The 95904-nt window shown below is 64.6% G+C and carries 79 protein-coding genes and 1 tRNA gene; 30 read left to right on the plus strand and 50 right to left on the minus strand.

The annotated features are described in order from the left end of the window. Positions 1-134: 134 nt before the first annotated feature. A tRNA-Arg gene (locus JAB8_RS16805) sits at positions 135-211 on the minus strand. A gap of 428 nt (positions 212-639) precedes the next feature. Here JAB8_RS16805 and JAB8_RS16810 point away from each other — a divergent pair. Both JAB8_RS16810 and JAB8_RS16815 read left to right on the plus strand, forming a co-directional pair. Continuing rightward, entirely contained in the window at positions 640-3147 is a 2508-nt protein-coding gene (locus tag JAB8_RS16810; protein ID WP_070290680.1) for an ATP-binding protein, read from the plus strand. Positions 3148-3453: 306 nt separating this feature from the next. After that, a complete protein-coding gene (locus JAB8_RS16815) occupies positions 3454-4437 on the plus strand; it encodes a diguanylate cyclase (RefSeq protein ID WP_070219228.1) in 984 nt (327 codons plus the stop codon). Positions 4438-4516: 79 nt separating this feature from the next. Here the strand turns inward: JAB8_RS16815 and JAB8_RS16820 are convergent, their stop codons facing one another. Continuing rightward, positions 4517-4912, minus strand: a complete 396-nt coding sequence (locus JAB8_RS16820) for a hypothetical protein (protein ID WP_070219229.1) — start codon at positions 4910-4912, stop codon at positions 4517-4519. Between the two features lie 310 nt (positions 4913-5222). Here JAB8_RS16820 and JAB8_RS16825 point away from each other — a divergent pair, with 310 nt between their 5' ends. Beyond that, entirely contained in the window at positions 5223-5936 is a 714-nt protein-coding gene (locus tag JAB8_RS16825; protein ID WP_070219230.1) for an ATP-binding protein, read from the plus strand. Positions 5937-6010: 74 nt separating this feature from the next. Then, a complete protein-coding gene (locus JAB8_RS16830) occupies positions 6011-6526 on the plus strand; it encodes a DUF6265 family protein (protein ID WP_070290681.1) in 516 nt (171 codons plus the stop codon). 43 nt (positions 6527-6569) lie between these two features. Here JAB8_RS16830 and JAB8_RS16835 read toward each other — a convergent pair whose 3' ends face one another. The 13 genes from JAB8_RS16835 to JAB8_RS16895 form a co-directional block, all read right to left on the minus strand. Further along, positions 6570-7868 carry an NAD(P)/FAD-dependent oxidoreductase gene (locus JAB8_RS16835; protein WP_070290682.1) on the minus strand — a complete coding sequence of 433 codons (1299 nt, stop codon included), beginning with the start codon at positions 7866-7868 and terminating at the stop codon, positions 6570-6572. Positions 7869-7883: 15 nt separating this feature from the next. Next, entirely contained in the window at positions 7884-8381 is a 498-nt protein-coding gene (locus JAB8_RS29550) for a hypothetical protein (RefSeq protein ID WP_070290683.1), read from the minus strand. 93 nt (positions 8382-8474) lie between these two features. Continuing rightward, the gene (locus tag JAB8_RS16845) at positions 8475-9248 is read right to left on the minus strand and encodes a transporter (protein WP_254679534.1); all 774 of its coding nucleotides are present in this window, start codon (positions 9246-9248) and stop codon (positions 8475-8477) included. Positions 9249-9325: 77 nt separating this feature from the next. Then, complete coding sequence (locus tag JAB8_RS30165) at positions 9326-10981, minus strand: methyl-accepting chemotaxis protein (RefSeq protein WP_071654425.1); 1656 nt, start codon at positions 10979-10981, stop codon at positions 9326-9328. A gap of 159 nt (positions 10982-11140) precedes the next feature. Beyond that, positions 11141-12523 carry a copper oxidase gene (locus JAB8_RS16855; protein WP_070290685.1) on the minus strand — a complete coding sequence of 461 codons (1383 nt, stop codon included), beginning with the start codon at positions 12521-12523 and terminating at the stop codon, positions 11141-11143. Positions 12524-12525: 2 nt separating this feature from the next. Next, positions 12526-13884, minus strand: a complete 1359-nt coding sequence (locus tag JAB8_RS16860) for a TolC family protein (RefSeq protein WP_070290686.1) — start codon at positions 13882-13884, stop codon at positions 12526-12528. Between the two features lies 1 nt (position 13885). Continuing rightward, positions 13886-14236, minus strand: coding sequence for a hypothetical protein (locus JAB8_RS16865; protein WP_070222177.1), 351 nt, complete (start codon positions 14234-14236; stop codon positions 13886-13888). Between the two features lie 113 nt (positions 14237-14349). Then, entirely contained in the window at positions 14350-14766 is a 417-nt protein-coding gene (locus JAB8_RS16870) for a hypothetical protein (RefSeq protein WP_070222179.1), read from the minus strand. A 33-nt stretch (positions 14767-14799) separates the two neighbouring features. Then, entirely contained in the window at positions 14800-15345 is a 546-nt protein-coding gene (locus JAB8_RS16875; protein ID WP_070290687.1) for a hypothetical protein, read from the minus strand. Positions 15346-15480: 135 nt separating this feature from the next. Continuing rightward, complete coding sequence (locus JAB8_RS16880) at positions 15481-17055, minus strand: sensor domain-containing diguanylate cyclase (RefSeq protein ID WP_070222183.1); 1575 nt, start codon at positions 17053-17055, stop codon at positions 15481-15483. A gap of 155 nt (positions 17056-17210) precedes the next feature. Further along, a complete protein-coding gene (locus JAB8_RS16885; RefSeq protein ID WP_070222187.1) occupies positions 17211-17768 on the minus strand; it encodes an NAD(P)H-dependent oxidoreductase in 558 nt (185 codons plus the stop codon). A gap of 203 nt (positions 17769-17971) precedes the next feature. Next, positions 17972-19081: an alanine racemase gene (gene alr, locus JAB8_RS16890; protein ID WP_227742002.1), complete on the minus strand. Its 1110-nt coding sequence runs from the start codon at positions 19079-19081 to the stop codon at positions 17972-17974. Between the two features lie 13 nt (positions 19082-19094). After that, the gene (locus tag JAB8_RS16895) at positions 19095-20384 is read right to left on the minus strand and encodes a D-amino acid dehydrogenase (protein WP_070290688.1); all 1290 of its coding nucleotides are present in this window, start codon (positions 20382-20384) and stop codon (positions 19095-19097) included. Positions 20385-20490: 106 nt separating this feature from the next. Between JAB8_RS16895 and JAB8_RS16900 the strand changes: the two genes are divergently transcribed. The 4 genes from JAB8_RS16900 to JAB8_RS16915 all read left to right on the plus strand — a co-directional run bounded on the left by JAB8_RS16900 (position 20491) and on the right by JAB8_RS16915 (position 23097). Continuing rightward, complete coding sequence (locus JAB8_RS16900) at positions 20491-20991, plus strand: Lrp/AsnC ligand binding domain-containing protein (RefSeq protein ID WP_070222192.1); 501 nt, start codon at positions 20491-20493, stop codon at positions 20989-20991. Positions 20992-21139: 148 nt separating this feature from the next. Beyond that, a complete protein-coding gene (locus tag JAB8_RS16905; RefSeq protein ID WP_070222194.1) occupies positions 21140-21487 on the plus strand; it encodes a hypothetical protein in 348 nt (115 codons plus the stop codon). A 95-nt stretch (positions 21488-21582) separates the two neighbouring features. Next, positions 21583-22149, plus strand: coding sequence for a carboxymuconolactone decarboxylase family protein (locus JAB8_RS16910; RefSeq protein ID WP_070290689.1), 567 nt, complete (start codon positions 21583-21585; stop codon positions 22147-22149). Positions 22150-22239: 90 nt separating this feature from the next. Next, on the plus strand, positions 22240-23097 hold the full coding sequence (locus JAB8_RS16915) for a tetratricopeptide repeat protein (protein ID WP_070290690.1): 858 nt from the start codon (positions 22240-22242) through the stop codon (positions 23095-23097). Here JAB8_RS16915 and JAB8_RS16920 read toward each other — a convergent pair. After that, positions 23080-23988: a hypothetical protein gene (locus JAB8_RS16920; RefSeq protein ID WP_070290691.1), complete on the minus strand. Its 909-nt coding sequence runs from the start codon at positions 23986-23988 to the stop codon at positions 23080-23082. The two genes, JAB8_RS16915 and JAB8_RS16920, sit on opposite strands and share 18 nt — an antisense overlap. A gap of 136 nt (positions 23989-24124) precedes the next feature. Next, positions 24125-25093, minus strand: a complete 969-nt coding sequence (locus JAB8_RS16925) for a helix-turn-helix domain-containing protein (protein ID WP_070290692.1) — start codon at positions 25091-25093, stop codon at positions 24125-24127. A 112-nt stretch (positions 25094-25205) separates the two neighbouring features. Between JAB8_RS16925 and JAB8_RS16930 the strand changes: the two genes are divergently transcribed. Together JAB8_RS16930 and JAB8_RS16935 are read left to right on the plus strand one after the other, a co-directional pair. Further along, on the plus strand, positions 25206-25844 hold the full coding sequence (locus JAB8_RS16930) for a cysteine hydrolase family protein (protein WP_070290693.1): 639 nt from the start codon (positions 25206-25208) through the stop codon (positions 25842-25844). Between the two features lie 54 nt (positions 25845-25898). Further along, positions 25899-26459: a YdcF family protein gene (locus JAB8_RS16935; protein WP_070290694.1), complete on the plus strand. Its 561-nt coding sequence runs from the start codon at positions 25899-25901 to the stop codon at positions 26457-26459. 19 nt (positions 26460-26478) lie between these two features. On the opposite strand, the gene glpK is transcribed toward JAB8_RS16935, so the two are convergent. The 8 genes from glpK to glpD form a co-directional block, all read right to left on the minus strand. Continuing rightward, positions 26479-27972, minus strand: a complete 1494-nt coding sequence (glpK, locus tag JAB8_RS16940; protein WP_070290695.1) for a glycerol kinase GlpK — start codon at positions 27970-27972, stop codon at positions 26479-26481. 83 nt (positions 27973-28055) lie between these two features. Further along, a complete protein-coding gene (locus JAB8_RS16945) occupies positions 28056-29783 on the minus strand; it encodes an extracellular solute-binding protein (RefSeq protein ID WP_034779106.1) in 1728 nt (575 codons plus the stop codon). A 71-nt stretch (positions 29784-29854) separates the two neighbouring features. Continuing rightward, the gene (locus JAB8_RS16950) at positions 29855-30160 is read right to left on the minus strand and encodes a DUF2160 domain-containing protein (RefSeq protein ID WP_254679535.1); all 306 of its coding nucleotides are present in this window, start codon (positions 30158-30160) and stop codon (positions 29855-29857) included. A 1-nt stretch (position 30161) separates the two neighbouring features. Further along, on the minus strand, positions 30162-30965 hold the full coding sequence (locus tag JAB8_RS16955; protein ID WP_175444707.1) for a carbohydrate ABC transporter permease: 804 nt from the start codon (positions 30963-30965) through the stop codon (positions 30162-30164). After that, positions 30965-31849: a sugar ABC transporter permease gene (locus JAB8_RS16960; protein ID WP_034754965.1), complete on the minus strand. Its 885-nt coding sequence runs from the start codon at positions 31847-31849 to the stop codon at positions 30965-30967. The genes JAB8_RS16955 and JAB8_RS16960 overlap by 1 nt, the downstream gene beginning before the upstream one ends. After that, entirely contained in the window at positions 31849-32949 is a 1101-nt protein-coding gene (locus JAB8_RS16965; RefSeq protein WP_070290696.1) for an ABC transporter ATP-binding protein, read from the minus strand. The genes JAB8_RS16960 and JAB8_RS16965 overlap by 1 nt, the downstream gene beginning before the upstream one ends. Before the next feature lies 1 nt (position 32950). Then, positions 32951-34045, minus strand: coding sequence for an ABC transporter ATP-binding protein (locus JAB8_RS16970; RefSeq protein ID WP_070290697.1), 1095 nt, complete (start codon positions 34043-34045; stop codon positions 32951-32953). A 74-nt stretch (positions 34046-34119) separates the two neighbouring features. Beyond that, entirely contained in the window at positions 34120-35658 is a 1539-nt protein-coding gene (gene glpD, locus JAB8_RS16975; protein ID WP_175445209.1) for a glycerol-3-phosphate dehydrogenase, read from the minus strand. A 226-nt stretch (positions 35659-35884) separates the two neighbouring features. Between glpD and JAB8_RS16980 the strand changes: the two genes are divergently transcribed. Further along, the gene (locus tag JAB8_RS16980; protein WP_175445210.1) at positions 35885-36646 is read left to right on the plus strand and encodes a DeoR/GlpR family DNA-binding transcription regulator; all 762 of its coding nucleotides are present in this window, start codon (positions 35885-35887) and stop codon (positions 36644-36646) included. 22 nt (positions 36647-36668) lie between these two features. Here JAB8_RS16980 and JAB8_RS16985 read toward each other — a convergent pair whose 3' ends face one another. Then, the gene (locus tag JAB8_RS16985) at positions 36669-37673 is read right to left on the minus strand and encodes an NAD(P)-dependent alcohol dehydrogenase (protein WP_070290699.1); all 1005 of its coding nucleotides are present in this window, start codon (positions 37671-37673) and stop codon (positions 36669-36671) included. Positions 37674-37795: 122 nt separating this feature from the next. Here JAB8_RS16985 and JAB8_RS16990 point away from each other — a divergent pair, with 122 nt between their 5' ends. From JAB8_RS16990 to JAB8_RS17000, 3 genes are all read left to right on the plus strand, one after another. Beyond that, a complete protein-coding gene (locus JAB8_RS16990; protein ID WP_070290700.1) occupies positions 37796-38674 on the plus strand; it encodes a LysR family transcriptional regulator in 879 nt (292 codons plus the stop codon). Between the two features lie 471 nt (positions 38675-39145). Further along, complete coding sequence (locus JAB8_RS16995) at positions 39146-39646, plus strand: MarR family transcriptional regulator (protein ID WP_070290701.1); 501 nt, start codon at positions 39146-39148, stop codon at positions 39644-39646. Between the two features lie 85 nt (positions 39647-39731). Next, entirely contained in the window at positions 39732-40649 is a 918-nt protein-coding gene (locus JAB8_RS17000; RefSeq protein ID WP_070290702.1) for a pyridoxal-phosphate dependent enzyme, read from the plus strand. Positions 40650-40652: 3 nt separating this feature from the next. Here JAB8_RS17000 and JAB8_RS17005 read toward each other — a convergent pair whose 3' ends face one another. The 7 genes from JAB8_RS17005 to JAB8_RS17035 all read right to left on the minus strand — a co-directional run bounded on the left by JAB8_RS17005 (position 40653) and on the right by JAB8_RS17035 (position 51410). Beyond that, positions 40653-42656, minus strand: a complete 2004-nt coding sequence (locus JAB8_RS17005) for a diguanylate cyclase (protein ID WP_139143075.1) — start codon at positions 42654-42656, stop codon at positions 40653-40655. After that, positions 42653-43183, minus strand: a complete 531-nt coding sequence (gene cysC / locus JAB8_RS17010; RefSeq protein ID WP_083287775.1) for an adenylyl-sulfate kinase — start codon at positions 43181-43183, stop codon at positions 42653-42655. Before cysC ends, JAB8_RS17005 begins: the two co-directional genes overlap by 4 nt. A 63-nt stretch (positions 43184-43246) precedes the next feature. Beyond that, the gene (locus tag JAB8_RS17015) at positions 43247-45916 is read right to left on the minus strand and encodes a nitrate reductase (RefSeq protein WP_070290703.1); all 2670 of its coding nucleotides are present in this window, start codon (positions 45914-45916) and stop codon (positions 43247-43249) included. Positions 45917-45938: 22 nt separating this feature from the next. After that, on the minus strand, positions 45939-47177 hold the full coding sequence (locus JAB8_RS17020; protein WP_217494227.1) for an FAD-dependent oxidoreductase: 1239 nt from the start codon (positions 47175-47177) through the stop codon (positions 45939-45941). Next, positions 47162-47515 (minus strand): nitrite reductase small subunit NirD, encoded by a 354-nt coding sequence (gene nirD, locus JAB8_RS17025; RefSeq protein ID WP_070222340.1) that lies wholly within the window; start codon positions 47513-47515, stop codon positions 47162-47164. Before nirD ends, JAB8_RS17020 begins: the two co-directional genes overlap by 16 nt. 12 nt (positions 47516-47527) lie before the next feature. After that, positions 47528-50092 (minus strand): nitrite reductase large subunit NirB, encoded by a 2565-nt coding sequence (gene nirB / locus JAB8_RS17030; RefSeq protein ID WP_070290705.1) that lies wholly within the window; start codon positions 50090-50092, stop codon positions 47528-47530. Positions 50093-50102: 10 nt separating this feature from the next. Continuing rightward, the gene (locus JAB8_RS17035) at positions 50103-51410 is read right to left on the minus strand and encodes an MFS transporter (protein ID WP_070290706.1); all 1308 of its coding nucleotides are present in this window, start codon (positions 51408-51410) and stop codon (positions 50103-50105) included. 334 nt (positions 51411-51744) lie between these two features. On the opposite strand from JAB8_RS17035, the gene JAB8_RS17040 reads away from it, so the two are divergent. Together JAB8_RS17040 and JAB8_RS17045 are read left to right on the plus strand one after the other, a co-directional pair. Further along, positions 51745-53460, plus strand: coding sequence for a CehA/McbA family metallohydrolase (locus JAB8_RS17040; protein WP_070290707.1), 1716 nt, complete (start codon positions 51745-51747; stop codon positions 53458-53460). Between the two features lie 214 nt (positions 53461-53674). Then, on the plus strand, positions 53675-55780 hold the full coding sequence (locus tag JAB8_RS17045; protein WP_070290708.1) for a prolyl oligopeptidase family serine peptidase: 2106 nt from the start codon (positions 53675-53677) through the stop codon (positions 55778-55780). Positions 55781-56017: 237 nt separating this feature from the next. Here the strand turns inward: JAB8_RS17045 and JAB8_RS17050 are convergent, their stop codons facing one another. Further along, positions 56018-56641, minus strand: coding sequence for a glutathione S-transferase family protein (locus JAB8_RS17050; RefSeq protein WP_070290709.1), 624 nt, complete (start codon positions 56639-56641; stop codon positions 56018-56020). A gap of 252 nt (positions 56642-56893) precedes the next feature. On the opposite strand from JAB8_RS17050, the gene JAB8_RS17055 reads away from it, so the two are divergent. Continuing rightward, complete coding sequence (locus tag JAB8_RS17055) at positions 56894-59599, plus strand: M1 family metallopeptidase (protein WP_070290710.1); 2706 nt, start codon at positions 56894-56896, stop codon at positions 59597-59599. 501 nt (positions 59600-60100) lie between these two features. Here the strand turns inward: JAB8_RS17055 and JAB8_RS17060 are convergent. Then, on the minus strand, positions 60101-60979 hold the full coding sequence (locus JAB8_RS17060; RefSeq protein WP_070290711.1) for a LysR substrate-binding domain-containing protein: 879 nt from the start codon (positions 60977-60979) through the stop codon (positions 60101-60103). A 111-nt stretch (positions 60980-61090) separates the two neighbouring features. Here JAB8_RS17060 and JAB8_RS17065 point away from each other — a divergent pair, with 111 nt between their 5' ends. Both JAB8_RS17065 and JAB8_RS17070 read left to right on the plus strand, forming a co-directional pair. Further along, entirely contained in the window at positions 61091-61987 is an 897-nt protein-coding gene (locus tag JAB8_RS17065; RefSeq protein ID WP_070290712.1) for an alpha/beta hydrolase, read from the plus strand. Positions 61988-62124: 137 nt separating this feature from the next. Next, on the plus strand, positions 62125-62859 hold the full coding sequence (locus tag JAB8_RS17070) for a YceI family protein (RefSeq protein ID WP_070290713.1): 735 nt from the start codon (positions 62125-62127) through the stop codon (positions 62857-62859). Here JAB8_RS17070 and JAB8_RS17075 read toward each other — a convergent pair. Continuing rightward, the gene (locus tag JAB8_RS17075) at positions 62822-63451 is read right to left on the minus strand and encodes a LysE family translocator (protein WP_034754929.1); all 630 of its coding nucleotides are present in this window, start codon (positions 63449-63451) and stop codon (positions 62822-62824) included. The two genes, JAB8_RS17070 and JAB8_RS17075, sit on opposite strands and share 38 nt — an antisense overlap. Positions 63452-63607: 156 nt before the next feature. On the opposite strand from JAB8_RS17075, the gene JAB8_RS17080 reads away from it, so the two are divergent. Continuing rightward, a complete protein-coding gene (locus tag JAB8_RS17080) occupies positions 63608-66508 on the plus strand; it encodes a hybrid sensor histidine kinase/response regulator (RefSeq protein WP_254679536.1) in 2901 nt (966 codons plus the stop codon). Here the strand turns inward: JAB8_RS17080 and JAB8_RS17085 are convergent. Both JAB8_RS17085 and JAB8_RS17090 read right to left on the minus strand, forming a co-directional pair. Further along, positions 66493-67404, minus strand: coding sequence for an alpha/beta hydrolase (locus JAB8_RS17085; protein ID WP_070290714.1), 912 nt, complete (start codon positions 67402-67404; stop codon positions 66493-66495). The two genes, JAB8_RS17080 and JAB8_RS17085, sit on opposite strands and share 16 nt — an antisense overlap. A 2-nt stretch (positions 67405-67406) precedes the next feature. Further along, entirely contained in the window at positions 67407-70556 is a 3150-nt protein-coding gene (locus JAB8_RS17090; RefSeq protein ID WP_070290715.1) for an NAD(P)-binding protein, read from the minus strand. A 200-nt stretch (positions 70557-70756) separates the two neighbouring features. Between JAB8_RS17090 and JAB8_RS17095 the strand changes: the two genes are divergently transcribed. Together JAB8_RS17095 and JAB8_RS17100 are read left to right on the plus strand one after the other, a co-directional pair. Beyond that, a complete protein-coding gene (locus JAB8_RS17095) occupies positions 70757-71305 on the plus strand; it encodes a phosphohydrolase (RefSeq protein ID WP_083287778.1) in 549 nt (182 codons plus the stop codon). 362 nt (positions 71306-71667) lie between these two features. Further along, positions 71668-72267: a response regulator gene (locus tag JAB8_RS17100; protein ID WP_227742005.1), complete on the plus strand. Its 600-nt coding sequence runs from the start codon at positions 71668-71670 to the stop codon at positions 72265-72267. 416 nt (positions 72268-72683) lie between these two features. On the opposite strand, the gene JAB8_RS17105 is transcribed toward JAB8_RS17100, so the two are convergent. Continuing rightward, the gene (locus JAB8_RS17105; protein WP_070290717.1) at positions 72684-72905 is read right to left on the minus strand and encodes a hypothetical protein; all 222 of its coding nucleotides are present in this window, start codon (positions 72903-72905) and stop codon (positions 72684-72686) included. Positions 72906-73168: 263 nt separating this feature from the next. On the opposite strand from JAB8_RS17105, the gene JAB8_RS29555 reads away from it, so the two are divergent. Genes JAB8_RS29555 through JAB8_RS17115 form a run of 3 tightly spaced genes read left to right on the plus strand, consistent with a single transcriptional unit; the run spans position 73169 to position 74570 of the window. After that, on the plus strand, positions 73169-73345 hold the full coding sequence (locus JAB8_RS29555) for a hypothetical protein (RefSeq protein ID WP_175445211.1): 177 nt from the start codon (positions 73169-73171) through the stop codon (positions 73343-73345). Between the two features lie 53 nt (positions 73346-73398). After that, positions 73399-73989, plus strand: a complete 591-nt coding sequence (locus tag JAB8_RS17110) for a chromate transporter (protein ID WP_070290718.1) — start codon at positions 73399-73401, stop codon at positions 73987-73989. Then, positions 73986-74570, plus strand: coding sequence for a chromate transporter (locus JAB8_RS17115; RefSeq protein ID WP_070290719.1), 585 nt, complete (start codon positions 73986-73988; stop codon positions 74568-74570). Before JAB8_RS17110 ends, JAB8_RS17115 begins: the two co-directional genes overlap by 4 nt. Positions 74571-74572: 2 nt before the next feature. Here JAB8_RS17115 and urtE read toward each other — a convergent pair whose 3' ends face one another. From urtE to JAB8_RS17150, 7 genes are all read right to left on the minus strand, one after another. Next, the gene (gene urtE / locus JAB8_RS17120; RefSeq protein ID WP_070290720.1) at positions 74573-75271 is read right to left on the minus strand and encodes an urea ABC transporter ATP-binding subunit UrtE; all 699 of its coding nucleotides are present in this window, start codon (positions 75269-75271) and stop codon (positions 74573-74575) included. Between the two features lie 19 nt (positions 75272-75290). After that, positions 75291-76121 (minus strand): urea ABC transporter ATP-binding protein UrtD, encoded by an 831-nt coding sequence (gene urtD, locus JAB8_RS17125; protein ID WP_070290721.1) that lies wholly within the window; start codon positions 76119-76121, stop codon positions 75291-75293. Continuing rightward, on the minus strand, positions 76118-77239 hold the full coding sequence (gene urtC / locus JAB8_RS17130) for an urea ABC transporter permease subunit UrtC (protein ID WP_070290722.1): 1122 nt from the start codon (positions 77237-77239) through the stop codon (positions 76118-76120). The genes urtD and urtC overlap by 4 nt, the downstream gene beginning before the upstream one ends. Next, positions 77236-78822, minus strand: a complete 1587-nt coding sequence (gene urtB / locus JAB8_RS17135) for an urea ABC transporter permease subunit UrtB (protein WP_070290737.1) — start codon at positions 78820-78822, stop codon at positions 77236-77238. Before urtB ends, urtC begins: the two co-directional genes overlap by 4 nt. 137 nt (positions 78823-78959) lie before the next feature. Then, positions 78960-80213, minus strand: coding sequence for an urea ABC transporter substrate-binding protein (urtA, locus tag JAB8_RS17140; RefSeq protein ID WP_070290723.1), 1254 nt, complete (start codon positions 80211-80213; stop codon positions 78960-78962). A 185-nt stretch (positions 80214-80398) separates the two neighbouring features. Continuing rightward, entirely contained in the window at positions 80399-81187 is a 789-nt protein-coding gene (locus tag JAB8_RS17145; protein WP_070290724.1) for a DUF4349 domain-containing protein, read from the minus strand. A gap of 16 nt (positions 81188-81203) precedes the next feature. Further along, complete coding sequence (locus tag JAB8_RS17150; RefSeq protein ID WP_070290725.1) at positions 81204-81815, minus strand: transglutaminase family protein; 612 nt, start codon at positions 81813-81815, stop codon at positions 81204-81206. Positions 81816-82080: 265 nt separating this feature from the next. Between JAB8_RS17150 and JAB8_RS17155 the strand changes: the two genes are divergently transcribed. From JAB8_RS17155 to JAB8_RS17165, 3 genes are read left to right on the plus strand one after another with little or no spacing between them, the layout of a single operon-like run. After that, positions 82081-82662, plus strand: coding sequence for a DUF2760 domain-containing protein (locus JAB8_RS17155; RefSeq protein WP_058047836.1), 582 nt, complete (start codon positions 82081-82083; stop codon positions 82660-82662). Beyond that, positions 82659-84530, plus strand: coding sequence for an Hsp70 family protein (locus tag JAB8_RS17160; protein WP_070290726.1), 1872 nt, complete (start codon positions 82659-82661; stop codon positions 84528-84530). The genes JAB8_RS17155 and JAB8_RS17160 overlap by 4 nt, the downstream gene beginning before the upstream one ends. Before the next feature lie 2 nt (positions 84531-84532). Beyond that, the gene (locus tag JAB8_RS17165) at positions 84533-87307 is read left to right on the plus strand and encodes an Hsp70 family protein (protein ID WP_070290727.1); all 2775 of its coding nucleotides are present in this window, start codon (positions 84533-84535) and stop codon (positions 87305-87307) included. A gap of 147 nt (positions 87308-87454) precedes the next feature. Here JAB8_RS17165 and JAB8_RS17170 read toward each other — a convergent pair whose 3' ends face one another. The 4 genes from JAB8_RS17170 to JAB8_RS17185 all read right to left on the minus strand — a co-directional run bounded on the left by JAB8_RS17170 (position 87455) and on the right by JAB8_RS17185 (position 92451). Next, on the minus strand, positions 87455-87886 hold the full coding sequence (locus tag JAB8_RS17170; RefSeq protein ID WP_070290728.1) for a GFA family protein: 432 nt from the start codon (positions 87884-87886) through the stop codon (positions 87455-87457). Positions 87887-87949: 63 nt separating this feature from the next. Then, a complete protein-coding gene (locus tag JAB8_RS17175; protein WP_083287779.1) occupies positions 87950-89518 on the minus strand; it encodes a CHASE2 domain-containing protein in 1569 nt (522 codons plus the stop codon). Between the two features lie 79 nt (positions 89519-89597). Further along, positions 89598-90926 (minus strand): serine hydrolase, encoded by a 1329-nt coding sequence (locus JAB8_RS17180; RefSeq protein ID WP_070290730.1) that lies wholly within the window; start codon positions 90924-90926, stop codon positions 89598-89600. A gap of 28 nt (positions 90927-90954) precedes the next feature. Next, complete coding sequence (locus JAB8_RS17185; protein ID WP_083287781.1) at positions 90955-92451, minus strand: alginate export family protein; 1497 nt, start codon at positions 92449-92451, stop codon at positions 90955-90957. Positions 92452-92660: 209 nt separating this feature from the next. Here JAB8_RS17185 and JAB8_RS17190 point away from each other — a divergent pair, with 209 nt between their 5' ends. Continuing rightward, complete coding sequence (locus tag JAB8_RS17190) at positions 92661-93803, plus strand: helix-turn-helix domain-containing protein (RefSeq protein WP_070290731.1); 1143 nt, start codon at positions 92661-92663, stop codon at positions 93801-93803. 143 nt (positions 93804-93946) lie between these two features. Further along, positions 93947-95755 (plus strand): NAD(P)/FAD-dependent oxidoreductase, encoded by a 1809-nt coding sequence (locus JAB8_RS17195; protein WP_070290732.1) that lies wholly within the window; start codon positions 93947-93949, stop codon positions 95753-95755. Positions 95756-95904 lie beyond the last annotated feature (149 nt).

The following is a 95904-nucleotide window of genomic DNA, read 5'->3' on the forward strand; positions in this document are numbered from 1 at the left end:
CACGACCCCTTGGTTCGTAGCCAAGTACTCTATCCAGCTGAGCTACAGCCGCAAAACTTCTACAACATTCCATCAACAACATGGAGGTGAAACTTGTCACAACAAAACCAGGCAAAGTCTGATTTTCAGTATTCTGGTGCGGCTGGCAGGAATTGAACCCACGACCCCTTGGTTCGTAGCCAAGTACTCTATCCAGCTGAGCTACAGCCGCGCAGGCAAACATTATAGCGTATTCATTTCGCTTTGAAAAGTTCGATTTTTCAATCGCTTAGCTGATTTTGCAGAATACCGCCCCGCATGATCGACTACCTTTTCACTGCCAAAAAGCTGACGCCTTTTTATCGCAGGGCACTTCTGCTTCCACAGTCGCGTCCAGCGAATCGAGGAGTTGCTGCCTCGAAAGAAGCGGGATTATAGGGACTGCTTTCCAGCCTGTCCAGTGCTATCTGCAGGCGGCGCGCAAGCGTGCGGTGGCGGTGCCCCGCTTGGGGCTACAATACCAGCCAGACAGGGGCGCTCTTGCCTCCCCGGATGCATGACGGCGGACATTGAGCATCATGACCTATTTAACTGAGCTTAGCGACGGCGGCCCGGCGGGACAAGCGCCCGTGCGGCAGATTCATTGTTGCAGGATTTCCGATGGCCAAGCATGACCGCGAGCAAGATCTGCTTCCCCCATCAGCGCCGCTGAGCCTATCGGACGAGCGCCTGTCCAACTTGCTGGAAGGTATTACCGACGGCTTTTGCCTGCTCGACCGCGACTGGACCATCCGCTACCTCAATACGCGCGGCGCCGCCATGCTGGCGCCGCAACACGCGCCTGGCACCTGCCTGGCGGGGAAGAACCTGTGGCATGCCTGCCCCGCCCTGCATGGCACGGAACTCGAAACCCAGTACCGGCGCGCCATGGCGCAGCAGCTCAGCTGCAGTTTCGAACTGCTGTATCCGCCGCTGGGGCGCTGGCTGGAAGTGCGCATCTTCCCTTCCAGCGAAGGCTTGACCACGTATATCCAGGACATCAGCCAGCGCAAGGCGGCCGAGGAAAACTTGCGTCACAGCGAGGAAGACTTGCGCGCACTGGCCAATTCCATCCCGCAACTGGCCTGGATCGCCAGCTTCGATGGCACCATTGCCTGGTACAACCAGCGCTGGCACGACTACACGGGCACCACTGCCGAACAGATGGCGGGCGACGGCTGGAGCATCGCCTATGACGCGCAGCACCTGCCTTCCATGCTGCAAGCCTGGAAGGCCGCCTTGCGCGAGGGCACGCCCTTCGAAATGGAGTTCCCCATCCGCGGTGCCGACGGCCAGTACCGCTGGTTCCTGACGCGCGCCAATCCCGTGCGCGACCGGGGCGGCCAGCTGCTGCGCTGGTTTGGCACGAGCACCGACGTCGACCAGGTCAAGCGGGCGCAGGAAGCCTTGCGCGATGAAACGCGCGTACTCGAGCTGCTCAACAATACGGGCGCGGCCCTGGCCAGCACCCTCGACTTGCCGGCCCTGCTGCAGGAAACCGTCGATGCGGCCACGCGCATCAGCGGCGCGCGCTTCGGCGCCTTTTACTATGATGATGCGGGCGATATCCACGACGATCCCGACGCCCTGCCCGCGGCACGCGCCGTCAACGGCATCAGCCTGCGCCAGGCCGATGCCATCGCCACGGAACTGCGCCAGGGAGCGGCCATGCGCCAGAACGACTTGCTGGCCGCGCCCGACGCCAGCGCCGGCGGCGCGCCGCCGCTGCGCAGCTGCCTGAGCCTGCCCGTCAGCTCGCGCTCGGGCCTGCTGCTGGGGCGCTTGCTGCTCGGCCATCCGCAAGCGGGCATGTTCAGCGCGCGCAGCGAACGCATCGTCTCGGCCATCGCGGCCCAGGCCGCCGTCGCGCTCGACAATACGCGCCTGTACGCGGCCGCCACGCGCGCCGCCGAAGAGCGCAAGGTGCTGCTCGACAGCGAACGCGAGGCACGCGCCGACGCCGAGCGCACGAACCAGCTGAAAGACGATTTTCTCGCCACGCTGTCGCACGAACTGCGCACGCCGCTGTCGGCCATCCTGGGCTGGGCGCAAGTGCTGCGGCGCGGCACGCGCGACCAGGCCGACCTGCATCGCGGCCTGCAAAGCATCGAACGCAATGCGCGCGCGCAGGCGCAACTGATCGAAGACTTGCTCGACATGAGCCGCATCACTTCCGGCAAGGTGCTGCTGGACCTGCAAACCATCGTGCCCGCCAGCATCATCGCCTCGGCCATCGAAACCCTGCGCCCGGCGGCCGACGCCAAGCACATCGCCATCCACAGCAACATCGCCAGCGATGCGGGCAGGATCACGGGCGACCCCAGCCGTATCCAGCAAGTGATCTGGAACCTGCTGTCGAATGCCCTGAAGTTCACACCGCAAGGCGGCCGGGTCGAGATCGGTGTGCGCCGCGAGGCAAGCCGCCTGGCCATCACGGTGAGCGACAACGGCGTCGGCATCAAGAAAGACTTCCTGCCCCACGTGTTCGACCGTTTCCGCCAGGCCGACGCCTCCACCACGCGCCGGCATGGCGGCCTGGGGCTGGGACTGGCGATCGTCAAGCACCTGGTGGAGCAGCATGGCGGCACGGTCACGGTCAGCAGCGCCGGCGACATGCAGGGCGCCAGCTTTACCGTGCGCCTGCCCCTGGGGACGCGGACCGCGCCGGCGCGGCCAACGGGCGGCGACTTGCCCGCCAGCCATGACTTGCGCGGCGTCACCGTCCTGCTGGTCGATGACGAGGCCGATGCGCGCGAACTGACGGCGCGCATCCTGCGCGACAGCAACGCTGAAGTGCATGGCGCCGGCAACGTGGCGCAAGCGCTGCAACTGCTGGACCAGGTACACCCGCATGTGCTGGTCAGCGACATCGGCATGCCCGACGCCGACGGTTTCGACCTGCTGGCGCAAATCCGCGCGCACGCTTCCCCTGATGCGGCCCGGCTGCCCGCGCTGGCACTGACGGCGTTCGCGCAACCGCAGGACCGCCAGCGGGCACTGGCCAGCGGCTTCCAGGCCTGGGTCTCGAAACCGCTCGACCCGGCCGAACTGCTGGCGGCCGTGGCGCAACTGGCCGCAACGCGCTCCCTCGCGCAGCGTCCTGAAGAGGGCAGCAATACGCCGCCCTAAAAAGATGATGCAAAGAAATACATGATGCAGTACAAAATGACTATTTTCATGGGCTAGCCTTCCTACTTTCAGACGCGGCTCTGTCCTACAAGCAACTAAGCTAAAGTTTGCTACACTGAAATGCAGAAACGCACCTGCACGGCAGGCTGGAGATGGCGGCCTGGGCCGGCGAGAACGTCAGAAGCGAGCTCAAGCGCTGTTGTGCGCCCTAACTTGTTGCAAGGCGCTACTATCTTCCCCACTGCCGTCAGCCCATCATCTGCGGTGGAAGCCAGCGTTGCATAGACCGTATAACCGAGACCTTACATGCCCAGCCAAGATGAGATTTTGAAAGCCAAAATTTTGGTCGTCGACGATTCACCCGACAATGTTGACCTGATGCTGGAAATCCTGCGCGATGCCGGCTACACCAATGTGACGGCCACCATGCGTCCGGCCCAGGTTTGCCCCCTGCACCGGGAGCATTGCTACGACCTGATCTTGCTGGATCTGCAAATGCCGGAACTCAATGGTTTCCAGGTCATGAAAGGCTTGAAGGAAATCGAGCATGGCGGCTACCTGCCCGTGCTGGCCCTGACGGCACAGCCGAGTTTCAAGATCGCCGCCCTGGAAGCGGGCGCGCGCGACTTCATCAGCAAGCCCTTCGACCTGATGGAAGTGCACAAGCGCATCCACAACATGCTGGAAGTGCGCCTGCTGTACAAGGAACTGGCGCAATACAGCAAGCAGCAGCAGGAACTGGCGCTGCACGATCCGCTGACGGGCTTGCCGAACCGGCGCCTGCTGGAAGACCGCATCGAGCATACCTTGCAGCAATCGGCCCGCAGCCGCGGCAAGTCGGCCATCCTGTACCTGGACCTGGACGGCTTCAAGGCCATCAACGACAGTTACGGCCACGGCTATGGCGATGAAATCCTGAAAATGGTGGCGGCCCGCCTGGTGAGCGCATCGCGCAAGGAAGACACTGTGGCGCGCATCGGCGGCGACGAATTCGTCATCGTGCTGGGCAACCTGGCCGGCAAGGGCGACGCACGCGAACCGGCCGCCAAGCTGATCGAAGTCATTTCCGAGCCGTATTTCATCAACGACCTGACCCTGCGCCTGTCGACCAGCATCGGCATCGCCATCTACCCGGACGACGCCAGCACCGTCGAATCCCTGCTGGGCGCGGCCGACACGGCCCTGTACGAAGCCAAGCGTGCCGGCAAGAACCGCTTTTGCTGCATCCCGCACGAGGTGATCGCCTCGCAGGTGAATATGCAAAAAAACAACATTCCGTCGATCGCCTGAGTTTTTACGCGCACCGCACATGAAAAAAACCGGCAAGCCACGTTGATGGCTTGCCGGTTTTTTTCATGAGCACGATGTTTTATTTCTTGCCAGCTGTCACTTCATGCTGGCCCGCATGCTGGTGGTCCGTTTGTGCATCGACGGTTTCCGGCGGTACTTCGATGCGCGTGATGCCGGCATCAACGGAGATCGGGTCGCTGGCGGGGAAGGTCATTTCCACGGCGTCGTCAAGCAACTCTTCCTTGGCCCGCTCTTCGCCGCTCATGCCTTCTTCATCGGCCAGGATGGCCAGCGCGCTGGCCCATTTCACGAAATTAAGGTTGGACAACTCGCGTACGGTGGTCACGCCAAACGCTTGCTGCAAGGCCTTCGCATCCTTCGCGCTGACGCCGCGCAAGGCGCTGATGGGGGCATTGACGATGTCGCGGAAGCTTTTGTCGAGGTATTCCTTGTCGACGATGGTTTCGATATTCATGGCATGTCCTTTCGTTTCGGTAAACGGGCCTGTACTGCACCCTGCGCCGCGGGGCGGCTATGCTGCATGGAAAAATGCACAACCCCACTATGGCAGCGTGTGGCGTCCCGGTATGTGCGCAGCCGTACGTAAAGACGGGAACAACTTCCTGCTGGCGCAAACAGAAATATTGCCTATCATATAAAAATGATGGGAGGAGATTAAAATTGCCGAAAAGACAGAAATTTTCCATCCATGCGCCCCGCGATGAAATCCTCATGTATGATCCACAACTTGAATTTGGTCCACCTTTCACCATTCACGGGGCGCTATGTCCGCACAAACAGATCCGAACAAGGAAGCGGCCCAGGCCGATGCGGAACGCGCCGCCGATCTCAGCGAGTTGCTCGGTCATGTCAACACCAGCTGGGACAATGAACGGCGCGCCCTGTCGCGCCAGCTGCACGACAGCCTCGGCTCGTCGCTGACGGCGCTGACCATGCACCTGTCGCTGCTGACGCAAAAAATGCCGCAGGAAGCGGCCTTGCTCGACCGCGCCGCGACCATGAAGCAATTGCTGCTGAATGTCATCGAGACCAACCGGCAAATGCAGATGAAGCTGTGGAACGACAAGCTGGAGTTTCTCGGTGTGAATGTGGCGCTGGGCGAGCTGGCTGCGCAATTTGCGGAACAGCACAAGATCACCGTGCGCTGCAGCCTGCCCGAAGATGAACTGATCTGCCCGCGCAACGTGGGCGTGGCCCTGCTGCGCACCCTGGAAGAGGCGCTCAGCAATATCGCCGCGCACGCGCAGGCAAGCGAAGTGGATATCATCATTGACGACAATGACGAGGCGCTGATGATGACCGTCAAGGACAACGGCAGCGGCTTGCCGGCCAGCGTGCCCGTCGAAATGAGCAAGCATGGCCTGCGCGCCGTGCGCGAGCGCGTGCATTACCTTGGCGGCAGCCTGAGCCTGACGGCGAATCCGCAAGGCGGCATGGCCCTGACTGCCGTCTTGCCGCGCATTAGCCCGAAAGAATAATCCCTGCCAGACAGCATCGGGCCGGAACATCGCCGGGCGCCCTGCCCCGCTCAACGATACAACGAGGAAACCGCATGCAACGACTGATCCCCACCCTGCTGGCAGCGCTGCTGGCCATGGGAGCCGCCCAGGCCGCCGACAAGACCGTGCCGCCGCCGGAAACCGTGGACAAGCTGGCCTGGCTGGCCGGATGCTGGAACGTCGACGGCGCCGAACCCGGTTCCGGGGAACAATGGAGCACGGCCGCCGGCGGCACCATCCTCGGCACCAGCCGCACCGTCAAGGGCGGCAAGACGACGGCCTTTGAATTCGTGCAGATCCGCCTCACCGAACCGGGCCAGCTGGCCTACATCGTGCAGCCGTCGGGCGAGCCGCCCGTGATTTTCAACCTGCTGCGCCAGGACAAGCCGAATGAATTCATCTTCGCCAACCTGGACAATGACTTTCCGAGCCGCATCACCTACCGCCATGACAGCGAGCGCATCTTACACGCCAGCATCACCGGCACCTTGAAGGGCAAGCTCACCACCATCGCCTTCCCCATGACGCGGGGCCGCTGCGAAGCGGCGCCCGTCGCGCGCGGCAAATAAAAAGGGGCCGCAAGGCCCCTTGTTTTGTTACGGCGCAAACTGCTTAATGCAGCTTGACCTGCGGCGAGCTGCGCTTGATCAGGAAACGGCCCATGGCCATGACGGCCGTGCGCACGGTGCCCAGCACGGCGTTGTGGTGCATCAGGTGCAGGCTCACATACATCATGCGCGCGACAAAGCCTTCGACGAACCAGCTCAGGCCCTTCAGCGACCCCATCAGGGTGCCGACCGAGGTGGTGCGGCCAAACGACACCAGCGAACCGTAGTCCAGATATTCGTACGGCCTGGTTTGCGGCGGCTTGCCCTTCGCCTGCAGCAGGAACGTTTTCAGCAGGTAATCGGCTTGCTGGTGGGCAGCCTGGGCGCGCGGCGGCACCAGCTTGCCGTCGGGACCCGTACAGGCGGCGCAATCGCCCAGCGCGAAGATATTCGCATGGCCCTGCACATTGAGCATGCCCGTCACTTCCAGCTGGCCAGCGCGGTTGGTAGGCAAGCCCAAAGTGGACAGGAATTCCGGCGCGCGGATGCCGGCTGCCCACACGCAGATGTCGGCCGCATAGCTGGTGCCGCTGGCCACCGTCACCTTGTCGGCTTCGATCGTGGTGACGCGCGTATCGGTCACCACCGTGATGCCATGCTGGTGCAGCAGTTTCGAGGCGGCGATGGAAACGCGCTCGGGCAGCGGCGCCAGGATGCGCGGCGCCCCTTCGAGCAGGGTGATGCGCACATCCTTGATGGCGTTGAGATTCTGGAAACCATACGCGGCATACACGCCGCTCGCTTCGCGCAATTCGGCCGCCAGTTCCACGCCCGTCGCGCCGCCGCCGATGATGACGATGTCGACACCGGGATGGCCCGCGTCGCCCTGGCGCTGTTCAGCCATGGCCAGCAGTTTCAGCAGCGTCAGACGGAAACGTTCGGCGTCTTCCGTGGCATTGAGGGAAATCGTGTTTTCCTGGGCGCCGGGTACGCCAAAGTAATTCGAGGTGCTGCCCACGGCCAGCACCAGCTGGTCGTAGCTGACCTGGCGCTGCGGCAAGAGCTGCTCATCCTTGTCCGTGGCGATGGCGCCCACGGTGAGGCTGTTCGACGCTGCGTCGAGCCCGATCAGGGGACCATAGACATAGGTAAAACCATTGTCATGCGCCAGCATCTGGTACGACAGGCCCTCTTGATGAATGTCCAGGGTGCCGGCCGCCACTTCATGCAGTGACGGCTTCCAGATATGGTACAGGCGGCTGTCGACCAGGGTGACCTGGCCTGGGCCGAGCTTGCGGCTGAGTTTGCAAGCCAGCTCCAGGCCGCCTGCACCTCCTCCTACGATAACGATTTTACTATGCAAAGATCCTCCTGCTTGTTAATCCCTGTGCCCGTTGCCGTTGCCGTTGCCGTTGCCGTTGCCACGACCATTGCCATTGCCATGGCCTTTGCCCGGCTTGTCATCATGCTTGTCGCGCTTGTCATAGTGCTTGTCATGCTTGTCGTCATGACGGTCGCGGTCGCCGTAATCGGGACGGCCATGGTCGCCATGCTGCTGGCGGTAGCGGGGCACATATTGGTTGTTATACCAACCATCTTGGACGAAATATACCTCTTGGTTACAGGCATTATACTTGCGGCAGTGCTTGGACCAGTGTTTCGCATGGCCGGGCGGTACGCGCAGGTAGATCGGGGCGGCCGAATAGTATTGCGGGCGCTGCACGATGACGGGTTGGGCGTAGATCAATTGCGGCGCGGGATAGTCGCCTATGTCGATGCGGCCGTAAAAGCCTGGCTGGCCAACGGTGACGGAAACCTGGGCAACGGCGGCGGTACCTGCCGACAGCAGGACGGCGGCGAGAATGAGGGTTTTCATGAGGACACTCCTTTTATCAGTTATGCCGCAATTGTAGACCTTGTGTGACTAACTGTTTGTTCGCAAGGACACATAAGGAATCCCGTCGCAATCTCACCACAGTTTGCCCAAAGGCACTACCAAGCCGCTGAACAGCGACCAGTCCGGCGACGCCGCCGTCAAGCCACGCGCCATGCCGATATCGATGGCCAACCGCGGCGTGGGGCTGTAGGTGGCAGCCAGCAGCAGCTGCGCCGTGGCTGGCGCGCCGCGCAGGCGCGTGCCCGACACTTCCGCCGTGGCGCCCCAGCGGTCGCTGACGGGCGTGGAAAAGGAGGCCGCCCAGCCCGTTTGCACCCTGCCCGTGCCAGGGTCGGAAGCCCCCAGGCGCGTGGCGTTCAGGTTGGCGTCCATGTGCACGGCGCCCAGGTCGCGGCTGAAAATACCGTTCAACGAGACGTCGCTCTTGCCGCTGCCGATGCTGTCCTTGGCAGTGGGCAACTTCCAGCCCAGTTCCAGGCCCAGCGCCGTGGCGCTGTCGAGCAAAAAGGCGCCTTTGAGCACGACCGTCGTGTCGCCCACGCCCGTCTCGCGCCGGCCCGTGTCATCGCGCGCGCGCACGAAGCCCTCACCTTCGAGCAGCACGCCCCATTCGGGCGTGAACGCCAGCTTGAACGTGTACGGCAAGCTGGCGCGGCGCGCGTCGTCCGTTTTCGACAGCAGGCCGCCCGCCTCGAATTCCAGCTGGCCCGGCACGGGCAGCTGGGCGGGACTGGCCACCGATGGACGATAAGGCAGGACGGGATCGCCCTCCTGCGCCTGCGCCAGGGGCGCCAGCGACAGCAGCAACAGGGAAAAACTGAAGGAGGACAGGAAAGAAGATGGCATGGGGAACCCGGAAGTGGCAAACGCGCAATAGCGACAGCCTACCACCGCCGCGCCGATCGCGCCCAGTCCAGCCGCCGTCAGGCCAGGCGCCGCACGCCCGGCCTGGCCGCCGGCGCGGGCCGGCGCAGCGGCGTGACGTTGCTGGCCGCCGGCACGGCGATGCGTTCGGCCTGGGCATGCAGACGGAACACGCCCACTAGTTCCGTCAGGGTCTGCGCCTGGTCCTGCAGCGATTCGGCGGCGGCTGCCGCCTCTTCCACCAGGGCCGCATTCTGCTGCGTCACCTGGTCCATCTGCAGCACGGCCTGGTTGACTTGCTCGATGCCGGCGCTTTGCTCGGCGCTGGCGGCCGTGATTTCCTGCATGATATCGGCCACCTGGCGCACGCTGGTCACCACCTCATCCATCGTCCTGCCCGCGTCATGCACGAGTTTGGAGCCGATTTCCACCTGTTCGACGGAGTCGCCGATCAGGGTCTTGATTTCCTTGGCGGCACTGGCAGAACGCTGGGCCAGGCTGCGCACTTCGGATGCCACGACGGCAAATCCCCGCCCTTCCTCGCCCGCCCGGGCCGCTTCCACGGCCGCGTTCAAGGCCAGGATATTCGTCTGGAAGGCGATGCCATCGATGACGCTGATGATGTCGACGATCTTGCGCGACGACGCATTGATCGATTCCATGGTCTGCACCACCTGCCCCACCACGGCGCCGCCCTTGCCGGCCACATCGGACGCGGCGCCGGCCAGCGCATTGGCCTGGCGCGCATTGTCCGCGTTCTGCCGCACGGCCGAGGTCAGCTGTTCCATCGATGACGCCGTTTCTTCCAGCGAACTGGCCTGCTCTTCCGTGCGCGACGACAAGTCGAGGTTGCCCTGGGCGATTTCGCTCGAGGCCGTGTTGATGGTATCCGTACCCGAGCGCACCTGGCTGACGATGCCCACCAGCTTGTCGCGCATGGCTTTCATGGCGAACAGCAGGCTGGCATTGTCATGGCTGGCCGTGCGGATATCGATGGTGAGGTCGCCCTCGGCGATGGCGCCGGCGATCCTGACGGCGTACGCCGGTTCGCCGCCGAGCTGGCGCGTCAGTCCGCGCGTGATCAGCGCCCCCAGCGCCAGGCCGGCCGCCATGCTGCCCAGCACCAGAGCGATCATGAAGCTGCGGCTGGCCTGGTACACGCCCGAGGCCTGCTCGGAAGCCGCCTTGGCGCGCTCTTCCTTCTGCAGCGAAAGTTTATCCAGCATACCGTCGAGTTCATCGGCATGCTGGCGCGTCTTGTTGAGCAGTTCGACCAGTTGCGCGCTGCGCTGCGCCAGCGGCTCGGCCGCCGCCAGCGCCAGGGCTTGCTGCATGGTGGCAATGTACTCCGCTTCGACAGCGGCGAAGCGGGCAAACAATTCCTTGGCGGCCGACGTGACGAACAGCGGCTGGGCCTTGGCCAGATAGCTTTTATTTAACTCGAGGAATTTGCCGATGTCGGCCTGGCGCGTGGCGCGCTCCTCGGCGGTCGTGGCCAGCAAGAAATTGCTGCGCGCGCGACCCACCTTGATCAGGGCGATATTGGCTTCCTTGATGTACGACAGCCCCAGCAATTCATGGTTGTACATCTGCCCCGCCATGGTATCGATCTTGCCCATGTTGAAGATGCCGATGCCGGCCACGATGGCCCCCATCAGCGCGACGCAAAAGAAGGCAGCGAGCAGGCGCGTCCCCACTTTCATTTTACTCAACATGTTTCCTCCCAGACAAGACGGTAGCCAATAATTTAAGCTATGACTTGAATATAAGGAAAAAACTGTCACTAAAATGCTCGGATTGTCACTAACCAACAATTCCTTGATACAAAGCAACATGCCCCGGGGCGTGCCATGTTAGCAATCCCCGGGAGAGCGTCAATGGCCGCTGTGCCCGCCTGGCTTGCGCACCGTCATTTCCACGCCGCTTTTTGCCGCCGGCTTGCCCGCGCCCTGGCCCCGCACCGGTTCCGGCACGGCGCCCGTCCATTCATAGGCCACGCTGCCGGCCGGGTGCTTGTACCAGCCCGGGTCGCGGTAATCGCCCGGTTTCTGATCCTTGCGCACCTTGACCGTGGTAAACATGCCGCCCATGCCGATGGCACCGAAGGGACCGTCGCCGGCCATCATCGGCAAGGTATTGTCGGGGATCGGCATCTGCATCTCGCCCATGTCGGCCATGCCCCGCTCGCCCATCACCATGTAGCCGGGCACGAGCTGGTTGATCTTCGCCGCCACGCCCTGATGGTCGACGCCGATCATGGTGGGCACGTCGTGTCCCATGGCATTCATCGTGTGGTGCGACTTGTGGCAGTGGAAAGCCCAGTCGCCGAGGTCCGTTGCCGTGAACTCGACGGCGCGCATCTGGCCCACGGCGATATCGGTCGTCACTTCGGGCCAGCGCGATTCGGGGCGCGTCCAGCCGCCATCGGTGCCCGTCACCTCAAATTCATGGCCATGCATGTGGATCGGGTGGTTGGTCATGGTCAGGTTGCCCACGCGCACGCGCACCTTGTCGCCCTGGCGCACGACCATGGGGTCGATGCCGGGGAAGACGCGGCTGTTGAAGGTGAACAAATTAAAATCCGTCATGGTCATGATCTTCGGCGTGTAGCTGCCCGGGTCGATGTCGTAGTTGCTGAGCAAGAAGACGAAATCGCGGTCCACCTTCATGAAGTTCGGGTCTTTCGGGTGTGTGACCCAGAAACCCATCATGCCCATGGCCATCTGCGTCATTTCGTCCGCATGCGGGTGGTACATAAAGGTGCCGGGCCGCCTGGCGACGAATTCATACACGAAAGTCTTGCCAGGAGGAATGCCCGGCTGGGTCAGGCCCGTGACGCCATCCATGCCGTTGGGCAAGCGCTGGCCATGCCAGTGCACGCTCGTGTGTTCCGGCAACTTGTTGGTGACGAAGATGCGCACGCGGTCGCCCTCCACCACTTCGATGGTGGGACCGGGCGACTGGCCGTTGTAGCCCCACAGGTTCGCTTGCATGCCGGGCGCCAGTTCGCGCACGACGGGCTCGGCCACCAGATGGAATTCCTTGACGTTGTTGTTCATGCGCCAGGGCAAGGACCAGCCATTCAGGGTGACGACGGGGTTGTACGGACGCCCGTTCGGTGGCGGTGGCGGCGCTTTCGTGTCCGCGCCAGCCATGCTGACGGCTTCCGGCAGGGACGCCGCACCGACTCTGCTCACCGCTGCCGCACTGAGGGCGACGGCGCCCGCATTCATGAAAAAATTTCTACGTGTAATCATCATTATTCCTTGTTGGCTGGGCCGCTGCCATTGATGGCGCCTTGCAGTTCGGTTTGCGCGATCCAGAAATCGCGCTGGGTTTCGATGGCGCTGTTCACGCTGGCGACTTGCTCGCGCGCATCGGCCAGCAGTTCGAACACGCTGGCCAGCATGCCGTTGTAGCGCAGCAATACTTCATGCGAGATCGTCTTGCGCAGCGGTACCACTTCATCGCGGTAATGGCGCGCCAGGTCGTAGGCCGTGCGGTAGCTCGAATACGCTTCGCGCACTTCCGAGCGGGCCTTCACCGCCGTGCCCGCCGTGCGCTGCAGCGACTGCTCGTACAGCGCTTGTGCCTTGGTGTTGCGCGCCGCGCCCCAGTCGAACAGCGGCAGTTCCAGCGATACCTCATAGCCGTTTTCGCGCGGCGCCCCGCTCGTGCTCTTGTTGGTATAAGCCACGTCGAGCACATTGATGAAACCCGTCACCTTGGACAGGCCCAGTGCACTGGCCGTGGCATGGGCGTCAAGTTTGCTCATCTGCACGTCGAGGCGCTGCTCCATCGCCTGCGCCTCGATATTGCCAGGCTCCGCCGCCTGGGCCGGCAAGTCGGGCAGGCGCGACGGCAAAGTAAAGCTGGTCTGCTTGCCCCACAGGCCCAGCAAGCGCGTCAGGTGTTCGCGCGTCACCAATGCCTGGTGGCGGGCGCGGGCCAGGTCGCCGACGGCGTCCGCATAAAACACTTGCTGGCGCGCCTGGTCGAGGCGGCTCCAGTTGCCCGCCTGCCGCAGGCGCGTGGCCAGTTCGGCGCCCGCCTCGGCCGACAACAGCGCCCGCTGCATGAACGCTTCCGTCTGCACGGCGGCCACGGCATTGAAGTAGGCGCGGCGCGTCTCAAGCGCCAGCTGCACGGCGCTGCTGGCCGCCTGCAGCTTGGCTTGCTCGAAGCGGCCCCGCTCGATATTCACGCGCATCGGCATGGTCAGCAAGCCCGCCAGGTCGAAGCTGACGCCCCGGTCGATTTCATTGCCGTGGCTGCCGTGCGAGCGGCCGAACGACAGGCCCGGGTTGCGCAAGCGCCCCGCCTGCACCAGGTCCGATTCGGACGCGCCCAGTTCGGCCAGCGCCACTTTCATGCCGTGGTTGTTCATCAGGGCGATGCGCACGGCGCTGTCGGCGTCCAGGGGCTGGGCCAGCAGGGAAGCCAGCTTTTCCTCGCCGCCCTTGTCCGTCAATGCCGCAGGGGCGCCCGTGCGGGCGTCTGCCAGCGCGGACACGGCCTGCATGCCGCCATCGGGGCTGAAGCTGGCGCAGCCGCTGAGCAGCAAGGCGGCCGCCAGGGCCAGCGGCGTGAGGCAAGTTGATTTTGTAAAACGTGCCATCTCAGTGTCCCTCATGCTGGTGTTGCGGGGCGGGCTGGGCGGCCGGCTTGGGGCCGGGCTTCTCCATCGGCATCTTGTGGCCGTCCATCTTGTGGCCGTCCATTTTCATCATGCCCATGTGGCCGCCGGCCTTGCCGACTTTCTCGTTGACGGCGCGCCAGGTCTGATCGGGCGTGGCGTCGTCCTCGGCGGCGGGACGGTAGCCGGCAAAGGCGGAGCGGTAGGTGGCGGCCGGCACGGGCGCTTGCGCCTCTTGCGGGGCGGATGGGGGCCGCGATTGCGCGGCGGCGTCCAGCGGCAGCGAGGCAAGCGTAACGCCGGCGGCCAGCGCGAGGCTGAATAATTGCTTCATGGTATTCCTTGAATGACGGGGTATGGCGCGGCGGGCGCGCGACGGGAACGCTGGCGCGGCCAAAGCAACGTGCAGGGACGTGCGACGGCGGCACCGCCAGGTTCAACGGGCGGTCAGGCGGAGCGCGTGCTTCTCGGGGGACGTTCAGGGCCGGAGGGGATATGCCCGGCGAACAGGGAATCGGGCGCCAGCGCCGGGGGTGGCGCGCGCAGGGTCAAGGCGTGCACGGCAGGCATGCCGGGCGGCGCCGTGGCGCCCACCGTGCAGGCGCCATGGTTGCTGCAATCGTGGCCAGGGTGGCCGGCGCCGCCATCGTCCATGGCCATGTGCAGCGGCTGGCCTTGCATCTGCATGTCGGCCATGCCATGGCACTGGGGCGCCTGCATGGCCTCGACAGCGACCGTGACCGCTGCCGCCCGCTCGTCCACGCAGCAGCTGCGCATGGCCGACGCAAAGCCCTGCAAGGGCAAGGTGACGGCAAGCAGCCAGAGCAGCGAGCGGGCGAGAAAGCGGAAAAAGGCACGGTTCATAGCACGACTATAAACCTTCCCACATGAGGAAGGTCAAGTGCCTATTTGATCTCGCCGGCCATGCGTCAGCCAGATGACGTAGACGCCGTAATAGCCCTGCCCTTCCAGGATGAGCTGGCCATCGGCAAAATAGATTTTCTCCACTTTATTGACGGTAAAGTACGCGCGGCCATCGGCCGCCTCCACGTCGCCCAAGCAACGGGCGCGGGGCCGGCAGTAGCCGCTGGCACGTCCGATGGCCCACATCAGGTCGCCGACCATGAAGTGGTCAATCATTTCGGTCAGCAGCGGCCGGTGACCCGCCAGCATGGCCGTGATGTCGGGGTAACCGGCGTCCCTGAGCTCGGGCAAGTCGCTTTCCTCGTACTGCAGATCGTCTTCGCGGCAATCCTGCACGAAACTGTTGAACGGTTCGTCGAGCAGTCCCGCCAGCGCCGCTTCCGGCACGCTCAGGCGGAACGGGTGCAGCGGCAGCACGCTGTGCTGGCCGTAATTGAGTTCGCGGCAGTCGAGCAAGGCCAGCGGGTGGGGCTGATCACCCACCTCGCAGCGGATGCCAAGTTCTTGCTCAAACGTCATCAATATTCACCGTTGCCATGCACATTGTCCCCGTTGTACACCATCAGGGCCATATGGTAAGCGCTGTCGGGCAAACGGGACAGGCTCAGATGCAACAGAAAACAACGGATCAGTTCATCCCGCGCGGCACGCCTGTCAGGCGGGTTCCGTGATGCCCACGCAATTGCGCCCGTTTTCCTTGGCCACGTACAGGGCCGCGTCGGCGGCCAGCAGCACGGCGTCCGTGCTGCGCTCGCCGTGCGACGATGCCACCACGCCCAGCGAGACCGTGATGGCGCCCGCGCCGGGAATCACGGCGGCGGCCACCTTGGCGCGCAGGCGCTCGGCCACCTGCATGGCCACGTCCAGGTCGGCATCGGGCAGCAGCATGATGAACTCGTCGCCGCCATTGCGGCACAGAACGTCGGCATCGCGCGAACAGGCGCGCATCAGCTGCGCCAGGCGCAGGATGACTTCATCGCCCACGGCATGGCCCCATTTATCGTTGACTTGCTTGAAATGGTCGATATCGATGGCGATGACGGAAAACGGCCGCGCCTGCGCCTGCCAGACGTCGAGCGCCGCCGCCATGCCGCGCCGGTTCGACAGGCCCGTCAGCGGGTCCGTCTCCACGTCGGTCTTCAACTTGCCGATCCTGTTCTGCAACAACGCCAGGCCCTTCAACAAGGCTTTCTTGATCTGCGCCGCCTCCACATACCAGGCACGGATGGAGGCGATGTGCTCGCTCGTACCGGGCACATCCATGCGCCGCGCCCCCTCGGCCAGTTGCATCAGGGGCCGCGAAATCAGGCTGGCCAGCCACCAGATGAATGGCAAACTCAGCAAGGCGATCGGCAGGGAATGCCATACGGTATTGGCCATCAGCTGGTTCAGCGGGGCCAGGGTCATGGCCGTGGGACGCTGCGCCACGATGCCCCAGCCCGTCGACGGCATGACGGCGTAGCCGGCCAGCATGTCCACGCCCAGGCTGTTATGCATGCGCCGGTTGCCGCCGCCCCGCTGCGCGATGATGGTGTCGATGACGTCATTGCGGCCGGCCACGTGGCCCAGGCGCTCGGGGTCCGGGTGGTAAAGCAGGCGCCGGTTCTGGTCGACCACGTACAGGTAGGAGCCGTCGCGGTAATAATGCTGGCCCAGCATGGTGTACAGGATGTTTTTCTGTTTCAGGTAGATGCTGCCGCCCACGTAGCCGAGGTAGCGGCCATCCTTGCCAAGGATGGGATGCGAGATGAACACCACCAGATTGCCGACCGAAGATATGTACGGCTGCGTGACCAGCGGGCGCCGTTCGCGCAGCGCCTGCGCGGCGCCGGCCGAGTCGAGCGTGCGGTTTTTCAGGGCCAGGGTTTCCGGCGACACGCCCAGCACCTTGCCCTGGGCATCGACGATGAGCACGGAATTGAAGCTGTTCGTTTGCAGGCGCAGGCGCTGTGCCTCGTCCGTCAGCCATTGCTCGTCGCCCATGCGCGACGGCAGGCTGCCGGCGCTGTAGGCCAGCTGCTGGCGCGCCGACTGCAGGAAATCCTCGGCCGTGCTGGCCAGCTTGCTCGCGTAGGCGTGGTTCGCTTCCAGGGTGGTATCGATCAGCAGCTGGCGCTGCACGCTATAGCTGGCATAGAAGGTGTTGGCCAGGGACACCAGGGCGCTGGCAAAGGCCACGAGCACGATCAAACGGCGCAAGTTCATGCGCGGAACAGGTTTAGTCCACATGGAGTCGGCAGGAAATTGGAAAGTATTGCGCTACAGAAAGGGCGCATTATACCGAGACAGCCGTGCCAATATTGAAATCCTGGCATCGTTGGTCAAAGAATGTGAACAAGCGGCAACGCTGAGCGCTGCCGCCTTGACTTGCATCAAGCGTGGAATCAAGCGTGGATGGCGTGCTTGCGGACCCAGTCCACGTAGCGCTGCATCCAGCCCTGGAAGAAACCGAGGCTGGCCGGGCCGATGCCGCCGTGCTCGTCGAACAGGCCGTCCTTGGCCTGGATAAACATTTCAGGCTGTCCCAGCAGCGGCACGTCCAGGTAGGCGAGCACATTGCGCAAATGCTGCTGCGCCAGGGCCGTACCGGTGGCGCCGACGGACACGCCGAGCACGGCACCGGGCTTGCCGCCCCACACGCTCTGGCCATACGGACGCGAGCCGTGGTCGAGGGCGTTTTTCAGCACGCCGGGGATCGAGCGGTTGTATTCGGGGGTGAGGAAGAGCAAGGCTTGCGATGCGGAAATGTCGGATTTGAGGCGCAGCACCTGCTCGGCCTGCGCGCCATCGTCATCCTGGTTGTACAGCGGCAAATCGCCGATTTCAATGTGCTTGAAGGAAAACTCGGGCGGCGCCAGCTTGATGATGGCGTCGGCCAGCTTGCGGTTGAAGGAATCCTTGCGCAGGCTGCCGACGATGATAGCAACGTTATATTGACTCATAGAAATCCCCGATGATGGTTAAAAAAAAGCCCTGAGGTGCGATGCACGTCAGGGCTATCTTGCCACACAATCATCGGTTTCGCGCTGCCTAGCGTGCGAAACCAGGCACCTGAAAAAATGCTCAGGGCTAGGCGCCTTGCCGAAGACAGTACGAATGTACGGCAAGGCAAGGCAACAACGCCATGGGCGTTTTGGCAGGTGCGCTAACGTGCCAGGCCCCGGTACTCGCGGTAGTAGCGTCCGCCCAGGTTCGTCAATACCTCGTAGCCGATGGTATTGGCCATGGCCGCCACGGCATCGACCGGGTGTTCGGCGCAGATCAGGTCGACCAGGCTGCCCGGCGCGACGCGTTCCTCGGCGATGGCGCTGACGTCCAGGGTGATGGAATCCATCGAGATGGCGCCGATCTGCGGCACTTTCACGCCATCGACAATGGCCAGGCCCTGGTTGCTCATGCTGCGCAGCCAGCCATCGGCGTAGCCGACGGAAACCGTGGCCACCTGGCGCGGCTCGCTGGCCGTGTAGCGGCGGCTGTAGCCCACGTGGTCGCCGGCGGCAATCGTGCGTGTCTGCAACACCTTGCCTTGCAGCCGCACCACGGAGCGCAGCGGATTCGGTTCGCCGCCCTGCGGTCCGATGCCGTACAGGGCCGCGCCGGGGCGCACCAGGTCGAAGTGGTAATCGGGCGACAAGAAGATGCCCGAGGAATTGGCCAGGCTGGCGCGGTACTGCGGCAAACGGGCGCGAATGGCGATGAAACGGGCCAGTTGCTCGCCATTCATCGGGTTGGCGCGCTCGTCGGCGCAAGCCAGGTGGCTCATGACATAGCGCACATTGATGCCGTCGAGAAAGTGCGGGTCCAGCAGCCAGCCGTCGATTTCCTGCGGCGACAAGCCCATGCGCGACATGCCCGTGTCCACCTGCACGATGGCGTCCAGGGTGGTGCCCAGCGCTGCTGCGTGCCGGCGCCAGCCCGCCACCTGCGGCTCGCTGTTGAGCACGGGCGTCAGACCATGGGCCGTGAATTCGCCTTCCGTGTCGACGGGCGGGCCGTGCAGCACGAAGATGGCCGCGTCCGGCGCCACGTGCGGGCGCAGGCTGATGCCCTCTTCCAGGTGGGCCACGAAGAAATGGCGGCACCCTTCTTCATACAGGGCCGCGCCCACTTGCGCGGCGCCCAGGCCATACGCATCGGATTTCACGACGGCCGAGCAGGCGGCCGGGTGCGCCTTGTCGCGCAGCAAGCGGTAGTTGGCGCGCACGGCATCGAGGTCCACCGTCAGGATGGCGCCGCTACGTTCCTTTGGAGGCATGCTTCCCGCCATCTCAGGCTCCCGCGTATTGCAACTTGCCGCCGCGCTGCGCGCCGCTGTAGCGGCTGACGGACAGGTCGTCGGCCAGAATGGCCGGCTTTTTCGACGACATCAGGTCGGCCAGCAATTGCGCCGAACCGCAGGACATGGTCCAGCCCAGGGTACCGTGGCCCGTGTTCAGGAACAGGTTGCGCAGCGGCGTGCGGCCGACGATGGGCGTGCCGTCCGGCGTCATCGGGCGCAAGCCCGTCCAGAACGTCGCCTCGGCCGTGTTGCCGCCGCCGGGGAACAGGTCGTTGACGACCATTTCCAGGGTTTCGCGGCGGCGCGGGTTCAGGTTCAGGTTGTAGCCGGCGATTTCCGCCATGCCGCCCACGCGGATGCGGTCGTCGAAACGCGTCACGGCAATTTTATAGGTTTCATCGAGGATGGTCGACACGGGCGCCTTGGCCGCGTTGACGATGGGCACGGTGATCGAATAGCCCTTCAATGGATACACGGGAATGTCGAGCAGCGGTTTCATGAAGCCCGTCGAGTAGGAACCGAGCGCCACGACATAGGAATCGGCCTTGACGATTTCCGCGCCGCATTGCACGCCGGCGATTTCATCGCCCTGCGTCAGCAATGCATCGATGGAGACGCCATAGCGGAACTTCACGCCCAGCGCCTCGGCCATTTCCGACAGGCGCGTGGTAAACAGCTGGCAATCGCCCGTTTCATCGTTGGGCAGGCGCAGGCCGCCGAACAGCTTGTCCTCGACGGCTTCGAGGGCCGGCTCGGCGCGCGACAACTCGTTGCGCTGCAGCACTTCGTACGGCACGCCCGCGTCTTTCAACACTTCGATATCCTTGGCGGCGTCGTTGTATTGCTTTTCCGTGCGGAACAATTGCATCGTGCCTTGCTGGCGGCCTTCATACGTGATGCCGGCCTCGGCGCGCAGCACCTTGAAGCAGTCGCGGCTGTACTCGGCCAGGCGCACCATGCGTTCCTTGTTCACGGCATACGCTTCCGGTGTGCAATTACGCAACATCTGCCACATCCATTTCAGCTGGGCGGCGCTGCCGTCGAGCGAGATGGCCAGCGGCGCGTGGCGCTGCATCATCCATTTCACGGCTTTCAGGGGAATGCCGGGCGCAGCCCATGGCGAAGCGTAGCCGGGCGAGATTTGCCCCGCATTCGCAAAGCTGGTTTCCAGTGCGGGGCCCGGCTGGCGGTCGATGACGGTCACTTCATGTCCTGCCTTGGCCAGATAGTAAGCACTGGTGACGCCGATGACGCCGCTACCCAGAATCACGATACGCATAGTTTCCTCATTATATTTTTTTAGGCTGACGCCAGATTAACCGCTATCATATTGGGAAAGAGCCAGTATTTGTTCACGTATAAATCGAGATATTCAGCAATAAATCATGAGAATCCTTAAAGAATCGGCACGTGGCCTCGACAAGCTGGACCGCCACATCCTGCGCATCCTGCAGCAGGATGGCCGCATCTCGATGAAAGACCTCGGCGAACAGGTGGGGCTGTCCATCACGCCCTGCATCGAGCGGGTCAAGCGCATGGAACGCGACGGTGTCATCACGGGCTACCACGCCAAGGTGAACCCGGCCGCGCTGGGCGCGAAGCTGCTCGTCTTTGTAGAGATTACTCTCAATCAAAAGTCAGCGTCCGCCTTCGAGCAATTCCGCCGCGAAGTGCTGCAGATTCCCGAAGTGCAGGAATGCCACCTGGTGTCGGGCGACTTCGATTACCTGATCAAGGCGCGCATCCATGAAATGGCCGAATACCGCAAGCTGCTGGGCGACATGCTGCTGCAGCTGCCGGGCGCCGCGCAATCGAAAAGCTATGTGGTGATGGAAGAAATCAAGGAAACCCTGGCACTGTCGACCGACGTGCTGCAGAACCGGTAAAAGTACCGTCAGCCGGCACCGCCGGCATCATTTTTTGCTCCTTTGTATAATTTTGTAGCACATTCGCGGCGACGCAAGCACACTCCCGGCATGACATCACGCCCGTCCCCTCTGAGATTGGAAGCAGTGATGCACACCGGGAGTCCCTATGAACACATTGATCAAACTGGCAGCTTCCTGCCTCGCGGGCCTGGCCGTGGCCATGTGCACCGCCAGTGAATACAAGGTCAACCGCGCGCCCGACAACGGCGCCATCTATCAAAACATCAAGGTCGGCAAGACCACCCGCCTCGACCTCGACGCGGCCCTGGGCAACGCCACCGTCGTCAGCTTCGATCCCGGCTATGAAGTCTGGGTCTACAAGAACCAGCTGCAAGCGCCCAAGGTGACGCGGCTGATCCCCCTGCTGGGCGAAAAAGGCACGCGCGAAGTGGCCGTCATGTTCGACCAGGCGGGTGTCGTGAAGAAATTCCGCATTCACGAGCCGCGCAAGTAGGCGCACAGCGAACGGGCGCCGCCTGCCACGCTGGCTGGCTATACTGGCTGCTGGCTCCCGCCGCCCACCGCTCACCTACCCAGCAAGGAGTTCCCATGCGCCTGCCCCTGATCGCTCCGCAAGACCTGACGCCCGAACAGCAGCCGCTGTACGACGATATGCGCAAAGGCATCACCAGCAATTTCAACGATTTCATCGCCGTGCGCGAAGACGGCGCCCTGATGGGGCCATGGAATCCGTGGCTGCACGAACCGGCCATCGGCAAGGCCATCTGGGAGCTGACCCTGGCCATGACGGCCAACGCCACGCTGCCCGATAACGTGCGCCAGATTGCCATCCTGGTGGTCGGCGCGCGCTACAACGCTGCCTATGAAATCTATGCCCACATCGCTGTCGCAGAGCGCGAAGGCATGTCGGCCGAGCGCCTGGCCACGCTGGTGGCCGACGTCAAGCCCGTCGACCTGGACCAGCATGAGAGCATCGCCTACGACCTGGCCTACGCGCTCAGCGGCGGCGGCACGCTGCCGGAGCCGCTGTACCGCCTGGCGCTGGCCACCTTTGGCCAGCACGGCACCAACGAACTGATCTACCTGGTGGGCCTGTACGCGCTGGTCTCGACCACCTTGAACGGCTTCAACGTGCCGGTGCCGGAACGCGACTGAAGGGCCTGCCCCCTCACTTGCCCCCTGCGATGGGGAACGCCGGCGGATGCGCTCTTGCTCTACACTGGCGTTTTATCCTCTGCAACCTCCATGCAACTACCTGCAAACCTCGCCCACATCTCTGTCGAACAAGACTGGCAACACACGACTGCGTATCCACCGCTCGGCTTCACCCCGTTCGCCGAAGGGGCGCTGGGCAATGGCGATACGTTCGGCCTGTACTGGCCCATCGGCCGCGAAGCGTACGAACCGATCGTCGTCGAAACGTGGCACGACGAGTGGCGATTGCAGCCGCACTTTTCCAGCCTGGCGGCGTTCCTGCAAGCCTACGCCACGGCGGAAGACGAGTACGTCGCCACACCATCGCTGGCCGACGACCCCGCTTCCCCGCGCGCCGCGTTCCTGGAGGCCAAGGAATTGATTGCGCAGCGCAATCCCGCAGCGGCCGTCGCGCTGCTGGAAGCGGCGCTGGCCATCGTTCCCGAATATACGGACGCGCTGGTGCTGCTGCATGGCCAGTACGTGCGCGCGGGAAGAATCGAAGAGGCCGTCAAGGTGGCCATCCAGGCCATCATATCGCCACCATCGTTTGGCGGCCCGCCATTGAAGGCTTTGCAATGGCTGCGCACGCAGCCGGTGCCGGATGGGGAACCAGACCCCATCTGGCGCGCCTGCGGGCAATTGTCGTTCAATTTCGGCGGCAGCAAGGACAATGTCGATTACCCCGTGCTGCTGGCCGCCATCGACACCTATCTGGAGCAAGGCAACTACCTTTCCGCCTCGACCCTGATGCAGACGTATGCCGAACTGATGAGCGCGGAAACCGTCTCGTTCCAGGAACGCTACGAATTTGACCAGACCGCCTTCATCGCGCGGCAAATCGCCGTCAGCGCGCAGCTGCCCAACGGCAGCCGGGACCCAGCGATGATGCTATTCAAAGGTCAGTGACTGGAAGAATCGCTGTCGGGATGCGAGCGACTGCGCGTCATGCTCCTTGTCGGCAATGATGCTCAACATATACGTTCCACCAGGCACACGGAACCACAGTCCATGCATGATCTTTGCGCCATTGCTTTCAGGTAAAGTCCCCTGCGTGATGACGGCATCGGCGCCCTTGAACCTGGTGACATTGGCATTCGGCTTGAAATATGCCTCGTCAAACGTTGCGCCCATGCTCGAACCTGGACCGGACCGTTCAAACACAGCCATGAACGTGGAGCCATGATGATCGGTTCCACGCAGCATGAACGCCGCTTGCCCGCCACTGCCCTTCGTCATATCGGAAAAAGGGCCGGGCATGTCCACTGAAAAACCGCCATCTGCCGAGCGTGCCCGGGTCCAGCCCTGCGCATCGAACGGCGCAGCGATAGGCAGCTGTTTTTTATCCGTATATTCCTTGCGCACCACGGCAATGGCAGGCATGGCCGGGGCGACGGCTTGCACGAAGAAAAAGCGGCGTCCCCCGCCTGCTGTCAGTTTTGTGCCATAAAAGCGCATGCGCTTGCCGACGAGCTGACTGGCGGCGGCCTTACCCCGCACGGGTATTGCGCTTTCGCTTTCTGAAAAACACGCATCGGCGATCAGCATGGCACTGAAGAAACGGGGCGAACGCTCAAGCTCGTATTCAACCTTGGCATTGTCAATGCTGACATGAAGGCGCTCAGGGTCCGAATGCATGCGCACGACATCGACGACATCGCCATCGATCACCCAGTCCGCCCTGTCTGCCGCGTCTTGCGCGGACCGGACGATGGCGGTGCAGTCCTTGCCGGTCTGGGCAAGCGCCGTGTTTGAGAACAGGAAGAAGGCCAGTGCAGTGATGGGAAATAGGTTTTTCAAGCGCGTCTCTTTCGGCTGGGTGATGTCAATATATAAAATCCGCGTGAATATTATCCCAGCACAACTAGAAATGCACTTCATTAATTAACAACAAGAAGGGCCGTGTCCGGACTCAGGCCACGCCATCGGCCAAGCGCTACCGGAACAGCTTGCGATACGCCGACGGCGACGTCTGCAAGCTGGCCCGGAAATGCTGGCGCAGCGACAGGGCCGTGCCGAAGCCGGCTTCTTGCGCCACGACATCGATCGAGGCCGCGCTTTTTTCCAGCAAGCTTTGCGCATGCGCCAGACGCTGGTTCAATAGCCACTGTTTGAACGACGTGCCCGTCGCCTGGCGGAAGTGGCGCGTGAAATTGCGCCGGCTCATGGCGGCCCGCTCGGCCAGCGCGTCGATGCTGTGCGCCTGGCCCAGGCTGGCCGTCACGCAGGCGAGCACCTCGGCAAAGCGTCCTTCGCTGCCGGACACGGGCAGCGGGCGCTCGATGAATTGCGCCTGCCCGCCCTGGCGGTGCGGCGCCACCAGCAGCCGGCGCGCCACCCGGTTGGCCACCTCCGCGCCCGCCAGCTGGCGCAGCAGATACAGGCAGCAATCGAGGCCGGCCGCCACGCCGGCCGACGTCAGCACGGCGCCATCGTCCACGTACAGCACTTCCCGGTCTACCCTGACCCTGGGATAGCGGGCCGCCAGCCGGTCCGCCATGCCCCAGTGCGTGGCGGCGCTCTTGCCATCCAACAAGCCTGCCTGCGCCAGGGGGAACGCGCCCAGGCACAGGCCCACCATGCGCGCGCCGCGCCCGCTGGCCGCCTGCAAGGCCGCGACCAGGGATGGCGCCGCTTCGCGGCAATCGTCGTGCCAGGCCGGCATGATGACGATATCGGCGCCGTCCAATCCTTCCAGTCCGAACTCGGGCGTGATGCCGAAGCCGGCCGCCGTGCGCAAGGGCACGGGATCGGCGGCGCACACGCGCACGTGGAAAGGAGGCAGATCGGCCTCGTCCGTCTGGGCGCCAAACACGAGGCAAGGCACGGACAAGTGGAATGGCGTCATGCCGTCGAAGGCGATCACGGCCACGCTCAAGGGGGAAGAAGCTGGAAAAGTAGGCATGGCCCGATTTTATCGCAGATAGGCCTTCGGGCCACTTTTTGTTTATGCCGTGCGGCTTGAAAATGACTGTATCGGGGAAGTCCTTCCTCTTTCAACCATTCAGGAGTCACGCATGTCCAACACTACCGCACCGCGCCGCGCCCTGCTCGTCATCGACGTGCAAAACGAATACTTCACGGGCGACATGCCCATCGAATATCCGTCCATCGAGATTTCCCTGCCGAACATCGTCACCGCCATGGCCGCCGCCCGCGCCGCCGGCGTGCCCGTCATCGTCGTCCAGCACGATGCGCCGGAAGCTTCTCCCATCTTTGCAAAAGGCAGCGACGGCTGGCAGCTGCATCCGCAAGTGGCAGCGTTTTCCGCCGATCACCGCCTCAACAAGAGCATGGGCAGCGCGTTTGCGGGCACGGACTTGCGCGCCTGGCTGGAGAGCCACGGCATCGACACCCTGACGGTAATCGGCTACATGACGCACAACTGCGACGCGGCCACCATCTACCAGGCCGCGCACGACGGCTTGCAAGTCGAGTTCCTGCAGGACGCCACCGGCACCCTCCCCTACGCCAATGCGGGCGGCACGGCCAGCGCCGAGGAAATCCACCGCGTCTTCAGCACGGTGTTCCACTCGAATTTCGCCGCCGTCGTCAGCACGCAGGACTGGCTCGATGCCGTGCGCGCAGGCAAGCCGCTGGAAAAAGACAATATTTATCTGTCGAACCAGCGCGCACGCAAGGCGCAGGCGAACTGACGCCGACGGGAATGGACGGGTATCATGCGTCCATTCCCAACTTGATGATGAACGATGCGAAAAATAACTGTGCTGGGCTTGACGACTGCTGGTGTTTTCCTGCTGGCCACCGCTGCCCTGATGCTGGCGGGCCTGAACGACAAGCTGGCCCCGGCCGACGTGATCGTCGTGCCCGGCAACACGATCCTGCCCGACGGCACGCCCAGCCCCCGCCTGCAGGCGCGGCTCGACGCGGCGCTCACACAGTTCCAGGAACGCAGGGCGCCGCGCATCCTCGTCAGCGGGGCGACGGGAAAGGAAGGGTTCGACGAGGCCGCGGCTATGGCCCGCTACCTGCTCAAGCGCGGCGTGCCGGCCGGCGCCATCATTGAGGATAATCAAGGCTGGACGACGGACGCCACGGCCCGCAACGCTGCGGCCCTGATGCGCCAACACGGCTGGCACACGGCCATGGTGGCCACGCAATACTTTCACGTGCCCCGCTTCCGGCTGGCGCTGGAGCGCAGCGGCATCACCGTCAGCGGCCACGTGCACGCGCCCTATTTCGAGCTGCGCGACCTGTATTCCGTGCCGCGCGAAACGGTGGGCTATGCCGTGTATTTCATGCGCCATTGATCCTGGCTTATTCCCTGACTCACTCGCTCCAGTCGCGCGAGCGCTCCACCGCGCGCTGCCATTTATGCAAGCGCGTCAGCCGTTCGTCGGCCGCCATCTTCGGCTCGAATCGGCGTCCCACCTGCCATTGGGCGGCGATTTCTTCCTGCGATGCCCAGAAGCCCACGGCCAGACCCGCCAGGTAGGCGGCGCCCAGGGCCGTCGTTTCCGTCACCACGGGGCGCACCACGGGGACATTGAGTATGTCTGCCTGGAACTGCATCAGCATGTCGTTGCGGGCCGCGCCGCCATCCACGCGCAACTCGGATAGCGCAATGCCCGCGTCGTCCTGCATGGCGGACAACACATCGACGTTCTGGTAGGCCACGCCCTCCAATGCGGCGCGCGCGATGTGGGCCTTGCCCGTGCCGCGCGTGATGCCGATCAGGGTGCCCCGTGCATACGGGTCCCAGTACGGTGCGCCGAGCCCCGCGAAGGCGGGCACGAAGACGAGGCCGCCCGAATCGGGCACGCTGGTGGCCAGCGCTTCCACTTCGGACGAGTCGCGGATGATGCCGATGCCGTCGCGCATCCATTGCACGGCCGCGCCCGCGATAAAGGCGCTGCCTTCGAGCAAGTAATCAGTCTTGTCGCTGCCGACGCCCAGGCTCCAGCCCACCGTCGTCAGCAGCCGGTTTTTCGATGGCAGCGGGCGCTTGCCCACGTTCATCAGCATGAAGCAGCCCGTGCCGTAGGTATTCTTCGCCATGCCAGGTTTCAAACAGGCCTGGCCGAACGTGGCGGCCTGCTGGTCGCCCGCGATGCCGGCGATCGGCACGGACACGCCCAACAGCGCCGCGTGCGTATGCGCGGCCACGCCGCTCGAGGGCACGACGTCGGGCAGCAGGGAGGCGGGAATGTCCAGCAGCGCCAGCAGGTCCGTGTCCCACTGCAAAGTATGAATGTTGAACAGCATGGTGCGCGCCGCGTTGCTCGTGTCCGTCAAGTGGGCGCCGCTCATCTTGTAGATCAGCCAGCTGTCGACGGTGCCGAAAGCCAGCTCGCCCCGTTCGGCGCGGGCGCGGGCGCCGGGAACGTTGTCAAGCAGCCATTTCAATTTAGTTGCGGAAAAATAGGCGTCCAGCACGAGGCCCGTTTTTTGCTGGATCACGTCCGCCTTGCCCTGCTCCACCAGCAGCTCGCAGAACGCGGCATTGCGGCGGTCTTGCCAGACGATGGCGTTGGCGACGGGTTCGCCCGTGGCGCGGTCCCACAGCACCGTCGTTTCGCGCTGGTTGGTCACGCCGATGGCGGCCACGTCGCTTGCCGCCACGCCGCTGTCGCGCAGCACCTGCTGCAGCACGCCCTCTTGCGAGGCCCAGATGTCGCCCGCGTCATGCTCGACCCAGCCGGGCTGGGGGAAAATCTGGCGAAATTCGCGCTGCGCGCTGGCGTGCGGCCGGCCCGCATGGTCGAACAGGATGGCGCGCGAACTGGTGGTGCCCTGGTCTAAAGCAAGTATGTATTTGGTCATGGTCGCTACTACGGCTATACAGTGAAAAAAGGGCACGGACATGCGCCCGTGCCCCGGGAAAGCGGCGGCAGAAGTCTACACGACTACCTTACCTTGCCCTCTTTCCAAGCCTGCAATAATTTATCGTAGGCAATTGTTTCACCCTTCGGCTTTTCATTCGCCAGCTTTTTCCATGGCGCGTGCTGGTCCGACAGATACTGGTTCGGATCGACCTTGGGATTGAGCTTGGGCGCGCACGCCTTCATGCCGGCCCGCTGCAGGCGCGCCATGACCTGGTCCATTTCCTCGGCCAGGTTATCCATGGCGGCCTGCGGCGTTTTTTCCGCCGTAATGGCCGTGGCCACGTTCTTCCACCACAACTGCGCCAGCTTCGGATAGTCGGGTACGTTGTTGCCGGTCGGCGTCCACGCCACGCGGGCGGGGCTGCGGTAGAACTCGATCAAGCCGCCGTACTCGTTCGCGTGCTTCGTAAAATAATCGTGGCGGATGTCGGAATCGCGGATAAAGGTCAGGCCGACGATGGATTTCTTCAGCGACACAGTTTTCGACGTGACGAATTGCGCGTACAGCCAGGCGGCGGCCTTGCGGTCATCGGGCGTGGACTTGAACAGGAACCAGGAACCGACGTCCTGATAGCCGTTCTGCATGCCCTCTTTCCAGTACGGGCCGTGCGGCGACGGCGCCATGCGCCATTTCGGCGTGCCGTCCTTGTTGACGACCGGCAAGCCCGGTTTCGTCATGCCGGCCGTAAATGCCGTGTACCAGAAGATTTGCTGGGCGATCTCGCCCTGGGCCGGCACGGGGCCCGATTCCGAGAAATTCATGCCGTTTGCCTGCGGCGGCGCGTATTTCTTCATCCAGTCGATATATTTCGTCAGCGCAAACACGGCCGCCGGCGAATTGGTGGCGCCGCCGCGCGACATCGACGCGCCCACGGGCGTGCACTTGTCGGCCGCCACCTTGATGCCCCACTCGTCGACCGGCATGCCGTTCGGAATGCCCTTGTCGGCCGCCCCAGCCATCGACAGCCACGCATCGGTGAAGCGCCAGCCCAGGGACGGATCTTTCTTGCCGTAATCCATGTGGCCATAGACTTTCTTGCCGTCCAGTTCCTTCACGTCATTGGTGAAGAAATCGGCGATGTCTTCATAGGCGGACCAGTTCTGCGGCACGCCCAGTTCGTAGCCATACTTGGCCTTGAACTTGGCCTGCAAATCCTTGCGCGCGAACCAGTCGGCGCGGAACCAGTACAGGTTGGCGAATTGCTGGTCGGGCAGCTGGTACACCTTGCCGTCCGGCGCCGTGGTAAAGCTGATGCCGATGAAATCTTTCAGGTCCAGGCCCGGATTCGTGAATTCCTTGCCCTTGGCGGCCATGTAGTCGGACAGCGGTTCCACGGCGCCATAGCGGTAATGCGTGCCGATCAGGTCGGAATCGGAAATCCAGCCGTCATAGATGCTCTTGCCCGACTGCATCGACGTTTGCAGCTTTTCCACCACGTCGCCTTCCTGGATGATGTCGTGGCGCACCTTGATGCCCGTGATTTCCTCGAAGGCCTTGGCCAGGGTCTTCGATTCGTAGACGTGGGTGTCGATGGTTTCCGAGACCACGGAAATTTCCTTGATGCCCTTGGCTTTGAGCTTGGCCGCCGCATCGATGAACCATTTCATTTCAGCAAGCTGTTGCTGCTTGCTCAGGCTGGATGGCTGGAATTCCTTGTCGATCCAGGTTTGCGCCTGCTTGGCGTCGGCCAGGGCCGCGTTCGACACGAGCATGGCCGCAGCCGCGAAGACCGTGAACTTCAATTTCATCGTGAATCTCCTTTTATTTTATTGCCGGCCGCCTGCTGACGGTCCGGCCTCCATCAACACCGGCAAGCCGGTCATCCCCAACGCATTACCACTAATAAAATGACAAAACTGATGGCGGCGCCTATCGCCTGCTGCATTTCCGTGAACCCCGCCCAGGCCAGATTCACGTAGGCCGCCGTGAGCAAGCCGATGAACAGGCGGTCGCCGCGCGTCGTCGGCATGGGCAAAAAGCCCTTGCGTTCGATGCTGGGCGAGCGGATTTGCCACACCGTCATGCCAGCCAGCATCAAGCCGATGCAGATAAAGAAGATGGCCACTTCCGGCGTCCACGCCATCCAGCCGAACAGGCTGGCTGTGCTATCGGTATTATTTTCCATATCACACCCTCCCCATCGCGAAACCCTTGGCAATGTAATGCCGCACGAACCAGATCACCAGCGCGCCGGGCACGATGGTCAGCACGCCGGCCGCCGCCAGCACGCCCCAGTCCATGCCGGCCGCCGACACCGTGCGAGTCATGGTGGCGGCAATGGGCTTGGCATTGACGGAGGTCAAGGTGCGCGCCAACAGCAGTTCCACCCAGCTGAACATGAAGCAGAAGAACGCCGTCACGCCCACGCCCGACTTGATCATCGGCAAGAAGATGCGGATGAAGAAACGGGGAAAGCTGTAGCCGTCGATATACGCCGTTTCGTCGATTTCCTTCGGCACGCCGGACATGAAACCTTCCAAAATCCACACGGCCAGCGGCACGTTGAACACCATGTGCGCCAGCGCCACGGCCAGATGCGTATCCATCAGGCCCACCGTCGAGTACAGCTGGAAGAAGGGCACGAGGAAGACGGCGGGCGGCGTCATGCGGTTGGTCAAGAGCCAGAAGAACAAATGCTTGTCGCCGACAAAGTTATAGCGGGAAAAAGCGTAGGCTGCCGGCAAGGCGACGGTGACGGACATGACCATATTCAAGGCCACGTAAATCATGGAATTGATGTAGCCGCTGTACCAGGAACGGTCGGTAAAAATCGTGTGGTAGTTGGCGAACGTCCATTGCTGCGGCCACAGGCTCAGCACGCCCACGATTTCCTCGTTGGTCTTGAGCGACATATTGAGCATCCAGTAGATGGGCAACAGCGAGCCCAGCAAAAAGACGATCAGGATGGTGCTGCTCATTTTCTTGTGCATCATTTCTGGTCTCCCGTGCCGACTCTCTGCATCCACGTGTACAGCACAAAGCAGAACAGCAGGATGATGAGGAAATAGATCAGTGAGAAGGCCGAGGCCGGCCCCAGGTCGAACTGGCCCACGGCCTTTTGCGTCAGGTATTGCGACAGGAACGTGGTGGCATTGCCCGGTCCGCCGCCCGTCAGCACGAACGGTTCCGTGTAGATCATGAAACTGTCCATGAAGCGCAGCAAGACGGCGATCATCAGCACATTGCGCAATTTCGGCAGCTGGATGTAGCGGAACACGGCCAGGCGCGAGGCGCCGTCGATGCGTGCCGCCTGGTAATACGCGTCAGGAATGGCGCGCAAACCCGCATAGCACAGCAGCACGACCAATGGCGTCCAGTGCCAGATATCCATCACCATCACCGTCAGCCAGGCGTCGAGCGAATTGCCGTTGTAGTTGTAGTCGAATCCCAGCTGATTCAGGGTATAGCCCATCAGGCCGATGTCGCCGCGGCCGAAGATTTGCCAGATGGTGCCCACCACGTTCCAGGGAATGAGCAAGGGCAGCGCGATCAGCACCAGCGCCAGCGATGCCTTCCAGCCATCGGCCGGCATGCACAGGGCAATCAAGATGCCGAGCGGAATCTGGATGGCCAGCACGGAGCCGGAAAACAGCAGCTGGCGCAGCAAGGCGCTGTGCAGGTCGCCGTCGAGCATGACCATGCGGAACCACTCGGTGCCCACGAAGACCTTTTGCGTGGGACTCAGAATATCCTGCACGGAATAATTGACCACCGTCATCAATGGCAGGATGGCGGAAAAGGCCACGCACAGCAGCACGGGCAGGATCAGCAGCCAGGCGCGGCGGTTGTTATCGGTTTTACCGTTATGTATCATCAGGCCACCCGCTTATCGTTGACATAGAAAAGGGTGCGTTGCGGCGGAAAATGCAGCCGCACAGCATCACCGGCGACGGCATCGATGGCGCGCAGCTTGGCCGCCACCGTCGCGCCGCCCAGCTGGAATTCCGCCAGGTAATGCGTACCCATGTTGCGCACGGCCGTCACCGTGGCGTGCAGGCAATGATCGCTACCCGCACCGCCCTCACCCGCCTTCAGGCATGCGACGAATTCCGGCCGCACGCCCAGCGTGATTTTCCCCTGCGCGCCAGCCAGGGCCGCGCGGGCGGAGGCGGACACGGCCAGCGCCTGCCCCGCCACGCGCACGCCGCCATCGTCCAGGGTGCAATCGAGCAAGTTCATGCCCGGGTTGCCGATGAAATAGCCGACGAACGTGTGCTCCGGTTCCTCGAACAGCGCCTGCGCGCTGCCCGTCTGCACCACTTCGCCCTGCGTCATGACGACCACCTGGTCGGCAAAGGTCAAAGCTTCCACCTGGTCGTGTGTGACGTAGATCAACGACAATTTGAGTTCGTGATGAATTTCCTTGAGTTTCCTGCGCAGCAGCCATTTCAAATGCGGATCGATCACCGTCAGCGGTTCGTCGAACAGCACGGCCGCCACGTCGGGACGCACGAGGCCCCGTCCCAGCGAAATCTTTTGCTTGGCGTCCACGGACAAGCCGCTGGCGCGCAGTTTCAAGTCGCCCGTCAGCTCCAGCATCTGCGCCACCTGCTGCACGCGCTTTTTCACCTCGCTCTCTTTCCAGCCGCGATTACGCAGCGGGAACGCCAGGTTGTCGTGCACGGTCATGGTGTCGTAGATGACGGGAAACTGGAACACTTGCGCGATATTGCGTGCTTCCGTGGGCAGCTGCGTGACGTCCTTGCCGTCGAACAGCACCTTGCCATGCGACGGTTTCACGAGGCCGGAGATGATATTGAGCAAGGTCGTCTTGCCGCAGCCGGACGGCCCCAGCAAGGCATAGGCGCCGCCGTCATGCCACTCCATGCTCATGGGCCGCAGCGCATAGTCGGCGGGTGCCGCCGGATTCGGTTTGTAGGCGTGGGCCAGGTCCACCAGTTCGATGCGCGCCATGTCACACCCCTCCCTGCACAGGAGCGAACAATAGCCCGCCATCGTCGGCGAAGATCAGCAAGGCATGCGGCTGGCAATACACGGTGCAGGCGCTGCCGATCTCCAGGTTGTGCACGCCGCCGAGCTGGGCCACCAGCGCCAGCTCGCCGCGGCGCGCATGCACATAGGTTTCCGAGCCGCTGATTTCCGCCAAGTCCACCGTAGCTGCGATGGCCACATCGCCTTCGGACTGGGGAGACAGATGCAGGCTGTGCGCGCGCACGCCGAGGATCACGTCGCGCCGCTCGCCGAGGCGGGCGCGCTGTGCGCCGCTCAGGTGGATGGCCAGGCCGTCGGCCGCCTGCGCCACGCCATCGGCGCTCACGCGGGCGGAAATCAGGTTGATCGGCGGGTCGCTGAAGGTACGCGCCACATCGATGGAATTGGGGGCGTTGAAGACGTCCAGGGTCGGTCCCTGCTGCAGCAGCCGTCCCTCGTGCAGCACGGCCACGTGGCCGCCCAGTTGCAGCGCTTCCAGCGGTTCCGTGGTGGCATACACGACCGTCGTGCTGCCGCTGGAAAACAGTTCCGTCAATTCGCGGCGCAATTCCTCGCGCAGTTTGTAGTCGAGGTTGACCAGGGGCTCGTCGAGCAGCAGCAACGATGCGTCCTTGATCAGCGCGCGCCCCAGCGCCGTGCGTTGCTGCTGCCCGCCCGACAATTCTCCGGGCGTGCGCTGCAGGTAGGGCGTGATGTGCAGGCGCTCGGCCAGCGCCAGCACTTTCGCGCGGATCTGCTCTTCGGGCACCTTGCGCAAACGCAAGGGCGAAGCGATATTGTCGTAGACGGTGAAGGCCGGATAGTTGATGAATTGCTGGTACACCATGGCCAGGTTACGTTTGCTGACGGGCACGCCCGTCACGTCGACGCCGTCGGCCGTGACGGTGCCCCCGCTGGGCTTGTCCAGCCCCGCCATCACGCGCATCAGGGTCGTCTTGCCGGCACGCGTGGTGCCCAGCAAGACGTTGATGGCGCCCGGCACCAATGCCAGCGACATCGGATATAAAAAATCGTCAGCCCCCTGCTTCCTGCTGATCTTGTCCAGTACCAGTTGCACGCGCTTCTCCTCCAGTGATGGTTTCTTATTCTTCGCCGCGCCCTCTGCGGGGTGCGGTCGCCAACGTGTGCTGCCTACGACGACAACGGGTGCTGCAACAGCCAGGCGTCGAGCGTGTCCGCCGTTTCGCGCGGCAGGTGCAGGCCCAGCTTGGAGCGCCGCCACAGCATGTCGGCCGCGCTGACGGCCCATTCGTGGCGCCGCAAATAGTCCACTTCCGCCGCGTACAGGCCGGCGGCGACTTCCTCGCCCATGGCCGCCACATCCGTCCGCCCGGCGAGCAGCACGTGGATGCGCGTGCCGTAGGCGCGTGCATAGCGCGCCACCAGCGCCGCCGGAAGCCACGCATAGTCGCGCTGCAAGCCTTGCACGAACTGGCCGAACTCGCGCACGGACCGGTTCTGCGGCGTACTGCCGAACACATCGCCGCCGGGCAGGCAGGCGTTGGCCGTCCAGGCCGGCCGCGCACTGCCCGGCACCGGCGCCAACAACGGCGCGAGCACATCGAGCGCTTCCTCGGCCAGCTTGCGGAACGTGGTGATCTTGCCGCCGAAAATACTGAGCAGCGGCGCGCCTTCCCGGTCCAGCTCGAAGCGGTAATCGCGCGTGACGGCCTTGGCATCGGCCGCCGCGTCTTCCACCAGCGGGCGCACGCCGGCATACGTCCACACCACGTCGGCCGGCACAATGGGCTTGCTGAAATAGTAACTGGAAAGCTCGCACAAGTAACGAATTTCCTCGTCGTCGATTTCCACCTTGCCGCTGTCGCCGTGGTAGTCGAGATCGGTGGTGCCGATCAGGGTGAAATCGTGCTCATACGGAATGGCAAACACGATGCGCCCGTCCGGATGCTGGAAGATGTAGGCGTGATCGTGCTCGAACAGGCGCTTGACGACGATGTGGCTGCCCTTGATCAGGCGCAAATGCCGGCCCTGTCCGCCGGGCGCCGCCTGCTGCAGAAATTCGGCCGTCCACGGCCCGGCCGCATTGACGACGCTGCGCGCACGCACGGACAGCTCACGTCCGTCGCCTTGCAGCAGGGTCGCCAGCCAGCAAGCGTCCGCACCCGCGCCGTCGCGCCGCAAGGCCGTGCAGCGCGTCTGCGTGAGGATGGTCGCGCCCTTGTCCGCCGCGTCGATGGCGTTCAGGACCACCAGGCGCGCATCGTCGACCCAGCCGTCGGAATACACGAAGCCCCGCTTGAATTCGGGTTTTAACGGTTTGCCGGCCGCGTGGCGCGTCAGGTCGATGCCCTGCGAGCCAGGCAGGATTTCCCGCTTGGCCAGCATGTCGTACAGAAACAGGCCGGCGCGTATCAGCCAGGCGGGGCGCTGGCCCTGGGCGTGCGGCATGACGAAGCGCAAGGGCCACATGATGTGCGGCGCCGAGCGCAGCAGCACTTCGCGCTCGATCAGCGCCTTGCGCACGAGGCCGAATTCATAGTATTCGAGGTAGCGCAGGCCGCCGTGTATCAGCTTGGTGGAGGCCGACGAGGTGTGGGCAGCGAGGTCATCCTTTTCGCACAGCACCACGGACAAGCCCCGTCCGGCCGCGTCGCGCGCGATGCCGGCGCCATTGATGCCGCCGCCCACCACCAGCACGTCGCATGCCATCGTTGTCTCCACACCTTGCTGTGCTGCCGCCATCGGGACTCCGTGTCTGTCAGGGAAAGGCCGGCGAGGAAAGACTAGGCATCGCCGGCGACTGTCGTTAAGATCAATACAGCTGTAATTCGAATGCAATATGGATAAGATACGCCAGATTGCGAATCGATAGCAACATATTTTTATCACTATTTGTTCGTTTTTGTTCGTTTGTGTTTTTTAAAGAGACAAGCCCATGATTTTGAATCCCCGCCAGCGCCGCTTGCTCGAAGTGGTGCGCCAGAAGGTCACCATGTCCGTCGAGGAGCTGGCGCAGCAGCTGGACGTGACGCCGCAGACCGTGCGCCGCGACGTCAAGCAGATGGAAGAAGCGCGCCTGCTGGCCCGCTACCACGGCGGAGTCGGCTTGCCCTCGTCCGTGGAAAACATCGATTACAGCCAGCGGCAAGTGTTCAACAGCGACGCCAAGCGGCGCATCGCCGCCGCCGTCGCCGCGCAGGTGCCGCACGGCTGTTCGCTCTTGATCAATATCGGCACGACGACCGAGGAAGTGGCGCGCGCGCTGAGCCGCCATACGGGCTTGCACGTGGTGACGAACAACCTCAACGTGGCAGCCATCCTGGCCGACAACGCCGCCTGCGAAGTCATCGTGGCCGGCGGCGTGGTGCGCGGGCGCGACCGCGGCATCGTCGGCGAAGCCACCATCGACTTCATCCGCCAGTTCAAGGTCGACATCGGCATCATCGGCATTTCCAGCATCGACGAAGACGGCAGCCTGCGCGACTTCGACGCGCGCGAAGTGAAGGTGGCGCAAGCGATCATCGAGCAGTCGCGCGAAGTGTGGCTGGTGGCCGACCAGCATAAATTCGGCCGCAAGGCGCTGGTGCGGCTGGCCGACCTGGCGCAAGTCGACATCCTGTTTACGGACGCGCCGCCGCCGCCCCGCTTTGCCGAGGTGCTGCGCGACGCGAACGTGAAAGTGCACGTCGCCGCCTGACGGCGACAGTGTTGCGGCCGGCTCAGTGCGCGATGGCAAGCTTGCCGAAATGGCGGCCGCCGGCAGCCAGCTGCGCATACGCTTCGGCCGTGTCGCCGAGGCCGAACACGCGGTCGATGACGGGCACGATGCCATGCGCGGCGATGGCCTGGGCCGCCTGCGCCAGGTCCGCCACGGAACCGGTGTTGTTGCCGACGATGCGCAAGGCCTTGACGATGACGGGAAGCAAGTCGATGCTGGCGGCCGTGCCGCCGACAAAACCCACCGTGAAGACCGTGCCGCCCACCGCTGCCGCGTTGAGCGAGCGCACGATGGTGGCGCCGCCCACCGTCTCGACCACCAGGTCGGCACCCCGCCCGCCCGTCAGTTTCAGCACTTCCGCATCCCAGGCCGGCGTGGCCCGGTAGTTGATCAGGTAGTCGGCGCCCAGCTGGCGCGCCCGTTCCAGCTTGTCATCGCTGGACGACGCGAGGATCACCGTGGCGCCCGACGCCTTGGCGAACTGCAAGGCAAACAGGCTGACGCCGCCCGTTCCCAACAGTAACACCACCGATCCGGGGCGCACTTGCGCCGAACGCACGGCATTCCACGCCGTCGTGGCCGCAATCGGCAGGGCCGCACCCTGGATAAAATCGAGGTGGGCCGGCAAGGCGACCAGGCTGGCGGCGGGGACGGCCACGTATTCGGCCAGCGAACCCGGCAAGGTGACGCCGCGCATCGCGCCCACGTTGTGCGGCGCGATGGCACCGCCCTGCCAGCGCGGCATGAAGTGCGGGATGACGCGGTCGCCGACGGCCAGCCCGCTGACGCCCTCGCCCAGCGCCGCCACTTCGCCCGCGCCGTCGGCGACGGGAATCAGCGGAAAGGCCGCGCCGGCAAAGTTGCCGGTCGCAATGGCCACGTCGAGAAAGTTCAGCGTGGCGGCGCGCAGGCGCAGCAGCACCTCGCCCCGCCCGGCCTGCGGCTCGGGCAGCTCGGTCTGGTGAAACGCGGTGAGGGAAGGAGCGGTCAGTTGGATGGCTTGCATGGTCTGTTCTCGGGCAATGTGTCAGGGTGGCCGCGCGCTGGCGGGACAAACAGCAGTGTCATTTAAAATCATTAATAGATAAACTATGGTTTGATTCAATAATTTGACACTAGGGATTGCCAATGGATTTGCTCGACAGCATGAAGGTGTATGTACTGGCCGTGGAAAAAGGCAGCTTGAGCGCCGCCGCGGCCGCCTGCGGGATCTCCGCGACGATGGCCGGAAACCACCTGCGGACGCTGGAAAAGCGCCTGGGCATGCAGTTGCTCCAGCGCACCACCCGGCGCCAGCACCTGACGGCCTTCGGCGAGGATTACTATGCGCGCTGCAAGGAAATCCTCAGGCTGGTGGCCGAAACCGACGTGCAGGCGCAAAACCTGCAACTGGCGCCCGCCGGCAAGCTGCGCATCACGGCGCCCCTCACCTTCGGCGCGGAAGCGCTGATGCCCGCCATGGCCGCATACCTGGAGCGCTATCCCGACGTGAGCATCGATGTGTCGCTGAGCGACCGCGTGGCCGACCTGGTGGAGGAAGGTTTCGAGGCCGCCATCCGCATCGGCCAGTTGCCCGATTCCTTGCTGATCGCCAGACCGCTGGCGCCCTACCGGCTGATGATCTGCGCCGCTCCCGACTATCTGGCGCGCAGGGGAACGCCGCGCCACCCGGCCGAGCTGAGCCGGCACGAATGCCTGTCCTTCTCGCCCGCCGCCCTGGCGCATTGGCGCCTGACAGGCGAGGACGGCGTCTGCAGCGTGCCCGTCTCGGGCCGCCTGCAAGTCAACCACGGCCAGGCGCTGCGCGTTGCTGCACTGCATGGCATGGGCATTGTGCTGCAACCGGCCTTCCTGCTGGAAACGGACGTGCGGGCGGGCCGCCTGGTCCAGCTGTTTCCCGCGCATGCGCTGCCCAGCCGCCCCTTGAACGTGGTCTACCTGCCGGACCGTTATCGCTCGCCCAAGCTGCGCAGCTTCGTCGATTTTCTCGTGGAACGGTTCAGCTAAGAGCCTATCCCAGTAGGGAGCGTCTTTTGCAAGCAGCACATCAGGAGCGCGGACAAGGCGCGAGGAGGACGCGTGGCGAACCACGCGACGACTCCCCGCTTCTGAGGGGCGCTTGCAAGAGATGTATTCATCTACTGGGATAGGCTCTAAGTAGCGCCGGCAACACACCTGTGCCATGCGACAGTCATCGCGCTTGAAATATTTATCAATTCGGCAAAATTCATGTTACCATTGATACAACATGAGTTATTTTTTTAATCTTCCTCTCTAGCAATACGATTATTTGCTTGATATTGCTTTTTATATATTTAGAGCAAGAGAAAAAGGAAAAACTTTTTGCCGCTGAATGATTTCCTGTGAAAACAGTGTTAGAAATACCTCAAGCACGACGATTGTTCCCAAACAAACCACTCGACAGCAAGCGTGAAGGCCTTAACCATGCCGGCAACGCCGCCCAGTGAAGGAAGAGAAATGAGCCATAATTTTGAATCGGCCGCCACGCAAGCCGCCCGTCCCAACAGCGTTCCCGTCAGCGAACTGGAAGCCCATCTCGGTTACTGGCTGCGTTTCGTTTCCAACCATGTGTCCCACAGCTTCCAGAAGAAAGCCGAAGCCAATGGCGTGACGGTGTCCGAATGGGTGGTGCTGCGCGAAATGTTCCGCCTGGGCTGCACCTCGCCCACGGTGCTGGCGCAGGTGTCCGGCATGAGCAAGGGCGCCGTGTCGAAACTGATCGACCGCCTGGAAAGCAAGGGCATGGTCAGCAAATCCATCCTGCTGGCCGACCGCCGCCAGCATTCGATCGAACTGACCACGGAAGGCGAGGCGCTGGTACCGGTGCTGGCCGAAATGGCCGACCAGAACGACGAGGAATTCTTCGGCAAGCTGCCGCGCCAGCTGCGCGACGATCTGCTCGAAGCGATGAAGGAAGTGGCGCGCACGCACCACCTCAAAAGCGTCCCGCTGAACTGACAGCCAGCGCACTGCCGGCAAGGATGACACGGTGGCGCGGGCGCTTCGGCTATGATGCTGGCCTGACTGTTTACCAGGAACACGCATGGCCCTGCACATCGAAACTCCCTTGCTCAACTCGCGCGCCCTGAGCCTGCACAGCGAACGCGCCATCTGGCTCAAGCTCGAAGCCTTGCAGCCGCCCGGCTCCTTCAAGATCCGCGGCATCGGCCTCGCCTGCGAAGAATACGCGCGGCGCGGCGCCAGCCGCTTCATTTCCTCTTCCGGCGGCAATGCCGGCATCGCCGTCGCCTATGCGGGACGCCAGCTCGGCATTCCCGTCATCGTCGTCGTGCCGGAAACGACGAGCGAACGGGCCAAGGCCCTGATCGCCCAGGAAGGCGCCGAAGTCATCGTGCACGGCGCCGCCTGGCAGGAAGCGAACGCGCTGGCCCAATCGATGCTCACGCCGCAAGACGCTTTTTTGCACCCGTTCGACGACCCGCTGCTGTGGCAGGGCCACGCCGGCATGATCGATGAAGTAGCGCGCGCGGGCCTGAAACCGGACGCGGTGGTGCTGTCGGTAGGCGGCGGCGGCCTGCTGGCCGGCGTGGCCGAAGGCTTGCAGCGCAACGGCTGGGATGACGTGGCCATCGTGGCCGTCGAAACGCAAGGCGCCGCTTCGCTGGCGGCGGCCGTGTCCGCGCGCGAACACGTGGCCCTGCCGGCCGTGAGCAGCATCGCCACGTCGCTGGCCGCGCGCGAGGTGTGCGCCCAGGCATACGCCATCAGCCAGACTCGCCTGCTGCACAGCGTGGTGGTGTCGGACCGCGCCGCCGTCGACGCCTGCCAGCGCTTTGTCGCCGACCAGCGCCTGGTGGTGGAACCGGCCTGCGGCGCGGCGCTGGCGGCCGTCTACGGCAAGGCGCCGGAACTGGCTCCCTACCGCAATGTGCTCGTCATCGTGTGCGGCGGCGTGACGGCCACCACGCAGCAGCTCGATCACTGGAGCGCCATCCTGTAGTGGCTACGGCGCCGCCTCGCGCAGCGCCACGCCGTCGCGGCCCTGCCCCTTGGCGGCGTACAGGGCCTGGTCGGCCAGATCCAGCAGCTGCGCCGGCGTCAGCGCGCCCTCGCGGAAGATGGCCATGCCGACGCTGGTCGTCACCGGCAGCGGACCGCCGGCCAGCGCAAACGGCTGGCGGATGGCCTCGACGATCTTGGCGCCGACCTGGCGCACTTCGGCCGCGCCGTTCACCCCTTCGAGAATGATCACGAATTCATCGCCGGCCAGGCGCGCCACCAGGTCGCTGGCGCGCACGCTGCGCACCAGGCGCGCGGCGAACTCCTTGAGCACCTCGTCGCCCGCCTTGTGTCCCAGGCTGTCGTTGATGGCCTTGAAACGGTCGATATCGAGATAGGCCAGCGCCATCGGCGCGCGCGCGGCCCGCGTGCGCTGCATGCTCAATTCCAGCTGTTCGTCGAAACGGCGCCGGTTGGCGATGCCCGTCAGGATATCCGTGGCGGCGGCGAACTGCAGCGCCGTATGCACGGCCCTGGTCTTGGTGATTTCGTGGATCAGGCCATACACGCCTTCCACCGCGCCGCTCTCGCCCACGTCGGGCACGTAGCTGGTCTGGAAGGCGCGCTGGCCAGCGTCTCCGTCACCGCCGATGGTGAACTCATATTCAACCTCCTCGCCCGAGAAGGCGCGCCGCAGGTATTGTTCGCGCAACTGGTAGGCTTCCTCGCCCAGCACCTCGCGGATCGACTGCATCATGCTTTCCTGCTGCGATCTGCCGAACCATTTTTCAAACGTCGCGTTGATGAACTGGTAGCGGTGCTCGCGGTCGATGTAGACGATCACCACGGGTACGTGGTCCGTCAGCAGTTTCAAACGCCGCTCGCTGTCGCGCGTCTGCGCCACGGCGATTTCGCGCTCGGCCATCAGCGAGTAAAAATCGCGGCTCAAGTCGCCGATCTCGTCGCGCCGCTCGATTTGCAGCGCCTCGATGCCCAGGCGCTGGCGGCGGATTTCATGCACATGGTGGCGCAGCCGCGCCAAAGGCAGCAGCAGGCGCAGCACCACGCGCCAGCCGGCCAGCCCCGCCAGCGCCGCCAGCAGCACGGCGGCCAGCAATATCTTGCTGCGGATGGCGTGCAGCGGCGCGAACGCGTCGCGCATGGGATACACGGATGCCAGTATCCAGCCCGTCGACGCGATGCGGTGGTAGGCAAACAGGGCATCGACACCTTGCGTGGTGGTGCCCGTCAGCCAGCCCTCGAAACCCTGCAAGGCGCGCCGCGCGGACATGCTGATGGGACCATGCGCCTCGATATGCTGCATGATGCGCGACTTGTCGGGATGCTCGACGATGATGCCTTCGCCGGTCATGATGTACAGGTAGCCGCCCGTGCCCGGCTTGAGCGCGCCCAGGCGGCCCAGGAAATCGGGCTGGCGCAGGTTGACGCTGGCCGCCAGCACATAACGCACGGCGCCCCGCGCGTCGAACACGGGTTGCGTGACCACGACGATGGGCATGCCGGAAATGCTGCCGTTGAGGGGTGCGGAAATCACCGAGCGCCGGGTCGCCAGCGTCTGTTCAAAGTAAGGACGGCCCTTCACATTCAGCCCCGCCTGCGGCTTGAAGGGACTCACGCTGGCCAGCACGGCCCCGTCGATACCGACCACGCCGGCCGAATAAAATTCCTTGCGCAGCACCGTTTGCGCAGCCAGGAAACGCTGCAGGCTGGCGCCGTCGTGCGCGCCGCCGGCAGGCAGGCTGTCGGCAATGGCGCGCAGCACGTTGCGCTTCGCGTCGAGTTCCTCATCGATGAAGACGGCGGCGCTGGACAGCGATACGTACTGCTGGCGCCCCGTCACGTCGCGCATGCCGCGCTCGGCCACGGACAGGGTGGCCAGCGCCAGCGAAGCCACGGCAGCGAGCACGAGCAGGAAGACGACCACGCTCATGCGCGCCTTCAGGCTGGCGGGCAGGCGCCGGCGCAATCGTTTGCGCCAGGTCGTCACGGCCGCTGCCGCAGGTAGCGGCAAATGCGCTCGACCGACTCGTCCAGCGCCAGGGTGCCCGTGTCCAGGGTCAGCGCGGCGGCCAGCGGCGCTTCATAGGGTGCGGAAACGCCCGTGAATTGCGCCAGCTGCCCTGCCCGCGCCTTTTCATACAGGCCCTTCGGGTCGCGCGCCTCGCACACGGCCAGCGGCGTGCTGACGTGGACTTCAATGAAATGCGGCGCGCCGATGATGGCGGCGGCCATGGCCCGGTCTGCGCGGTAGGGAGAAATGAAGGCGGCGATGACGGTCAAGCCCGCCCCGTTCATCAGGCGCGCCACTTCGGCCGTGCGGCGGATGTTTTCATGCCGGTCTTGGGGCGTAAAACCCAGGTCGCGGTTCAAGCCATGGCGCAGCTGGTCGCCATCGAGTACTGCCACGGCGCACCCCTGCTCCTTGAGCTGGCGCGCCAGCGCGTCGGCGATGCTGGACTTGCCGGCGCCGCTCAAGCCCGTCAGCCAGACCGTGTCGTATTGTCCTGCCGTCATCACATTGCCTCTCCCCTTGTAGAGCTGGCAATATAGCAAAGCCGCGCGGGAAAGGACAGATGATCAGGCCGCGCTGCGCGCTTCAAGCAGCAACTGTCGTATCTCCGGCACGCAGGAGCCGCAATTGCCGCCCGCCTTGACGCAGGCCGTCACCTGAGCCGTCGTCTCCAGTTTTTGCCCGGCGATGGCCGCGCAAATGGTGTTGCGCCCCACGCCAAAGCACGAGCACACGATGGGACCGGCGTCCACGCCCTTGCCGATGGGCTGGCCCAGCAGCACGCCGGCGCGATCAAGCGCATCCATTTGCGCATGCGCAAACAGGCCGGCCAGCCAGCTGCGCGACGGCAGGTCGGGACGGGGCGAGACATACACGCATTGCGCGATGCGTCCCTCGTCCAGGTGCACGGCGCGGTACACGCCGGCGCTGGCATCCGCGTAATCGAGCCAGTCGGCGTTGTCGTCCGTGACGCCGAGCAGCGCGCGCGCCCAGGCGCCGAGATCCTCGATGCGCTGGCGGCCCGCCAGTTCGTAGCGCAGGAACTGCTCGCCCTGGATGCGCGTCCAGTGCGCCACGCCGTCCAGGGCCAAGGGCGTGCGGCTCAGGACAAACGCATGCCAGTGCACGCGGAATTGTTCGATGCGCACGGGCGTGTGCTTGAATTCCGGCTCGCCCGAGACGGGGTCGACGACCGGATTGACGACGGCGCCCACGCGCGCGTCGGACGCATTCGCGTCGCTCCAGTGGATGGGCACGAAGACCTGGCCGCGCGCGATGCCGCCGCCATGCACGACGCGCGCCACCATCGCGCCCCAGGCGCTGGAAATGCGCGCCAGTTCGCCTTCGCGCACGCCGTACAGCAGCGCATCCTGCGGGTGGATGTCGATGAACGCTTCGGCGACGTGGCCCGACAGTTTGGCCGCCTTGCCCGTGCGCGTCATCGTATGCCACTGGTCGCGCACCCGGCCCGTGTTCAGGATCAGCGGATAGTCCTCGACGGGCATGTTGTGCGGCGCGCGCGGCGCCGTCGGCACGAAGCGGGCGCGCCCGTCCGCATGGGCGAAGCGGCCGTCGCCGAACAGGCGCGCCCGGCCCTGCGGCCACTGCTGCGGCGCCAGGGCGTCGTACTGTGCGGCATCCAGGCTGTCCAGGCCCGCCAGATTGAAAAGCCGCGCCGTTTCCGCCCCGTTGCGGAAGGTCGACAGCCGTGCGTGTTCGCTAAAAATGGCTTGCGGCGCCGCGAAATCGAAGCCGGCATAGCCCATGCGGCGCGCCACGTCGCACAGCACGTCCCAGTCGGCGCGCGCCTCGCCCGGCGCCGGCAAGAACGCGCGCTGGCGCGAGATGCGGCGCTCGGAATTGGTCACCGTGCCTTCCTTCTCGCCCCAGCCCAGGGCCGGCAGCAGCACGTCGGCATGGGCGTTCGTATCCGACTGCGCGCTGATGTCCGACACCACCACCAGCTCGCACTTGCCCAGCGCGCGGCGCACCTGATCGGCGTCCGGCATGCTAACCAGGGGATTGGTGGCGATGATCCACACGGCTTTGACCTTGCCCGCCTCGATCGCGTGGAACAGGTCCACCGCCTTCAAGCCCGGTTTGGCGGCGATGCGGGGCGAGTCCCAGAAGGTTTGCACGGTGTCGCGGTGCAGCGGATTGTCCAGTTCAAGGTGCGCCGCCAGCATGTTGGCCAGGCCCCCTACTTCGCGCCCGCCCATGGCGTTCGGCTGGCCCGTGAGCGAAAACGGCCCCATGCCGGGCTGGCCGATGCGACCCGTCGCCAGGTGGCAGTTGATGATGCTGTTGACCTTGTCCGTGCCGCAGGACGACTGGTTCACGCCCTGCGAAAAGGCCGTGACGACCTTGCGCGTGGCCGCAAAGGCCTGGTAAAACGCCAGCAGGGCTTGCGGGTCGACCTTGCAGATGCGCGCCACCTGCAGCGGGTCGCCGCAGTCAGCGTGGGCGGCCGCCAGCGCTGCGTCGAGGCCGCGGCTGTGCCGCGTGACGAACTCGCCGGCGATCACGCCCTCCTTCGCCAGATAGCACAGCAAGCCGTTGAACAGCCACACGTCGGTGCCCGGTTTCACGGGCAAATGCAGGTCGGCCAGCTCGCAGGTGGCCGTGCGGCGCGGGTCGATCACCACCAGCTTCATCTCCGGCCGGGTTTCGCGGATGCGGGCGATGCGCTGGAACAAAATCGGGTGGCACCAGGCCGTGTTCGAGCCCACCAGCACGACCATGTCGGCCAGCTCCAGGTCTTCATAGCAGCCGGGCACGATGTCTTCGCCGAACGCGCGCTTGTGGCCGGCGACGGCCGAGGACATGCACAGGCGCGAATTGGTGTCGATGTTCGCGCTGCCCACATAGCCCTTCATGAATTTGTTGGCGATGTAATAGTCTTCCGTCAGCAGCTGGCCCGAGACATACAGGGCGACGGCGTCGGGGCCGTGCTCATCGATGATGGCGCGCAGGCCGCCGGCCACCTGGTCCAGCGCGGCATCCCAGGAAGCGCGCCGCAGCACGCCGTCGGCGCGCACCTGCGGGTAGAGCAGGCGCTGTTCGAGGTCCAGGGTGTCGCCCAGGGCCGAACCTTTCACGCACAGGCGGCCCAGGTTGGCCGGGTGCGTTGTATCGCCGGCGATGCGGATGGCGCCGTCGGGCAGGCGTGTCGCTTCCACGCCGCAGCCGACGCCGCAGTACGGGCAAGTGGTTTTCACGGGCGTGCAGCTGGTCATGGGCGTATCCTGTTGGTCGCTGTCAGGCGGCCTGGGCGCACAGCGCCTGGCCAAACAATAGATGGGCGCGCAGCTTGCTGATGTCGCGGCGCTGCTGGATCAGGTCGAAATACCAGGGACCGTCCTGCACGTCGCCATACAGCACGGCGCCGGCCAGGCGGCTGCCCTGCACCACGAGCCGCTTGTAGACGCCACGCCTCGGATCGCGCAGCACCAGGTCTTCGCTGCCCTCGCCGCCGATGATGTCGCCGGCCGAATACAGGTCGATGCCCGTCACTTTCAATTTGGTGGCGCTGGCTTGCTGCACGTAGCGGCGGTGCCCGGCGCCGGCCAGATGCGCGCCGCACACGCGCGCCTGTTCCCAGATGGGCGCGACCAGACCGAAGGTGGCGCGCCGGTGCTGCACGCATTCGCCCACGGCGTACACGCGCGGGTCGTAGCTTTGCAGGCAGTCGTCGACGACGATGGCCCGTTCGCAGTGCAGGCCGGCCGCTTGCGCCAGCGCGATGTTGGGACGCACGCCGGCCGTCATCACCACCAGGTCGGCGGGAATGCTGCTGCCGTCCGCAAACTGCACGCCTTCCACGCGGGTGCTGCCCATGATGGCCGACGTTTGCGCCTGCATCAAAAACCGCAGGCCGCGCGCTTCCAGCGCCGATTTCAGCAGCATCGATGCGGGCGCGTCGAGCTGCTGGTTCATCAGGGCGCCGCTCATGTGCACCACCGTGACGTCCATGCCCTGGCGCTGCAGGCCGTTGGCCGCTTCCAGTCCCAGCAAGCCGCCGCCGATGACGACCGCGTGGCGGTGCTGGCGCGCCGCCCGCAGCATGGTGTCGACATCGTCGATATCGCGAAAACCGATCACGCCGGGCAGTTCGTGGCCCGGCACGGGCACGATGAACGGGGTGGAACCGGTGGCCAGCAGCAGGCGGTCATAGCGCACCTCGATGCCCGACAGCGCCTGCACCGTGCGCGCCTGGCGGTCGATGTGTACCACGGGGTCGCCCGCGTGCAGGGTGATGCCGTTGTGCGCATACCAGTCGCGCGTGTGCAGCATGATGTCGTCCACCGTCTTTTCGCCGGCCAGCACGGGAGACAGCAGGATGCGGTTGTAATTGCCGTGCGGTTCGGCGCCGAAGACGGTGATGTCGTACAGGTCCGGCGCGAGTTTCAGCAATTCCTCGACCGTGCGCATGCCGGCCATGCCGTTGCCGACCACGACTAAAGACGGCCGTGCGGCGGTGTTCACAGGGCCACCCACACCATGCCGCCGAACACGCGCGCCGGCCAGGCGGCCACCGAGTGTTCAGGTGCTTCGATGCACTCGCCGCTGGCCAGGTCGAAGTGCTGCTTGTAGATGGGCGACGCCACCACGACGCGCTCGCCGATGCTGCCCACCAGCCCGCGCGAGAGCACGGAAGCGCCCGCGTTCGGGTCGACATTGTCGATGGCGTACACGCGCGGCGCGGCATCGCCGACGCGGAACACGGCCACGTGCCGGCCGCCCAGCAGCGCGCACACGCCCGTGTCGGGCACGATGTCCGTCAAGGGGCAGATGGCCACCCAGTTGTCGGCGCTGGCGCTGTTCAATTCATTCATCGCATTCATGGCTCACGCCTCCACGGCAAGGATGGGGATCACGGTGTTGCGGCGTTCAAGGGGCGTGGCGGGCCGGATCTGGCCCCGCTCTTCCACGAACACGACGTTTTCATCGTTCTTCCCGCTGTTGACGAAATGGCGGAAACGCTGGCGCACGGCGGGATTCGAGACGGCTTCCTTCCACTCGCAGGCATAGGTGTCGACCACGTGCTGCATGTCCGCTTCCAGCTCGTGGGCGATGCCCAGACGGTCGGCCACGACGACGGCTTTCAGGTAGTCGAGGCCCCCTTCCAGGTTGTCGCGCCACACGCTGGTGCGCTGCAGGCGGTCGGCCGTGCGCACGTAAAACATCAAAAAGCGGTCGACATAGCGCACCAGGGTCGCTTCATCGAGATCGGATGCCAGCAATTCCGCATGGCGCGGCTTCATGCCGCCATTGCCGCACACGTACAAATTCCAGCCCTTTTCCGTGGCGATAAGGCCGATGTCCTTGCCTTGCGCCTCGGCGCATTCGCGCGTGCAGCCGGAGACGCCGAACTTGATCTTGTGCGGCGTGCGCAAGCCCTTGTAGCGGTTCTCCAGTTGAATCGCGAAGCCCACGCTGTCGGCTACGCCATAGCGGCACCAGGTGGAGCCGACGCACGATTTCACCGTGCGCAGCGACTTGCCGTAGGCGTGGCCCGACTCGAAGCCGGCCGCGATCAGCTCTTCCCAGATGGCCGGCAACTGGTCCACGCGCGCGCCGAACAGGTCGACCCGCTGGCCGCCCGTGATCTTCGTATAGAGACCGTATTTTTTCGCCACCATGCCCACGGCGATCAAGCCATCGGCCGTCACTTCGCCGCCCGGCATGCGCGGCACGACGGAATACGTGCCATCCTTCTGGATATTACCGAGAAAATAATCGTTACTGTCCTGCAGGCTGGCGTGCACGGGCGACAGCACGAAATCGTTCCAGCAAGACGCCAGGATATTCGCCGCCACGGGCTTGCACACGTCGCAACCAAGACCCTTTCCATGCGCGGACAGCAGCGCGCCGAAGCTGCGGATTTTTCCCACGCGCACCAGATGGTGCAATTCCTGGCGCGAGTACGCAAAGTGTTCGCACACGTGGTTGTTGACGGCCAGGCCCTGCTTCTGCATTTCCGCCTTCATGATCTGCGTCACCAGCGGCACGCAGCCGCCGCAGGCCGTGCCGGCTTTCGTGCAGGATTTTAATGCGCCGATGCTGGTGGAGCCATCGGCCACGGCCGCGCACAGCGCGCCTTTCGACACGTCGTTGCACGAGCAGATTTGCGCCGACTCGGGCAAGGCATCCACACCGAGTCCCGCCTTTTGCTGGCCGTCCGCCTGCGGCAGGATGAGGAATTCCGGCGATGCCGGCAGCTCGATCTTGTTGAGCATCATCTGCAAGAGCGTGCCGTATTCGCTGGCGTCGCCCACCATCACGCCGCCCAGCAGGTACTTGCCGCAGTCGGAAACGACGATCTTCTTGTAGATCTGCTTGCGCTCGTCCATGAACTGGTAGGAGCGGCTGCCCGGCGCATTGCCGTGCGGGTCGCCCAGGCTGGCCACGTCCACGCCCATCAGTTTGAGCTTGGTGCTCATGTCGGCGCCCTTGAACGACGCTTCGCCCGCTTCTCCTTCTTCCTCCTGCAGCAGGTGGCGGGCAGCGATGCGGGCCATTTCGTAGCCGGGCGCCACCAGGCCAAAGACCAGGCCGCCCCACAGCGCGCATTCGCCGATGGCATAGATGTCCGGGTCGGAGGTGACGCAGCGGTCGTCGATTGCGATGCCGCCGCGCGGTCCCACGTCCAGGCCGCAGGCGCGCGCCAGCTCATCGCGCGGGCGGATGCCGGCCGAGAAGACGATCATGTCCGCTTCCAGGTGACTGCCGTCGGCGAACTGCATGCGGTGCGTGGCTGATTCGCCGTCGACGATGGCCAGCGTATTCTTTTGCGTGTGCACGGTCACGCCCAGCTCCTCGATCTTGCGGCGCAGGACGCGCGCGCCGCCCTCGTCCACCTGCACGGCCATCAGGCGCGGCGCGAATTCCACCACGTGGGTGTCGAGCTTCAAATCACGCAAGGCTTTCGCGCATTCGAGGCCCAGCAAGCCGCCGCCGATGACCACGCCCGTTTTCGACTTGGCACCCCAGGCCAGCATGGCTTCCAGGTCTTCGATGGTGCGGTAGACGAAGCAGCCATCGCGCTCCTTGCCCGGCAGCGGCGGCACGAACGGCGTCGAGCCGGTGGCAAACACGAGTTTGTCGTAGGCCAGCACTTCACCCGTGCTGGCAGTGACGGTTTTCGCCGCGCGGTCGATGGACACGGCGCGCGCATTGAGCTTTAACACGACGTTGCCCTTGTCGAAGAAGCCGGGCGCCACCAGCGACAGGTCCTCGGCCGATTTGCCGCTGAAAAATTCGGACAGGTGCACCCGGTCGTAGGCGGGGCGCGGCTCTTCGCACAAGACCGTCACGGACAGGTGCGGCGCGTTGTCCAGGGCCAGGCGTTCGAGGAATTTATGCCCGACCATGCCATGGCCAAGGACGACGATGTTCAAGGGGTGGTTCATTGCGCTCTCCTCAGGCCGCGGCCATGTTCGGTTCGGCCGCCAGGCCCGTGAAACGGGCGGCGATGGCGCACAGGGCCGAAATCACCACCAGCGCGCTGAGGATGATCAAGGTCTGGCGGATGTCGCCCGTGCCTTTCATCAGGAAACCGGCCGCCACGGCGCCCACGTTGCCGCCCGCGCCGATGATGCCGGCCACGCCGCCGAGAGCCTTGCTGTCGATGAAGGGCACCAGCGCGTAGGTGGCGCCGCACGCCATGTGGGTGAACAGGCCGAAGACCAGCATGGCGATGACGGCCCAGGTGACGCTGTCGACCTTGGCAAACCACAGCAAGCCCACGCCTTCGCCTATCATCAGCATGAACAGCAGCGTCACGCGGCTGTTCAGGTTGCCGCGCAGGGCCAGCTTGTCGGACAGCCAGCCGCCCAAAGCGCGGGCAAACAGCGCCAGCAGGCCGAAGCTGCCGGCGGCCAGGCCAGCCGATTTCAAGGACAGGCCGAAATGGTCGACGTAGTAGACGGCGGCGATGTTGTGGATGAAGATTTCGATGCCGAAGCAGGCGCCGTAGGTGACGAACAGCAGCCAGACGCGATAATTGCTGCTGGCGGCCTTGAAGCTGTCCCAGCCACCGCTTTTACCACCACCTTTACCGCCTTCGATGGCGGTGCCGGCGGCGCGCAAGTCCGAATAATTACCTTCAGGGCAATCCTGCGTATAACGCCAGTACAGCACGGCCATCACCAGCATCAGCACGCCCGGCACCAGCAGGGCCACGCGCCAGCCCAGCGATTCGGACACGCCCAGCATCAGCACGGCGCCGAGCAGCAGCGGCATCAGCGCCTGCGCCGCGCCGCCGCCCGCATTGCCCCAGCCGGCGGCGGCCGCGTTTGCCGTGCCGACAACACGCGGGGCGAACATCACGGAGGTGTGATATTGCGTGATGACAAAGCTGGCGCCGACGGCGCCGATGCCCAGGCGGAAGAACAGAAAGCTTTCATAGCTTTGCGACGCGGCCACGCCCAGCACGGGAATGGCGCCGAGCAGCAGCAAGCCCGTGTACGTCTTGCGGGGGCCGTAGCGGTCGCACAAGGGCCCGACGATCAGGCGCACGAGGATGGTGATGGCGACGGCCGCGATATTGATGTTTGCCACTTGCGCCAAAGAAAGGCCGAACTCGCCCTTGATGACAGGCATCAGCGGGGCGCAGGCGAACCAGGCGAAGAAACACACGAAAAATGCCATCCACGTGAGGTGGAATGCCCGCATGGGCGGCATGGCGAGGGAGAAGAGCGCGATGCGCGTTGCTTTTTGGCTGGCCATGATGGTTTCCCGAAGTATCCCGAAAATAACAAAGATGCAAACAAAAACGGCGCCCGCCCCCGCCGATGAAAAAATCAGCCAGAGCGGACGCCGTTGTCCAGGTGGTCCGTCGTTGGACCGTTGTGCGTTTATTCAGGGGATCGCCGTTGATCCGTCCCTTCTGTTTAGCAAGCGCCGTGCCAGGCCCGTCCCAGGGGCAGGGTGCGTATTTGTACGGACTTTGCGCCAGGTCATGGCACCTGGCGGTGCAGGCGCGCCTCTTCTTGGTGCGTTGCGGAACTCGAAAGTGCAATGTTTGTCTAATTGATATTGAGTTCATGAAGCGGAGGCCGGCATGTTCGGGCAACTGCGGCAATGGCAGCCACGGCGCGGCTTGGCGCGCGCACTGGCATGCGTCTGCGTGGGTGCGCTCCTGATCGCCTGGAGTAACACTGTCGCAGCGCAAGATGTCTCTCCCGAACCGAGGGAGCACAGCGAGCTGGACGCCACGGTATTCGCACCGTTCCACGCGGCGCGCGGCGAGCGGGTCACGCAGGCGCGCACATTCGTCGTGCGGCTCAGCTATCCGGACGAAGGCCGCCCGCATGCCGTGCGCTGGACCTTGACCTTGTCCGGTCCCGGTCCGCAAGGCGCCGTGCTGCGGCGCTGGTCGGGCATGGAACAGGTGGGCGCCAGCGGCAAGCGCGTGAACTTGCCCTGGGATGGTCGCGCCGATGCCGATGCGCGCGAACGGCGCATGCTGGCGCCGGACGGCTTGTACGAGCTGCGCCTGCTGGCCGTGGCCGATGCCGGCACGCCGCGCGAAGCGCAGGTGGAACAGCAATGGCAAATCGCGGTGCAGCGGGGCGCCAGCACGGCGCCCCGGGTGCCCGCCTTCCAGGCCGGCCTGCAACAACTGTCCCGCCTGGATGAGGAGCCCGGCTACCGCATCGTCTACGCCAACCTGCACAGCCAGACGCGCCACAGCGACGGGGGCGCGGCGCTCGACGCCTGCCATGGCGCGCAGGAGCCGCAAACGGCGCCGTTCGGCCCCATCGACGCCTATAAATATGCGCAGGATCACGGCCTGGACGCCCTGCTGACATCCGAGCACAACCATATGTATGACGGTTCGGACGGAACCAATCCCGCAGCCACGCCTGCCGAAGCGAAGGCCTTGTACCAGACGGGGCTGGCCGAAGCGGCCGCCTATACAAACGCCCACCCCGGTTTCCTGGCCCTGTACGGCATGGAATGGGGCGTCATCAACAAGGGCGGCCACCTGAACATTTTCAATAGCGACCAATTGCTGGGCTGGGAAAGGAATGCCCGGGGCGAATTGCTGGCCGACCTGGAAACGCCGAAAAGCGACTACGCCGCCCTGTATGCGCTGATGCGCGAACGGGGCTGGATCGGCCAGTTCAACCACCCCGCCTATGCGGGCCAGTTTCTCGTCGATGGCCAGCCGCTCGGCTACACGCCGGACGGCGATGCGGCCATGGTGCTGTGCGAAGTGATGAATACATCCGCGTTTTCCACCAACGACCAGGAAACGGAAACGCGGCGCAGCAATTACGAGGCGGCCTGCAACCGTGCCCTCGCGGCCGGCTACCACGTGGCCTTCAGCAGCAACCAGGACAACCACTGCGCCAACTGGGGCGCGTCGTACGGCAACCGCACGGCCGTGCTGGTGGCCAGCCCGGCCGCCGGCATGCCCGTGTCACGCGACAGCTTCCTCGACGCGCTGCGCGCGCGCCGCGTGTTTGCCACCATGGACAAGCACGCGCAGCTGCTGTTCACGGCCAATGGCAAGCTGATGGGCGAGCGTTTCGACAACCACGGGCCGCTGCAACTGTCCACCAGTTTCAGCAACAGCGCGGGCCGGCAAGCGGCCGCCGTCGCCATCTTCCACGGCGTGCCGGGCGGCAACGGCTCCGTCACGCAACTGTCGGACCAGGCCGAGCTTACCGTCACGCCCGCGCCCGGCCCGCATGTCTATTACGCGCGCCTGACGCAGGACGACGGCAACATCGTCTGGTCGGCGCCCGTGTGGGTCAATCAGCTGCCGTGAACGCCGCGCACCAGGGCACGGCAACGGCACGGACTGGTACACCAAGTGCCGCAGATTCTACGGCCCTGCTCTTTTCCAGCAAACAATATTGGAAAAGTAACTATTTTTTCAGGTAGCCGTCCATAGACACTGGTTCCTCACAGCAATCCATGGCACCATGGCTGCGCCGTTTTGCCTGCAACGCGGCCTCCACCGGACCAACCAGGAACCTTACATGTCGTCATATCGCACTCTCGCCGGCAGCATGCTGCTCGGCCTGGCCGCAGCGGGCCTCGCCCACGCGCAAGCCCCCGCCCCTGCCGCCGCCAACACCGATCCCCACCTGTGGCTGGAAGAAGTCCTCGGCGACAAGCCGCTGGCCTGGGTCAAGCAGCACAATGCCGTCACCACCAAAGAGCTGGAAGCCCAACCCGGCTTCGCGGCCCTGCAGGCGCGCCTGAAAACCATCCTCAACTCGAAGGAGCGCATCCCCTACGTCAGCAAGGAAGGCGCGTTTTACTACAATTTCTGGCGCGACGCCCAGCACGTGCGCGGCATCTGGCGCCGCACCACCCTGGCGCAGTACCAGCTGGCCGAACCCGCGTGGGAAACCGTGATCGACCTCGACCAGCTGGCCGCCGGCGAGAACGAAAACTGGGTCTGGGGCGGCGCCTCCTGCCTGTATCCGAAGGGCGAACGCTGCCTCATTTCCCTGTCGCGCGGCGGCGGCGACGCCAAGGTGGTGCGCGAATATGACGTGGCCAAGCGCGCCTTTGTCGACGGCGGCTTCACCCTGCCCGAAGCGAAGGGCAGCGCCAGCTGGATCGACCAGGACACGCTGTTCGTGTCCACCGATTTCGGCCCCGGCTCGATGACCAGCTCGGGCTACCCGCGCATCATCAAAGAGTGGCAGCGCGGCACGCCGCTGGCGCAGGCGCACACCTTGTATGAAGCCAAACCCGACGACCTGAGCGCGGGCGCCTACAAGGACTTCACGCCCGGCCACGAACACCAGTTCATCGAGCGGCAAATCGATTTCTACAGCGGCGAAATGTTCCTGCGCGAAGGCGCCGATCTGAAAAAAGTGCCGAAGCCGGACGACGCGACGGCCTTCACCGTACGCGATCAATTGATCATCACCCTGCGCTCGGACTGGAAAGTGAACGGCAAGACCTACGTGCAAGGCTCGCTGCTGGCGTCCGACTTCAAGGCCTTCATGCAGGGCAAGCAGGAGCTGGAATTGCTGTACGCGCCCACGGCCACATCGTCGCTGGACAATGTCACGGCGACGAAATCGGCCATCCTCGTCACCACCCTGGACAAGGTCAAGAACCGCCTGACGGAACTGCGTCACGTTAACGGCAAGTGGCAGCGCCGCGCCGTCGACGCGCCGAAGCTGGGCACCCTGGCCGTCAGCGCGCTCGACCCGGTCGATTCGGACCAGTACTTCCTGACGGTGACCGACTTCCTCAATCCGACCACCCTGTATCTGGCCACGGCGCAAAGCGACCAGCGCACGAAAATCAAGTCGCTGCCCGCCTACTACGATGCGGCGCCGTACAAGGTGGAGCAGTTCGAATCGACGTCGAAGGACGGCACCAAGGTGCCCTACTTCGCCATCATGAACAAGAAGACGAAATTCGACGGCAGCAACCCCACCGTGCTGTATGGCTATGGCGGCTTTGAAGTGTCGCTCAAACCGAGCTACAGCGGCACCACGGGCGTGGCGTGGTTGGAAAAGGGCGGCGTGTATGTGCTGGCGAATATCCGCGGCGGCGGCGAATTCGGCCCCCGCTGGCACCAGGCGGCGCTGAAGGAAAACCGCCAGCGCGCGTATGACGATTTCATCTCGGTGGCGCAGGATTTGATCAAGCGTAAGGTCACCAGTCCGCGCCACCTGGGCATCATGGGCGGCAGCAATGGCGGCCTGCTGACGGGCGCCGTGCTGGTGCAGCGTCCCGATTTGTTCAACGCCGTCGTCAGCCAGGTGCCGCTGCTCGACATGCGCCGCTATAACAAGATGCTGGCGGGCGCTTCGTGGATGGGAGAGTACGGCGATCCGGACGTGCCGGACCAATGGGCCTACATCAGCAAGTACTCGCCGTATCAGAACGTCTTCAAGGACAAGAAATATCCGCGCGTGCTGTTTACCACCTCGACGCGCGACGACCGCGTCCACCCAGGTCATGCGCGCAAGATGGTGGCGAAGATGGAAGAGCAAGGCCACGACGTGCTGTACTGGGAAAACACGGAAGGCGGCCACGCGGGTGCCGCCAACAACGACCAGCAGGCGCTGATGTGGGCGCTGACCTACACCTTCCTGCACGAGCAGCTGAAGTAAGTGGTGATGTCGGATTACGCGTTCCGCTAATCCGACCTACCGGGCTGTCGGTAAACGCAGGCCGGCGTAGGTCGGCGTAGGTCGGCTTAGCCCAACGGGCGTAAGCCGACAACATTGTTGGCCAGCCCGCGATGATGTTGGATTACGCGTCCCGCTAATCCAACCTACCGGGCGTAGGTCGGCTTAGCCCAACGGGCGTAAGCCGACAACATAGTTGACGAGGCCCGCACGCAAGGCCTACTTCGCCTGCGCGCTGGGACGTTCGGCGATGCGGTCGCGGTAAGCCTGCAGGTTCGGCAACCCTTCCGCTCCCGGCCGGTACTTCATCAGCCCGCGCACAAATTCCAGCGCGCAGAAGGCCGTGATGTCGGCAATCGTAAAGCGTTCGCCGGCGATGTAGGGCTGGTGGGCCAGCACCTGGTCCAGCCATTGCGCCGTCTCGCGCAGCTTGCCCGCCTGCGCCGTGGCGAAATCGGGAAACTGCGGGTTTTCCAGCGCCACCAGGGCCGGATGACCGTGACGCACCCAGTTGGCGGCGGCGCTGAACAGGTGCAGTTCCACGCGGCGGTCGGCCATTTCGATAAATGCGCGCTCCTCGAATCCCTCACCCATCAGGTTCGGCTGCGGCTGCAAGCCTTCCAGGTAGGTGCAGATGGCGCGCGTCTCGGTCAGCACGCGTCCGTCGTCCAGTTCCAGCACGGGCACGCGGCCCAGCGGGTTTTTCGCCAGGAAGGCGGGATCGCGGTGATGGCCGGCCATCAGGTCGAGCGCCACTTCTTCGATGCCGGTGATGCCCTTCTCGGCGATGAACATGGTGACGCGGCGCGGATTGGGCGTGCGGGGGCTGATAGTGAGTTTCATGTGCAGGTCTCGTCTCGTTATGGTGGTGGCCAATCAGGCGCGGCACCAGCCTGTGGCAATGCAGTCAGACGCCCATCATACCAGCGCACCGGCATGGTGCGGCGCCCCTGGCGCGTTGACTTTGCCTCCGTTTCGCCTTAGATTGCTGTACGGGAACGCTGGCCGCCAGTTCCAGCGATGTCCCCCACACGTCATCAACGCCCGCAGCCTATCCGGCTGGCGGGCGTTTTATCCATGAACCAAGGGCATACCATGCATCGCACACCGACTCCGCGCTTCCGGCGCAGCCAACTGGCCGCCGCCGTCCTGGCACTGGCTTCCATCACCGCAGCCCATGCGGACAATGCCGCTCCCGCCGCCAGGTACGTCTCGGCCAGCCATGCGCCCGGCACCACCACGCAGCTGCCGCGCGGCGTCACGCCCCTGCACTATATTGTGTCGATCACGCCGGACGCCGCCGCCTCTACCTTCAAGGGCGAGGTGGCCATCAAGGTGGCGGTCGACGCGCCGACCGCCAGCATCACCTTCAATGCCTTGAACCTGACGTTTGCGGCAGCCGCTATCGAAGGCGCGGGCGGCAGCAAACAGGTGACGCGCAAGATCGAGTTCGACGCGGACAAGCAGACGGCCACCGTGCATTTCGCCGAACCCGTGGCGAAGGGCGAGTACCTGCTGCGCATCGATTACAGCGGCAAGATCGGCACGCAGGCCACGGGCCTGTTCTCGCTCGACTACGACACGCCGCAAGGCCGCCAGCGCGCGCTGTACACGCAGTTCGAAAATTCGGACGCGCGCAGCATGCTGCCATCGTGGGATGAACCGGACTACAAGGCCACCTTCGATCTCAACGTGGTCGTGCCGAGCAACCAGATGGCCGTCGGCAACATGCCGATCGCCAGCAGCGAGGAACTGGGCAATGGCATGAAGCACGTGTACTTCGCCACCACGCCGCGCATGTCGACGTATCTGCTGTTCTTCGGCCTGGGCGACTTCGAGCGTGCGACAACGATGGCCGACGGCACGGAGATCGGCGTCATCACGAAGAAAGGCGCGCTGGCGCAAAGCCGCTTCGCGCTCGACGAGTCAAGCGCCCTGCTGCGCGAATACAACGATTATTTCGGCGTGCGCTATCCGCTGCCCAAGCTCGACAACATCGCCGCGCCGGGCCGCAGCCAGTTCTTCGGCGCCATGGAAAACTGGGGCGCCGTCTTCACTTTCGAATATGGCCTGCTGCTTGACCCGGCCATCTCGACCCAGACCGACAAGGAAAACATCTACACCACCCTGTCGCATGAAATGGCGCACCAGTGGTTCGGCGACCTGGTCACCATGCGCTGGTGGGACGACCTGTGGCTCAACGAAGGTTTTGCGTCGTGGATGGAAAGCCGCACCACGGAGCGTCTGCACCCCGAGTGGAACACTGCCCTGTCCAGCGTGGGCGGGCGCGAGTCGGCCATGAGCCAGGACGCGCTGCGCACCACGCATCCGGTGGTGCAGCGCATCGCCACCGTGGAGCAGGCCAGCCAGGCCTTCGACGGCATCACCTATCAAAAGGGCGAGGCGGTGATCCGCATGCTCGAAGCGTATGTCGGCGCCGACATGTGGCGCACGGCCGTGCGCAGCTACATGCGCAAGCATGCGTATGGCAATACGGTGTCCGACGACCTGTGGCGCGAAGTCGATGCGGCCGCCGGCAAGCCGGTCAGCGCCATCGCCCATGATTTCACCTTGCAGCCGGGCGTGCCGATGATCACGGTGGACAACGCCGTGTGCCGGAACGGCAATACGCGCGTGCGCCTGACGCAGACGGAATTTTCCAAAGACCAGCCGAATAAAAAACCGCTGTCGTGGAAAGTGCCCGTCATCGCCTCGACGGTCGGCAACGGCAAGCTGGCCACGGTGCTGGTCAGGAATGGCAAGGCGACCTTGAACGTGCCCGGCTGCGGCGCCCTGCTGGTGAACGCGGGCCAGAGCGGCTACTACCGCACCGTGTACGCGCCTGCCAACACGCGCGCGCTGGCGCGCAGCTTCGCGCGCCTGGCGCCGATCGACCAACTGGGCTTGCTGGCGGACAGCCAGTCGCTGGGCCTGGCCGGCGCGCAAAACCTGGCCGACTTCCTGGAACTGGTGAAAGCGACGCCGCTGTCGGCCGATCCGCAGGTGCTGGGCAAGGTGGCCGCCTCCCTGGGCAGCCTGTACGAACAATATGCGGGCGATAGCGCTGAAAGCAAAGCGCGCCAGCAGGCCTTCGGCCGCTTTGCCGTGGCGCGCCTGGCGCCGATGATGGCGCAGACGGGCTGGGAAGCGCGCGCGGGCGAAGCCTCGAGCGTGGCGACCCTGCGCGGCCAGCTGATCGCCATCCTCGGCGACATGGGCGAACCGGGCGTGATCGCCGAGGCGCGCCGCCGCCATGCGGCCAGCGAGCAAGATCCCGCCGCCATGCCCGCACCGCTGCGCCGCACCATCCTGGGCGTGGTGGCCCAGCATGCGGACGCCGCCACCTGGGAGCAGCTGCACGCCAGGGCGCAGCAGGAAAAGACGCCGCTGGTGAAGAACCAGCTGTACGACCTGCTGGCCTCGAGCGACGATCCCGCCCTGGCGCGGCGCGCATTGGCGCTGGCGCTGACGGATGAACCGGGCGTGACCAACAGCCCGGCCATGATCTCGCGCGTGTCGCGCACGCATCCGGAACTGGCCTTCGACTTTGCGCTGGCGCACCTGGAGCAAGTCAATGCGCGCATCGACGCCAGCTCGCGCAGCCGCTACTTCCCGCGCCTGGCCGCCGGTTCGGCGCAGCCGGACATGATCGCCAAGCTGGAAGCATACGCGCAGGCGCACCTGCCGGCCGGCGCGCGCGGCGACGCCGACAGCTCCGTGGCCGGCATCAAGTACCGCATCAAGCTGCGCGCCGAACGGCTGCCGGCCGTCGATGCATGGCTGGCGAAACAGGCGGGCTGATTGGCTTTCCCGGCGCCGCGGCGCCGGGAACGGATGAAAACGCAGGCAAAAAAAAACCGGCTTCGCACAGTGCGGTAGCCGGTTGAAACGCTGTTTCGAGCGCAGGGATAAAACGGGAAACACATGAAAACGTGGAAATCGTGCCGGTCATTGAGGTGTCCGGCAACCTTGCGCCCGGGGTCTCCGTGCGCCATGTATCCACTATGCCAGTCCTTCCCTCGGGCAGGCTTAGGACTTCATTAAAGCCCCGCCCGATTCCTGCATTTCCCCTGCCCCACCATGCAAATACTGCCATAAAACAATTTTTACATGTCTGGTGCCGATGGTTGAGCTCACCGGCTAAGCTGTTGAGTCATGCCTGCATCCTATCGCTCCCGGAGCGTAGTGATCTGCGCAATGCATGCTGTGTGCCAACGAAAGCATCATAACAGCGGCATATGACCGCCTTATGACGCAGGCTAAACTTTCATACTTTCATCGGCATTTCCAGCGCCGCCGGCATCATGCGCGAAACTGGTGCCGCTGTCCCGCGCCGCGCACGGCGTCCACCAGCGCCAGCACGGCCGGCGTATTATTGCGTGGAAAGGCATAAAAACGGGCATCGGGTAATGGCGGCAAGCCCTCTTCCGCTCCCAGGATGCGCAAGCCGTCGCGCAACTGGCTGCGCGCCACGGGCGTCACGGCAAAGCCGGCCAGCGCCGCCGCCACGCAGCCGGCCATGCTGCCGCTGTCAAACGCCAGCCGCCAGGCACGGCCCGCCTGCGCCAATGCGGCCAGCGCCGCTTCGCGGTACACGCACGGCGCGGGAAACAGCGCCAGCGGCACGGGCAGTTGCGCATCGGGCAGGCGGCCGGCCGCATACGCCCATACCAGCGGCTCGGCCCACAGCAATTCGCCGGCCCCTTCCGTGCGGCTGCATTGCTTGCCGAAAATGACATCGATCTGCTCGTGCGCCTGGCGCCGCAGCAGGTCGGCCGTGATGCCCACCTTCAATTCGATCGACGCTTGCGGATGCCAGCGCTGGAACGTCTGCAGCACTTGCGGCAGCCACGTGCCCGCGAAATCCTCCGACGCGCCCAGGACCAGCCGCCCCTGCACCGATGCACCGCTGAGCCTGGCCCGCGCCTCGCGTTCCAGGTCGACGATATTGCGCGCATACATGTACAGCAGTTCGCCGGCCGCCGTCAGCTCCAGGCTGCGCGTCGTGCGCGCCAGCAACTGTTTGCCGGCGCTATGTTCCAGGCGCTTGATATGCCCGCTGACAGCCGACGGCGTCAGCGCCAGGTTTTGCGCGGCCAGCGCGAAGCCGCCCGTATCGACCACTTCCAGCAGGCTGCGCAAGAGGACGATGTCCAGGGTCATTGCCGGCAAGGCGTGCATGGTACGCTCCAATTCATCAAGATATGCTCATAATATCGATGAATTGCTCACGAATCAAATGCATTGCCGGCGCTACCATGACGTTCTCCCCTCACCTTCGTCAGGAATGCCATGCAAGACTATCACTACATCGCCACCCCGCTGCTGGACGTGGCCTACCTGGAATGGAACGCCGCCGGCAGCCGCTGCGCCGTGCTGGTACACGGCTGGCCCGACAGCCCGGAAAGCTGGGCCAAAACGGCGACGGCGCTGGCCGCCGCTGGCTACCGCGTGCTGGCGCCCGCCCTGCGCGGCTTCGCGTCCACGCGCTTTCGCCATGCGGACACGCCGCGCAGCGGCCAGCTGGCCGCGCTGGGACGCGACTTGCTCGACTTTATCGATGCGATGCAACTGGATCGGCCCTTGCTGGTGGGCCATGACTGGGGCGCGCGCGCCGTCGCCAATGCCTGCGGCTTGCGCCACGATGCGGCATCCGGCCTCGTCATGCTGTCGGTAGGCTATGGCACGAATGACCCACGGCAAGAACTGTCTTACCAGCAGGCGCGCAACTACTGGTACCACTGGTTCATGGCCACGCCGCGGGGCCAGCATGCCGTCGAGCATGACCGCCACGCGTTTGCCCGCATGATGTGGGACAGCTGGTCGCCCGCCGGCTGGTATGGCGAAGCCGATTTCGCGCAGGCCAGCCGCGCTTTCGACGGTCCCGACTGGGCCGAGGTGGTGCTGCATTCCTACCGTCACCGCTGGGCGTTTGCCGAGGGCGACCCCGCGTACGCGGCCGACGAAGCGCGGCTGCACCCGGCGCCCGTCTTGCCGGTGCCTACCCTGGTGCTGCATGGCGCGGCCGACACCTGCAACCACCCGGACAGCTCGGCCGGGCGCGAACGCCATTTCAGCGGCGCCTACCAGCGCGTGCTGCTCGAAGGCATCGGCCACTTCCCGCAGCGCGAGGCGCCGCAGGTGGTCGCCAGCGCCATCCTCCTGTTTGTCGACGGACAGGCGCGGTAAACGCTATCCCTGTACTCCGTCCTTGCGCGGCCGCCTGCGAAGGGGCTAGCGCCGGGCAGGCTGGATCGCTTACTATCGCCCCATCGCGCCTTGCGCCTCTGCACGCGCAGTCCATGTCCAGCCAGGAGTTTTCATCGATGCACACTGTTCACCGCCGCATGCTGCTGGCCGGCGCCTGCGCCTGCGCCTTGCTGCTATCCTGCACGCCCTTGCCGCCCGCGCCGGCCCCCGCTTCCGCGCCGGCCGCCCCTGCCGCCGTACCGGCGCCCGCGTGGCAGCGGCAAGACATGCAGCTGCTGCACATCGCGCCCGCAGAATCGCTGCTGACCATCATCGTGCGCCGTGGCGGCGCGCTGGCGCGGCTCGGGCATGACCACGTGGTGGCCAGCCATACCCTGCAGGGCGTGGTGGCGCCCGCGCCGGGGCGCGCGCAGTTGCGCTTCCGGCTCGACGAGATGACTGTGGATGAAGAAAGCTTGCGGCGGGAGGCCGGCTTGACGACGACGCCGTCGGCCGATGCCATCGCCGGCACGCGCCACAACATGCTGGTGCGCGTGCTCGAGGCGGAACGCTATCCGTGGGTCAGCATCGAGGCGCGCCGCACGGGCGACAAGCAGGTGTTTGATGCGGACATCACCCTGCATGGCGTGACGCGCACGGTGCAGTTGCCGGTGCGCGTCGAGCAAGCGGCCGACGGGCGCAGCCTGCAGGCCAGCGGCAGCCTGCTGCTGAAGCAGAGCGACTTCGGCATCGTGCCGTTCGCCATCCTGGGCGGCGCCATGGCCGTGCAGGACCAGATGGAACTGGCCTTCCGCATCACCGCCCGGCAAGAGGTCAGCGCGCCAGGATCAGGCGCAAGCCCAGGCCGATGAAGATGGTGCCGGCCACGCGGTCGAGCCACAGGCCGGCGCGCGGGCGGCGGTTGAGCCACAGGCCGACGGCGCCGGAAAAATAGCCGAGCAGGCCGAACAGCACGCACGCCTGCGCCGTGAAGACCAGGCCCAGCTGCGCCGTCTGCCAGCTGGCATTGCCCTGGCCCGCAACGATGAACTGCGGCAGGAACGAGAGGAAAAACAATACGACTTTCGGATTGATACTGTTGGCAAACAGTCCCTTGCCGAACAGGCGCAGCAAGGATTCGTCGGGCAAGGCGGCCGCGCCATCGACTCTGGCGCCGCCACGGCTGCGCAAGGCGCCGATGCCCAGCCACACCAGATAGAGCCCGCCGGCCACTTTCAGCGCCGTAAAGGCCGTGGGCGAGGCGGCCAGCAGGGCCGACACGCCGATGGTCGCCAGCACGGTGTGCGTGAGGCAGCCAAGGGCGCAGCCCAGGCCGAACGCCATGCCCTGGCGGCGCCCGCGCGACATGCCCACGCCCAGCACCATCAGGTTGTCGGGGCCGGGACTGGCGGTGATCAAGACGGCGGCGGCCAGGAAGGCCAGGAACTGGTCGGGACTGAGCATGAATATCTCGCGGACAAAAGCGCCATGATACCGGAGCGGGCGCCAGGCGGACAGGACATGAATTTGCCCGTGTGTCACCGAGAGTCGATTAAAATGGACACTCCACAGCAAACGGCGTTGCCGCCAATTCCCGCGCGACCATCACCCACTCCATCGATGTCAGCCCACTCGCCCCCTCCCTGCCACCGCGCTTCCAGCTCCCGCGTCAGCGCCTGGCTATGCGGCTGGCCGCTCGTGCTCAGCCTGCTGTTCGGCCTGCTGGGTCTGGCGGGCGCGGCGCAGGCGACGCCCTTGCCTCTGAGCAAACAAGGCATCGCTCACCTGGGCAAGGGCGGACAACTATTTCTTGCCGAAAATGAAGCCGCGCCTGCCGATGCCGCCGCCCTGCCCGCCTGGCTGGCGCGCCAGCGCCCGGCCGACCAGGTCGACCTGTTCGGCGGCGCCTACTGGCTGCATGCGCAGGTGCGCAACGACAGCAGCGAAGCGGCCTGGGTCATTGACCCGAACGACACCCTGATCGACCTGGTCGACGTCTACGTGTATGGCCCGGGGCCGCACACGGCGCCGCGTACCTTGCTCACGGGCTACCAGCGGCCGCACGACTATTTGCTGCACTATGGCATGAACGTACAGCTGGCGCCGGGCGCCACGTATGACATCCTGATCCGCTTTTCCAGCCCCTACTACGCGCGCGCGCCCCTGTTCGGCGTGAAGACGCAGCACGACTACCGCAAGCTGGTGGGCAAGGAAAACTTCCTGATGGTGGCCTCCATCGGCGCCCTGCTGGCGCTGGGCCTGTTCAATTTCTTCATCTTTTCCATCACCCTGGAAAAGGCGTCGGCCTATTACGCGCTGTACGTGCTGACGTACGGCCTGGCCTGGGCCATGACCTTCCACGTGTTTGCCGACCTGTTCGACTGGCACCAGCTGCAGCTGCATTACGTGCCGTTTTTCCTGCTGCCCGTCTTCAGCACCCTGTTCTACATGCATTTCCTGCGCCTGCGCGACTACTCCCTGCTGCTGTACCGTCTCAGCAAGGTCAACCTGGCATTGCCCTTGCTGCTCCTGCCCAGCTGCTTTTTCGCCCTGTCGTATGCGCACACGCTGGCCACCATCGCCATCAGCATCTGGATGCTGCTGGCGCTGGTCTGCGGCATCGTCGTCTGGCGCCGCGGCTACCAGCCGGCGCGCTTCTTCGTGCTGGCCTTCGTCGCGCTGATGCTGCCCGGCTTTCTGATCCTGCCGGCCAACCTGGGGCTGATGCCGGCCATGGTGGCCAACGCCCAGCTGGTGACCCTGCTCGGCGGCACCTTCGACGGCTTGCTGCTGGCTTTTGCCCTGGCCGACCAGATCCGCCTGCTGCGCAACAACCTGGAACAGCGGGTGCAGGAACGCACCTTGGCGCTCACCCTCAGCAACGACGCCCTGCTGAAGGCCAAGGAGCATGCGGAAGTGGTCAGCCGCCACCGCATCGATTTTCTGTCCGCCATGAGCCACGACATCCGCACGCCGCTGGCCGGCGTGATCGGCATGCTGAAATTCGCCCTGCGCGACCAGTCCGTGCGTGGCCGTACGCAGGAATACCTGCGCATCGGCCTGCACAATGGCGTGTCGCTCCTGACCATCCTCAATGACATCCTCGATTTTTCCAAGATCGACGCGGGCAAGCTGACCCTGGAAACGGTGGACTTCGACCTGCTGGCGCTGATCGGCGACGCGGCCGGCATCGTGCAGGGCCAGGCCGACGCCAAGAGCCTGCTGCTGCGCCGCGAACTGGCGCTGGACCTGCCGCGCTACGTGCGCGCCGACCCCACGCGCCTGCGGCAGATCCTCATCAACCTGCTGGGCAACGCGCTGAAATTCACGGCCAATGGCGAAGTGCTGCTGGAAGTGCGGCGCGCCCGCACGCCGCCGCGCCGCGATGGTCGCAGCGAGATCGAATTCATCATCAGCGATACGGGTCCTGGCATTGACGCGGACACCTTGCCGCGCCTGTTCCAGAAATTCGAGCAGGCCGACCATTCCACCACGCGCCGCTACGGCGGCACGGGCCTGGGCCTGGCCATTTGCAAGGAACTGGTCGAACTGATGGGTGGCACGATCGGCGTGGAAAGCCGGGTCGGCATCGGTTCGCGCTTCCACTTCACCTTGCCGCTGGAAGACGGCAGCGCGCCGGCGGCCGACGCGCACCGGCCGGTGCGCCAGGCGCGCCACGCCTGCCGCCTGCGCATCTTGTGCGCCGAAGACGTGCGCACCAACCAGATCATCATCGGCACCCTGCTCGAAAGCATGGGCCATGAGGTCACCATCGTGGAAAACGGCGAACAGGCGCTGCGCGCGCTGGGATCCGGCCCCTACGACTGCGTGCTGATGGATGGCCGCATGCCGGAGATGGATGGCGAACAGGCCGCTCGCCTGATCCGCGACGGCGGCAATGCCCAGTTCCCCATTCCCGACGCGCAGATTCCCATCCTCGCGCTGACGGCCAACGCCAGCGAACATGACCGGCAACGCTACCTGGCCGCCGGCATGGACGATTTCCTCAGCAAGCCCGTCGACGAAGCGCTGCTGTTCGAGAAAATCGACGCCATCATCGACCTGCTGCTGGCGCGCGGCCACGCGCTGCCGCAGGCCGCACCCATCGACGACGACACCCTGGCGCGCCAGTTCGGCCTGGACGATGCCGACGACGCGCAGGCGCAAACGCCGGCGCCGGCCGATCCCATGACGGCGCCCGTGCACATTCTGCCGCTGGCAGGCCTGTCGCCGCAGCACTTGCAGCGCATCGCGCAAGCATTCCTGACGGAAGCGCCGCGGCGCCTGGACCTGGCTTGCCACGCCGTGCGCGACGGCAATGCCAGCGCCGCGGCGGCCGCCTTCCACGCCTTGAAGGGCAGCGCCGGCTACCTGAGCCGCCCCACCCTGCACGGCCTGTGCCACCAGATGGAAACCCTGGCCTCGAACGGCCAGCTCGATAACGTGGAACAGTTCCTGCCGCAGCTGCGGGCGGCGCTGGACGTGGCGCGGCGCGACCTGGAAACTCAGCCCGAAGGCTGAGGCATCCAGCCCCGCGATTGCAGCCACGCCAGCAGCAGCTGCGGCCACGCGGCCGGTTCGCTGCCCGGCTTGCCCAGGCCCCAGCCATGGCCGCCGTGCCGGAACTGGTGCAGTTCAACAGGTACGCCCGCGCGGCGCAGGGCCGCCGCCATCAATGTACTGTTCTCGGGTGGAGAAATCGGGTCGTCCAGCGCCTGCGCGATGAACATGGGCGGCGTGCACGCATCGACGTGGCGTTCCACCGACAGCGCATCGCGCGCCGCCTGCGTGGGGTGGCTTCCCAGCAGCTCTTTCTTCGCATGCGTCGTGTCGAACGGCGGCTGCATGGTCAGCACGGGGTACAGCAGCACGACGAAATCGGGCCGCGCGGAGACGCCATCGATCGCATCGACGGGCGCATACAGGGCGGCGTCCGGCTGGACGGCCGTCATGCCGGCCAGGTGCGCGCCGGCGGAAAACCCGAGCATGCCGATGCGCGCCGGATCGATGCCCCACTCGGCCGCACGCGCCCGGATCACGCGCATGGCCCGCTGGCCGTCCTGCAACGGCGCGCTGGCGCCACCGCCTTCCTGCGGCAGACGGTACACGAGTTCAAACGCCGTGATGCCCTGTGCTTGCAGCCAGGCGGCGGCGGGACCGCTTTCCTTGCCCGCCTCGATATGCGCATAGCCGCCGCCGCTGACCAGCAGGATGGCCGTGCCGTCCGGCCGCGCCGGGCGGTGTGCGATCAGGTAAGGCTGCGCCACCTGCGTGATGGAGCCTTTGGCGCTGTCGCGCTGCGGACCCGGCGCCGCGCCGCCGGGCGGAGCGCCGGGCCACAGCACAATGGCGCCCGGCGGCGCGGCGCCCGCGTGCAGGTGGATCAGGACAAGGCACAGCAGCATCAGGCCTTGCATGCCTAGAAATCCGTCTCGCCCTGGATCACGGCCGGATAGCCCGTCATGGCGCGCGAAGTCTGCATGCCGGCCATCACGGCCGCCTCGACGCAGCCCGCGTTCAGGCCCGTCCTGATCCAGTCGCCCGTGAGGAACAGGTTGCTGAAGCCCGACTGGTCGGTCGCCAGCCGGTACTGCGTGCTGCCCACCACCGACATCACGTAGCGCTCGGACGGATCGACGTTGGCGCGCCAGTACTGGCTGTCGAAGCGCGCCGGTCCCGTACCGGCCTTCGCATCGACCAGCCATTGCCACGGAAACGCGCCGGGCCCGCCCGCCTCGGGCCACAGCGCGCCGATCTCGCGTTCCAGCTGATGCAGCGCGCCCTGTTTCGCCTTGGCCGCGCAGCGGGCGGGAAAGCCCGTGTCGGTGACGGGCGGGTAGCTGTCGACGGGGAAGGCGCTGCAAAAGTACGAAACGTTTTTCGGTTCCAGCCCCACCGGCCAATCCTCGTGCGCCAATAACTGGTCCATCGGCGCCCACGTGTCGTACGGCTCCGTGAAGGCCGACAGCACCGGTTGCTGGCCCTTCGGCTGCGTGGTCCAGCCCATCTGAGACAAATCCTTGTTGAGCCACACCTGGTAAGCCTGCGTGGCCACCGTTTTCACCTTGTCGGCCGCCAGTTGCAGGGCCGGACTTTGCGCCAGCAGTTGCGGGCACAGGGCTTGCAGCGAGCCGATGGAAATGCCGAACACCACCTTGTCGAAATCGACGCCCTTCTTCAATACCGTGGCGGGCAGCGCGCGGCCGAACGCCTGCCGGTAATGCTGCGGCCAGTCGCTCCAGTACGATTCCAGGTTGACTTCCTGCGCTTGCAGCAGCGCCGCCTGGGCCGGTGCGATCTGCGCGTAATCGGGCGCACTGGGCCAGCACGCCAGGCCTTTGACATCCACCAGCGGCGCATAGCCGGCGGCCGGGTCCTTCAATTGCACCTGCTGCGTGATGCGGATGCTGTCGATGTCGCCCGCGCCCGGCACCAGTTCCTCCACGCGCTGGAAGAACTTGAATTCCACGCCGCGCTTGCGCAGCACCTCGTACAGCGGTGTGAAAATCGTGTCGCCCATGCCGGCCTGCATCTTGAACATGATGCCGCCCTTGTAGGCCAGGCCGATGCGCGCCATCGAACGCAGCAAGGTGCCCGCCTCGATGTTCGGCTTGGAAAAATCGCCGCCCTCGTAGGCGAACACCAAGTCGTAAAAGCCGCGCACGGGCGCCGAATTGACGCTGAACTGCTCGTCGCCGCCATGCTTGCGCAGCCAGGCGCGGAAATCGATGTCGTTGATGACGTCAAAGCCGTTCTTGAACACGCCATCCTCGAACATGCCCTTCATGACCGTGATGCCCAGGTCCAGGCAGGTGAACAGGCGGCGCAATTCATCGTCGCCATCGATCAGCGCGCGGTAGCGCAGGCGCAGCCAGGCGCGGATGCCGTTCAGGGTGCTGGCCAGCAGCTGGTGGCGGGCGTGGTCGTGGCGCGAGGAGTCCGGCGCCAGGTCGGCCACCAGCGCCACCAGCGCGCCCACGGACAGGCCCACGTCCAGCCCCAGTTCATCGGCCTGCCCCACCACTTCGTCGGCCAGGCGGCGCAGCCAGCCCGGCCACACGCCTTCGCCTTCGCCGTCACCTGGCTGCGCGCTGGCACGCACGATGCGCGCGTCGGCGTCCGCCACCTGGCGGATCTGGCGCAGCCACTGCTCGATCCAGCCCACCATGGCGATGGCCATCTGCCACAGGGTGACGTCTTCGCCGCCCTCGCCCGGCTCGCCCGGCAAGGTGGGAAAGACGATGGACCAGTTGCGCCATTGTCCCTTGACGTCTTCCGACAGGGCCACGTAATCGTGTTGTTTAAAAGCGTCGCGCCAGGTGGCCAGCGGCGCGCCGGGCGGGCGTTCCAGGCTGGCGTAGGCTTCCTTGATCATCCTGAAGGCGTTCGCGTAGAAGCCGAACCAGATGTGCAGGCCGTGCTCCTCGATGCGCTGGCCCGCCTGCGCATTGCGCCCGCTGGCGCCCTTGCCGCCCAGGCGCCAGCCCAGCTGGTAGACGGTGATGGCGTGCCGGTTTTGCCAGCCCGGCTGGTTCGTCAGATAATACGCGGTGGTCATGGCTGCCACGCCGCCGCCGAGGATGGCAATCTTTTCCGGCGCGATGCGGGAATTGTCGACCAGTTCCTCGCCCGGCATGGCCGTGAAATCGAAGTTCACATTGAAGGGCAAAATCGCCTCCTGCGGTCCCAGCTGCAAGCCCAGGGTCTGGTCCAGCGGGAAGCTGTCGAAGGCGTGCACCGTGCATTCATATTCATAGCCGAGCAGGCGCGCGCTGTGCAGGCGGTTGATTTCGGCCGGCGCGGCCACCAGAGCCTGGTACACGGCTTTCACGCCCGCGCTGTCGGGGAATTGCTTGAGGAAAATCTGATCAATGCGCGGGTTGCGCAGCAAGGACAAAATATCGGCCCAGCCAGCCTGGTCCATGTCGAAGAAATCGGGAATGGAGAGAAAAATCTCGAATGCCTGCTCGATGAGTTCCAGGAAACTGTTGACGGGTTTGTGCGGCCCCGTCTGCACGGTGGCATTGACTTCCAGCAGCGGGTGCAGGGCCAGCTTCGTTTCCGGCGAAAAATGCTGGAAGCCTTTGGCGGCGACGGAACAGCGCAGCGGCTCGCTGCCGGCGGCGGGAATTTCGTAGTCGCACAGGTATTTCGGATAGCCGAACAGTTCGCGCCCGTTGATCAAGGCCATGGCGTCATCCACAAAAATGTGGCACGGATACCAGTAGATATGCGCGAGCTTGCCGTGTTCATCCATCTTGCCGACCATGATCCAGGTGACGATGTCGACTTCCGTGATCCAGCCCTTGGCCTGGTCGACGGGATTGGCCGAGTCCGCATGGTTGACGCGCGTAAACGTCAGCATCACATACGGCGACAGGGCTTTCAATGTCATCTTGCTGCCCGCCACCTGGTTCAGCGTGGTATTCACCGTGGCCTGCAGCTTGGCCAGGTCGCCCCTGACGAAATAGCCGTACATTTCCGACTGTTTCAATTGCAGCGGCGAGTGCATCATCACCGAACCGCCCTGATAGATATACGAAGGTCTTGCCGAAGGTATCGCCGTCATTGCCCTGCCCCTAAATGAAGTTTCAGACAAACAAGATTGCTATAGTGTATTTGAGAAAGAACAATGAATGATATGAAATAAATTAAAGGCTTTGCCAAGATGCATAGGCTCAGCAGCCCGACGCCTGTGCACCGCAGCCGGGGCAAGCCCATGCCATCGGGTGTACGATGAAGCATCTTGAGCGTTCCGAGCACCATGCCATGGCAATGATTACCACCGACTACGTTTCCACCTATTCAGGCAACCGTTTTTATCCCTTGCGCCCGCATATCGACAAGGTAGCCATCGAGGACATTGCCCACGGCCTCGCCTACCAGTGCCGCTTCAATGGACAGACGCAAGTGTTTTACTCGGTCGCCCAGCACAGCCTGATCGTCGCCGAACTGGTGCCGCCCCATTTGCGCCTGGCCGCCCTGCTGCACGACGCGGCCGAAGCCTATCTGGGCGACATGGTGAAACCCTTGAAAGTGTTGCTGCCCGAGTTTGCCGTGCTGGAAGACAAGGTCAGCGCCATCATCGCCGCCACATATGGGCTGGATTTTTCCGATTACGCACCGATCAAGCGGGCCGACCTGATCGCGCTGGCCACGGAAAAGCGCGACCTGATGCCGCACTCGGCCGAACGCTGGGCTTACCTTGACGGCATCGCCCCCTTGCCCGGTATAATCGACGCCATGGGTCCCGCCGAAGCCAAGCAGCGCTTCCTGCACGCCTTTGCCCAGCTGGGCGTGCTTGGGCTGGCCGCATGAAATGCTGCGACCTTGCCGCATGAACGGGCGCTAAGCCCCGGTTTTTGCACGGCTTTTTTAGATATCCACAGCAACTGTGGATAAAGTTGTTGATAAGCCCCTCTTGACAAGCCGCAACACCAGTATTGATGCGGGTTTCAACAATTTGCTGATTTCACAGGCAATTTTTTACCCCAATGAAATCAATGACTTGCAATCACGAATTTGCGCTCGAACAAAGTTACTTTGCCACAATGAAAATATATTTTGCTGTGCATAAGCAACCCTGGCCCAGGCCGTCTTGCTTGAACAGCATTGTTTTGACAAACCCCGTAGACTGGCATAGTGTGGAGTAGCAAGCACGATCAACGGTGGATAAACGCATGAACATGGATAGCGACAACGCCGCCAAGGGAGCGGACGAACCGGACTGGCTGGTCGACGAACCGCTGGAACGGGCAGACGCGGCGGCAGAGCCTGCCACCGCGGCACCATGGCGCGTGCTGATCGTCGATGACGATGTCGACGTGCACGTGGTGACCAAGTTCGCCCTCAGCCAGGCCAGCTTCCAGGGCCGCAGGCTGAGCTTTTTGCACGCGTACTCGGGCGCCGAGGCGCTCACCTTGCTGCGCGGCACTTCCGATATCGCCGTGGTGCTGCTCGATGTGATCATGGAAACCCAGGATGCCGGGCTGCAAGTGGCACGCCAGATCCGCGAAGAGCTGCACAACAGCGCCGTGCGCATCATCCTGCGCACGGGCCAGCCCGGCCAGGCGCTGGAACACCGCATCATCATCGATTACGACATCAACGATTTCTGGTGCAAGACGGACCTGACCACGCGCAAGTTGTTTACCACTGTGATCGCCTCGCTGCGCACCTATGCCACCTTGCGCGAAGCGGAGCAGCAAGTCGCCGAACTGGCTGCCGCCCTGGCCCAGTGCGGCGACACGCCAGCGGCGCCGGCCGGCGGCACGCCCTGAACTGGGCCGCTACTTTCAGTCATAAAAACAAGAGCACTGGATAGGCATACAGGCTTGTGGCATGCCCCATTTTGGCCCATCTCGCGCGCCGAAAGCAGGCGCTGGCCCGCCCCTTTTTCCTAAGTGGCGGATTGTTAAGCGCTTTTTCAGATATCCACACGGACTGTGGATATCTTTGTGGATAAGGGCCTATTGACAGCCTTCAAAGCCACAGCCCGTGCGGCTTTCAATAAACTGCTCAATCAAACAGCAAAAATAAAATCCATTAAAATCAAACACTTAGAAAGTCACACATAATCACAAGAAAATTATTTCGCCAATTTCGTTAGCCCATCATTTGTGCATAACTGAGCCGTAATGATCAATCCGACAACACCGGGCCAACGCTGCCGGCAATACAGTTGCCGCGAGGATACTCAGTGCACGGTCTGGCGGCGCTGCTCCGGATGCAGCAGCACGCGCTCGATCAGGTCGGGGGCGACATTGTATGACTTCAGGTATTCCAGCGCGCACAAGGTGCTGAAGGCTGCCTGCACGGCGATGCCCAGATTGACGATATCGGACATCTTCTGGTCGATGCGGGCATGCAGCACCACGGTTTTGGCGGGCATATGCAGCGTTTCTGTGGAATGAGGCATGATCGATGACTCCTGAAGAAAGCGACGGTGGCGGGATGCAGCAGCGGGGACCGGCACCAGCATGGCCAGTGCGGAAGGCGACAGCGAAAGTATTGCTGAAAAACGCGCGATGTCAATGCCAGCCAGCTATTGCAATGCAGTTTTTTTCGGGGATGCAAGGCCGCGCACCTTAAGGCAGGTCAAACGCCTCACGCGGCGCCGGCCTACCATGGGATTTGGCCGCCATCGCGCAGCTCCCGCCCTGCATGCAAAGGAGACACGACATGAATACAACACCGGATTCTGAGCAACATCCTAGCGACATCGCCCCGCCCGGCACGCCCGGCACGGGAGAAAACGTCTGCACATATTGCATGGGCAGGGGCAACACGGACAATGGCCAGCCTTGCGTCATGTGCGGCGGCACGGGCGTGGTCATCGCCGGCGTGGGCGGCGGCTAGACGGCATGGAGATAGGCATGGACAAGGCGGAGCAGGCACGGCCATAATCGTGCATGCCCGCCGCCTCATCCACTCCCCAACCCGACCAGCCCCGTCCGCAACCGGCCTCGCTTGCCGACCTGTTCTTTTCGTTCACCTGGCTGGCCCTGCAAGGCTTTGGCGGCGTGCTGGCCGTGATCCAGCGCGAAATGGTGGAGCGCAAGCGCTGGCTGACGCAGGAGGAATTCCTCGAGGACTGGGCCGTGGCGCAGATCATGCCCGGGCCGAATGTCGTCAACCTGTCGCTGATGGTGGGCGGGCGCTATTTCGGTTTGAAAGGCGCGCTGACGGCGCTGGCCGGCATGCTGACCGCCCCCCTCATCATCGTGCTTGTGCTGGGCGTGCTGTACACGCGCTTTGGCGACAATCCGCAGATGGCGGGCGCACTGCGCGGCATGGCCGCCGTCTCGGCCGGCATGATCGCCGCCACGGGTGTGAAGCTGGCGACGGCGCTGGCCAGGCATCCGCTGCCCCTGTGGCTGACCTTGTCCATCACCGTGCTGGGCGTGCTGATGGTGGCCGTGCTGCGCTGGCCCCTGCTGTACATCCTGCTGGGTCTGGGCGGCATCGGCTGCCTGCTCACCTATCGAAAGCTGTCCACATGAATCCGCCCCTGCAACTGGTGTTAAGCGCGGGCGACTGGCTGAACCTGTTCGGCCACTACCTGATGCTGTCGCTGATGTCGATCGGCGGCGCCATTTCCACCACTTCCGAAATGCACCGCTTCCTCGTCGAACAGCATGGCTGGCTGACGCAGGCGCAATTCAACGAGTCGATCGCCATCGCCCAGGCCGCTCCCGGCCCCAATGTGCTGTTCGTCGCCCTGATGGGCTGGAACGTGGGCATGAATGCGGGCAGCTACACGGCCGCCTATCTCGGCGTGTTCATCACGATGGTGGGCATCATGCTGCCCAGCACCACCCTCACCTACGTGGCGGCCCAGTGGGGCTACCGCAACCGCGACCTGCGCCCCGTGCGCGCCTTCAAGCAAGGCATGGCGCCCATCGTCGTCGCCCTCCTGATTTCCACGGGCATGATACTGGGCGGCGCCAACCATGACATCCGCACCGACTGGCCCCTGTGGAGCCTGTCCATCGTGGCCGGCCTGATCATCTGGCGCACGAAGGTCCATTTATTGTGGCTGCTGGCGGCCGGCGCCGTGCTGGGCTGGTTCCAGCTCGTCTGACCTTACACGGCCAGGTGCCGCTTCACCTCATCGCCATCCATCTGTTCCGCCTTGCCGCTGGCCACCACGCTGCCGCGCGACAGCACGATGAACTCGTCGGCCAGCTCGCGGGCAAAGTCGAAATACTGTTCGCACAGCACGATGGCCATGTCGCCCCGTTGTTTCAACAAGGCAATGACCCTGCCAATATCCTTGATGACGGAGGGCTGGATACCCTCCGTCGGCTCGTCGAAGATGATCAATTGCGGCTCGGCCAGCAGGGCGCGCGCGATGGCCAGCTGCTGCTGTTGTCCGCCAGACAAATCGCCGCCGCGCCGCTGCAGCATCTCTTTTAGTACGGGAAACAGCTCGTACACGTGGGGATCGATGCGCGAGGCCAGCCTGCCGCGCTTCACCGCCATGCCCATCAGTAAGTTTTCCTCGACCGTCAGACGCGCAAAGATGTCGCGCCCCTGCGGCACGTAGGCCATGCCCAGCCTGGCGCGCGCATGCGGCGCCAATCTCGTGATGTCATGCCCATTGAAGAGCACCTTGCCCTGCGCCACGGGCAGCACGCCCATCAGGCATTTGAGCAAGGTCGTCTTGCCCACGCCATTACGCCCTAGCAAGGCCAGGCATTCGCCCTTGCGCGCCGACAGGTCGATGCCGCGCAAGGTGTGCGAGGAGCCATAGTATTGATTTAATTGTTGCACTTCGAGCATGGCCTGCGATCTCCCCTTATTATCTTCCCAGATAGACTTCGATGACCCGCTCGTCGGCTTGCACTTCGTCCATGCGCCCCTGTGCCAGCACGGCACCCTCATGCAGCACGGTGACGATGCCTTGCTGAGCGATCTCCGTGACGAAACCCATGTCGTGCTCGACGACCATGATCGAATGCTTGCCGCGCAATTCATTGAGGAGTTCGGCCGTACGCGCCGTTTCCGCATCCGACATGCCGGCCACGGGCTCATCCAATAAAATCAGCTGCGGCTCCTGCATCAGGAGCATGCCGATTTCCAGCCATTGCTTTTGCCCATGCGACAGCAAACCGGCCGGCCGCGCTTCGTGGCCGTTCAAGCGGATCAGGCGCAAGATCGCTTCGATCCTGCCCGCCTGCTCGGAAGACAAGCGCGCAAACAGGGTGGGCGCCACGCGCTTGTCCATCTTCATCGCCAGTTCCAGGTTGTCGAACACCGTGTGCTGCTCGAATACGGTGGGGCGCTGGAACTTGCGGCCGATACCCGCGTGGGCAATCTGCGCTTCCGTCATGGTGGCCAGATTCATGGTCTGGCCAAACCAGGCCGTGCCGGACGTAGGCCGCGTCTTGCCCGTGATCACATCCATCATCGTCGTCTTGCCCGCGCCATTCGGGCCGATAATGCAGCGCAACTCGCCCACGGAAATATCGAGACTCAGCTTGTTGATGGCCTTGAAACCGTCGAACGACACGCTGATGTCTTCCAGATACAGAATCGCGCCATGCGTCGTATCGACGCCCTCGCCTTTTACGCGCGCATACGTGGGGCCAGCCTCGGTGCCGGCCATGCCGGGCAACATGCGGATGCTCATGCGGCCTCCTCTGCCACGATGGCGACTTTTTTACGTTTGAGCTTGTTCAACACACCGAGCATGCCCTGCTGCATGAACAGGGTGACGCCGATGAACAGCAAACCCAGCGCGAACTGCCACAGTTCCGGCAAGACGGCCGTGAACCAGCTTTTCAAGCCGTTCACGGTAAAAGCGCCCAAAATCGGACCGAGCAAGGTACCGCGCCCGCCCACCGCCACCCACACGACAATCTCGATGGAGTTCGCGGGCGACATTTCGGACGGGTTGATGATGCCCACTTGCGGCACGTACAGGGCGCCGGCGATGCCGCACAGCACGGCCGACAAGGTCCAGACGAACAGCTTGAACCACAGCGGGTTGTAGCCAAGGAACATCAGCCGCGCCTCGCTGTCGCGCACGCCCTGCAGCACCCTGCCCAGTTTCGAGCGGACGATGGCGCGCGCACCCACCAGCGCCGCCAGCAGGAAAGCCAGGGTCAGCAGAAACAGCACGGCCCGGGTGGCGGGTGCCGTGATGTTATGGCCCAATATCGTCTTGAAATCCGTGAAACCGTTGTTGCCGCCAAAGCCGGTGTCGTTGCGGAAAAACAGCAGCATGAAGGCATACGTCATCGCTTGCGTGATGATGGAAAAATACACGCCCTTGATGCGCGACCGAAACGCGAAATAACCGAAGACGAAGGCCAGCACACCCGGCACCAGCACGACGAGGGCCATGCAATACCAGAAGTGTTCCGTGAAGGCCCAGTACCACGGGTAGGTCTTCCAGTCGAGAAAGACCATGAAGTCGGGCAAGCTGCTGCGGTACTGGCCCTGGTCGCCGATGGCGCGCATCAGATACATGCCGTGCGCATACGCGCCCAAGGCAAAGAACACGCCGTGTCCCAGCGACAAGATACCCGTATAGCCCCAGACGAGGTCCAGCGCCAGCGCGGCCAGTGCATAGCACATGAACTTGCCCACCAGCGCCACCGTGTAGGCGGACACATGCAAGGCATGGCCTTCGGCAAACGCCAGATTAAAGATCGGCAGCAGCGCCGCCAGCACGCTGCAGGCGGCAATCGCCAGCCAGACGGGCCGCGTGAACAGGCCCTGTTTGATCGGGTAGGAGGTAGTCATTCGACGCTGCGTCCCTTCATGGCAAACAGGCCCTGCGGCCGGCGCTGGATGAAAATGATGATGAATACCAGGATGGCGATCTTCGCCAGCACGGCGCCCGCCACCGGTTCGAGGAATTTGTTGACTTCGCCCAGGCCCAGCGCGGCGATCACGGTGCCGGCCAGCTGGCCCACGCCACCGAGTACCACCACCATGAAGGAATCGACGATGTAGCTTTGGCCCAGGTCCGGACCCACATTGCCGAGCTGCGACAGGGCCACGCCGCCCAGGCCCGCGATGCCGGAACCGAGGCCGAAGGTGAGCATGTCGACCTTGCCCGTGGCCACGCCCACGCAATCGGCCATGCGGCGGTTTTGCGTGACGGCCCGCACGAACAGGCCCAGGCGCGTCTTGTTGAGGATCAGCCACACGGCCACGACGACGACGACGGCGAAGGCGATGATGGCCAGGCGGTTGTACGGCAACACGAGGCCGCCCAGTACCGTCACGCCGCCCGACATCCAGGCCGGGTTGGCCACTTCCACGTTTTGCGCGCCGAAGATCGTGCGGACCAGCTGCATGAGGATCAGGCTGATGCCCCAGGTGGCCAGCAGGGTTTCCAGCGGCCGGCCGTACAACCAGCGGATCACCGTGCGTTCCAGTGCCACGCCCACCAGGCCGGCAACAAAAAACGCGGCCGGCAAGGCGGCCAGCAGATACGCATCCTGCAGGCCAGGCAGATAGGTGCGGAAAAACAGCTGGCACAGATAGGTCGTGTAAGCGCCTATCATCAGCAATTCGCCATGCGCCATATTGATGATGCCCATCAGGCCGAAGGTGATGGCCAGGCCCAGCGCGGCCAACAGCAGCACGCTGCCCAGCGAGATGCCGTAAAACACATTGCCGGCCAATTCCATGCGCGACACTCGTCCCTTGATCTGGCGCATGGTGTCGATGGCGGCCAGCTGCACGGCTTCGTCGGGTTCGCCGCCCTGCTCCAGCATGGCTTGCAGCACCGGCAGCAGGCGCGCATCGCTGCTGCCCGCCAGCGCCTGCACGGCGGCCTTGCGCGTGGCGGCGTCGGGTGCATGCAGGTTGGCGCTGGCGATCAGCACTTGCAATAGTTGTTGAATTTCAGCGTCGCTTTCCCGCGCCAGCGCGGTGCGGATCAGGGGGAGCTGCGCGGGGTCGACCGCCTTTTGCAAGGCTTGCGCGGCGGCCAGGCGGGCGCTGCGCTCCGGCGCCAGCAACTGCAAACCCGACAAGGCGCCTGCCACGGCCGCGCGCAAGCGGTTGTTGACCATCACGCCATCGATGCCGTCGGGCATCGGCACGTTCCGGCCGATTGCCGGGTCAACCGCCTGCTCGCCGTCAACGATGTACACCTTGCCGTCGGGCGCGGCGTACAAGGCGTCGTCCTGCAGCGCTTGCAGCACCTTGGCAGCCTCGGGCGTGGCCAGGGCGGCTATCTGCGCCACGGCGGCGACCCTGGCGTCGGGATCGTCGCCGGCCAGCGGCTTGAGCAGGTCGGGAGGGATGGCGGCCTGCGCCAGCGAGGATAGCAACAGGCAGGCGAGGACCAGCAGTTTGGGGAGAAGCTGCATGTGCATGGATTCCATGTAGTAAAGCCGATGTCTTGATAGGTATCCTTCCCCCAAAGACAAGGACAGGGGTCAGACCCGCCGGGTCTGACCCCAGCTCTTTGCCTGGGGTTGCGGCGACGAATCGACGCGCAAGCTTTTTACAGCTTCTGCTTGCCCTCATTACCCTTGATATACGGGCTCCACGGCTGGGCGCGTATCGGTTCCTTGGTTTTCCACACGACATTGAATTGCCCATCGGCCTTGATCTCGCCGATCATCACGGGCTTGTGCAAGTGGTGGTTCGTTGCATCCATGGTCAGGGTGAAGCCCGATGGCGCCTTGACGCTCTGGCCCGCCATGGCGGCGATCACCTTGTCCGTGTCCGTCGATTTCGCCTTTTCCACGGCTTGCGCCCACATGTGGATGCCCACATAGGTCGCTTCCATCGGGTCGTTCGTCACCACCGAACCCGCGTTCGGCAGCTTTTGCGCCACCGCATACGCCTTCCACTGCTTGATGAAGGCGGTATTTACCGGATTCTTGACGGATTCAAAATAATTCCACGCCGCCAGGTGACCGAGCAAGGGCTTGGTATCGATGCCGCGCAGCTCTTCCTCGCCCACGGAAAACGCGACGACGGGCACGTCCGTGGCTTTCAGGCCCGCATTGCCCAGCTCCTTGTAGAACGGCACGTTCGAATCGCCATTGATGGTGGAAATGACGGCCGTCTTGCCGCCCGTGGAAAACTTCTTGATGTTGGCGACGATGGTTTGATAGTCGGCATGGCCGAACGGCGTGTAGACCTCGCTGATATCGCTGTCCTTGACTCCCTTGCTTTTCAAAAAGGCGCGCAGGATCTTGTTGGTGGTGCGCGGATACACGTAATCCGTGCCCAGCAGCACGAAACGCTTGGCCCCGCCGCCATCTGTGCTCATCAGGTATTCGACGGCGGGGATCGCCTGCTGGTTGGGCGCGGCGCCCGTATAAAACACATTCTTTTCCAGCTCCTCGCCCTCGTATTGCACCGGGTAAAACAGCAGGCTGTTGAGTTCCTTGAAGACGGGCAAAACCGACTTGCGCGACACGGACGTCCAGCAGCCGAATACCACGGCCACCTTGTCTTGCGCTACCAGTTGTCTCGCTTTTTCCGCGAACAAAGGCCAGTTCGACGCGGGGTCGACGACGACGGCTTCCAGCTTCTTGCCCAGCAAGCCACCCTTGGCATTGATCTCGGCAATCGTCATCAGCGCCACATCCTTGAGCGACGTTTCTGAAATGGCCATGGTGCCCGACAGGGAGTGCAAGATGCCGACCTTGATCGTATCGGCGGCCAGGGCTGCCTGCATATAAGTGGACGTGGCCAGGGCGAATGCGCCGGCGGCGGCCGCTTTCAGGATGATGCGTCGTGACATGGGGACTCCTGTGATGGGTTCGTGGGGTCGAGCTGGGCCTGCCATGTTGTTAAAGCAGAATGCGTGCCAGCGCCTACAGCTGTCCGCCATGGTGCACGCGGCGCTCGCCGCACGAAAAAAAACCTGGCTGCACAAGGACTGTGCAGCCAGGTTTCAAATTGCCGTAAAACGGTGCGCCGGAGGCTTTAATCCTTGCGCGGCAAGCCTCTCAAGCGGCGCCAGCCCTTGCGGCCCAGCGGGAACAGCAGCACGAAAGCGATCAGCCACGGCAGGATGTAAGCCATGGCCGTGATGGCGTTGGCCACGCCTTCCGACAGGTTGTCCGTGAAATTGCCCAACGCACGCTTGACGGGCCGCCAGAACGATTGCTTGCCTTCAGCGCTGATCATTACGTTCAGCAAGTCCGTGTCGATGCGCTGCATTAATAGCGCATTGGCCGCCGTCGCCTGCTCCAGCTCCACTTGCACGTTGGCCAGCTCCTTCGTCACCTTGATCAGGGCGTCGACGTTCGCGCCAGAGCGCTTTTCCAGGTCTTGCAGCTGCGCCTGGTACTGTTTCAGCATCTCCAGGCGCTTCTTGCTGTCGAGCACAGGACGGCCCAGGTCTTCCACCTTGGTGCCCTGGCTGGTGACGTCGCCATCGGCCGCGACCAGCGCGACGAGCTTTTTGATGCCGGCCGGCTTGGCGCGCATGCTGATGCGCGCATGCACGTAGCGGCCGCTGTCGAGGCTGGAATCGAGCAGCAGACAGCCGTTTTCCGTATCGGCCTTGCAGGCGGCGACCACTTTTTCATACAGGGGCCGCACTTGCGCCTCGCTCGTATCGACGCTGACATTGTGTTCATAGGCAAGAAACTCGCTGCCTTTTTCCTTGCCATCGAGACGCGCGGCGCTCGATTGCCCGCCGCTCTCGCCCTTGCCGCCGCAACCGGCCAGCAACATCAGGCCGAACAGACCAAGATACACTTTTTTCATGATTTCTTTCTTGAAATTATTTTTTCAGCGGCAACAATTCGATATCGGGCAAGTGCGCGGCCACGTCCTGCACCGTGGCATGGCAGGTCAGCGAGGCGATCACCTGGGGCAGCGGTGCCGGCCAGATTTCCGGCAGATCGCGCTCTTCCGGCGCCAGCACGGGAAAGGCCAGCTGTTCCTGCGGCGGCGTGAAGGCGGCCGCGACACCAGGCTTGTTGCCGCGCGCATCGATGCGGTACCAGCCAACATCCTGCAGATACACGGCGTTCAAGCCATGCAGGCAAAACGGCGGGCCCGCTTCCCCCACGGCCAGGCGCTGGTAGCACAGGCCAGCGGGGATGCCGTTGGCGCGCAGCAGCGCGGCCAGCAGATGGCTCTTCGCATAGCAATAGCCCGTGCCGTGTTGCAAGACGTCGGACGCGCGGCAGGTGACGGGATTGCGCTGGTAGTCCCAGCTGTGGGCGACTTCGTCGCGCACGAAGGCAAAGCAGCGGGCCGCGATGGCGGCGTCGCCTACGGCGCCTGCCGCCAGTTCGGCCGCCTTGGCGCGCACGGCCGGATGATCGCTATCGATATACAGGCTGCTGGCTAGATATATGGAAAAGTCGGGGGAAAAGTCGGTAGACATGGCATAAAGGCAATGCGAAAAGATAATGCGCGATTTTAGTCGAAGCGGCGCAACATTCAGTGTTTGTTTGCGCAGGAACAAAGAAAATCCACGCCTCAGGCTCGCTGCGCGGGGGCCGGTGACTTTGGCGCCGGCCCGGTAGCTGGTATCATGCGGGCAAACGCAGCCGGCCATATTGGCGCGGCACATGCACTACCCTGCGAAGCGGCCCCGCCACCGGGCGCGCCGCCGACGCCTCCCTACAGATCAGAGAAACGAGTTCCCTATGAGCACCTCATCGTCCCACCCATCGTTCTGGCGCCGTGTCCCGCTGGCCTTCGGCGCCTTCTTCAGCACCCTGTCGGACGCCGCCTATGCGGCCCGCGTGGAAAAGCTGTCGCTGCCCGAGGCCGCGCCGGTAGCGCCCGTAGCCCCTGCTCCGGCGCCCGTGCCGACGCCGGCAGCCGCCCCCGTCATCTTGAAGGAAGCGACACCGGACGCGGCCCTGCAATTGCTGGCCCTGCTGCAACGCGAAGCGCGCTTGATCGACTTTACCCAGGAAAACCTGGGCAGCCATGCAGATGCCGACATCGGCGCGGCCGCCCGTGTCGTGCATGAAGGCTGCGCCAAGGTCATGCGCGAATACTTCACCATCGACGCCGTGCGCCAGGAAGCCGAGGGCAGCCGCATCGTGCTGCAGGAAGGTTTTGATTCCGCGCAAGTACGCCTGACGGGCAACGTGGTCGGTTCCGCGCCGTTCACGGGCACCCTGAGCCACCGCGGCTGGCGCGCCTCGAGCGTGCGCCTGCCGAAACTGAGCGAGCAACACGACGCCGCCATCCTGGCGCCAGCCGAGGTGGAACTGTGAGCGATCAAGCCAACAACACCCCGCGCTACGCCATCGGCATCGACCTGGGCACCACCCACAGCGCCCTGTCATATGTGAACCTGGTCGAGAGCGACGGCGAAAAGTCCAGCCACGGCGTGCTGAAAGTGCCGCAACTGTCGGCACCGGGCACCGTCGAAGAATTGCCGCTGCTGCCGTCCTTCGTTTACCTGCCGCACGCCGACGAAGTGGCGGCGGGCGACTTGGCCCTGCCCTGGGTCACCGAGGAAGCCGAAGCGCCGTTCGTCGTGGGCGAAATGGCCCGCAGCCGCGGCGCCACCACGCCCATCCGTCTGGTGTCGAGTGCGAAAAGCTGGCTGTGCCACCCGGGCGTGGACCGCCGCGCGGCGATCCTGCCGAACGACGCGCCGGCGGAAGTGGCGCGCATCTCCCCGATCACGGCCGCCACGCGCTACCTGACGCACTTGCGCCAGGCCTGGGACAACGCCCACCCGCAAGCGCCGTTCGCCGAGCAGGAAATCACGGTGACGATACCCGCCTCGTTCGACCCGGCCGCGCGCGAGCTGACGATGGAAGCGGCGCAGGCGGCCGGCTACACCTCATTGACCCTGCTGGAAGAGCCGCAGGCGGCCCTGTACAGCTGGATCCAGACCAGCGAAGGACGCTGGCGCAAGGAAGTCAAGCCGGGCGACATCATCCTGGTCGTCGACGTGGGCGGCGGCACCAGCGACTTTTCGCTGATCGCCGTGCTCGAGCGCGACGGCGTGCTGGAACCGCACCGCGTGGCCGTCGGCGAACACATCCTGCTCGGCGGCGACAATATGGACCTGGCGCTGGCCCACCTGGTGGCGCGCAAGCTCGCCGCCAACGGCACCCAGCTCGATGCCTGGCAAATGCGCGCACTCACTTATGGCTGCCGCAGCGCCAAGGAAAGCCTGCTGGCCGACAGCGGCCTCGATGTGGCACCGATCGTCGTGCCCAGCCGCGGCTCGAAGCTGATCGGCGGCTCCATCCGCACGGAACTGACGCGCGCGGAAGTGTCCACCTTCATTCTCGACGGCTTCTTCCCGCAGGTGGAAGCGTCGAGCCGCCCTGCCGTGCGCACGCGCGCCGGCCTGACGCAACTGGGCTTGCCGTATGCGCAGGACGCGGCCATCACGCGCCACCTGGCCGCCTTCCTGGGCCGCCAAGTGGCGGCGACCAGCGAACTGGAAGGTTTTGCGGGCCGCCAGGCGGAAGGCGCCAGCTTCTTGCATCCGACGGCCGTGCTGTTCAACGGCGGCGTCTTCAAGTCCGACTTGCTGGTGCAGCGCATCATGGCCACCGTCAACGACTGGCTGTACATGGAAGGCGCGGAGCCGGCGCGCATGCTGGCCGGGGCCGACCTGGACCTGGCCGTCGCCCGTGGCGCGGCCTACTACAGCTACGTACGGCGCGGCCACGGCGTGCGCATCCGCGGCGGCACGGCCAGCGCCTTTTATGTGGCCATCGAATCGGCCATGCCCGCCATCCCCGGCATGGAACCGCCGATCCAGGCCCTGTGCGTGGCGCCGTTCGGCATGGAAGAAGGCAGCGAGCTGGAACTGCCGGGCCAGCAATTCGGCCTCGTCGTGGGCGAACCCGTGCATTTCCGCTTCTTCGCCTCGTCCACGCGCCGCAACGACCAGATCGGCGACTTGCTCGACTTCTGGGGTCCCGATGAATTGCAGGAGCTGAGCGAAATCCAGGCGACCCTGTCCGCCGAAGGCCGTCAGGCCGGCGACGTGGTGCAAGTCAAGCTGCACGCCAGAGTGACGGAAGCGGGCACCCTGGAGCTGCTGGCCGTTTCCCCTGACGGCGCCGAGCGCTGGAAGGTGGAATTCGACGTGCGCGGCGCGCCGCAGCAATAAACATGGGCAACGCTGCGGGCAAGCCGGCCTTCCTGGTCGGCATCGACCTGGGCACCACCAACACGGTGGTGGCGTACGCCAATGCGGCCAAAGCGGCAGATGGGCAGGCGGACATCGAGCTGTTCGCCATCGAGCAGCTGGTCGCGCCCGGCGAAGTGGGCGCACGCCCCCTGCTGCCGTCCTTGCGCTACCACCCCGCCGCCGGCGAACTGGCGGCGGGCGACTTGCCGCTGCCGTGGCCGCAGCAGGACGTTGAGCATGCCGTGCTGGGCGCCTTCGCGCGCCAGCTCGGCGCCCAGGTGCCGGGCCGGCTGGTCACCAGCGCGAAGAGCTGGCTGTCGCATGCGAACGTGGACCGCCAGGCGCCGATTTTGCCGTGGGGCGCCGATGCCGACGTGGCCAAGGTCTCGCCCGTGGCGGCCAGTGCCAGCTACCTCGCCTACGTGCGCGCCGCGTGGAATCACCGCTTCCCGCACGCTCCCCTGGAACAGCAGGAACTGGTGCTGACCATTCCCGCCTCGTTCGACGAGGGTGCGCGCGCACTCACATTGGCAGCGGCGCGCATGGCGGGCTTGCCCACCTTACGGCTGGTGGAAGAGCCGCAGGCCGCCTTTTATGACTACCTGCACCGCCGGCGCGCCACCCTGCGTGCTGACCTGGCACAGACGCGCCGCATTCTGGTGTGCGACGTGGGCGGCGGCACCACCGATTTCAGCCTGATCGACGTGGCCTTCGATGACGACGGCGCACCGCAGCTCACGCGCAGCAGCGTGGGCAACCACCTGATCCTCGGCGGCGACAATATGGACCTGGCGCTGGCCCACCTGGTGGAAACGCGCATGGCGGCAGGCAGCGAAGGCGGCATGAAACTGTCTGCCGCACGCTTGTCACAACTGATGGAGCGCTGCCGCGCCGCCAAGGAATTGCTGCTGTCGAGCGACGCGCCCGACAGCGTCACCGTGACCCTGCTGGGCGCGGGATCGCGTTTGATCGGCGGCAGCCGTTCCGCCGACGTCACGCGCGAGGAAGTGGCAGCCCTGGTGGTCGACGGCTTCTTCCCGAAGGTGGAACTGGGCGACACGGCGAAAAAGGGCCGCGCCGGCATCGTCGAATTCGGCCTGCCGTATGCGCAGGACGCGGCCATCACGCGCCACCTGGCCAGCTTTTTGCAACAGCACCAAGGGCCACTGCCCGACACCCTGCTGCTCAATGGCGGCGTGTTCCGCGCCGACGCGCTGGCGCGCCGCTTGGCCGAGACGCTGGCGCACTGGCGGGGCCAGCCCCTCACCATCCTGCACAACGATAACCCCGACGTGGCCGTGGCCCGTGGCGCCGTCGCCTACGCGCTGGCGCGACGGGGCCAGGCGCCGCGCATCGGCGGTGGCTCGCCGCGCAGCTATTTCCTCGTGCTGGGCGAGGCGGGCAAGGACCATCGCGCCGTCTGCATCCTGCCCCGCGGCAGTGCCAGCGGCGAGGAAATCCGCCTGACGGAGCGCCTGTTCGCGCTGCGCCTGGGCCGGCCCGTGCGCTTCCACCTGGCCACTTCCCTCTTTGAGTCGGGCACGCCGCCCAAGTTGGGCGAGATCGTCGACCTGAACGCCGGAGAATACTTGCGCCTGCCGCCGCTGGCCAGCGTGCTGCACGCCAGCGACGGCAATGACAAGCGCGAGATCACCGTGCAGCTGGCCACCGTGATGACGGAAGTGGGCACCTTGGAAGTGCACTGCGTGGCCGAAGCCGATGCCGACCAGCGGTGGCTGCTGGAATTCCAGTTGCGTGGCGAGGAGGAAACGCAGGCCGACACGTCCAGCGTGCCGCCGCGCGTGAAGGAAGCGGCCGAGAAGATCGAGCGCATCTTCGGCGGCAAGGCGCAAAAGGTCGAGACCAAGGAAGTGCGCCAGCTGCGCCAGCACCTGGAACGGGGACTGGGCGGGCGCGAAAGCTGGGATACGCCCTTGCTGCGCCAGCTGTTCGACGCCCTGATGCTGCGCGCCCGTGGCCGGCGCCGCTCCGCCGAGCATGAGCGGGTGTGGCTGAATCTGGCCGGCTACTGTCTGCGGCCCGGTTATGGCGATGCGCTCGACCCGTGGCGTATCGAGCAGCTGTGGGCCCTGTTCGACGCGGGCGTCCAGCATCACAAGGACAACCAGGTGTGCGCCGAATGGTGGACCCTGTGGCGCAGGGTCGCCGGCGGCTTGAGTTCGGAGCAGCAGCTGCGCCTGCTCGACGACTTCGCCTTCAACCTGCAAGCCGATGCGGCCCAGCGCGGCAGCCGCCCCGTCACCCTCGTCAACGGCAGCGACGACGACATGCTGCGCATGGGCGCATCGCTCGAGCGCATCCCCGGCGCCTACAAGGCCGAAGTGGGCGCCTGGCTGATCAAGCGCCTGCAAAAGGCTGATAAAAGGGGCGAAGCGGCGGACACAAATACCCTGTGGGCGCTGGCCAGGGTCGGCGCGCGCCAGCCCTTCCACGGCAGCGCGCACGAAGTGGTCGACAGCGACACCGTGGCCGACTGGCTGCACGTGCTGCTGGCGCTGGACTGGAAAAAAGTGGAACCGGCGGCGTTTGCCGCCGCCCACCTGGCGCGCATGACGGGCGACCGCTCACGCGACATCGCCGACGACCTGCGGGCCACCATCCTCGCCCGCCTGAAAGCGGTGGGCGCACCGCCCCTGTGGCAAACGATGGTCAGCGAAGTGACACAGCTGGATGAAACAGCTACCCGGCGCATGCTGGGCGAGGCGCTGCCGCCGGGCTTGAAGCTGATCGGCTGAAACCATGGCTCACGTAGGTCGGATTAGCGTAGCGTAATCCGACAATGCCACTATCATCCAAAAATAGGGCAATGGCGCGGCAGTGCGCTCGCCGACAGAATGCCGCGTCCTTGAGCGGCAACGACACGTCGGATTACGCCCGCCGGGCTAATCCGACCTGCTCGCCTTCCCTCCAGGCTCCTCCTCCTCGCTGCGCGAGCCCCGATAGCGCGGCAAGCCATCGGCCAGCTTCACCCACTCCAGCTGCGTGCCCGTATAGATATGGCTGTGCGGCGGCAGCTGTTCGGGATTGTCCAGGCTGCAGGTAGTCACGTCGACTTCATCGGGATAGGCACTGTCTTCAAAGGTCAGCTGCGTGCCGCAGCGGGGACAAAAGCTGCGCGTGCCATGGACGCTGGACGCATACGACATGGCTTGCCCCTGCCGCCAGCGAAAGTTCGCCCGTGGCACGCTGAACCAGGCGACAAACGGCGCGCCCGACGCGCGGCGGCACACGGAACAGTGGCAGGCGCTTTGATGAAAGCTGTCCGCGCCAGCGTCATAGCGGACCTCGCCGCACAAACATCCTCCCGTCAGCATGGCATCCTCCTGCAATATGAAAAAGGCGCCCAGTTTAGCGCCGCCGCGGCGCCACGGTTTGCGCTAGATCACGGCGACGATCAACAGCAGCAGCGCCAGCGGCGCCTGCACCAGCACGATGCCCGGATGCGTGCGGCGCAGCTGGGCCCATACGGACAGGCCCGGCACTTCCTCGTGCGGGTGGTGGGCTTCGTCGCGCAGCGACATCGCGTGCAGGAACATGCCGGCGATCAGGGGCCCGGGATTGACCCACCAACCCTGCTCAAGCAAGCCGCGCGACAGGTAGATGGCCAGCGCGCCGATGGCGAACGGCGAAGCCCACACCAGCGCCAGCATCAGGCGGATGCCATAGAATTCCGCCACGGTGCCCACGCGGTGCAGGCGGCTGAAATCGTGGTCTTCCATGCGCTTGTCGATGGCCAGCTCGGCGCGGCCGTACAGGGTCCACAGGCCGCCGAACAGGCAGCCCAGCAGCACGCCGATGACGATGTCGGCCGCGAACACCACGTATTTATTCACGTCGGCCGTGCCGATGCCCAGCGACGTGTGGGCAGCCGCGTGCAGGTGCAGGCCGGCCTGCTCGCCTTCGGCCGTCGTATAGCGGTCGCGCACGTCATAGGTGCTGCCGATATACACGACGTTCTTGCGTAGTGCATTCGCCGCTACGCCGGCCTGCCCATCGATCAGTTGTACGCGCGTGCGCGTGGAATTCAGGAAGGCCGGCGCCACGGCGGCCGGGTGAAACGGCGCGGTGACGGCGTTCTGTTCCGCCGCCGCCCTGGCGTCGCCGTGGATGACGGGTTCGAACGCCCAGCGCGCCAATTCCTTTTCGCTGCCCGTGCGCTGCGCCAGCTGGCACACGCGGCCGGCCAGCGCCACCACTTCCTTTTGCTCGGACAGGATGGCCGGCATGGGCTGCTTCTGCTCCTGCTCGTCGGCGCCATGCGCCAGCTCGAAGGCCACGGCCGCCAGCACGGGGCTTTTCAGCTCGATGCGCGTGACGGCACCCATGCGCTCGCGGATCTGCGGGCTGGCGAAGTGGATGCCGGCCGCGCAGCGCGCGCGTATCCATGTCAGGTTCGCGTTCCGGTCCGATTGCTCGGGCAGGATCAGCACCAGTTGCCGGTCGTCGGCGGCCAGCCGGTCGAGCAAGCGGTCGAGCGGCCGCTCGCCATCCTTGTGCTGTTCATACACGGCCGGCGCCAGGTCCAGGTCGATGGCCAGCACCTTGCTGCCGCGCGCTGCGGCGCTGGCGATCACTTGTTCCAGGCGCGTGCGTTCCAGCGGTTCGCGCTCGTCGAACACCTGTTCGAACGCGGGCTGGTCTATTTCGATGATGCCGGGCCGGTAGGCGGCGCCCGGGTCCTTGCCCCGGTTCAGCAGTTGCCCCTGTTCCGCGCTGGCGCGCAGCATGGCCGCATCGAGCCATTCGAGCACGTGAAAACCTTCCAGCACCAGCATCAGCGCGGCGATCAGGCTGGCGCCGATCACGTGATGCAGCAGATGCGTGCCCGTCAGCTTGAAGGCCGAGCCCAGCTGGGCGACCGGCCACAGCAGGCGCCGCCACAGCGGGGGGCGCGGTTGGTCCGGCTGGCTGGTTTCCACGGTGCGTTCCCTTCGCGTGCGTTGCATGAATTATCATTCAAGCAACAAATGATGACGAAAGGATAGTATATTGCAGTTGTGCCCGTTCAGCCGCACTGCTGGCAACCTACTTCGGCTTGGCCAGCAGCAGCTTGCCCAGCGCTTCGAAGGCCGGCGTGGTGGTCGGGTCGTTCGCCGCATTGGCCGCCGTCGGCGTCGAGGCGAAGCGCACGATCACCATTTCCGCCTTCGGATCGACATAGATGCGCTGGCCGTACACGCCGCGCGCCATGTAGGCGCCATGGTCGTTATGCGTGACCCACCACATGTCGCGGTAGCTCCAGCCCTTGAGCAAATCGTAGCCGCCCTTGGCGAACAGCTGCTTGTCGCCGCCGCGGCGGATATCGTCGACGGCTGCCTTGGGCAGAATCTGCTGGCCGTTGTAGCGGCCATCGTTGCGCAGCATTTCGCCGAAGCGGGCCAGGTCGCGCAAGCCCGCATTCAAGCCGCCGCCGGCAAACGGCGTGCCCGTCGAATCGACCGTCATGTAGGCATCCTGCTCGGCGCCCAGCTTTTGCCAGACATGCTCGGACAGGTAGTCGTTGACGTTCTGGCCCGTGACACGGGCGATGATCCAGCCTAGCACGTCGGAGTTGACCGTGCGGTAGCCGAACGCCTCGCCATGCCGGCCCTCGTGCCGCACCGTTTGCAGGTACTCGAAATAGCTGCGCGGCCCCGTGTAATCCTTGGGCTTGGGCAGCGGGCTGCCGGCCGCCGCGTGCTGCCACACTTCCGCTTTCGGGTCCGCATAATCTTCGCTGAATTGCAGGCCCGTGGTCATGTCCAGCACCTGGCGCACGGTGGCGTCGCCAAACGCGGACTTGGCCAGTTCCGGCACGTAATCGGCCACTTTTTTGTCCGGATCGAGCTTGCCTTCGGCCACCAGCGCCGCGCCCAGGGTGCCCATGACGGACTTCGTCACGGACATGGCGCCATGCTGGCCGCTTTCCTTCAACACGCCGAGGTAACGTTCATACACGATGCGGCCCCGGTGCAGCACCACGATGCCGTCCGTGTAGTTGGCACCCAGCGACTGTTCCCAGGTCATCGTTTCCTGCGCCCCCAGCGGGGTGAAACGCAGGCCGTCGATATCGTTGCGCAGCGCGCGTTTCAAGGGCACGGGTGCCTTCAAGCCGCGCGATACGTCCACCGTCGGCATCAGCTGGCGGAAGTGCGACACGCTCCAGCGCAGCTGCGGGAAATTGAAATAGCTGCCATCGTCGAAGCGGATGATTTTATCGGCCGGCGGCGGCGCGCCCACCATCCATTTCAATGCGGCCGGATCGCTGGCGGCCGCTGACAGCGGCACCGTCGTCTCTGCCGCGTGGGCGCCGGCGGCCAGCGCCAGGCAGGCGGCGGCCAGGGCCAGGCGTTTCATGCTGGGAAAATCGTTCATGCGATGCTCTCCTTGATAGACAGAATATTTAATAAACCCATACCACGTTCGCCAGCCATCCCGTCCAAGTCCTGGCCTGCCCGTTCACCAGCTGGTTCACGCCCGACTGCGCGAACGAGGCGCTGAAGCCCAGGGTCAGGTAGGTATTCGGGTTCACCACGCGCACGTATTTGACGAAGACGTCGTTGGCCAGCATCGGGCGCAGCACGCCGGCGATCACCACGGGCGCGCCGCCCGGCACGTCGAGGCGCGTGGCCTGGCCGAACTGCAGCGGGCTGCCCATCTGGTTGGCCCGCACCTGGGCCAGGTAGGCGGTCACGGTGTCCTTCGGCGTCGGGTGCAGCTCGATGGTGGCCTGCAGCGCATTCACGTTGGCATTGACGAAGACCCAGGTCGCCTTGCTGCCCGAAGCCCAGGCGCCCGGCGTGCCTTCGAAGAACAGCGGATCGAAGCGCTCATTGCGCGCCGTGCGCGGATCGTCACCGGAAAAGCTCTGGTAGCCAAGCGTGAACTTCGGCGTCCACGCCACGTCGGGCAGCGAAAAGCCCCCTTCCGTGCGCCAGCCCCAGGCCCGCATCGGCTCGCGCGTATTCCACTCGCGCGCGGCATCGACGCCGAACCAGCCTTTCGACAGCACGGTGGGCAGCACGGGAACGCGCGCGTAGCCATACACGAACTGCAAGTCCTTGCGGCCGTCAGGCACGGCCAGCGGTGCGCCGATGCCGCCTGGCGCCGCCTGCGGATACGCCGCATGCGAACGGGGCACCTTGCCATACGCGACGCCGGCCTTGCGGTCGTTCGCGGGCGCGTAGCTGACGTCAACGCCGACGACGCGCGTGCCGCTATCGTTGTCGGGATTTTCATTCGGGTCGAGATAAAACGCCTGGGCGCTGAACGCGTCCTGGCTTATTCTGGCCACCACGGAATTCTGGAAAGCCTTGCGCGGCCCCAGTTTCAGCGCGCCGCGGTCAAAGCCGTTCGAGCCGCCATTGGCGATCAGCATGCCGGTACCCAGCGTGAAATTCTGCGCGCCGGCCGACACATCGACCATGGCGCGCGTGCCGCCGAGCGGCATGCGGATGCCGGCGACGAATTCCTCGATCGAGATGCGGCCCGTGTCGCCCGCGCCAAACGGATCGTGGCGCAAGGTGCCCGAGCCGACGGCGGACACGCGCGCATACAGCTGCTTGCCGTCGCCCACGTTGCGCTTGAAACCGAGCGCCGGCTTGACATAGAACTCGTACCAGTAGGGATTGAAATCGAAGCCGGGATTGCGCGCCGGCGTATTCGACAGCTTCCAGAACAGATTGCTCTCGCCGGCCACCTGCACGCCCGCTTCCACGGAACGCATCATGTGCCAGCCGGCGGCCATGGCCGGTTCAACGGCGGCGCGCCGGGCTACCTCTTTTTCCATGCTGCTCTGGCCATCGGGATCGAGCTGGCCGGCGGCGGCGCAGGCGGCGCTCCAGCCCAGCAGGGCCAGGACGAGTGAGCTGCGCACGGGGAACATCGCTTGCGTTGTCATAGGTATCCCTTGCGATAGCTGACCTCAGATTTGAACGGATGTTATCAGAGATGCTCTTTTTTATTGTTGTAAAGCATCCTATTGTGCGGCGCCAGGCGTTGAGACGAACGTCTCACGGCAGCCGATGCTGCAGCGCAGGATGCGCCATCCGGGGCTTCGTGCTACAAACGAAATACCATAAAGCAGATACCGAGATACCGGAGAGCGCCATGCCCTACGTCCGCCAGACCAGCCATATCGAGCGCGTGCGCGACCTGATCGCCGGCCGCGTCGTCAATCCTGGCGCCGATACGGCCAGGCTGGCGTCGTCGTACCGGCGCTCGCTGGACGACTACCGGCTCGATCCCGCCTCCACCACGGGGCCGCGCATCCTGACGGGCGCCGAACTGCGCGCCATCCAGCAGTCCGAGGAAAATTTTCTGCGCTCCACGGGCCAGTGCCTGCCGCGCCTGCACGCCATGGTGCGCGAAGCGGGCTACTGCGTCATCCTGGCCAATGCGCGCGGCGTGACGATCGACTACGCGGTCGACACGGACCAGCGCAAGGATTTCAAGAAGGCGGGCCTGTACCCGGGCTCGTGCTGGTCGGAAGAGGAAGAAGGCACGTGCGGCATCGCCTCCGTGCTGCTCGACCAGGAAGCCATCACCGTGCACAAGACCGACCACTTCCGCGCCGCCTTCACGGGCCTGACCTGCAGCGCCGCCCCCATCTTTTCACCGCACGGCGACTTGATCGGCGTGCTCGATGCCTCGGCCTTGAATTCGCCCGATGCGCGCGACAGCCAGCGCCTGGTCAAACAGCTGGTGCGCCAGGGCGCGACCCTGATCGAGGACGGCTTTTTTCTCACCTCCTATGGCCATTGCTGCATCCTGCTGGCGCACCGCAACCGCCACTTCGTGGAAGTGCAGCCGGAGATGCTGCTCGCCATCGACGAGCATGGCGACATCGTCGCCGCCAACCGCTGCGCGCGCGACGTCATCGGGGGCCTGGACGCCCTTCCCCGCCCCGTCGCCGAGGTGCTGGAAGTGCGCGCCGAACGGCTGTTCGATGCGCGTACCGGACACAATTTGCTGTCACTGCGCCTGGCCGGCGGCGGCACCTGGCTGCACGCGCGCGTGCGCGCGCCGCTGCGCCAGGCCAGCGCGCGGGTACGCATCAAGAACGCGGCCCCCGTGACGCAGGACGCGCCGGCCTGCACGCCGCCGGAGCTGGCCGAGCGCACGCGCATCGTCAACGCCATGAACGCCGCCAAGTGGCGCCCGCTGCAGGCGGCCGCCATGCTGGGCGTCTCGCGCGCCACCCTGTACCGGCGCATCAAGCAGCTGCACATCGTGCCGCCGCACCGCCAGTAAGGCATACGGCACGCTGAGATTTCCGTCTCACATTCCGCCATGCTGCGCTGCGGAATGCGGGGCTGGAACGCCAGTGTTACAACATCGTCAGCGGCAACACAGCCGCATCCCATCATAAAGTCAGCAGACTTGGAGGAGACACGATGCAAACCGAAATCAACCCGCACGACTTGGCCGTGGCCGGCATCCTGGAGCAGCTCGAAGGCTGTCTTCGCGCCAGCGACGGCACGGGCGCCGCACAGCTGTTCGAACAGGATGGCTACTGGCGCGACCTGGTGCTGTTTACCTGGAACCTGAAAACCCTGGAAGGCCGCGGGCAGATCGCCGCCATGCTGGCCGCCCAGCTGGGCGCCGTGCAGCCGGTTGCCATCCGCATCGCCGACGGCGAACATGCGGTGGAAGCGGGCGGCGTGGTGCAAAGCTGGATCACGGTGGAAACGAACGTGGCGCGCGGCGTGGGCTTCATCCGCATCCGCGACGGCAAGATCTGGACCCTGCTCACCACCATGAGCGAATTGAAGGGTTTTGAGGAAGCCAAGGGCCGCCGGCGGGCCATGGGCGCCGAACACGGGGCGCGCACCAACCGCAGCAGCTGGCTGGAGCACCGCGAACAGGAAGCGGCCGAACTGGGCTACGCGCGCCAGCCCTACTGCGTCATCATCGGCGGCGGCCAGGGAGGCATCGCGCTGGGCGCGCGCCTGCGGCAATTGAACGTCCCCACCATCATCATCGAGAAAAACGCCCGTCCCGGCGACAGCTGGCGCAAGCGCTACAAATCGCTGTGCCTGCACGACCCGGTCTGGTACGACCACATGCCGTACATCCCTTTCCCGGATAACTGGCCCGTCTTCACACCGAAGGACAAGGTCGGCGACTGGCTGGAAATGTACACCAAGGTGATGGAGCTGAACTACTGGGGTTCGACGTCATGCGAATCGGCCAGCTTCGACGAAGCCAGCGGCGAGTGGACGGTGCAGGTGCTGCGCGATGGCCAGCCCGTCACCCTGAAGCCGCAGCAGCTGGTGCTGGCGACGGGCATGTCGGGCAAGGCGAACATGCCGAAGTTCAAGGGCATGGACGTGTTCCAGGGCGAGCAGCAGCACTCGTCGCAGCATCCGGGACCGGACGCGTATGCCGGCAAGAAGGTGGTGGTCATCGGCGCGAACAATTCCGCGCACGATATCTGCGCCGCCCTGTGGGAAGCGGGCGTGGACGTGACCATGGTGCAGCGCTCGTCGACGCACATCGTCAAGTCCGATTCCTTGATGGACCTGGCGCTGGGCGACCTGTATTCGGAACGGGCGCTGGCGGCCGGCATGACCACAAACAAGGCCGACCTGACGTTCGCCTCGATCCCATACAAGATTTTGGCCGACTTCCAGAAGCCCGTCTTCAAGGCCATCCGCGAGCGCGATGCGGACTTTTATGCGCGCCTGGAAGAACGCGGCTTCATGCTCGATTTCGGCGACGACGATTCGGGCCTGTTCATGAAATACCTGCGCCGCGGCTCCGGCTACTACATCGACGTGGGCGCCTCCGAGCTGGTCGCCGAGGGCAAGATCAAGCTGAAAAGCGGGGTCGGCGTGCAGGAACTGAAAGCCCATTCCATCGTGCTGTCCGACGGCACGGAGCTGCCCGCCGACCTCGTGGTGTACGCCACCGGCTACGGCTCCATGAACGGCTGGGCGGCCGACCTGATCTCGCCCGAGGTGGCGAATAAAGTGGGCAAGGTGTGGGGCCTCGGTTCGGCCACGACGAAGGACCCGGGCCCGTGGGAGGGCGAGCAGCGCAATATGTGGAAACCCACGCAGCAGCAATCGCTGTGGTTCCACGGCGGTAACCTGCACCAGTCGCGCCATTATTCGCAATACCTGTCGCTGCAGCTGAAGGCGCGCATGGAAGGGTTGAACACGCCCGTGTATGGGCAGCAGGAAGTGCATCACCTGGCGTAAAGGCGATGCAACCCATGTAGGTCGGATTAGCGCGGGAAGCGCGTAATCCGACACCTTGTTGGCGGTTCATGTCGGATTACGCGCGGCCTTGCCGCGCTAATCCGACCTTGTATTATTCCCCTCATGCCGTTCGTGGTATTGCGAACGGT

Source organism: Janthinobacterium sp. HH106, from assembly GCF_001758725.1.
GTDB lineage: Bacteria > Pseudomonadota > Gammaproteobacteria > Burkholderiales > Burkholderiaceae_D > Janthinobacterium.

Excerpts from the sequence above, each read along its gene's own strand:
- JAB8_RS17060 (WP_070290711.1), bottom strand. The coding sequence starts at position 60,979 with ATGCACGCCTTGCCGGCAATGACCCTGGACATCGTCCTCTTGCGCAGC.
- JAB8_RS16865 (WP_070222177.1), bottom strand. The coding sequence starts at position 14,236 with ATGAAGCAATTATTCAGCCTCGCGCTGGCCGCCGGCGTTACGCTTGCC.
- JAB8_RS16960 (WP_034754965.1), bottom strand. The coding sequence starts at position 31,849 with ATGATACATAACGGTAAAACCGATAACAACCGCCGCGCCTGGCTGCTG.
- JAB8_RS16930 (WP_070290693.1), top strand. The coding sequence starts at position 25,206 with ATGTCCAACACTACCGCACCGCGCCGCGCCCTGCTCGTCATCGACGTG.
- JAB8_RS17055 (WP_070290710.1), top strand. The coding sequence starts at position 56,894 with ATGCATCGCACACCGACTCCGCGCTTCCGGCGCAGCCAACTGGCCGCC.
- alr (WP_227742002.1), bottom strand. The coding sequence starts at position 19,081 with ATGCCTCCAAAGGAACGTAGCGGCGCCATCCTGACGGTGGACCTCGAT.
- glpK (WP_070290695.1), bottom strand. The coding sequence starts at position 27,972 with ATGACCAAATACATACTTGCTTTAGACCAGGGCACCACCAGTTCGCGC.
- urtB (WP_070290737.1), bottom strand. The coding sequence starts at position 78,822 with ATGCAGCTTCTCCCCAAACTGCTGGTCCTCGCCTGCCTGTTGCTATCC.
- JAB8_RS16965 (WP_070290696.1), bottom strand. The coding sequence starts at position 32,949 with ATGGCGCGCATCGAACTGGTGGACCTGGCCCACGCCTACAAACCGAAT.
- JAB8_RS16855 (WP_070290685.1), bottom strand. The coding sequence starts at position 12,523 with ATGATTACACGTAGAAATTTTTTCATGAATGCGGGCGCCGTCGCCCTC.
- urtA (WP_070290723.1), bottom strand. The coding sequence starts at position 80,213 with ATGTCACGACGCATCATCCTGAAAGCGGCCGCCGCCGGCGCATTCGCC.
- JAB8_RS17145 (WP_070290724.1), bottom strand. The coding sequence starts at position 81,187 with ATGAAAAAAGTGTATCTTGGTCTGTTCGGCCTGATGTTGCTGGCCGGT.
- JAB8_RS17065 (WP_070290712.1), top strand. The coding sequence starts at position 61,091 with ATGCAAGACTATCACTACATCGCCACCCCGCTGCTGGACGTGGCCTAC.
- JAB8_RS16825 (WP_070219230.1), top strand. The coding sequence starts at position 5,223 with ATGTCCGCACAAACAGATCCGAACAAGGAAGCGGCCCAGGCCGATGCG.
- JAB8_RS17175 (WP_083287779.1), bottom strand. The coding sequence starts at position 89,518 with ATGCAACGCACGCGAAGGGAACGCACCGTGGAAACCAGCCAGCCGGAC.
- JAB8_RS16900 (WP_070222192.1), top strand. The coding sequence starts at position 20,491 with ATGAGAATCCTTAAAGAATCGGCACGTGGCCTCGACAAGCTGGACCGC.
- JAB8_RS17185 (WP_083287781.1), bottom strand. The coding sequence starts at position 92,451 with ATGACAACGCAAGCGATGTTCCCCGTGCGCAGCTCACTCGTCCTGGCC.
- JAB8_RS16955 (WP_175444707.1), bottom strand. The coding sequence starts at position 30,965 with ATGCACAAGAAAATGAGCAGCACCATCCTGATCGTCTTTTTGCTGGGC.
- JAB8_RS17035 (WP_070290706.1), bottom strand. The coding sequence starts at position 51,410 with ATGGCCAGCCAAAAAGCAACGCGCATCGCGCTCTTCTCCCTCGCCATG.
- JAB8_RS17170 (WP_070290728.1), bottom strand. The coding sequence starts at position 87,886 with ATGCTGACGGGAGGATGTTTGTGCGGCGAGGTCCGCTATGACGCTGGC.
- JAB8_RS17110 (WP_070290718.1), top strand. The coding sequence starts at position 73,399 with ATGCCCGCCGCCTCATCCACTCCCCAACCCGACCAGCCCCGTCCGCAA.
- JAB8_RS16995 (WP_070290701.1), top strand. The coding sequence starts at position 39,146 with ATGAGCCATAATTTTGAATCGGCCGCCACGCAAGCCGCCCGTCCCAAC.
- JAB8_RS16895 (WP_070290688.1), bottom strand. The coding sequence starts at position 20,384 with ATGCGTATCGTGATTCTGGGTAGCGGCGTCATCGGCGTCACCAGTGCT.
- JAB8_RS17015 (WP_070290703.1), bottom strand. The coding sequence starts at position 45,916 with ATGACCAGCTGCACGCCCGTGAAAACCACTTGCCCGTACTGCGGCGTC.
- JAB8_RS16990 (WP_070290700.1), top strand. The coding sequence starts at position 37,796 with ATGGATTTGCTCGACAGCATGAAGGTGTATGTACTGGCCGTGGAAAAA.
- JAB8_RS17100 (WP_227742005.1), top strand. The coding sequence starts at position 71,668 with ATGAACATGGATAGCGACAACGCCGCCAAGGGAGCGGACGAACCGGAC.
- JAB8_RS17105 (WP_070290717.1), bottom strand. The coding sequence starts at position 72,905 with ATGCCTCATTCCACAGAAACGCTGCATATGCCCGCCAAAACCGTGGTG.
- JAB8_RS17050 (WP_070290709.1), bottom strand. The coding sequence starts at position 56,641 with ATGAAACTCACTATCAGCCCCCGCACGCCCAATCCGCGCCGCGTCACC.
- cysC (WP_083287775.1), bottom strand. The coding sequence starts at position 43,183 with ATGACGGCAGGACAATACGACACGGTCTGGCTGACGGGCTTGAGCGGC.
- JAB8_RS16915 (WP_070290690.1), top strand. The coding sequence starts at position 22,240 with ATGCAACTACCTGCAAACCTCGCCCACATCTCTGTCGAACAAGACTGG.
- JAB8_RS16980 (WP_175445210.1), top strand. The coding sequence starts at position 35,885 with ATGATTTTGAATCCCCGCCAGCGCCGCTTGCTCGAAGTGGTGCGCCAG.
- JAB8_RS17155 (WP_058047836.1), top strand. The coding sequence starts at position 82,081 with ATGAGCACCTCATCGTCCCACCCATCGTTCTGGCGCCGTGTCCCGCTG.
- JAB8_RS16880 (WP_070222183.1), bottom strand. The coding sequence starts at position 17,055 with ATGTGGACTAAACCTGTTCCGCGCATGAACTTGCGCCGTTTGATCGTG.
- nirB (WP_070290705.1), bottom strand. The coding sequence starts at position 50,092 with ATGAACCACCCCTTGAACATCGTCGTCCTTGGCCATGGCATGGTCGGG.
- JAB8_RS16950 (WP_254679535.1), bottom strand. The coding sequence starts at position 30,160 with ATGGAAAATAATACCGATAGCACAGCCAGCCTGTTCGGCTGGATGGCG.
- JAB8_RS17095 (WP_083287778.1), top strand. The coding sequence starts at position 70,757 with ATGGCAATGATTACCACCGACTACGTTTCCACCTATTCAGGCAACCGT.
- JAB8_RS17090 (WP_070290715.1), bottom strand. The coding sequence starts at position 70,556 with ATGACGGCGATACCTTCGGCAAGACCTTCGTATATCTATCAGGGCGGT.
- nirD (WP_070222340.1), bottom strand. The coding sequence starts at position 47,515 with ATGAATGAATTGAACAGCGCCAGCGCCGACAACTGGGTGGCCATCTGC.
- JAB8_RS17075 (WP_034754929.1), bottom strand. The coding sequence starts at position 63,451 with ATGCTCAGTCCCGACCAGTTCCTGGCCTTCCTGGCCGCCGCCGTCTTG.
- JAB8_RS16925 (WP_070290692.1), bottom strand. The coding sequence starts at position 25,093 with ATGCCTACTTTTCCAGCTTCTTCCCCCTTGAGCGTGGCCGTGATCGCC.
- JAB8_RS29555 (WP_175445211.1), top strand. The coding sequence starts at position 73,169 with ATGAATACAACACCGGATTCTGAGCAACATCCTAGCGACATCGCCCCG.
- JAB8_RS16945 (WP_034779106.1), bottom strand. The coding sequence starts at position 29,783 with ATGAAATTGAAGTTCACGGTCTTCGCGGCTGCGGCCATGCTCGTGTCG.
- JAB8_RS16870 (WP_070222179.1), bottom strand. The coding sequence starts at position 14,766 with ATGAACCGTGCCTTTTTCCGCTTTCTCGCCCGCTCGCTGCTCTGGCTG.
- JAB8_RS17000 (WP_070290702.1), top strand. The coding sequence starts at position 39,732 with ATGGCCCTGCACATCGAAACTCCCTTGCTCAACTCGCGCGCCCTGAGC.
- JAB8_RS16810 (WP_070290680.1), top strand. The coding sequence starts at position 640 with ATGGCCAAGCATGACCGCGAGCAAGATCTGCTTCCCCCATCAGCGCCG.
- JAB8_RS16935 (WP_070290694.1), top strand. The coding sequence starts at position 25,899 with ATGCGAAAAATAACTGTGCTGGGCTTGACGACTGCTGGTGTTTTCCTG.
- JAB8_RS17040 (WP_070290707.1), top strand. The coding sequence starts at position 51,745 with ATGTTCGGGCAACTGCGGCAATGGCAGCCACGGCGCGGCTTGGCGCGC.
- JAB8_RS17190 (WP_070290731.1), top strand. The coding sequence starts at position 92,661 with ATGCCCTACGTCCGCCAGACCAGCCATATCGAGCGCGTGCGCGACCTG.
- JAB8_RS17150 (WP_070290725.1), bottom strand. The coding sequence starts at position 81,815 with ATGTCTACCGACTTTTCCCCCGACTTTTCCATATATCTAGCCAGCAGC.
- JAB8_RS16875 (WP_070290687.1), bottom strand. The coding sequence starts at position 15,345 with ATGACGTTTGAGCAAGAACTTGGCATCCGCTGCGAGGTGGGTGATCAG.
- JAB8_RS17070 (WP_070290713.1), top strand. The coding sequence starts at position 62,125 with ATGCACACTGTTCACCGCCGCATGCTGCTGGCCGGCGCCTGCGCCTGC.
- JAB8_RS17180 (WP_070290730.1), bottom strand. The coding sequence starts at position 90,926 with ATGAACGATTTTCCCAGCATGAAACGCCTGGCCCTGGCCGCCGCCTGC.
- JAB8_RS16885 (WP_070222187.1), bottom strand. The coding sequence starts at position 17,768 with ATGAGTCAATATAACGTTGCTATCATCGTCGGCAGCCTGCGCAAGGAT.
- JAB8_RS16845 (WP_254679534.1), bottom strand. The coding sequence starts at position 9,248 with ATGCCATCTTCTTTCCTGTCCTCCTTCAGTTTTTCCCTGTTGCTGCTG.
- JAB8_RS16905 (WP_070222194.1), top strand. The coding sequence starts at position 21,140 with ATGAACACATTGATCAAACTGGCAGCTTCCTGCCTCGCGGGCCTGGCC.
- JAB8_RS29550 (WP_070290683.1), bottom strand. The coding sequence starts at position 8,381 with ATGAAAACCCTCATTCTCGCCGCCGTCCTGCTGTCGGCAGGTACCGCC.
- JAB8_RS17165 (WP_070290727.1), top strand. The coding sequence starts at position 84,533 with ATGGGCAACGCTGCGGGCAAGCCGGCCTTCCTGGTCGGCATCGACCTG.
- JAB8_RS16860 (WP_070290686.1), bottom strand. The coding sequence starts at position 13,884 with ATGGCACGTTTTACAAAATCAACTTGCCTCACGCCGCTGGCCCTGGCG.
- urtE (WP_070290720.1), bottom strand. The coding sequence starts at position 75,271 with ATGCTCGAAGTGCAACAATTAAATCAATACTATGGCTCCTCGCACACC.
- JAB8_RS17085 (WP_070290714.1), bottom strand. The coding sequence starts at position 67,404 with ATGCAAGGCCTGATGCTGCTGTGCCTTGTCCTGATCCACCTGCACGCG.
- JAB8_RS30165 (WP_071654425.1), bottom strand. The coding sequence starts at position 10,981 with ATGTTGAGTAAAATGAAAGTGGGGACGCGCCTGCTCGCTGCCTTCTTT.
- JAB8_RS17115 (WP_070290719.1), top strand. The coding sequence starts at position 73,986 with ATGAATCCGCCCCTGCAACTGGTGTTAAGCGCGGGCGACTGGCTGAAC.
- JAB8_RS16910 (WP_070290689.1), top strand. The coding sequence starts at position 21,583 with ATGCGCCTGCCCCTGATCGCTCCGCAAGACCTGACGCCCGAACAGCAG.
- glpD (WP_175445209.1), bottom strand. The coding sequence starts at position 35,658 with ATGGCATGCGACGTGCTGGTGGTGGGCGGCGGCATCAATGGCGCCGGC.
- JAB8_RS16830 (WP_070290681.1), top strand. The coding sequence starts at position 6,011 with ATGCAACGACTGATCCCCACCCTGCTGGCAGCGCTGCTGGCCATGGGA.
- JAB8_RS16820 (WP_070219229.1), bottom strand. The coding sequence starts at position 4,912 with ATGAATATCGAAACCATCGTCGACAAGGAATACCTCGACAAAAGCTTC.
- JAB8_RS16815 (WP_070219228.1), top strand. The coding sequence starts at position 3,454 with ATGCCCAGCCAAGATGAGATTTTGAAAGCCAAAATTTTGGTCGTCGAC.
- JAB8_RS17080 (WP_254679536.1), top strand. The coding sequence starts at position 63,608 with ATGTCAGCCCACTCGCCCCCTCCCTGCCACCGCGCTTCCAGCTCCCGC.
- urtC (WP_070290722.1), bottom strand. The coding sequence starts at position 77,239 with ATGACTACCTCCTACCCGATCAAACAGGGCCTGTTCACGCGGCCCGTC.
- JAB8_RS17195 (WP_070290732.1), top strand. The coding sequence starts at position 93,947 with ATGCAAACCGAAATCAACCCGCACGACTTGGCCGTGGCCGGCATCCTG.
- urtD (WP_070290721.1), bottom strand. The coding sequence starts at position 76,121 with ATGAGCATCCGCATGTTGCCCGGCATGGCCGGCACCGAGGCTGGCCCC.
- JAB8_RS16985 (WP_070290699.1), bottom strand. The coding sequence starts at position 37,673 with ATGCAAGCCATCCAACTGACCGCTCCTTCCCTCACCGCGTTTCACCAG.
- JAB8_RS17045 (WP_070290708.1), top strand. The coding sequence starts at position 53,675 with ATGTCGTCATATCGCACTCTCGCCGGCAGCATGCTGCTCGGCCTGGCC.